At 45.8% G+C, this 115,343-nt stretch carries 106 protein-coding genes, 6 tRNA genes and 6 rRNA genes (2 of these 118 cut by a window edge); 71 read left to right on the top strand and 47 right to left on the bottom strand.

The genetic code is table 11. From position 1 onward, the window contains the following. Nucleotides 1-800, bottom strand: the 5' portion of a protein-coding gene (gene trmA / locus SVI_RS19830; RefSeq protein ID WP_013053437.1) for a tRNA (uridine(54)-C5)-methyltransferase TrmA. 298 nt of this gene lie to the left of the window's left edge; only the first 800 of its 1,098 coding nucleotides appear in the window; its start codon is at nucleotides 798-800; its stop codon lies beyond the left edge, outside the window. A 192-nt stretch (nucleotides 801-992) separates the two neighbouring features. Here trmA and murI point away from each other — a divergent pair, with 192 nt between their 5' ends. Then, a complete protein-coding gene (murI, locus tag SVI_RS19825; protein WP_041420124.1) occupies nucleotides 993-1,829 on the top strand; it encodes a glutamate racemase in 837 nt (278 codons plus the stop codon). 44 nt (nucleotides 1,830-1,873) lie between these two features. Here murI and SVI_RS19820 read toward each other — a convergent pair whose 3' ends face one another. Further along, a complete protein-coding gene (locus SVI_RS19820; RefSeq protein WP_013053435.1) occupies nucleotides 1,874-2,344 on the bottom strand; it encodes an RNA recognition motif domain-containing protein in 471 nt (156 codons plus the stop codon). Nucleotides 2,345-3,076: 732 nt separating this feature from the next. Here SVI_RS19820 and SVI_RS19815 point away from each other — a divergent pair. The 8 genes from SVI_RS19815 (at nucleotide 3,077) to birA (ending at nucleotide 11,740) form a co-directional block, all read left to right on the top strand. Beyond that, a 16S ribosomal RNA gene (locus SVI_RS19815) occupies nucleotides 3,077-4,621 on the top strand. Nucleotides 4,622-4,695: 74 nt separating this feature from the next. After that, nucleotides 4,696-4,772: transfer RNA gene (locus tag SVI_RS19810), tRNA-Ile, on the top strand. Between the two features lie 72 nt (nucleotides 4,773-4,844). After that, nucleotides 4,845-4,920: transfer RNA gene (locus SVI_RS19805), tRNA-Ala, on the top strand. 503 nt (nucleotides 4,921-5,423) lie between these two features. Then, nucleotides 5,424-8,328: ribosomal RNA gene (locus SVI_RS19800) — 23S ribosomal RNA — on the top strand. 158 nt (nucleotides 8,329-8,486) lie between these two features. Further along, nucleotides 8,487-8,602 (top strand): 5S ribosomal RNA (gene rrf / locus SVI_RS19795). The 16S, 23S and 5S rRNA genes sit together here with 3 tRNA genes alongside, the layout of an rRNA operon. A 92-nt stretch (nucleotides 8,603-8,694) precedes the next feature. After that, nucleotides 8,695-8,771, top strand: a tRNA-Asp gene (locus tag SVI_RS19790). A 982-nt stretch (nucleotides 8,772-9,753) separates the two neighbouring features. Next, nucleotides 9,754-10,785: a UDP-N-acetylmuramate dehydrogenase gene (murB, locus tag SVI_RS19785; protein ID WP_013053434.1), complete on the top strand. Its 1,032-nt coding sequence runs from the start codon at nucleotides 9,754-9,756 to the stop codon at nucleotides 10,783-10,785. Beyond that, the gene (gene birA, locus SVI_RS19780; protein WP_041420123.1) at nucleotides 10,778-11,740 is read left to right on the top strand and encodes a bifunctional biotin--[acetyl-CoA-carboxylase] ligase/biotin operon repressor BirA; all 963 of its coding nucleotides are present in this window, start codon (nucleotides 10,778-10,780) and stop codon (nucleotides 11,738-11,740) included. The genes murB and birA overlap by 8 nt, the downstream gene beginning before the upstream one ends. Before the next feature lie 14 nt (nucleotides 11,741-11,754). Here birA and coaA read toward each other — a convergent pair whose 3' ends face one another. Next, nucleotides 11,755-12,705, bottom strand: a complete 951-nt coding sequence (gene coaA, locus SVI_RS19775) for a type I pantothenate kinase (RefSeq protein WP_013053432.1) — start codon at nucleotides 12,703-12,705, stop codon at nucleotides 11,755-11,757. A gap of 232 nt (nucleotides 12,706-12,937) precedes the next feature. On the opposite strand from coaA, the gene SVI_RS19770 reads away from it, so the two are divergent. The 44 genes from SVI_RS19770 (at nucleotide 12,938) to rplQ (ending at nucleotide 45,380) form a co-directional block, all read left to right on the top strand. Continuing rightward, nucleotides 12,938-13,013: transfer RNA gene (locus SVI_RS19770), tRNA-Thr, on the top strand. A 7-nt stretch (nucleotides 13,014-13,020) separates the two neighbouring features. Beyond that, nucleotides 13,021-13,105, top strand: a tRNA-Tyr gene (locus SVI_RS19765). Between the two features lie 35 nt (nucleotides 13,106-13,140). Next, nucleotides 13,141-13,214: transfer RNA gene (locus SVI_RS19760), tRNA-Gly, on the top strand. Nucleotides 13,215-13,401: 187 nt separating this feature from the next. Further along, nucleotides 13,402-14,586 carry an elongation factor Tu gene (gene tuf, locus SVI_RS19755; protein ID WP_013053420.1) on the top strand — a complete coding sequence of 395 codons (1,185 nt, stop codon included), beginning with the start codon at nucleotides 13,402-13,404 and terminating at the stop codon, nucleotides 14,584-14,586. 265 nt (nucleotides 14,587-14,851) lie between these two features. Next, nucleotides 14,852-15,223, top strand: a complete 372-nt coding sequence (gene secE, locus SVI_RS19750) for a preprotein translocase subunit SecE (RefSeq protein ID WP_013053431.1) — start codon at nucleotides 14,852-14,854, stop codon at nucleotides 15,221-15,223. Nucleotides 15,224-15,232: 9 nt separating this feature from the next. After that, a complete protein-coding gene (gene nusG, locus SVI_RS19745) occupies nucleotides 15,233-15,790 on the top strand; it encodes a transcription termination/antitermination protein NusG (protein WP_013053430.1) in 558 nt (185 codons plus the stop codon). 120 nt (nucleotides 15,791-15,910) lie between these two features. Continuing rightward, nucleotides 15,911-16,339, top strand: coding sequence for a 50S ribosomal protein L11 (gene rplK, locus SVI_RS19740; protein ID WP_013053429.1), 429 nt, complete (start codon nucleotides 15,911-15,913; stop codon nucleotides 16,337-16,339). 4 nt (nucleotides 16,340-16,343) lie between these two features. Continuing rightward, a complete protein-coding gene (rplA, locus tag SVI_RS19735) occupies nucleotides 16,344-17,045 on the top strand; it encodes a 50S ribosomal protein L1 (protein WP_013053428.1) in 702 nt (233 codons plus the stop codon). Between the two features lie 265 nt (nucleotides 17,046-17,310). Continuing rightward, nucleotides 17,311-17,811, top strand: coding sequence for a 50S ribosomal protein L10 (rplJ, locus tag SVI_RS19730; RefSeq protein WP_013053427.1), 501 nt, complete (start codon nucleotides 17,311-17,313; stop codon nucleotides 17,809-17,811). A 46-nt stretch (nucleotides 17,812-17,857) separates the two neighbouring features. Beyond that, a complete protein-coding gene (gene rplL / locus SVI_RS19725) occupies nucleotides 17,858-18,226 on the top strand; it encodes a 50S ribosomal protein L7/L12 (protein ID WP_013053426.1) in 369 nt (122 codons plus the stop codon). Between the two features lie 234 nt (nucleotides 18,227-18,460). Then, nucleotides 18,461-22,492: a DNA-directed RNA polymerase subunit beta gene (gene rpoB / locus SVI_RS19720; protein ID WP_013053425.1), complete on the top strand. Its 4,032-nt coding sequence runs from the start codon at nucleotides 18,461-18,463 to the stop codon at nucleotides 22,490-22,492. Nucleotides 22,493-22,572: 80 nt separating this feature from the next. Beyond that, the gene (gene rpoC / locus SVI_RS19715) at nucleotides 22,573-26,799 is read left to right on the top strand and encodes a DNA-directed RNA polymerase subunit beta' (protein WP_013053424.1); all 4,227 of its coding nucleotides are present in this window, start codon (nucleotides 22,573-22,575) and stop codon (nucleotides 26,797-26,799) included. Between the two features lie 189 nt (nucleotides 26,800-26,988). After that, nucleotides 26,989-27,363: a 30S ribosomal protein S12 gene (gene rpsL, locus SVI_RS19710; RefSeq protein ID WP_013053423.1), complete on the top strand. Its 375-nt coding sequence runs from the start codon at nucleotides 26,989-26,991 to the stop codon at nucleotides 27,361-27,363. 77 nt (nucleotides 27,364-27,440) lie between these two features. Further along, the gene (gene rpsG, locus SVI_RS19705; RefSeq protein WP_013053422.1) at nucleotides 27,441-27,911 is read left to right on the top strand and encodes a 30S ribosomal protein S7; all 471 of its coding nucleotides are present in this window, start codon (nucleotides 27,441-27,443) and stop codon (nucleotides 27,909-27,911) included. Nucleotides 27,912-27,986: 75 nt separating this feature from the next. Next, nucleotides 27,987-30,083 (top strand): elongation factor G, encoded by a 2,097-nt coding sequence (fusA, locus tag SVI_RS19700; protein WP_013053421.1) that lies wholly within the window; start codon nucleotides 27,987-27,989, stop codon nucleotides 30,081-30,083. Between the two features lie 81 nt (nucleotides 30,084-30,164). After that, on the top strand, nucleotides 30,165-31,349 hold the full coding sequence (gene tuf, locus SVI_RS19695; RefSeq protein WP_013053420.1) for an elongation factor Tu: 1,185 nt from the start codon (nucleotides 30,165-30,167) through the stop codon (nucleotides 31,347-31,349). 435 nt (nucleotides 31,350-31,784) lie between these two features. Then, entirely contained in the window at nucleotides 31,785-32,096 is a 312-nt protein-coding gene (gene rpsJ, locus SVI_RS19690) for a 30S ribosomal protein S10 (protein WP_005503530.1), read from the top strand. 14 nt (nucleotides 32,097-32,110) lie between these two features. After that, on the top strand, nucleotides 32,111-32,749 hold the full coding sequence (gene rplC / locus SVI_RS19685) for a 50S ribosomal protein L3 (RefSeq protein WP_013053419.1): 639 nt from the start codon (nucleotides 32,111-32,113) through the stop codon (nucleotides 32,747-32,749). Between the two features lie 16 nt (nucleotides 32,750-32,765). Beyond that, complete coding sequence (gene rplD, locus SVI_RS19680; protein ID WP_013053418.1) at nucleotides 32,766-33,371, top strand: 50S ribosomal protein L4; 606 nt, start codon at nucleotides 32,766-32,768, stop codon at nucleotides 33,369-33,371. Then, nucleotides 33,368-33,667, top strand: coding sequence for a 50S ribosomal protein L23 (gene rplW, locus SVI_RS19675; protein WP_013053417.1), 300 nt, complete (start codon nucleotides 33,368-33,370; stop codon nucleotides 33,665-33,667). Before rplD ends, rplW begins: the two co-directional genes overlap by 4 nt. Before the next feature lie 16 nt (nucleotides 33,668-33,683). Then, complete coding sequence (gene rplB, locus SVI_RS19670; protein WP_013053416.1) at nucleotides 33,684-34,511, top strand: 50S ribosomal protein L2; 828 nt, start codon at nucleotides 33,684-33,686, stop codon at nucleotides 34,509-34,511. 11 nt (nucleotides 34,512-34,522) lie between these two features. Further along, a complete protein-coding gene (gene rpsS, locus SVI_RS19665; RefSeq protein ID WP_006083596.1) occupies nucleotides 34,523-34,801 on the top strand; it encodes a 30S ribosomal protein S19 in 279 nt (92 codons plus the stop codon). 15 nt (nucleotides 34,802-34,816) lie between these two features. Continuing rightward, nucleotides 34,817-35,149, top strand: a complete 333-nt coding sequence (gene rplV, locus SVI_RS19660; protein WP_012144645.1) for a 50S ribosomal protein L22 — start codon at nucleotides 34,817-34,819, stop codon at nucleotides 35,147-35,149. A gap of 9 nt (nucleotides 35,150-35,158) precedes the next feature. Continuing rightward, nucleotides 35,159-35,848, top strand: a complete 690-nt coding sequence (rpsC, locus tag SVI_RS19655; protein WP_013053415.1) for a 30S ribosomal protein S3 — start codon at nucleotides 35,159-35,161, stop codon at nucleotides 35,846-35,848. Nucleotides 35,849-35,859: 11 nt separating this feature from the next. Then, nucleotides 35,860-36,270 carry a 50S ribosomal protein L16 gene (rplP, locus tag SVI_RS19650; protein WP_013053414.1) on the top strand — a complete coding sequence of 137 codons (411 nt, stop codon included), beginning with the start codon at nucleotides 35,860-35,862 and terminating at the stop codon, nucleotides 36,268-36,270. Next, the gene (rpmC, locus tag SVI_RS19645) at nucleotides 36,270-36,461 is read left to right on the top strand and encodes a 50S ribosomal protein L29 (protein WP_005503550.1); all 192 of its coding nucleotides are present in this window, start codon (nucleotides 36,270-36,272) and stop codon (nucleotides 36,459-36,461) included. Before rplP ends, rpmC begins: the two co-directional genes overlap by 1 nt. After that, entirely contained in the window at nucleotides 36,461-36,709 is a 249-nt protein-coding gene (gene rpsQ / locus SVI_RS19640; RefSeq protein WP_013053413.1) for a 30S ribosomal protein S17, read from the top strand. The genes rpmC and rpsQ overlap by 1 nt, the downstream gene beginning before the upstream one ends. A gap of 178 nt (nucleotides 36,710-36,887) precedes the next feature. Beyond that, on the top strand, nucleotides 36,888-37,256 hold the full coding sequence (rplN, locus tag SVI_RS19635; protein WP_013053412.1) for a 50S ribosomal protein L14: 369 nt from the start codon (nucleotides 36,888-36,890) through the stop codon (nucleotides 37,254-37,256). Between the two features lie 11 nt (nucleotides 37,257-37,267). Further along, a complete protein-coding gene (gene rplX / locus SVI_RS19630) occupies nucleotides 37,268-37,582 on the top strand; it encodes a 50S ribosomal protein L24 (RefSeq protein ID WP_013053411.1) in 315 nt (104 codons plus the stop codon). A 12-nt stretch (nucleotides 37,583-37,594) separates the two neighbouring features. Beyond that, nucleotides 37,595-38,134: a 50S ribosomal protein L5 gene (rplE, locus tag SVI_RS19625; protein ID WP_013053410.1), complete on the top strand. Its 540-nt coding sequence runs from the start codon at nucleotides 37,595-37,597 to the stop codon at nucleotides 38,132-38,134. A 10-nt stretch (nucleotides 38,135-38,144) separates the two neighbouring features. Further along, nucleotides 38,145-38,450, top strand: coding sequence for a 30S ribosomal protein S14 (rpsN, locus tag SVI_RS19620; RefSeq protein ID WP_013053409.1), 306 nt, complete (start codon nucleotides 38,145-38,147; stop codon nucleotides 38,448-38,450). 24 nt (nucleotides 38,451-38,474) lie between these two features. After that, nucleotides 38,475-38,867: a 30S ribosomal protein S8 gene (rpsH, locus tag SVI_RS19615; RefSeq protein ID WP_013053408.1), complete on the top strand. Its 393-nt coding sequence runs from the start codon at nucleotides 38,475-38,477 to the stop codon at nucleotides 38,865-38,867. A 10-nt stretch (nucleotides 38,868-38,877) separates the two neighbouring features. Then, nucleotides 38,878-39,408 carry a 50S ribosomal protein L6 gene (gene rplF, locus SVI_RS19610; protein ID WP_013053407.1) on the top strand — a complete coding sequence of 177 codons (531 nt, stop codon included), beginning with the start codon at nucleotides 38,878-38,880 and terminating at the stop codon, nucleotides 39,406-39,408. Nucleotides 39,409-39,418: 10 nt separating this feature from the next. After that, entirely contained in the window at nucleotides 39,419-39,769 is a 351-nt protein-coding gene (rplR, locus tag SVI_RS19605) for a 50S ribosomal protein L18 (RefSeq protein WP_013053406.1), read from the top strand. A gap of 13 nt (nucleotides 39,770-39,782) precedes the next feature. Then, nucleotides 39,783-40,286 (top strand): 30S ribosomal protein S5, encoded by a 504-nt coding sequence (gene rpsE / locus SVI_RS19600; protein ID WP_013053405.1) that lies wholly within the window; start codon nucleotides 39,783-39,785, stop codon nucleotides 40,284-40,286. Nucleotides 40,287-40,292: 6 nt separating this feature from the next. Next, complete coding sequence (gene rpmD, locus SVI_RS19595; protein ID WP_013053404.1) at nucleotides 40,293-40,478, top strand: 50S ribosomal protein L30; 186 nt, start codon at nucleotides 40,293-40,295, stop codon at nucleotides 40,476-40,478. 1 nt (nucleotide 40,479) lies between these two features. Then, nucleotides 40,480-40,914 carry a 50S ribosomal protein L15 gene (rplO, locus tag SVI_RS19590; protein WP_013053403.1) on the top strand — a complete coding sequence of 145 codons (435 nt, stop codon included), beginning with the start codon at nucleotides 40,480-40,482 and terminating at the stop codon, nucleotides 40,912-40,914. 7 nt (nucleotides 40,915-40,921) lie between these two features. Beyond that, complete coding sequence (gene secY / locus SVI_RS19585) at nucleotides 40,922-42,262, top strand: preprotein translocase subunit SecY (protein ID WP_013053402.1); 1,341 nt, start codon at nucleotides 40,922-40,924, stop codon at nucleotides 42,260-42,262. A 23-nt stretch (nucleotides 42,263-42,285) separates the two neighbouring features. Next, on the top strand, nucleotides 42,286-42,399 hold the full coding sequence (gene rpmJ / locus SVI_RS21285) for a 50S ribosomal protein L36 (RefSeq protein WP_013053401.1): 114 nt from the start codon (nucleotides 42,286-42,288) through the stop codon (nucleotides 42,397-42,399). A gap of 112 nt (nucleotides 42,400-42,511) precedes the next feature. After that, on the top strand, nucleotides 42,512-42,868 hold the full coding sequence (rpsM, locus tag SVI_RS19580; protein WP_013053400.1) for a 30S ribosomal protein S13: 357 nt from the start codon (nucleotides 42,512-42,514) through the stop codon (nucleotides 42,866-42,868). 14 nt (nucleotides 42,869-42,882) lie between these two features. Next, nucleotides 42,883-43,275 (top strand): 30S ribosomal protein S11, encoded by a 393-nt coding sequence (gene rpsK, locus SVI_RS19575; protein ID WP_012327241.1) that lies wholly within the window; start codon nucleotides 42,883-42,885, stop codon nucleotides 43,273-43,275. A gap of 35 nt (nucleotides 43,276-43,310) precedes the next feature. Then, nucleotides 43,311-43,931 carry a 30S ribosomal protein S4 gene (rpsD, locus tag SVI_RS19570; protein ID WP_013053399.1) on the top strand — a complete coding sequence of 207 codons (621 nt, stop codon included), beginning with the start codon at nucleotides 43,311-43,313 and terminating at the stop codon, nucleotides 43,929-43,931. Nucleotides 43,932-43,955: 24 nt separating this feature from the next. Further along, complete coding sequence (locus SVI_RS19565) at nucleotides 43,956-44,945, top strand: DNA-directed RNA polymerase subunit alpha (protein WP_013053398.1); 990 nt, start codon at nucleotides 43,956-43,958, stop codon at nucleotides 44,943-44,945. Between the two features lie 39 nt (nucleotides 44,946-44,984). Continuing rightward, nucleotides 44,985-45,380, top strand: coding sequence for a 50S ribosomal protein L17 (gene rplQ, locus SVI_RS19560; RefSeq protein WP_005502465.1), 396 nt, complete (start codon nucleotides 44,985-44,987; stop codon nucleotides 45,378-45,380). Between the two features lie 53 nt (nucleotides 45,381-45,433). Here rplQ and SVI_RS19555 read toward each other — a convergent pair whose 3' ends face one another. The 6 genes from SVI_RS19555 to ccmA all read right to left on the bottom strand — a co-directional run bounded on the left by SVI_RS19555 (nucleotide 45,434) and on the right by ccmA (nucleotide 49,299). After that, the gene (locus SVI_RS19555) at nucleotides 45,434-46,417 is read right to left on the bottom strand and encodes an ABC transporter substrate-binding protein (RefSeq protein ID WP_013053397.1); all 984 of its coding nucleotides are present in this window, start codon (nucleotides 46,415-46,417) and stop codon (nucleotides 45,434-45,436) included. Nucleotides 46,418-46,525: 108 nt separating this feature from the next. Continuing rightward, nucleotides 46,526-47,011: a cytochrome c maturation protein CcmE gene (gene ccmE / locus SVI_RS19550; protein ID WP_013053396.1), complete on the bottom strand. Its 486-nt coding sequence runs from the start codon at nucleotides 47,009-47,011 to the stop codon at nucleotides 46,526-46,528. Further along, entirely contained in the window at nucleotides 47,008-47,208 is a 201-nt protein-coding gene (ccmD, locus tag SVI_RS19545; RefSeq protein WP_013053395.1) for a heme exporter protein CcmD, read from the bottom strand. Before ccmD ends, ccmE begins: the two co-directional genes overlap by 4 nt. Further along, complete coding sequence (locus SVI_RS19540; RefSeq protein WP_013053394.1) at nucleotides 47,208-47,954, bottom strand: heme ABC transporter permease; 747 nt, start codon at nucleotides 47,952-47,954, stop codon at nucleotides 47,208-47,210. The genes ccmD and SVI_RS19540 overlap by 1 nt, the downstream gene beginning before the upstream one ends. 1 nt (nucleotide 47,955) lies before the next feature. Beyond that, on the bottom strand, nucleotides 47,956-48,642 hold the full coding sequence (ccmB, locus tag SVI_RS19535) for a heme exporter protein CcmB (RefSeq protein ID WP_013053393.1): 687 nt from the start codon (nucleotides 48,640-48,642) through the stop codon (nucleotides 47,956-47,958). Nucleotides 48,643-48,651: 9 nt separating this feature from the next. Further along, nucleotides 48,652-49,299, bottom strand: a complete 648-nt coding sequence (gene ccmA, locus SVI_RS19530; protein WP_013053392.1) for a cytochrome c biogenesis heme-transporting ATPase CcmA — start codon at nucleotides 49,297-49,299, stop codon at nucleotides 48,652-48,654. A gap of 369 nt (nucleotides 49,300-49,668) precedes the next feature. Between ccmA and SVI_RS19525 the strand changes: the two genes are divergently transcribed. Further along, nucleotides 49,669-49,962 carry a c-type cytochrome gene (locus SVI_RS19525; RefSeq protein WP_041420122.1) on the top strand — a complete coding sequence of 98 codons (294 nt, stop codon included), beginning with the start codon at nucleotides 49,669-49,671 and terminating at the stop codon, nucleotides 49,960-49,962. Between the two features lie 161 nt (nucleotides 49,963-50,123). On the opposite strand, the gene ccmI is transcribed toward SVI_RS19525, so the two are convergent. Then, the gene (gene ccmI, locus SVI_RS19520; protein ID WP_013053390.1) at nucleotides 50,124-51,371 is read right to left on the bottom strand and encodes a c-type cytochrome biogenesis protein CcmI; all 1,248 of its coding nucleotides are present in this window, start codon (nucleotides 51,369-51,371) and stop codon (nucleotides 50,124-50,126) included. 416 nt (nucleotides 51,372-51,787) lie between these two features. Here ccmI and SVI_RS19515 point away from each other — a divergent pair, with 416 nt between their 5' ends. The 6 genes from SVI_RS19515 to rrf (SVI_RS19490) all read left to right on the top strand — a co-directional run bounded on the left by SVI_RS19515 (nucleotide 51,788) and on the right by rrf (SVI_RS19490) (nucleotide 60,777). Next, nucleotides 51,788-53,767: a heme lyase CcmF/NrfE family subunit gene (locus SVI_RS19515; RefSeq protein WP_013053389.1), complete on the top strand. Its 1,980-nt coding sequence runs from the start codon at nucleotides 51,788-51,790 to the stop codon at nucleotides 53,765-53,767. A gap of 17 nt (nucleotides 53,768-53,784) precedes the next feature. Then, nucleotides 53,785-54,339: a DsbE family thiol:disulfide interchange protein gene (locus tag SVI_RS19510; RefSeq protein WP_013053388.1), complete on the top strand. Its 555-nt coding sequence runs from the start codon at nucleotides 53,785-53,787 to the stop codon at nucleotides 54,337-54,339. Further along, nucleotides 54,336-54,815 carry a heme lyase NrfEFG subunit NrfF gene (gene nrfF / locus SVI_RS19505; RefSeq protein WP_013053387.1) on the top strand — a complete coding sequence of 160 codons (480 nt, stop codon included), beginning with the start codon at nucleotides 54,336-54,338 and terminating at the stop codon, nucleotides 54,813-54,815. Before SVI_RS19510 ends, nrfF begins: the two co-directional genes overlap by 4 nt. 920 nt (nucleotides 54,816-55,735) lie before the next feature. Next, nucleotides 55,736-57,280: ribosomal RNA gene (locus SVI_RS19500) — 16S ribosomal RNA — on the top strand. 319 nt (nucleotides 57,281-57,599) lie between these two features. Then, nucleotides 57,600-60,504, top strand: a 23S ribosomal RNA gene (locus SVI_RS19495). A gap of 157 nt (nucleotides 60,505-60,661) precedes the next feature. Continuing rightward, nucleotides 60,662-60,777, top strand: a 5S ribosomal RNA gene (gene rrf / locus SVI_RS19490). A 1,071-nt stretch (nucleotides 60,778-61,848) separates the two neighbouring features. Here the strand turns inward: rrf (SVI_RS19490) and glnG are convergent. The 5 genes from glnG to glnA all read right to left on the bottom strand — a co-directional run bounded on the left by glnG (nucleotide 61,849) and on the right by glnA (nucleotide 68,357). Beyond that, nucleotides 61,849-63,258: a nitrogen regulation protein NR(I) gene (glnG, locus tag SVI_RS19480; RefSeq protein ID WP_013053385.1), complete on the bottom strand. Its 1,410-nt coding sequence runs from the start codon at nucleotides 63,256-63,258 to the stop codon at nucleotides 61,849-61,851. A gap of 73 nt (nucleotides 63,259-63,331) precedes the next feature. Continuing rightward, nucleotides 63,332-64,375: a nitrogen regulation protein NR(II) gene (glnL, locus tag SVI_RS19475; RefSeq protein WP_041420121.1), complete on the bottom strand. Its 1,044-nt coding sequence runs from the start codon at nucleotides 64,373-64,375 to the stop codon at nucleotides 63,332-63,334. Between the two features lie 120 nt (nucleotides 64,376-64,495). Beyond that, a complete protein-coding gene (locus tag SVI_RS19470; protein WP_013053383.1) occupies nucleotides 64,496-65,041 on the bottom strand; it encodes a DUF4124 domain-containing protein in 546 nt (181 codons plus the stop codon). Between the two features lie 187 nt (nucleotides 65,042-65,228). After that, a complete protein-coding gene (locus SVI_RS19465; RefSeq protein ID WP_013053382.1) occupies nucleotides 65,229-66,452 on the bottom strand; it encodes a dicarboxylate/amino acid:cation symporter in 1,224 nt (407 codons plus the stop codon). A 495-nt stretch (nucleotides 66,453-66,947) separates the two neighbouring features. Further along, on the bottom strand, nucleotides 66,948-68,357 hold the full coding sequence (gene glnA / locus SVI_RS19460; protein WP_013053381.1) for a glutamate--ammonia ligase: 1,410 nt from the start codon (nucleotides 68,355-68,357) through the stop codon (nucleotides 66,948-66,950). Nucleotides 68,358-68,729: 372 nt separating this feature from the next. Here glnA and typA point away from each other — a divergent pair, with 372 nt between their 5' ends. Both typA and SVI_RS19445 read left to right on the top strand, forming a co-directional pair. Continuing rightward, nucleotides 68,730-70,541, top strand: coding sequence for a translational GTPase TypA (typA, locus tag SVI_RS19455; protein ID WP_157608738.1), 1,812 nt, complete (start codon nucleotides 68,730-68,732; stop codon nucleotides 70,539-70,541). Nucleotides 70,542-71,598: 1,057 nt separating this feature from the next. After that, entirely contained in the window at nucleotides 71,599-72,858 is a 1,260-nt protein-coding gene (locus SVI_RS19445) for a glycerophosphodiester phosphodiesterase family protein (RefSeq protein ID WP_041420119.1), read from the top strand. Nucleotides 72,859-73,101: 243 nt separating this feature from the next. Here SVI_RS19445 and SVI_RS19440 read toward each other — a convergent pair whose 3' ends face one another. Further along, entirely contained in the window at nucleotides 73,102-73,749 is a 648-nt protein-coding gene (locus SVI_RS19440) for a DUF2959 domain-containing protein (protein ID WP_013053377.1), read from the bottom strand. A 54-nt stretch (nucleotides 73,750-73,803) separates the two neighbouring features. Continuing rightward, the gene (locus SVI_RS19435) at nucleotides 73,804-74,025 is read right to left on the bottom strand and encodes a hypothetical protein (RefSeq protein WP_013053376.1); all 222 of its coding nucleotides are present in this window, start codon (nucleotides 74,023-74,025) and stop codon (nucleotides 73,804-73,806) included. A 161-nt stretch (nucleotides 74,026-74,186) separates the two neighbouring features. Between SVI_RS19435 and SVI_RS19430 the strand changes: the two genes are divergently transcribed. From SVI_RS19430 to dtd, 4 genes are all read left to right on the top strand, one after another. Next, a complete protein-coding gene (locus tag SVI_RS19430; RefSeq protein ID WP_049791199.1) occupies nucleotides 74,187-75,143 on the top strand; it encodes a virulence factor BrkB family protein in 957 nt (318 codons plus the stop codon). Then, nucleotides 75,140-76,081, top strand: a complete 942-nt coding sequence (locus SVI_RS19425) for an alpha/beta fold hydrolase (protein WP_013053374.1) — start codon at nucleotides 75,140-75,142, stop codon at nucleotides 76,079-76,081. Before SVI_RS19430 ends, SVI_RS19425 begins: the two co-directional genes overlap by 4 nt. 4 nt (nucleotides 76,082-76,085) lie before the next feature. Then, the gene (locus SVI_RS19420) at nucleotides 76,086-76,643 is read left to right on the top strand and encodes a hypothetical protein (RefSeq protein WP_013053373.1); all 558 of its coding nucleotides are present in this window, start codon (nucleotides 76,086-76,088) and stop codon (nucleotides 76,641-76,643) included. Between the two features lie 84 nt (nucleotides 76,644-76,727). Beyond that, on the top strand, nucleotides 76,728-77,165 hold the full coding sequence (gene dtd / locus SVI_RS19415) for a D-aminoacyl-tRNA deacylase (RefSeq protein WP_013053372.1): 438 nt from the start codon (nucleotides 76,728-76,730) through the stop codon (nucleotides 77,163-77,165). Between the two features lie 184 nt (nucleotides 77,166-77,349). Here the strand turns inward: dtd and SVI_RS19410 are convergent, their stop codons facing one another. The 23 genes from SVI_RS19410 to SVI_RS19300 form a co-directional block, all read right to left on the bottom strand. Further along, nucleotides 77,350-77,943, bottom strand: coding sequence for a 2OG-Fe(II) oxygenase (locus SVI_RS19410; RefSeq protein ID WP_013053370.1), 594 nt, complete (start codon nucleotides 77,941-77,943; stop codon nucleotides 77,350-77,352). A 664-nt stretch (nucleotides 77,944-78,607) separates the two neighbouring features. Beyond that, nucleotides 78,608-79,843, bottom strand: coding sequence for a beta-ketoacyl-ACP synthase (locus tag SVI_RS19405; protein ID WP_013053369.1), 1,236 nt, complete (start codon nucleotides 79,841-79,843; stop codon nucleotides 78,608-78,610). Further along, nucleotides 79,843-80,577 carry a 3-ketoacyl-ACP reductase FabG2 gene (locus SVI_RS19400; RefSeq protein ID WP_013053368.1) on the bottom strand — a complete coding sequence of 245 codons (735 nt, stop codon included), beginning with the start codon at nucleotides 80,575-80,577 and terminating at the stop codon, nucleotides 79,843-79,845. The genes SVI_RS19405 and SVI_RS19400 overlap by 1 nt, the downstream gene beginning before the upstream one ends. Continuing rightward, on the bottom strand, nucleotides 80,574-81,059 hold the full coding sequence (locus SVI_RS19395; RefSeq protein ID WP_041420483.1) for a hotdog family protein: 486 nt from the start codon (nucleotides 81,057-81,059) through the stop codon (nucleotides 80,574-80,576). The genes SVI_RS19400 and SVI_RS19395 overlap by 4 nt, the downstream gene beginning before the upstream one ends. A 14-nt stretch (nucleotides 81,060-81,073) precedes the next feature. Further along, the gene (locus SVI_RS19390; protein WP_013053366.1) at nucleotides 81,074-82,285 is read right to left on the bottom strand and encodes a beta-ketoacyl-[acyl-carrier-protein] synthase family protein; all 1,212 of its coding nucleotides are present in this window, start codon (nucleotides 82,283-82,285) and stop codon (nucleotides 81,074-81,076) included. 54 nt (nucleotides 82,286-82,339) lie between these two features. Further along, the gene (locus tag SVI_RS19385; protein WP_041420117.1) at nucleotides 82,340-82,999 is read right to left on the bottom strand and encodes a DUF3261 domain-containing protein; all 660 of its coding nucleotides are present in this window, start codon (nucleotides 82,997-82,999) and stop codon (nucleotides 82,340-82,342) included. Nucleotides 83,000-83,009: 10 nt separating this feature from the next. Further along, entirely contained in the window at nucleotides 83,010-84,272 is a 1,263-nt protein-coding gene (locus SVI_RS19380; RefSeq protein ID WP_013053364.1) for an NAD(P)/FAD-dependent oxidoreductase, read from the bottom strand. Further along, nucleotides 84,272-86,668 carry an MMPL family transporter gene (locus SVI_RS19375; RefSeq protein ID WP_013053363.1) on the bottom strand — a complete coding sequence of 799 codons (2,397 nt, stop codon included), beginning with the start codon at nucleotides 86,666-86,668 and terminating at the stop codon, nucleotides 84,272-84,274. Before SVI_RS19375 ends, SVI_RS19380 begins: the two co-directional genes overlap by 1 nt. Then, nucleotides 86,665-87,474 carry an outer membrane lipoprotein carrier protein LolA gene (locus SVI_RS19370; protein WP_013053362.1) on the bottom strand — a complete coding sequence of 270 codons (810 nt, stop codon included), beginning with the start codon at nucleotides 87,472-87,474 and terminating at the stop codon, nucleotides 86,665-86,667. The genes SVI_RS19375 and SVI_RS19370 overlap by 4 nt, the downstream gene beginning before the upstream one ends. Then, complete coding sequence (locus tag SVI_RS19365) at nucleotides 87,467-87,967, bottom strand: acyl-CoA thioesterase (RefSeq protein WP_013053361.1); 501 nt, start codon at nucleotides 87,965-87,967, stop codon at nucleotides 87,467-87,469. Before SVI_RS19365 ends, SVI_RS19370 begins: the two co-directional genes overlap by 8 nt. Further along, nucleotides 87,964-89,526: an HAL/PAL/TAL family ammonia-lyase gene (locus SVI_RS19360; RefSeq protein WP_013053360.1), complete on the bottom strand. Its 1,563-nt coding sequence runs from the start codon at nucleotides 89,524-89,526 to the stop codon at nucleotides 87,964-87,966. Before SVI_RS19360 ends, SVI_RS19365 begins: the two co-directional genes overlap by 4 nt. Further along, nucleotides 89,527-91,242: a glycosyltransferase family 2 protein gene (locus SVI_RS19355; protein WP_013053359.1), complete on the bottom strand. Its 1,716-nt coding sequence runs from the start codon at nucleotides 91,240-91,242 to the stop codon at nucleotides 89,527-89,529. Further along, entirely contained in the window at nucleotides 91,242-91,619 is a 378-nt protein-coding gene (locus SVI_RS19350; RefSeq protein ID WP_013053358.1) for an ApeI family dehydratase, read from the bottom strand. The genes SVI_RS19355 and SVI_RS19350 overlap by 1 nt, the downstream gene beginning before the upstream one ends. After that, nucleotides 91,612-92,976: an AMP-binding protein gene (locus SVI_RS19345; protein ID WP_013053357.1), complete on the bottom strand. Its 1,365-nt coding sequence runs from the start codon at nucleotides 92,974-92,976 to the stop codon at nucleotides 91,612-91,614. Before SVI_RS19345 ends, SVI_RS19350 begins: the two co-directional genes overlap by 8 nt. Beyond that, nucleotides 92,973-93,521, bottom strand: a complete 549-nt coding sequence (locus SVI_RS19340) for a COG4648 family protein (RefSeq protein WP_013053356.1) — start codon at nucleotides 93,519-93,521, stop codon at nucleotides 92,973-92,975. The genes SVI_RS19345 and SVI_RS19340 overlap by 4 nt, the downstream gene beginning before the upstream one ends. Then, nucleotides 93,521-93,769 carry an acyl carrier protein gene (locus SVI_RS19335; protein WP_013053355.1) on the bottom strand — a complete coding sequence of 83 codons (249 nt, stop codon included), beginning with the start codon at nucleotides 93,767-93,769 and terminating at the stop codon, nucleotides 93,521-93,523. Before SVI_RS19335 ends, SVI_RS19340 begins: the two co-directional genes overlap by 1 nt. 8 nt (nucleotides 93,770-93,777) lie before the next feature. Continuing rightward, complete coding sequence (locus SVI_RS19330) at nucleotides 93,778-94,032, bottom strand: phosphopantetheine-binding protein (protein WP_041420116.1); 255 nt, start codon at nucleotides 94,030-94,032, stop codon at nucleotides 93,778-93,780. Beyond that, on the bottom strand, nucleotides 94,019-94,825 hold the full coding sequence (locus tag SVI_RS19325) for a lysophospholipid acyltransferase family protein (protein WP_041420115.1): 807 nt from the start codon (nucleotides 94,823-94,825) through the stop codon (nucleotides 94,019-94,021). Before SVI_RS19325 ends, SVI_RS19330 begins: the two co-directional genes overlap by 14 nt. After that, on the bottom strand, nucleotides 94,818-95,534 hold the full coding sequence (locus SVI_RS19320) for a beta-ketoacyl synthase chain length factor (protein ID WP_013053352.1): 717 nt from the start codon (nucleotides 95,532-95,534) through the stop codon (nucleotides 94,818-94,820). Before SVI_RS19320 ends, SVI_RS19325 begins: the two co-directional genes overlap by 8 nt. A gap of 236 nt (nucleotides 95,535-95,770) precedes the next feature. Next, entirely contained in the window at nucleotides 95,771-96,640 is an 870-nt protein-coding gene (locus tag SVI_RS19315; RefSeq protein WP_013053351.1) for a DUF3014 domain-containing protein, read from the bottom strand. A gap of 152 nt (nucleotides 96,641-96,792) precedes the next feature. Continuing rightward, nucleotides 96,793-98,868 (bottom strand): ATP-dependent DNA helicase RecG, encoded by a 2,076-nt coding sequence (recG, locus tag SVI_RS19310; RefSeq protein WP_013053350.1) that lies wholly within the window; start codon nucleotides 98,866-98,868, stop codon nucleotides 96,793-96,795. Nucleotides 98,869-99,416: 548 nt separating this feature from the next. Continuing rightward, the gene (locus tag SVI_RS19305) at nucleotides 99,417-100,349 is read right to left on the bottom strand and encodes a calcium/sodium antiporter (protein WP_013053348.1); all 933 of its coding nucleotides are present in this window, start codon (nucleotides 100,347-100,349) and stop codon (nucleotides 99,417-99,419) included. A 184-nt stretch (nucleotides 100,350-100,533) separates the two neighbouring features. Continuing rightward, nucleotides 100,534-102,192 (bottom strand): AMP-binding protein, encoded by a 1,659-nt coding sequence (locus tag SVI_RS19300; protein WP_041420114.1) that lies wholly within the window; start codon nucleotides 102,190-102,192, stop codon nucleotides 100,534-100,536. A gap of 1,353 nt (nucleotides 102,193-103,545) precedes the next feature. On the opposite strand from SVI_RS19300, the gene SVI_RS19295 reads away from it, so the two are divergent. The 3 genes from SVI_RS19295 to SVI_RS19285 all read left to right on the top strand — a co-directional run bounded on the left by SVI_RS19295 (nucleotide 103,546) and on the right by SVI_RS19285 (nucleotide 105,248). Further along, nucleotides 103,546-103,755 (top strand): hypothetical protein, encoded by a 210-nt coding sequence (locus tag SVI_RS19295; RefSeq protein WP_013053345.1) that lies wholly within the window; start codon nucleotides 103,546-103,548, stop codon nucleotides 103,753-103,755. Nucleotides 103,756-103,887: 132 nt separating this feature from the next. Then, entirely contained in the window at nucleotides 103,888-104,595 is a 708-nt protein-coding gene (locus SVI_RS19290) for an FRG domain-containing protein (RefSeq protein WP_013053344.1), read from the top strand. A 221-nt stretch (nucleotides 104,596-104,816) separates the two neighbouring features. After that, on the top strand, nucleotides 104,817-105,248 hold the full coding sequence (locus tag SVI_RS19285) for a bifunctional diaminohydroxyphosphoribosylaminopyrimidine deaminase/5-amino-6-(5-phosphoribosylamino)uracil reductase RibD (protein ID WP_013053343.1): 432 nt from the start codon (nucleotides 104,817-104,819) through the stop codon (nucleotides 105,246-105,248). Between the two features lie 506 nt (nucleotides 105,249-105,754). Here SVI_RS19285 and trmH read toward each other — a convergent pair. The 5 genes from trmH to gmk form a co-directional block, all read right to left on the bottom strand. Continuing rightward, nucleotides 105,755-106,453 carry a tRNA (guanosine(18)-2'-O)-methyltransferase TrmH gene (trmH, locus tag SVI_RS19280; RefSeq protein ID WP_013053342.1) on the bottom strand — a complete coding sequence of 233 codons (699 nt, stop codon included), beginning with the start codon at nucleotides 106,451-106,453 and terminating at the stop codon, nucleotides 105,755-105,757. A gap of 91 nt (nucleotides 106,454-106,544) precedes the next feature. Then, complete coding sequence (locus SVI_RS19275) at nucleotides 106,545-106,928, bottom strand: RidA family protein (protein WP_013053341.1); 384 nt, start codon at nucleotides 106,926-106,928, stop codon at nucleotides 106,545-106,547. A 33-nt stretch (nucleotides 106,929-106,961) separates the two neighbouring features. Next, entirely contained in the window at nucleotides 106,962-109,067 is a 2,106-nt protein-coding gene (gene spoT / locus SVI_RS19270) for a bifunctional GTP diphosphokinase/guanosine-3',5'-bis pyrophosphate 3'-pyrophosphohydrolase (RefSeq protein ID WP_013053340.1), read from the bottom strand. Between the two features lie 13 nt (nucleotides 109,068-109,080). Continuing rightward, nucleotides 109,081-109,365, bottom strand: coding sequence for a DNA-directed RNA polymerase subunit omega (rpoZ, locus tag SVI_RS19265; RefSeq protein WP_013053339.1), 285 nt, complete (start codon nucleotides 109,363-109,365; stop codon nucleotides 109,081-109,083). A gap of 57 nt (nucleotides 109,366-109,422) precedes the next feature. Further along, entirely contained in the window at nucleotides 109,423-110,046 is a 624-nt protein-coding gene (gene gmk / locus SVI_RS19260) for a guanylate kinase (protein WP_013053338.1), read from the bottom strand. A gap of 318 nt (nucleotides 110,047-110,364) precedes the next feature. On the opposite strand from gmk, the gene SVI_RS19255 reads away from it, so the two are divergent. Both SVI_RS19255 and SVI_RS19250 read left to right on the top strand, forming a co-directional pair. After that, nucleotides 110,365-111,447: a hypothetical protein gene (locus tag SVI_RS19255; protein ID WP_013053336.1), complete on the top strand. Its 1,083-nt coding sequence runs from the start codon at nucleotides 110,365-110,367 to the stop codon at nucleotides 111,445-111,447. A gap of 262 nt (nucleotides 111,448-111,709) precedes the next feature. Then, nucleotides 111,710-112,777, top strand: a complete 1,068-nt coding sequence (locus tag SVI_RS19250) for a phosphotransferase enzyme family protein (RefSeq protein WP_013053335.1) — start codon at nucleotides 111,710-111,712, stop codon at nucleotides 112,775-112,777. Between the two features lie 183 nt (nucleotides 112,778-112,960). Here the strand turns inward: SVI_RS19250 and SVI_RS19245 are convergent, their stop codons facing one another. Both SVI_RS19245 and SVI_RS19240 read right to left on the bottom strand, forming a co-directional pair. Continuing rightward, nucleotides 112,961-114,229, bottom strand: coding sequence for a sigma-54-dependent transcriptional regulator (locus SVI_RS19245; RefSeq protein ID WP_013053334.1), 1,269 nt, complete (start codon nucleotides 114,227-114,229; stop codon nucleotides 112,961-112,963). Beyond that, on the bottom strand, nucleotides 114,216-115,343 hold the 3' end of the coding sequence (locus tag SVI_RS19240) for an ATP-binding protein (protein ID WP_013053333.1). Its footprint extends 1,248 nt past the window's final position; the window shows 1,128 of its 2,376 coding nt (coding positions 1,249-2,376); the start codon falls outside the window, past its right edge — the gene reads right to left on this strand; it ends in the stop codon at nucleotides 114,216-114,218. Before SVI_RS19240 ends, SVI_RS19245 begins: the two co-directional genes overlap by 14 nt.

The following is a 115,343-nucleotide window of genomic DNA, read 5'->3' as shown; positions in this document are numbered from 1 at the left end:
TCGGCAGACATACGTATTATCTGCAAATTATCTATATTGTTGATTTCTATATTGTATTGCGCCGATTGAACCGAAGGTTTTGCTAGTTCAGTGGCGAGGACGCGATCGAAGTTTTGCGCTAAAGCGATAGAAAAGTTACCGTTACCACAATAAAGCTCCAATAAGTCGCCGGTACTGTTCTTGGTGACATCTATGGCCCATTCGAGCATTTTTACCGAAACTTTACCATTAGGTTGAGTGAAGCTATTTTCGATTTGGTGATAATGAAGCTGCTCACCATTAACGCTAAGGGTTTCCACAACGAAATCTTTATCGAAAATAAGTTTCTGCTTACGGGCTCTACCGATCAAATTAACCTTGAATTTAGACGCTAATCTATCTTTAAGGCTCTTAGCTTCTGCTTCCCACTCTTGATCCAATTGCTTATGGTAAAGTAAGGAAACAAGAATTTCGCCACTTAGAGTTGAAAGAAAGTCGATTTGAAACAATCTATGCCTAAGTATGGTATTAGGTTTTAATTCTTCGATTAAGGCAGGCATCATCTCGTTAATCAGACTGCTTGCTGGAAGGAATTGGTCGCAACGAACCTTACTGTCCAGAGCTTTATCAAACATGTAGTAATACATGTCATCACCGTCATGCCAAATTCGAAATTCACAACGCATACGATAATTCGCTGTTTCTGAGCCGAAGGTTTCTAACCTTGGTGTATCAAAGTCGGTGAATATTTGTTCCAGCTTGATGCGCTTTTCTTCGAGTTGGGCATCATAGGTCGTAGGATCCATTGCTGCTAAATTCATTTATTGATCACCTTGGTTTCATTTGGGGCGGAATTATTATACTAGATTACCCATATGTCCAGTTTCTGGCTTTCGATTTATGGAATCTTGTGTGAAAATTGTATTTTACCCTTCTAAAAGCATCTTGTAGTAGCAATATGATAAACAAGGGCTGTGTCTAGTAAGAACCACAAAAGTAAATGGAGAAGTGTTTTGTCTAAACCTATACTCGTTTTTGATTCAGGAATTGGCGGTTTAACTATTCTTGATGAGATTAGACTGGCATTGCCTAATGAAAACTATATCTACTTATTCGATAATGCTCGTTTACCTTATGGTGAGCTAGGTGAGCAGGAGTTGATTTCAGGAAGCGTCTCTCTAATTACAGATTTTGTGAAAAATGAATCTGTCTCCATGGTGATCATAGCCTGTAATACAGCCAGCACGTTAATTTTGCCATCACTTAGAGCCGCATTAAATATTCCCGTTGTTGGTGTGGTTCCAGCAATCAAGCCTGCTGCTCTACTATCTAAAAAGAAACACATAGGTTTACTTGCAACACCTGGGACAATAAAACGTACTTATACTCATGAATTAATCGAGCAATTTGCCGGTGAGTGCAAGGTAGACTTGTATGCCTCATCGGAACTGGTATTACTTGCGGAGCAGAAGGCCGCTGGTCATCCAGTTACTCAGCAACAGCTGGCACGAATTTTAAGCCCAATTTATCAAAGTGAACTCGATACCTTAGTCCTAGGCTGTACTCACTTCCCAATACTGAGACAGGAGATGCAAGAATATTTAGGAGATAAGATATCGCTATTAGACTCTGGCAAGGCAGTTGCTGCACGAGTAGTGACACTAAAGCTTAAAGCTCAACAGAAACTAGTTCAGGCTGAGTGGGACAAAGATGAAACTAATGAAGGGCTGGAACAAGAAGGTGATTGCAGTAGAACTGAGCTGGCTTACTTTACATCTCAAAGCATTGAGAAAGGTTTGAAGAAGACGTTAGCCAAGTTTGGTTTTTCTAAAACATCTAGAGTTGAATAACTCATATATAGAATCAAATTGGCTAACATCATATCACCTATAGATTAGGCTTCTTCTTTACGTTCACTTTTTTCTGAATCTTGAGACTTGGCTTCTCTTACCTTTAAGGTACGTTCCTGGAAATCAAACTCATTTAACTTGGACATGGCTTTTTGTGCCCCAGCTTCCGACATCTCGATGAAACCGAAACCTTTACGACGTCCAGTCTTACGATCACGAACTAATCTGACTGAGTTTACTGGGCCGTACTTACCGAATAACTCTTTTACTTCGCCTTCATGTACACGGTAAGGAAGATTACCTACATAAAGAGTCATTGTTGGGCCTGTATATTGTTCAACACTTGTGACGTTGTCACCAGCTTCTGTTGATTGGCCTTTTAGGGAAAAGATAACGCTAGCAATAATGGCACCGGTAAAGAAAGCGACTGCTGCGTTTAACTCGGGAGCGACAAAATGAATCGCTACTGCGCCAAAGATGGCGATGATCAAAACAATAAGAAATGGCTTTTGCATATATATGATCTCTGAAGAATTGATAAATAACTGTTAATAGCAGGTATATGGTAATGAATTATTTAGCATTACACTAGCCTGTTGCCGTAAAAATGAACTTAAGAGTGAAGACTTTTTAATAAAAGCTTAATAAATCAGCACTTTCAGAGCGAAAAATAAGCTTGAACTGAATTAGTGTTTAAAAGTTCAGCGGATGATTCAATAACTAATAAAAAGGGCTTGCGCACTTATATAATCTCCCTATAATGCGCAACCACTGACACGGCAAACCAGTCCTACTAACATTAAGTTGAGTGAGACCGAGACGAGTCAGGGCAATGAGTTGCTAAGGTTTTAAGTCGTTATTTAAACGTTTGAAAATCTTTTTAAAAAGCACTTGACGCCAACCAAGGAAAGCGTAGAATACGCCTCCTCAAGCCAACGACCTAGCGTCACGGCGGCATATGAAAGATGATGCAAAAGCTCTTTAACAATTTATCAAGTAATCTGTGTGGGCACTCACAGGTGTTGAGTTATTCGAAATTGCTTCTTAGGAAGCAATCAAAAATTTAACTCAATGAACTACTGAGTGACCATAGCAACTTTATTTTTTACTTTCTTTCGAGAAAGTAAATTCAAAGAAGCAAAATATGTAAGCTTCATTGGCATTCTCTTTATAGAGAGTGGTTAATGAAAAACAGTATAATTCATTGAGCCGATGTCATCATCGAAAGAGGATGCATCAAAAAACTTTAATTGAAGAGTTTGATCATGGCTCAGATTGAACGCTGGCGGCAGGCCTAACACATGCAAGTCGAGCGGAAACAGAAAGTAGCTTGCTACTTTGCTGTCGAGCGGCGGACGGGTGAGTAATGCCTAGGGAACTGCCCAGTCGAGGGGGATAACAGTTGGAAACGACTGCTAATACCGCATACGCCCTACGGGGGAAAGGAGGGGACCTTCGGGCCTTTCGCGATTGGATGTACCTAGGTGGGATTAGCTAGTTGGTAAGGTAATGGCTTACCAAGGCGACGATCCCTAGCTGGTCTGAGAGGATGATCAGCCACACTGGAACTGAGACACGGTCCAGACTCCTACGGGAGGCAGCAGTGGGGAATATTGCACAATGGGCGAAAGCCTGATGCAGCCATGCCGCGTGTGTGAAGAAGGCCTTCGGGTTGTAAAGCACTTTCAGCGAGGAGGAAAGGTAGGTAGTTAATAACTGCTTACTGTGACGTTACTCGCAGAAGAAGCACCGGCTAACTTCGTGCCAGCAGCCGCGGTAATACGAGGGGTGCAAGCGTTAATCGGAATTACTGGGCGTAAAGCGTACGCAGGCGGTTTGTTAAGCAAGATGTGAAAGCCCCGGGCTCAACCTGGGAATTGCATTTTGAACTGGCAAACTAGAGTCTTGTAGAGGGGGGTAGAATTTCAGGTGTAGCGGTGAAATGCGTAGAGATCTGAAGGAATACCGGTGGCGAAGGCGGCCCCCTGGACAAAGACTGACGCTCAGGTACGAAAGCGTGGGGAGCAAACAGGATTAGATACCCTGGTAGTCCACGCCGTAAACGATGTCTACTCGGAATTTGGTGTCTTGAACACTGGGTTCCCAAGCTAACGCATTAAGTAGACCGCCTGGGGAGTACGGCCGCAAGGTTAAAACTCAAATGAATTGACGGGGGCCCGCACAAGCGGTGGAGCATGTGGTTTAATTCGATGCAACGCGAAGAACCTTACCTACTCTTGACATCCATAGAACTCGCTAGAGATAGCTTGGTGCCTTCGGGAACTATGAGACAGGTGCTGCATGGCTGTCGTCAGCTCGTGTTGTGAAATGTTGGGTTAAGTCCCGCAACGAGCGCAACCCTTATCCTTATTTGCCAGCACGTAATGGTGGGAACTTTAGGGAGACTGCCGGTGATAAACCGGAGGAAGGTGGGGACGACGTCAAGTCATCATGGCCCTTACGAGTAGGGCTACACACGTGCTACAATGGTCGGTACAGAGGGTCGCAACGCCGCGAGGTCAAGCTAATCCCACAAAGCCGGTCGTAGTCCGGATCGGAGTCTGCAACTCGACTCCGTGAAGTCGGAATCGCTAGTAATCGTGAATCAGAATGTCACGGTGAATACGTTCCCGGGCCTTGTACACACCGCCCGTCACACCATGGGAGTGGGCTGCACCAGAAGTAGATAGCTTAACCCTTCGGGGAGGGCGTTTACCACGGTGTGGTTCATGACTGGGGTGAAGTCGTAACAAGGTAGCCCTAGGGGAACCTGGGGCTGGATCACCTCCTTACCTATACGACTAACTCAATATTTGCTGAGTGTTCACACAGATTACTTGATAGAAAGAAAGAGCAAAAATACGTTGGGTCTGTAGCTCAGCTGGTTAGAGCGCACCCCTGATAAGGGTGAGGTCGGTGGTTCAAGTCCACTCTGACCCACCAAAATTTCTACTTTTCTTCATTGGAAAGAAGTGATTTGGTTTTAACGTATATTTTGTTTGACTGCATGTAAATGGGGCTATAGCTCAGCTGGGAGAGCGCCTGCCTTGCACGCAGGAGGTCTGCGGTTCGATCCCGCATAGCTCCACCATTTACTTACATTTTTTGCTGAATTTGTAGGTCATGCATATGGATAGAGATGCCAAAGATAATGAAAAAATTATCTTTGGCTTTTTTAAGCCCGTTCTTTAAAAATTTGGAAAGCTGATAGTGTTAATGCGAAAGGGACTATTGTGAAAGATATTTCGTAAGAGATAGCGATTACAGTGGTTAATAGCATTAGCGCGAAAAATAAATAAATAATTGAGTTCTCAAACACTTAAATCAAGTGCCGAAGCATAGACCTTTAGTTAGGAAAGTGCTTCAAGAGTATTCTTTTGGCGAAAGTAAACACCATTAGTTGCGATACAACTGTCGTTGTTCGAAGAGAAATCTGAGAATGACAGCAAAGTTTAACGCGCAGTTAGTCATGTTAATGTCGAAGCGGTGATTTGAACGAGAAGGGCGTGTAGCTTGCTACATAACCGACGAGTGAGATTCACAATAAAGACAGTGACTTGAATAGCAAGCGAACTAGACCTATGTGGGTTGTATGGTTAAGTGACTAAGCGTATACGGTGGATGCCTTGGCAGTCAGAGGCGATGAAGGACGTAGTAACTTGCGAAAAGCGTTGGCGAGCTAGTAACAAGCATTTGAGCTAACGATATCCGAATGGGGAAACCCACTCACATAAGTGAGTATCACATACTGAATACATAGGTATGTGAGGCAAACCCGGGGAACTGAAACATCTAAGTACCCGGAGGAAAAGAAATCAACCGAGATTCCCCTAGTAGCGGCGAGCGAACGGGGATTAGCCCTTAAGTCTATGGGGTGTTAGTGGAATGAGTTGGAAAGCTCAGCGGCACAGGGTGATAGCCCCGTACATGAAAACTAACCATAGATGAAAACGAGTAGGACGGGACACGTGACATCTTGTCTGAACATGGGGGGACCATCCTCCAAGGCTAAATACTCCTGACTGACCGATAGTGAACCAGTACCGTGAGGGAAAGGCGAAAAGAACCCCTGTGAGGGGAGTGAAATAGAACCTGAAACCGTATACGTACAAGCAGTGGGAGCGGTTCTTGAGACCGTGACTGCGTACCTTTTGTATAATGGGTCAGCGACTTACATTTTGTAGCGAGGTTAAGCGAATAGCGGAGCCGTAGGGAAACCGAGTGTTAACTGCGCGTTTAGTTGCAAGGTGTAGACCCGAAACCCGGTGATCTATCCATGGGCAGGTTGAAGGTTGAGTAACATCAACTGGAGGACCGAACCGACTTATGTTGAAAAATGAGCGGATGACTTGTGGATGGGGGTGAAAGGCCAATCAAACCGGGAGATATCTGGTTCTCCTCGAAAGCTATTTAGGTAGCGCCTCGAGCGAATACCATTGGGGGTAGAGCACTGTTAAGGCTAGGGGGTCATCCCGACTTACCAACCCTTTGCAAACTCCGAATACCAATGAGTACTACTCGGGAGACACACGGCGGGTGCTAACGTCCGTCGTGAAAAGGGAAACAACCCAGACCATCAGCTAAGGTCCCAAAGTTATTGCTAAGTGGGAAACGATGTGGGAAGGCTTAGACAGCTAGGAAGTTGGCTTAGAAGCAGCCATCTTTTAAAGAAAGCGTAATAGCTCACTAGTCGAGTCGGCCTGCGCGGAAGATTTAACGGGGCTAAGCAATACACCGAAGCTATGGGTTTGCTAGTTTACTAGCAAGCGGTAGAGGAGCGTTCTGTAAGCCGTTGAAGGGAAAGGGGTAACCCATCCTGGAGGTATCAGAAGTGCGAATGCTGACATGAGTAACGATAAAGGGAGTGAAAAACTCCCTCGCCGAAAGACCAAGGTTTCCTGTCCAATGTTAATCAGGGCAGGGTAAGTCGACCCCTAAGGTGAGGCCGAAAGGCGTAATCGATGGGAAACAGGTTAATATTCCTGTACTTCTACTAACTGCGATGGAGAGACGGAGAAGGCTAGGCTAGCGCGGCGTTGGTTGTCCGCGTTTAAGGTTGTAGGTTGTATTCTTAGGCAAATCCGGGAATACGCATTAAATTGCAAGACTGAGGACTGATGACGAGTCACTAAGGTGATGAAGTAGTTGATGCCATGCTTCCAGGAAAATCTTCTAAGCTTCAGGTTAGTAGGAATCGTACCCCAAACCGACACAGGTGGTTGGGTAGAGAATACCAAGGCGCTTGAGAGAACTCGGCTGAAGGAACTAGGCAAAATGGTACCGTAACTTCGGGAGAAGGTACGCTCCCAGCGGTGATGAGACTTGCTCTCTAAGCTGCCGGGAGTCGCAGATACCAGGTGGCTGCAACTGTTTATCAAAAACACAGTACTGTGCAAACTCGCAAGAGGAAGTATACGGTATGACGCCTGCCCGGTGCCGGAAGGTTAATTGATTGGGTTATCTTCGGAGAAGCTCATGATCGAAGCCCCGGTAAACGGCGGCCGTAACTATAACGGTCCTAAGGTAGCGAAATTCCTTGTCGGGTAAGTTCCGACCTGCACGAATGGCGTAATGATGGCCACGCTGTCTCCAGCCGAGACTCAGTGAAGTTGAAATTGCGGTGAAGATGCCGTATACCCGCGGCTAGACGGAAAGACCCCGTGCACCTTTACTATAGCTTGGCACTGAACATTGAACCTACATGTGTAGGATAGGTGGGAGACTTTGAAGCAGAGACGCTAGTTTTTGTGGAGTCAACCTTGAAATACCACCCTTGTAGTTTTGATGTTCTAACTTAGGCCCCTGAATCGGGGTTGAGGACAGTGTCTGGTGGGTAGTTTGACTGGGGCGGTCTCCTCCCAAAGAGTAACGGAGGAGCACGAAGGTTGGCTAAGTACGGTCGGACATCGTACGGTTAGTGCAATGGCATAAGCCAGCTTAACTGCGAGACATACACGTCGAGCAGGTACGAAAGTAGGTCATAGTGATCCGGTGGTTCTGTATGGAAGGGCCATCGCTCAACGGATAAAAGGTACGCCGGGGATAACAGGCTGATACCGCCCAAGAGTTCATATCGACGGCGGTGTTTGGCACCTCGATGTCGGCTCATCACATCCTGGGGCTGAAGTCGGTCCCAAGGGTATGGCTGTTCGCCATTTAAAGTGGTACGCGAGCTGGGTTCAGAACGTCGTGAGACAGTTCGGTCCCTATCTGCCGTGGGCGTTGGATGATTGAAGGAAGCTGCTCCTAGTACGAGAGGACCGGAGTGGACGAACCGCTGGTGTTCGGGTTGTTATGCCAATAGCATTGCCCGGTAGCTACGTTCGGAATCGATAACCGCTGAAAGCATCTAAGCGGGAAGCGAGTCCTAAGATGAGTCATCCCTAGGAATTTAATTCCTCTAAAGAGCCGTTCGAGACTAGGACGTTGATAGGCAGGGTGTGTAAGCGTTGTGAGGCGTTGAGCTAACCTGTACTAATGACTCGTGAGGCTTAACCATACAACCCAGATGGGTTTGTAGCGTTAATGATGATTACTTTACAAGCACAAAAGAATACGAACTTGATTTAAGTCGAACCAATTATTACTTTTATTTAAAGCTATTTAGAAGATTTTAAAAGATTCTGAATAGCCAGCTTTTCAAATTTACCAAATTAGTCTGGAAACCATAGCATTGTGGCACCACCTGAACCCATCTCGAACTCAGAAGTGAAACGCAATCGCGCCGATGGTAGTGTGGGGTCTCCCCATGTGAGAGTAGGTCATTTCCAGGCGCCTAACATATGCTCGTAAGAGCACGTCTCCTAACCCTGACAAGTTAGCGACGATAAAAGAATTTAGCAATATGCGTAAGCACTTTGCTAAAGGAGCGGTAGTTCAGTTGGTTAGAATACCGGCCTGTCACGCCGGGGGTCGCGGGTTCGAGTCCCGTCCGCTCCGCCAACATTACGATAAGCCCTAACAGCAATGTTAGGGCTTTTTCGTGTCTGAATTTTGAGTAGAAAAAAGATAAAAACAGAGTGGTAGCTCAGTTGGTTAGCTTCTTTTGAATAGAAAGCGGCCTGTCACGCCGGGGGGCGCGGGTTCATCTTTTAAAAAGAGATAGTCCGCCCCAGCTACGCGCTCGAAAGCTTGTGCCTGACGCCACACTCGCCCACAAAAATTACGATAAGCCCTAACACTTCTTATAAAAAAAGAGTGTTAGGGCTTTTTCGTGTTCACTTTTTGAGTAGAAACGACGAAAAACATTCAGCATTCTTCAAATGAAATTTGCTAAAAGAGCGGTCACTCTCGACCATCCATGTCCTTTGCGTCAATCTTCATGACATTTGTGCTTCCATGCACTTCGCAGTTCACTTGTGCCACTCTTGGTTTAACGCAAGTGTTCCAGACATTGTTCTGGCATACACTCCGTCCATGGAGATATTAGCCTCTTTATTAAACGGAGAGCGGCCTGTTACGCCGGGGGACGTGGGTTCGTCTTTTAACAAAGTGCTAGTCCGCTTCGCCAACATTACGATAAGCCCTAACACTTCTTATAAACAAGGAGTGTTAGGGCTTTTTCGTGTCTGAATTTTGGTGATTATATATGTCGCGAGTTAGTTTTTTAATAAGAGATAGTCAAACAGTATCCATGCTTAAAAGCCCTGTTCGGCTAAATACATCCGTGTACACAAGCCAGTTCGGCAGTCCCTGCCTCTCGTTTGCAAGCTTATGGTGCGGCATGAAAATAACACCTGTCTTTCATGAGTTCTAACTGAGTGATATTAACCAGTCAGCACACGACGAATGGCCTTATTTCTATCAGAGGGATATTCTTTAAGTTAAATTCAGTTCATAAATCCTGCTGTAATGCCGAGCTAATTCTTTCTACTAGCTAAATACGCTACAATGCCGCTTTAATGCTCTCTAAAAGTTTCTATCTATGTCTGCAGTACCTTATTCATTAAAATCCTACAATACCTTTCAAATAGACCACAGCTGTGCCGAGCTGATCCATGCGGAATCTAAAGCTAAGTTGATTTCTACTTGTCTGGAGCTCTATCGAGGTGACCAAGATTTTTTGGTGCTCGGAGGGGGGAGTAATATTGTACTGACAGAAGACTATCTAGGTACAGTTGTTCATGTAGAGACTAAGGGGGTAGAGTTTTCCGAGGATGATGAATATCATTATCTTAGCGTAGCTGCGGGTGAAAACTGGCACGAGTTAGTCGTGACAACTCTTTCAATGTCTATATCTGGTCTCGAGAATTTAGCCTTGATACCTGGAACGGTTGGCGCGGCTCCAATTCAGAATATTGGTGCCTATGGTGTAGAGCTGATGCAGTTATGTGATTGGGTAGAGTATCTTGACCTGAGAACAGGAGGCTTGAAACGTTTAACTGCCCAAGAGTGTCTCTTTAAATATAGAGATTCAATTTTTAAAGGGGATCTGCTCACCTGTGCAGTGATCACAGGGGTTGGACTCAAGCTAAGTAAACAATGGCAGCCTGTAATATCTTATGGGCCACTGAGGGCGTTTGAGAAAGGAAGTGTGACGGCTAAACAGATATTCGATTGTATCTGTAATATGCGAAATACTAAACTTCCTAATCCTGATGTACTGGGTAATGCTGGGAGTTTCTTTAAGAACCCGATCGTTTCACGTGCAGTATTTGATTCCCTAGTTGAAAATCATCCTGGCATAGTTGGATACCCTATGGATGATGATTCGATTAAATTGGCTGCAGGCTGGCTAATCGACAGGGCAGGGTTAAAGTGCCTTAAGGTTGGAGATGCGGCAGTCCATGAGCAGCAGGCATTAGTTTTGGTTAATATGGGCCAAGCAAGGGGAAAAGATGTCACTCAGTTAGCGCGGCAAGTAATTAGAGCGGTAGCAGGGCGGTATGGCATTGAATTAGAAGCAGAGCCAAGAATTATTGGCGCCAACGGTGAAAGGGAATTAGCAGATGATTGAACAGTGGGGACGTAAGAGAGAAATATTGAACGCATTATCTGGTGAGCAGTTTGTTTCTGGTGAAGAGCTGGCTAAACAAGCTGGTATATCCAGAACCGCAATCAGCAAGCATATAGACTCGCTTGAAGACTATGGTGTCGAGATATTCAGTGTTAAAGGTAAGGGATATAAGTTAGCTAATCCGGTTTCTTTGATCGATGAAGATCAATTGACTCGCTCACTTAATAATAGATGCTTCTATTTCAATGAATTGCCAAGCACTAACGCCTTTCTTTTGAAACATGTTAATGAATTAGCCTCTGGGGATATCTGTATAGCTGAGTATCAGTCCGCAGGTCGAGGGCGCCGTGGCCGTAGCTGGGTATCACCCTATGGATGTCATCTTTACTGCTCCATGTATTGGAAGTTGGAACAGGGGATGGCTCAGGCGTCAGGGCTCAGTCTGGTTGTGGCTTGCTCACTGGTCAAGGTGCTGCAAAATTTTGGTATCGAAGATTTAGGGGTTAAATGGCCAAACGATATCTATTTGAATAACAAGAAACTGGCTGGAGTTTTGATCGAGATGAGCGGTCAAGCCGACAGTGAATGCCATCTGGTTGTGGGGATTGGTATCAATATCTCCATGTCTCAGTCTCAAGGGGATAAAATTGATCAGGCTTGGAGTGATCTTTCTGCAAATCCTTCTTGTCCGGGTAAAACTGAACTGGCAATAGCACTACAGAAACAGTTACATCAAGACTTTTCTACTTTTGAGCTGCAAGGGTTAACTGCCTTCTTAGACCGTTGGCAGCAAGTGGATGTTTTCTTGGGTAAGCAAGTAAAGCTCTTGATGGGCGACAACCAGATCGATGGTATCTGTAGAGGAATCGATGAATCTGGTGCTATTTTGCTTGAAACAGATGAAGGCATAAAAACATTCGTAGGTGGCGAAATCAGTCTTAGAAGCACGAGCTAGTGCTTCTAAGGGGACTATTTACGTAATAGGACCTGACTCATCAGATGATCTTTGCCTTTCTGCAGAATAAGATGAGCACGATCTCTGGTGGGTTCAATATTTAATTTAAGGTTTGGGCCATTGATGCTATCCCAGATGTTAGACGCTACGCTAGTCGCTTCATCATCGCCCAGCTTTGAATAGTGGTGGAAGTAAGACTTTTCATCGCTAAAGGCTCCTCCTCTAAATTGCAGAAACCTATCTACATACCATTTTTTCAGTAATTTCTCCTCGGCATCGACATAAATTGAGAAATCGACAAAATCGGAAACGAAGGGTTGCTGTATGCCAACAGCTGCATCCTGACCCGTTTGTAGTACATTCAGCCCTTCGATAATAAGTATGTCTGGTTGTTGTATTACCTGCTGCTTGTCCATTATGCGGTCATAGCTTAAATGAGAATAGATAGGAGCCTTAACTTGAGGCTCACCGGCTTTGATTTGAGAAATGAACTTAACCAGCATTTTCATATCATAGCTTTCAGGGAAACCTTTTCGCTGGAGCAGGCCGCGACGTTTAAGCTCTGCCAGAGGATAAAGAAACCCATCGGTAGTGACAAGATCAACTTTAGGATGCTCGGACCATTGGCTTAACAGTGCCTGAAGAATTCTAGCCGTTGTGCTCTTACCTACGGCAACACTGCCTGCAATACTAATAATATAGGGGCGTTTGGGAGGATTCCTTCCTAAGAATTTACTGAGTACCAGGCCTCTTTTCTGCTTAGCACCGATAATGAGGTTAAGCAGTCGACTCAAAGGAAGATAAATATCGGTGACTTCGGTCAGAGATAGCTGCTCATTTATGCCGCGCAGTTTATTGAGCTCAGATTCAACAAGTGTCAAGGGGACCGATTCACGTAATTCGGCCCACTGAGATCTTTGGAATGCAAGATACAGTGCATTATGAATTTTATTTTCTGTTGTCATTGCTTATCTCCCTTTGAGGGAGGAACAGTACACTAACAGTTTAAGATGAACAATATCAAAGCCACCTAAGATGCTTGCACTTTGACCACTGACTAACGGGATGTCCAAAAAATCAACTAAATATGAATTTTGTGGATGAAAAATCAACGTTCAGCACTTATTTTGGTTTTTTTTATAAAAAGCTATTGCACTCTCGGCCACTTTTCAATAATATCCGCTACCGAAATGACACGCCGGCATAGCTCAGTTGGTAGAGCAACTGACTTGTAATCAGTAGGTCCCGAGTTCGACTCTTGGTGCCGGCACCATTTCCCTGGAGGGGTTCCCGAGTGGCCAAAGGGATCAGACTGTAAATCTGACGGCTCAGCCTTCGAAGGTTCGAATCCTTCTCCCTCCACCATTTTCTAGGTAGTTAGGTAACCTGAAGTAGGTTGCGCGGATGTCGTATAATGGTATTACTCCAGCCTTCCAAGCTGATAACGCGGGTTCGATTCCCGCCATCCGCTCCAATTTTTCGCTGATGTGCTCACCCTTAAGAGCACGCCCTCTACAGGGTAAGGTTTTTAAGACACTGCCGTCAGCGCCAACCTTCTTCAAATATCCTATATTAAACTTAACTGATTCGATGACATTATATGCATCGAATTTTTTGTATATGTCGGTTTCATCACCAAGATATCTTATTGGGGCAATACCATGGCTAAAGAAAAATTTGAACGTAATAAACCTCACGTAAACGTGGGTACCATCGGTCACGTTGACCATGGTAAGACTACTCTAACTGCTGCTATATCTGCTGTTTTGGCAAAGACTTATGGTGGTGATGTTAAAGATTTCTCACAGATCGATAACGCTCCTGAAGAGCGTGAGCGCGGTATTACAATTAATACCTCTCACATCGAATATGACACTCCTGCACGCCACTACGCACACGTAGATTGTCCTGGTCACGCCGATTATGTTAAGAACATGATCACTGGTGCTGCTCAAATGGACGGCGCGATTCTAGTAGTTGCTTCTACAGACGGCCCAATGCCACAGACTCGTGAGCACATCCTGCTTTCTCGTCAGGTTGGCGTACCTTTCATCATCGTATTCATGAACAAATGTGACATGGTAGATGACGAAGAGCTTCTTGAGCTAGTAGAAATGGAAGTTCGTGAACTTCTTTCTGAATATGACTTCCCAGGTGATGACCTTCCAGTTATCCAAGGTTCAGCACTTAAAGCCCTTGAAGGCGAAGCTGAATGGGAAGCTAAGATTATCGAACTTGCTGAAGCTTTGGATACTTATATCCCAGAGCCAGAGCGTGCTATCGATGGCGCATTCCTTCTTCCAATCGAAGATGTGTTCTCTATCTCAGGCCGTGGTACAGTTGTTACCGGTCGTGTAGAGCGCGGTATCATCAAGGTCGGTGAAGAAGTTGAAATTGTTGGTATCAAAGATACTACCAAGTCAACTTGTACTGGTGTTGAAATGTTCCGTAAACTGCTTGACGAAGGTCGTGCAGGCGAGAACTGTGGTGTACTTCTACGTGGTATTAAGCGTGAAGATGTTGAACGTGGTCAGGTTCTTGCTGCTCCAGCTTCAATTACTCCACACACTACTTTTGAATCAGAAATCTACGTTCTGTCAAAAGAAGAAGGCGGACGTCACACTCCATTCTTCAAAGGTTACCGTCCACAGTTCTTCTTCCGTACTACGGATGTGACTGGTACTATCGAATTGCCAGAAGGCGTTGAGATGGTAATGCCTGGTGACAACGTTCAGATGGTAGTTACTCTGATTGCTCCAATCGCGATGGACGAAGGTTTACGCTTCGCTATCCGTGAAGGTGGCCGTACTGTTGGTGCTGGTGTTGTAGCTAAGATCCTCGCTTAATAGCGACTAATCTTGCAAGACACTAAGAAAAGGAAGCTTCGGCTTCCTTTTTTGTTATTTTGAATTTTACTCGTCCCAAGCTGGCTTGTATTCTTGCTTACTAGTCAGAATAAGAATACAATCTATGACCGATTTTTGACCCTTTGGGCTTAGTATTAAGCGCATTGAGATTACCAAGCTCGGAATTTAGTGGTTTGATAGTGTTTTATTAAAGTTCTATCAACCTAATACCACCTTAGGGCGTAGTGAGTAACGGAATTAACCGATGACAACAAATACTGAAAGCCAGGGTAACTCTCTGGATATCGTAAAGTGGGCTCTAGTCGTTATCTTGTTGGCAACAGCTATTGTCGGCAATCAGATGTATAGCGAAGCCAGTGTATTAGTACGTGCAATTAGTGTTGTTGCAGCTTTCGCTGTAGCAGGATTTATTGCAATGCAAACTGAGAAAGGCAAGCAAGCGCTAGTCTTTGCTCGTGAAGCACAAATAGAAGTACGTAAGGTAGTTTGGCCTACGCGTCAAGAAGCGCTAAATACAACGTTTGTTGTATTAGCCGCGACCGGTGTTCTTGCGTTGATCCTTTGGGGTATGGACGCAGTATTGCTGAGAATTGTCAATTTTATTACAGGCGTATAGGCACTTCGAATGACTGAAGCAACTGAAGCTAAAAAAAGATGGTATGTGGTCCAGGCCTTTTCTGGTTATGAAGGCCGTGTGCTTAAAACTCTGAATGAATATATTCAGATGTATAAGATGGAACACTACTTTGGTGAAATTCTTGTCCCAACTGAAGAAGTTGTCGAGATGAGAGCCGGCCAGCGCCGCAAGAGTGAGCGTAAGTTCTTCCCTGGGTATGTACTTGTCCAGATGGAAATGAACGATGAAAGTTGGCATTTGGTGAAGAGCATCCCTCGTGTGATGGGCTTCATTGGTGGTACTTCGGATCGTCCAGCTCCAATTTCTAACGTAGAAGCTGACAGAATCCTACAGCGTCTACAGGAAAATACCGAGTCTCCAACACATCGCGTTATGTTTGAACCTGGTGAAGTGGTTAGTGTTGCCGATGGTCCGTTTGCTGACTTTAGGGGTGCTGTTGAACAAGTGGATTATGAAAAGAACCGCGTCAAGGTTTCTGTGATGATTTTCGGCCGTTCAACCCCACTCGAGGTAGACTTTAGTCAGATCGCAAACACCCTTATTTAATTAAACGCCAATTTTATTTGGAATGGGTGCGGATTTGTTATAAAATCCGCACCCATTGTTTTTCGGGGAGCTTGCTGACATTTTGTTAGTGGCGTTTGAACCCAAATTGAGGAAATACTCATGGCTAAGAAAGTTGATGGTTACATCAAGCTACAAGTCGCAGCTGGCGCTGCAAACCCGTCGCCACCAGTCGGACCTGCTCTAGGTCAGAAAGGTGTTAACATCATGGAATTCTGTAAAGCATTCAATGCTCGTACTGAAAAGTTCGAGAAAGGCATGCCAATTCCAGTCGTAATCACTGTCTATACAGACCGTTCTTTCACTTTCGAAACTAAGACACCGCCTGCATCTTTCCTACTGCTTAAAGCAGCTGGTCTGAAGTCTGGTTCTGGTCGTCCTAACACTGAAAAAGTGGGAACTATCAAGCGAAGCGCTGTCCAGGAAATTGCTGAGACAAAAGCTGCTGATATGACTGGCTCTGATATTGAAGCGATGACTCGCACAATTGAAGGTACTGCTCGTTCAATGGGTTTGGTAGTAGAGGACTAAGAAAATGGCAAAACTAACTAAGCGCGCTCGCATAATACGCGAAAAAGTAGAAGTAACTAAAAACTACGACATCAATGAGGCTGTTGAGCTTCTTAAAGAACTAGCTACTGCTAAGTTCGTTGAGAGTGTTGATGTTGCTGTAAACCTTGGTGTAGACCCACGTAAATCTGACCAAAACGTTCGTGGAGCAACTGTGTTGCCAAACGGAACTGGTCGTGACGTTCGTGTTGCCGTGTTCACACAAGGCGCTAATGCAGAAGCTGCTCTAGCTGCTGGTGCTGAGCTAGTCGGTATGGACGAGCTTGCTGCACAAGTTAAAGCTGGCGAAATGAACTTCGACGTTGTTATTGCTTCTCCAGATGCAATGCGTGTTGTTGGTCAACTAGGTCAGATCTTAGGCCCACGTGGTCTAATGCCTAACCCTAAGACTGGCACAGTAACACCAAATGTTGCTGAAGCAGTTAAGAATGCTAAAGCTGGTCAGGTTCGTTACCGTACAGATAAGAACGGTATTATCCACACTACTATCGGTAAAGTGGATTTCGAAACTGCTAAGCTAAAGGAAAACTTAGAAGCACTTGTTGCGGCACTAGTGAAAGCTAAGCCAGCAGCAGCTAAAGGTATCTTCCTTAAGAAAATCAGCATCTCGACCACTATGGGCGCAGGTGTTGCAGTTGACCAGAGTACTCTGGACGACGGTAAGTAATTTTACAAGGTTAGCGTATTAGTCTATAATGCGCGCACCTTGTGGGTTGAGGTCTATAAATTAGCCATTTGTTTGGGTAAAACTTAGACTTCCGTCCAAGACCGTAGGTGTTGGTCAAATGGCTGACTTAATTTCCTACGTAGACGGTGTCGAACCCCAGAAAGATTTTGTTCTACTGGATTAGCACCGTAAGTTACTAATCACATACGTGGTTAGTATGGTAATTGCTAGGGAATTCCCTAGATTGAATCCAGGAGTAAAGCCAATGGCATTAGGACTCGAAGACAAAAAAGCGATTGTTGCTGAAGTCAACGAAGCTGCCAAAGGTGCTTTATCTGCAGTTGTCGCTGATTCACGTGGCGTAACTGTAGGTGATATGACTGGTCTTCGTAGAGCCGCTCGCGAAGCTGGAGTGTACATTAAAGTTGTACGTAACACTCTAGTTAAACGCGCAGTTGCAGGTACTGATTTTGAGTGCCTTAGCGATACGTTTACTGGTCCTACTTTGATTGCCTTCTCTAACGAGCACCCAGGTGCAGCTGCGCGTCTTCTTAAAGATTTCGCCGGTCAGCAAGAGAAGTTTGAAATCAAAGCAGCAGCCTTTGAAGGGGAATTAATCCCTGCAGCCGATATAGATCGCTTAGCGAAACTGCCAACATACGACGAAGCAATTGCTCAGTTGATGATGACAATGAAAGAAGCATCTGCTGGCAAGCTAGTACGTACACTAGCTGCCCTTCGCGATCAAAAAGAAGAAGCTGCTTAAGTATTAACTTAGCCGCTTAAATTCAGAACAATAGGAATTTTTTGTTATGTCTATCACTAAAGACGATATCTTAAACGCTGTTGCAGAAATGTCTGTAATGGAAGTTGTTGAACTAATCGAGTCAATGGAAGAGAAGTTCGGCGTATCTGCAGCTGCTGCAGTTGTTGCTGGCGGAGCTGCTGATGGCGGCGCTGCTGAAGCACAGACTGAATTTGACGTTATGATGACTTCGTTCGGTGAGAACAAAGTTAAAGTAATTAAAGCTCTTCGTAGCGCTACAGGTCTTGGCCTGAAAGAAGCTAAAGCTATGGCTGAAGCATCTCCAGTAGCTGTTAAAGAAGCTATCTCAACTGAAGAAGCTGAAGCACTTAAGACTCTTCTTGAAGAAGCTGGTGCTTCTGTAGAGATCAAGTAAGTTTAATTTAACTTACTAAGCCCTAAGTATTGGGTGAAGGCTGGCGGTTTTTTAACCGTCGGCCTTTTTTGCGCTGTATGCGCAGGCGATTTTTTTTTCACCGTTTGTCGCCAGATTATGCAGTTCCTAACAGAGATTACTGGTTAGGTTCTTGCCATCAACGGTGATGGGCAAACGCGCTGTTTCAATCTTATTGATTCAGTCTTGGTCACATCTCGAAATCAGAGGAAACCCATGGTTTACTCCTATTCTGAAAAGAAGCGTATTCGTAAAGATTTTGGAAAACGTCCAAAAGTCTTGGATATCCCTTATCTACTGTCGATACAGTTGGACTCATTTAAGAAGTTCACTGATCAAGATCCTACTGGTGAGCGTGGTTTTGAAGCCGCTTTCCGTAGCGTTTTTCCCATCAAGAGCTTTTCTGGTAACTCAGAGCTGCAGTATGTCAGCTATAAGTTAGGTGAACCTGTTTTTGATGTGAAAGAGTGTCAAATCCGCGGTATCACATACGCAGCACCACTGCGCGTTAAATTGCGTATGGTCTTGTATGATCGTGAAGCTGCACCCGGCACAGTCAAAGACATTAAAGAACAAGAAGTCTATATGGGGGATATCCCTCTAATGACTAACAACGGTACCTTTGTTATCAATGGTACTGAGCGTGTTATCGTATCTCAGTTACACCGTTCACCTGGTGTGTTCTTCGATCATGACCGCGGCAAGACCCACTCTTCAGGTAAAGTGTTATATAACGCACGTATCATCCCTTACCGTGGTTCTTGGTTAGATTTTGAATTCGATCCAAAAGATGCTCTTTTCGTACGAATAGATCGTCGTCGTAAATTACCTGCGTCTATCATGTTGCGCGCATTAGATTATTCGACTCAGGATATTCTGGACCTCTTCTTCGATCGTGTTAACTTCAAGATCAAGAAAGACTCACTAGTCATGGATCTTGTTCCAGAGCGTCTTCGTGGCGAGACTGCAAGTTACGACATCAAAGATAGTGATGGCAGTATCTTAGTTGAGAAGGGACGCCGCGTTACAGCACGTCACATTCGTCAACTAGAGAAGTCTAAGACTACTGAGCTAGAAGTTCCGGTAGATTACATTGAAGGTAAGATTGCTGGTCAGGACTACATAGATCCAGACACAGGTGAAGTATTGGTTTCTGCCAATGCCGAAATCACCTTAGAAGATCTTGCTAAGCTTTCAATGGCTGGCATCAAAGAGATAAGCACTCTGTATATCAACGACCTTGATAACGGTGCTTATATGTCAGATACACTACGTATTGACTCTACAACTAACCGCCTAGAGGCGCTGGTTGAGATCTATCGTATGATGCGTCCTGGCGAGCCACCAACTAAAGATGCGGCAGAAGGCCTATTCCAGAACTTGTTCTTCAGTGAAGAGCGTTATGACCTATCTAAAGTCGGTCGTATGAAGTTCAACCGTCGTCTAAGCATTGGCGAAGATGAAGGTTCAGGTATCCTATCTAAGGAAGACATCGTTGCGGTAATGAAGAATATCATTACTATTCGTAACGGTGGCGATGAGGTCGATGATATCGATCACTTGGGTAACCGTCGTATCCGTAGTGTTGGCGAAATGGCTGAGAACCAGTTCCGTGTTGGTCTAGTTCGTGTAGAACGTGCCGTACGTGAACGTTTGAGTCTTGGTGATCTTAATGAGCTAATGCCACAAGATCTAATCAACGCTAAGCCTATCTCTGCAGCAGTTAAAGAGTTCTTCGGTTCTTCTCAGCTGTCTCAGTTTATGGATCAGAACAACCCACTTTCTGAAGTGACTCACAAGCGTCGTATTTCGGCTCTTGGTCCAGGTGGTTTGACTCGTGAACGCGCAGGCTTTGAAGTTCGAGATGTACACCCGACTCACTACGGTCGTTTGTGTCCAACCGAAACTCCTGAAGGTCCGAACATTGGTCTAATTAACTCATTAGCCAGTTTCGCACGTACTAACTCATATGGTTTCCTCGAAACACCTTACCGTAAGGTAGAAGATGGTGTGGTTACCGATCAGATAGATTATCTGTCGGCAATTGAAGAGGGTCGTTATGTTATTGCTCAGGCGAACATAGACATAGATAAGAACGGTCGTCTGCTTGAAGAGCAGGTTGCCTGTCGTCATAAGGGTGACTCAACCTTTATGCGCGGTACTGATATCCAGTATATGGATGTATCACCGCAACAGATTATCTCAGTCGCAGCCTCACTGATTCCGTTCCTAGAACACGATGATGCTAACCGTGCCTTGATGGGCGCGAACATGCAACGTCAAGCAGTACCAACACTAAGAGCCGATAAGCCATTAGTAGGTACAGGTATTGAGCGCATTATTGCGGTCGATTCAGGCGTTGTTGTTGTAGCTAAGCGTGGCGGTAGTATCGATTATGTCGATGCCAGCCGTATCGTGGTTAAAGTTAACGAATCTGAGCTACGCCCAGGCGAAGCTGGTATCGATATCTATAACCTGACCAAGTACACACGTTCTAACCAGAACACCTGTATTAACCAACGTCCTTGTTGTTCTGTTGGTGATCCTGTGGTTGTTGGTGATGTATTGGCCGATGGTCCTTCTACGGATCTGGGTGATCTAGCTCTTGGTCAGAACATGCGTATCGCGTTCATGCCTTGGAATGGTTACAACTTCGAGGATTCAATCCTCATCTCTGAGCGTGTAGCTCAGGAAGATCGTTTCACTACTATCCACATTCAGGAGCTTTCTTGTATTGCTCGTGATACTAAGTTGGGTAGCGAAGAGATCACTGCTGATATTCCAAACGTAGGTGAATCTGCGCTTTCTAAGCTGGATGAATCGGGTATCGTTTATATCGGTGCCGAAGTTAAGGGTGGCGACATCCTAGTTGGTAAAGTGACACCTAAGGGTGAAACTCAGCTGACTCCAGAAGAGAAACTCCTCCGAGCTATTTTCGGTGAGAAGGCCTCTGACGTTAAAGACAGCTCGCTACGTGTACCTAACTCAGTGAAAGGTACTATCATCGACGTCCAGGTATTTACCCGTGACGGCGTTGAGAAAGACAAGCGTGCAGTTGAAATCGAAGAGATGCACATAGCTCAGGCCAAGAAAGATTTGACCGAAGAGTTTAAGATCCTCGAAGAGGGTGTTTATGGGCGTGCTCGTAACTTGCTATTGAATGCAGGCTTCGAACAGGCACAACTGGATGCTATTCCTCGTTCTCACTTGCTAGTACAGACAATTGATGATGAAGCTAAGCAGACAGAACTTGAGCAGCTTGCCGAGCAGCATGACGAATTGAAAGCCGACTTCGATAAGAAGTTTGAGATCAAGCGTCGTAAGATCACCCAAGGTGATGACTTAGCACCTGGCGTACTTAAGATAGTTAAGGTTTACCTTGCTGTTAAACGTACTATCCAGCCTGGTGATAAGATGGCTGGTCGTCACGGTAACAAGGGTGTTATCTCTAAGATTAACCCTGTTGAAGACATGCCTTACGATGAGAATGGTAACCCAATCGACATCGTATTGAACCCGCTCGGTGTACCATCTCGTATGAACATCGGTCAGATCTTAGAGGTTCACATGGGCGCGGCAGCTAAAGGCATCGGTGATCAGATCACCGCTATGCTTGAAGAGCAGCGTCAACTAGCCGAAATTCGCGGTTACATCAAAGAAGTTTATGAGTTAGGTGACGAGGTGCTACAGCGCGTCGATATCGATTCGTTTACCGATGATGAAGTCTTGCGTCTGGCTAAGAACCTTAAGGGTGGTATTCCGATTGCTACTCCAGCATTCGATGGTGCGAAAGAGAAAGAGATTAAGGAGATGCTAGCACTTGCCAAGCTTCCTACCTCTGGTCAACGTACCTTGTATGATGGTCGTACCGGTAATGAATTTGAGCGTAAAGTAACCGTAGGTTACATGTATATGCTCAAGCTTAACCACTTGGTTGACGACAAGATGCATGCTCGTTCTACGGGTTCGTACAGTCTTGTTACTCAGCAGCCACTGGGCGGTAAAGCTCAGTTTGGTGGTCAGCGTTTCGGAGAGATGGAAGTGTGGGCACTAGAAGCATACGGTGCCGCATATACTCTTCAAGAGATGCTAACCGTTAAGTCTGATGATGTTAACGGCCGTACTCAGATGTATAAGAACATCGTCGACGGTAATTACCAGATGCAACCAGGCATGCCAGAGTCATTCAACGTATTGTTGAAGGAAATCCGTTCACTCGGTATTAATATCGAGTTGGATCAAGACTAAAATTAACTTAGGTTAATTTGGCAATAAATTGGTGTCCTGCATTAGCGGGGCACCCGGTTTAACTCCTTCAGGAGAGAAACGTGAAAGACTTATTAAAGTTTCTGAAACAGCAAAGCAAGACCGAAGAATTTAACGGTATCAAGATCGGACTAGCGTCACCAGATCTGATCCGCTCTTGGTCATTTGGTGAAGTTAAGAAGCCAGAAACCATTAACTACCGTACCTTCAAGCCTGAGCGTGAAGGCTTGTTCTGTGCGCGTATTTTTGGTCCAGTAAAAGATTATGAGTGTTTATGTGGTAAATATAAGCGCTTAAAGCACCGTGGTGTGATTTGTGAAAAGTGTGGCGTTGAAGTTACACAGACTAAAGTACGTCGTGAGCGTATGGGTCACATCGATCTAGCCAGCCCAGTAGCACATATCTGGTTCCTAAAATCACTGCCGTCTCGTATCGGTTTGATGCTAGATATGACTCTGCGTGATATCGAACGTGTACTTTACTTCGAATCATTTGTTGTGATCGAGCCTGGCATGACCAGTCTTGAGCGCGGACAGATGCTAACCGAAGAGAGCTATCTCGATGCGTTAGAAGAGTACGGTGATGAGTTCGAAGCTAAGATGGGTGCTGAAGCAGTTCTTGAATTGCTACGTGCTATCGAGCTTGAGAAAGAAATTGAGTCGCTGCGTGAAGAGTTGCCATCAATCAACTCTGAGACTCGTCGCAAGAAGATGACTAAGCGTCTTAAGCTTATTGAGGCTTTCTTCCATTCAGGTAATAAGCCTGAGTGGATGATCCTTAAAGTATTACCGGTTCTGCCACCAGATCTACGTCCTCTAGTTCCACTAGATGGCGGACGTTTCGCTACGTCTGATCTTAACGACCTTTATCGTCGTGTGATCAACCGTAACAACCGTCTTAAGCGTCTGTTAGACCTAGCTGCACCAGATATCATAGTACGCAACGAAAAGCGTATGTTACAAGAGTCTGTGGATGCGCTACTGGATAACGGTCGTCGTGGTCGTGCTATTACTGGTTCTAACAAGCGTCCGCTTAAATCTTTGGCTGATATGATCAAAGGTAAGCAAGGTCGTTTCCGTCAGAACTTGCTAGGTAAGCGTGTTGATTACTCTGGTCGTTCGGTAATTACCGTAGGTCCAACGCTTCGTTTGCATCAGTGTGGTCTTCCTAAGAAGATGGCGCTGGAGCTATTTAAGCCTTTCATCTACGGCAAGCTTGAAGGTCGTGGTCTAGCGACAACGATTAAAGCTGCGAAGAAGATGGTTGAGCGTGAAGTTCCTGAAGTTTGGGATGTACTTGACGATGTTATTCGTGAACATCCGGTCATGCTCAACCGTGCACCCACACTTCACCGTCTTGGTATCCAGGCATTTGAGCCGGTACTGATTGAAGGTAAAGCGATTCAGCTTCACCCACTCGTATGTGCGGCGTACAACGCCGATTTCGATGGTGACCAAATGGCTGTTCACGTGCCACTGACGCTTGAAGCTCAGTTAGAAGCACGTTCGTTAATGATGTCTACTAACAACATTCTATCGCCAGCAAACGGCGAGCCGGTTATTACACCGTCACAGGATGTTGTATTGGGTCTGTACTACGCCAGCCGTAAGTGTGTTAACGGTAAAGGCGAAGGCATGGTGTTCGAATCTATCGATGAAGTTGAAAAAGCTTATCGTACAGGTTTCGCTGCTATTCATGCTCAAGTTAAAGTGCGTATTACCGAGACTCATATTGCCGAAAATGGCGAGCGTACCGAAGCACGTCGTATCGTAGATACTACAGTTGGTCGTTCACTACTTTCTCGCGTCTTACCGAAAGGCTTGTCTTTCGATCTGGTTAACCAGAACATGGGTAAGAAGCAGATAGGTAAACTACTGAACACTTGTTATCGTCAATTAGGTCTTAAAGATACTGTAGTCTTCGCTGACCAATTGATGTATGCCGGTTTCCACTATGCAACAGTATCCGGTGCTTCTGTAGGTATCGATGATATGGTTATCCCAGCGGCTAAGTACACCTTAGTTGCCGATGCTGAAGCTGAAGTACTTGAGATTCAAGAGCAGTTCCAATCGGGTCTTGTTACCGCTGGTGAGCGTTATAACAAGGTCATCGATATCTGGGCCAGTGCCAACGAGAAAATCTCTAAAGCCATGATGGATAACCTGTCTGTTGAGACAGTGATTAACCGTGACGGTGAAGAGGAAGAGCAAGAGTCATTTAACAGCATCTATATGATGGCTGACTCGGGCGCTCGTGGTAGTGCTGCACAGATTCGTCAGTTGGCCGGTATGCGTGGTCTGATGGCTAAGCCAGATGGCTCAATCATCGAAACCCCAATTGTGGCAAACTTCCGTGAAGGTTTGAACGTATCTCAGTACTTCATCTCGACTCACGGTGCACGTAAGGGTCTAGCCGATACGGCATTGAAGACGGCTAACTCTGGTTACCTGACTCGTCGTTTGGTTGATGTTGCTCAAGATCTCGTCGTTATCGAAGATGATTGTGGCACATTCGAAGGCCTGACAATGAAGCCGCTTATCGAAGGTGGTGATGTTGTTGAGCCACTACGTGAGCGTGTACTCGGTCGTGTGGTAGCTCTCGATGTCTTCTATCCAGGTACAGAGAAGGTTCTTGCTCCTCGCAATACTCTGCTTGATGAAGCATGGTGTGATACCTTGGAAGATAACTCAATCGATGAAGTTATCGTTCGTTCTGTAATTAGCTGTAATACCGATTTCGGTGTTTGTAAAGCCTGTTATGGTCGTGATTTGGCTCGTGGCCATATCATTAACCAAGGTGAAGCTATCGGTGTTGTTGCTGCTCAGTCAATTGGTGAGCCAGGAACACAGCTAACGATGCGTACCTTCCACATTGGTGGTGCGGCTTCTCGAGCTTCTGCTGAAAACAACGTTCAAGTTAAGAACGCTGGTACAGTTAAGCTACATAACGCTAAGCATGTGACAAACAGCGAAGGCAAATTGGTTATCGTTTCTCGTTCATCTGAGGTCGCGATTATCGATGAGCTTGGACGTGAGAAAGAGCGTTATAAGGTTCCTTACGGTACGATTCTAGAGAAACTAGAAGAATCTATTGTAACAGCTGGCGAAATCATCGCTAACTGGGATCCTCACACTCACCCAATTATCTCTGAAGTTGCGGGTACCATTAAGTTCGTCGATATGATTGAAGGTGTCACTATGACACGTCAAACAGATGATCTTACGGGTCTATCCTCAATTGTCGTTATGGAAGTGGGTCAACGTCCAACAGCTGGTAAAGAGATGCGTCCTTCGATTCGTCTTTTAGATGCTAGCGGCGAAGACTTGAAGATTCCGGGTACTGAAGTACCTGCGCAATACTTCCTACCTGGTAAAGCGATTGTTAACCAGGATGATAACGCAGAGATTAACGTTGGTGATGCGTTAGCACGTATCCCTCAGGAGTCATCTAAGACCCGTGATATTACCGGTGGTCTACCTCGCGTTGCCGACTTGTTCGAAGCGCGTAAGCCAAAAGAGCCAGCAATTCTTGCTGAGTACTCAGGTACTATCTCGTTCGGTAAAGAAACTAAAGGTAAGCGTCGTCTATTGATCACGCCTGCTGATGGTGGCAAGCCTTACGAAGAGATGATCCCTAAGTGGCGTAACCTTAACGTGTTCGAAGGTGAAAAAGTCGAACGTGGTGAAGTTATTGCCGATGGTGCTGAGGCTGCTCACGATATTCTACGTCTTCGTGGAATTCATAAAGTGGCAAACTATATCGTTAATGAAGTTCAAGACGTTTACCGTCTACAGGGCGTAAAGATTAACGATAAGCACATCGAAGTGATTATCCGTCAGATGCTACGTAAGTGTTTGATCACAGATGCAGGGGACAGTCAGTTCCTCGCTGGTGAGCAAGCTGAAGTAGCTCGCGTCAAGATCGCTAACCGTGAGCTTGAAGCTCAAGGTAAGAAGCCTGCGACCTTCGACCGTGAGCTTTTGGGTATTACCAAGGCATCGCTTGCAACAGAGTCATTTATCTCTGCTGCATCGTTCCAGGAGACTACCCGCGTACTTACGGAAGCGGCAGTAGGCGGTAAGAGTGATAAACTACGCGGTCTTAAAGAGAACGTGATCGTTGGTCGCTTGATCCCTGCAGGTACAGGTTATGCTTACCATCAGAAACGTAATGCTGCTTTAGCTGCTAAAGCATCAGGTAAGACGTCTGAACAGGCAACAACAATAACTGCAAGTGAAGCCGAGAGAAACTTGGCTGACCTGCTAAATCTTGCCGGAAGTTCCGATTAAATCGGGCTGAAAAGTAAATGAATTGTAAAAAAGGCGCCTCAGGCGCCTTTTTTTTACTTTATATTGGTTAAAAGTTGTCTATTTCTTGACAGAATGCCATTACCTTTCTAAAATTTCGCGTCCCACACCTGTGGGATATAGATTTTTCACACCTTACTGTTGAGTTTATCAACTGATTCGGAGCTATACATGGCAACTGTAAACCAGTTGGTCCGTAAGCCTCGCTCGCCAAAAGTCGTTAAGACTAATGTGCCAGCGTTGAATGCGTGTCCACAAAAACGTGGTGTTTGTACTCGCGTATACACAACCACACCAAAAAAACCTAACTCTGCACTACGTAAAGTAGCTCGTGTGCGTCTTACTAACGGTTTCGAAGTTACTTCGTACATCGGCGGTGAAGGCCACAACCTGCAGGAGCACAGCGTAATTCTAATCCGTGGTGGTCGTGTTAAAGATCTACCCGGTGTGCGTTACCACACTATCCGTGGCGCATTAGATTGTGCTGGCGTGAGTGACCGTCGTCAAGGTCGTTCTAAGTACGGAGCTAAGCGTCCTAAGTCTTAACGCTTTCCGTTAAGTAAGGCCAAGCTAGATTTTAAGATTCCAGTTTTGGGGTCCCTGAAGCATACGGAGAAATTGTTATGCCAAGACGTCGCGTTGTAGGACAACGTAAAATCCTACCAGATCCAAAGTTCAACAGTGAGTTGCTGGCTAAGTTCATCAACGTCATCATGCAGGACGGCAAAAAGTCGACTGCAGAAAAAATTATTTACAAGGCACTAGATACCGCTTTCGAAAAGAAAGGCGAAGACCATTTAGTGATTCTTGAAGCAGCCCTGGATAACGTTCGCCCTTCAGTCGAGGTTAAGTCTCGTCGTGTTGGTGGTTCTACATACCAGGTACCATGTGAAGTACGCCCAGTTCGTCGTAATGCATTGGGTATGCGTTGGTTAGTTGAAGCTGCTCGTAAGCGTGGTGAAAAATCTATGGCTCTACGTCTAGCTGGTGAATTGCTAGACGCTTCAGACAACAAAGGTACTGCTGTTAAGAAGCGCGAAGACGTGCATCGTATGGCAGAAGCGAACAAAGCGTTCGCTCATTACCGCTGGTAATCTGATGGAGCTGGCTTTTGCCAGCTCCATATTCTACATCTCTAAGGCATTAGCCTTAGTCAAGAGGGTTTAAACGTGGCTCGTACAACTCCTATTGAGCGCTACCGTAATATTGGTATTGTTGCTCATGTTGACGCAGGAAAAACCACAACTACAGAACGTGTTTTGTTCTACACCGGTGTTTCTCATAAGATCGGTGAAGTTCATGATGGCGCAGCCACCATGGATTGGATGGAACAGGAGCAGGAGCGTGGTATTACCATCACTTCTGCGGCAACGACTGCGTTCTGGCGCGGTATGGAAGCTCAGTTTACTGAGCACCGTATCAATATCATAGATACTCCTGGTCACGTTGACTTCACTATTGAAGTTGAACGTTCTCTGCGAGTACTCGATGGTGCCGTAGTTGTGTTCTGTGGCTCATCGGGTGTTGAACCACAATCTGAAACTGTTTGGCGTCAAGCCGATAAGTATCATGTACCACGCATAGTATTCGTCAATAAGATGGATCGCGCCGGTGCTGACTTTGATAGTGTCGTCGAACAGATACGTGACCGCTTGGGTGCGACTTGTGTACCAATTCAAATGAATATTGGTGCGGAAGAAGAGTTTAAAGGTGTTATTGACCTAATCAAGATGAAGGCCATTAATTGGTCTGAAGAAGATAATGGTACAACATTCACCTATGAAGATATTCCAGCTGACCTTGCTGACAAGGCAAGTGAGATGCGTGAATATCTGGTTGAAGCTGCTGCCGAGGCCTCGGATGAACTGATGGATAAGTACCTGGAAGGGTGCGAACTATCAGAGGAAGAGATCAAGAAGGCGCTGCGTCAACGTACTCTTGCAAATGAAATTGTACTTGCTACCTGTGGTTCTGCTTTTAAGAACAAGGGTGTGCAAGCAGTTTTAGATGCCGTTATCGATTATCTACCATCGCCAGTTGAAGTGCCTGCGATTAAAGGCATAGATGAAAATGAGGAAGAGGTTGAACGCACTGCGGACGACAATGCTCCTTTCTCTGCGTTGGCATTTAAGATAGCGACGGATCCATTCGTTGGAACTTTAACCTTTATACGCGTATATTCGGGTGTATTGGCAACTGGTTCTGGCGTATATAATTCGGTCAAACAGAAGAAGGAACGCGTGGGTCGTATGGTGCAGATGCATGCAAACGATCGCCAAGAGATCAAAGAAGTACGCGCTGGCGACATCGCTGCTGCTATTGGTCTTAAGGACGTGACTACGGGTGATACTCTTTGTGATATTGATCATAAAATCATCCTAGAACGCATGGAATTCCCTGAGCCCGTTATCACGATAGCCGTGGAACCAAGATCTCAAGCCGATGAACAGAAGATGGGTGTTGCGTTGCAAAAGCTTGCAGCAGAAGATCCTTCTTTCCGTGTTGAAACCGATCCTGAATCGGGTCAGACACTGATCTCTGGTATGGGTGAGCTACACTTAGACATAATTGTCGACCGTATGCGTCGCGAATTTAGTGTCGAGTGTAACGTAGGTAAACCTCAAGTCGCTTATCGTGAAACTATTCGCTCTAGTGTAGAAGTCGAAGGCAAATTTATACGTCAATCTGGTGGTCGAGGTCAATTCGGTCATGTTTGGTTGAAACTGGAGCCCCAAGAAGAGGGCTTCGGCTATGAATTTGTTAACGAGATTGTTGGTGGTTCTGTTCCGAGAGAATACATCCCATCAGTAGATAAAGGCATTCAAGAGCAGATGAAGAGCGGCGTGCTCGCCGGCTTCCCTCTTTTGGACGTCAAGGTTACTCTCTTTGATGGTTCATATCATGATGTGGACTCTAATGAGATGGCCTTTAAAGTTGCAGCTTCCATGGGCTTCAAGAAGGGCGCTCTAGAAGCTGACCCTACGCTCCTGGAACCTTGCATGAAAGTTGAAGTTACCACTCCCGAAAATTATATGGGAGATGTTGTCGGTGACTTGAACAGGCGTCGTGGCTTGATCGAAGGAATGGACGACGGCATTGCCGGCGTCAAGCTCGTTCATGCGACCGTGCCTCTATCTGAAATGTTTGGGTATGCAACTGATTTGCGCAGCGCGACTCAAGGACGTGCTTCATACTCCATGGAGTTTTTGAAGTATTCCGACGCGCCGCAAAACATTGCTAAAGCGATTATGGATGCTCGAGGCTAATTAGCCGGGTACCCATAACTAGAAATTAATTGCTATTGCTCGGTGTCAAGCCGGGCATTTCTGAAAAGAAAGGAATATATCGTGGCTAAAGAAAAATTTGAACGTAATAAACCTCATGTAAACGTCGGTACTATCGGACACGTGGATCATGGTAAGACTACTCTAACTGCTGCTATCTCTGCTGTTTTAGCAAAGACTTATGGCGGTGACGTTAAAGATTTCTCACAAATCGATAACGCTCCTGAAGAGCGCGAGCGCGGTATTACAATTAATACCTCTCACATCGAATATGACACTCCTGCACGTCACTACGCACACGTAGATTGTCCTGGTCACGCCGATTATGTTAAAAACATGATCACTGGTGCTGCTCAAATGGACGGCGCGATTCTAGTAGTTGCTTCTACAGACGGCCCAATGCCACAGACTCGTGAGCACATCCTGCTTTCTCGTCAGGTTGGCGTACCTTTCATCATCGTATTCATGAACAAATGTGACATGGTAGATGACGAAGAGCTTCTTGAGCTAGTAGAAATGGAAGTTCGTGAACTTCTTTCTGAATATGACTTCCCAGGTGATGACCTTCCAGTTATCCAAGGTTCAGCACTTAAAGCCCTTGAAGGCGAAGCTGAATGGGAAGCTAAGATTATCGAACTTGCTGAAGCTTTGGATACTTATATCCCAGAGCCAGAGCGTGCTATCGATGGCGCATTCCTTCTTCCAATCGAAGATGTGTTCTCTATCTCAGGCCGTGGTACAGTTGTTACCGGTCGTGTAGAGCGCGGTATCATCAAGGTCGGTGAAGAAGTTGAAATTGTTGGTATCAAAGATACTACCAAGTCAACTTGTACTGGTGTTGAAATGTTCCGTAAACTGCTTGACGAAGGTCGTGCAGGCGAGAACTGTGGTGTACTTCTACGTGGTATTAAGCGTGAAGATGTTGAACGTGGTCAGGTTCTTGCTGCTCCAGCTTCAATTACTCCACACACTACTTTTGAATCAGAAATCTACGTTCTGTCAAAAGAAGAAGGCGGACGTCACACTCCATTCTTCAAAGGTTACCGTCCACAGTTCTTCTTCCGTACTACGGATGTGACTGGTACTATCGAATTGCCAGAAGGCGTTGAGATGGTAATGCCTGGTGACAACGTTCAGATGGTAGTTACTCTGATTGCTCCAATCGCGATGGACGAAGGTTTACGCTTCGCTATCCGTGAAGGTGGCCGTACTGTTGGTGCTGGTGTTGTAGCTAAGATCCTCGCTTAATAGCGAAATCTTGTAAGACACTAAGAAAAGGAAGCTTCGGCTTCCTTTTTTATTGCCTGAAATTTGTCGGTAATCCAGATAGATAACTTTATTAAGCGGGGGAGAGTGCCGCAGCTCTATGGAACAACACTTTGTTATTCATGATGATAGAGTGACTTGTTTGACCAATGCCCTGTTATTAGCTGAGGTGCCGAGAGTTGCTTGGTGTCTTCTTGTTGTTATTTCAAACAACGGGCTTGATCTCTCGACGTAAATAAGTATAATACCGACTTCGCCTTAACCATTAGGCGAATTACTAATTAGACTTTTTAAGTTTAATTCAAAAAAACAGCGGCTCCGATTGGGAGTCGAACGGTTAAATCATCTCGCTCTGTGTTCCTTTTAGGAAGTGCAAGAGGGTGATTTTTTATGTGTCCATTTTAGGAGCTCTGGTCAATGCAGAACCAAAGAATCCGTATCCGCTTAAAAGGATTTGATCATCGTCTGATCGATCAATCTACTGCGGAAATCGTTGAAACTGCTAAGCGTACAGGCGCACAGGTACGTGGTCCAATTCCACTACCAACGCGTAAAGAACGTTATACCATTTTGACTTCTCCACACGTTAACAAAGATGCGCGTGATCAGTACGAACTTCGTACTCACAAACGTCTAGTTGACATCGTTGAGCCAACAGAAAAGACTGTAGATGCACTTATGCGTCTCGATCTTGCTGCCGGCGTCGACGTTCAAATTAGCTTGGGTTAATAGGGGATTTCGAGATGGCTATCGGTCTTATCGGTCGTAAAGTGGGTATGACTCGCATCTTCTGTGAAGATGGAGTTTCTGTCCCGGTCACAGTAATTGAAATCACGTCTAACCGTGTTACTCAGGTGAAAACCTTAGAAACTGACGGCTACCGTGCTCTTCAAGTTACTACTGGTACCAAAAAAGCTAATCGCATCACTAAACCAGAAGCAGGTCACTTTGCTAAGGCAGGCGTTGAAGCCGGTCGTGGTTTATGGGAAGTGCGTTTGGCAAATGATGAAGGCGAAGGCATTGAAGTTGGTGCCGAGCTAAATGTTGATATCTTCGCTGACATAGCGAAAGTTGATGTTACTGGTCAATCTAAAGGTAAGGGCTTCCAAGGCGGTATTAAGCGTTGGAACTTCCATGCACAAGATATGACACATGGTAACTCACTGGCACATAGATCCAACGGTTCTATCGGTCAAAACCAAACACCTGGTCGCGTTTTCAAAGGTAAGAAAATGTCTGGTCATATGGGTGCAGAGCGTGTTACTACGCAGAATCTAAACGTTATTCGTGTAGATGCTGAGCGTAACTTGCTATTGGTTAAGGGTGCTGTTCCGGGAGCTATTAATGGCAACCTGATCATCAAACCTGCCGTTAAAGCTTAGGTCTGAGGAGATAGTAATGGAATTGGTATTGAAAGACGCACAAAGTGCTCTGGAAGTTTCCGAAACTACCTTCGGCCGTGACTTTAATGAAGCACTGGTTCATCAGGTAGTTGTAGCATACGCTGCAAATGCGCGTCAGGGCACTCGTGCTCAAAAGACTCGCGCAGAAGTTATTGGTTCTGGCAAAAAGCCATGGCGCCAAAAAGGTACTGGCCGAGCACGTGCCGGTACTGTTAAAGGCCCAATCTGGCGTGGCGGTGGCGTAACATTCGCTGCTAAAACACAAGATCATAGCCAAAAAGTTAACAAGAAGATGTACCGCGGAGCGCTGAAAAGCATTTTCTCTGAGTTGGTACGTCAAGACCGTCTAATCGTGGTTGAGTCATTTACTGTTGAAGCTCCTAAAACTAAAGAGCTGAAAGCAAAACTGGCTGAAATGAACCTGGAAGATGTGTTGATTGTTACTCCAGAAATTGACGAGAACTTGTTCTTGGCAGCTCGCAACTTGTACAAAGTTGACGTGCGTGACGTTGCTGGTATTGATCCAGTAAGTCTTATCGCATTCAACAAGGTACTAGTAACTGCCGATGCTGTTAAGCAAATCGAGGAGATGCTGGGATGATAAGCGAAGAACGTTTGCTAAAAGTTATTCTTGCACCACATATCTCTGAAAAGAGTACTGTTTGTGCAGAAAAAAACAACACGGTAGTTTTCCGTGTAGCTATCGACGCCACTAAAGCTGAAGTTAAAGCTGCAGTCGCTAAGTTGTTCGAAGTTGAAGTTGATTCAGTTCGCACTCTAGTTAACAAAGGCAAAACCAAGCGTACCGGTGCCCGTATGGGTCGTCGTGTAGATTGGAAAAAAGCCTATGTAACTTTAGCTGAAGGTGCTGACATCGATTTCGTCGGCGCTGAGTAAGCAAAGGAGAATTATCATGGCAATTGTTAAGTGTAAGCCTACCTCTCCAGGTCGTCGCCACTTAGTAAAAGTGGTGAACAAGGACCTGCACAAGGGTAAACCTTTTGCAGCCTTGCTGGCTAAGAAATCTAAAAGTGGTGGCCGTAACAATACTGGTCGTATCACTGTTCGTCACATAGGTGGTGGACACAAGCAGCATTACCGTATTATTGACTTTAAACGCAATAAAGACGGTATCCCTGCAAAAGTTGAGCGTTTGGAATATGATCCAAACCGCACAGCTAACATCGCACTTGTTTTGTATGCTGATGGTGAGCGTCGTTATATCCTTGCTGCTAAAGGCATGCAAGCTGGTGATAAGATCCAGTCAGGTATCGATGCTGAAATCAAAGTGGGTAACACTTTGCCATTACGCAACATACCAATAGGTAGTGTTGTACACGCAGTCGAGATGAAGCCTGGTAAAGGTGCTCAGATCGCTCGTTCAGCAGGTACTTATGTACAAGTTGTAGCTCGTGATGGCTCTTACGCTACTCTACGTCTTCGCTCTGGCGAAATGCGTAAAGTACCAGTAGATTGCCGCGCGACTCTGGGTGAAGTTGGTAACGCCGAACACATGCTACGCCAGTTAGGTAAAGCAGGTGCTAATCGCTGGAGAGGCATACGCCCAACAGTTCGTGGTGTTGCAATGAACCCAGTAGATCATCCACATGGTGGTGGTGAAGGCCGTACTTCGGGTGGCCGTCATCCTGTATCTCCATGGGGTCAGCCTACTAAGGGTTATAAGACTCGTAGTAACAAACGCACCGACAAGTACATTGTACGTCGTCGCAATAAAAAGTAAGAGGATTCGCCATGCCACGTTCTCTCAAGAAAGGTCCATTCATTGACCTACACTTGCTGAAGAAGGTAGAGAAAGCGATGGAAGCGGGAGACAAGAAGCCTATTAAGACTTGGTCTCGTCGTTCTATGATCATACCTAACATGATAGGTTTGACCATCGCTGTCCATAATGGTCGTCAGCACGTACCTGTGTTCGTAACTGACGAAATGATCGGCCACAAGCTTGGTGAATTTTCACCAACTCGCACTTATCGCGGCCATGCTGCAGATAAGAAAGCGAAGAAGCGTTAATACGGGAGGAATAAGATGGAAGTTTTAGCTAAACATCGTTTTGCCCGTACGTCGCCTCAAAAGTGTCGTTTGGTTGCAGATCAAATCCGTGGACTGCCTGTTGCTAAGGCTCTCGAAATTTTAACTTTCAGCCCTAAGAAAGCTGCAGTACTTGTTAAGAAAGTACTGGACTCTGCAATCGCAAATGCTGAGCACAATGAAGGTGCTGACATTGACGAATTACGAGTTGGAGCAATTATGATCGATGAAGGTCCAACTATGAAGCGTATCATGCCACGTGCCAAAGGCCGTGCTGATCGTATAATCAAGCGTACCAGCCACATTACTGTGGTTGTGTCAGATCGCTAGGAGTTAGCAATGGGACAGAAAGTACATCCTAATGGTATCCGTCTGGGTATCACTAAGCCTTGGATCTCGACCTGGTACGCTGACAAGTCAGATTATGCCAATAACTTGAACAGTGACTGGGAAGTGCGTAAGTTTCTAGAAAAGAAACTTAAGCAAGCTTCAGTATCTAAGATAGTTATCGAGCGTCCAGCTAAGAGTGTTCGCGTTACTATTCACACTGCCCGTCCAGGTGTTGTGATTGGTAAGAAAGGTGAAGACGTTGAGAAGCTACGCAACGCAGTTGCTAAGCTAACTGGTATTCCAGCTCAGATTAACATCGCTGAGATCCGTAAGCCTGAGCTAGATGCTAAGCTTGTTGCCGATGGCATCGCTTCGCAGCTAGAGCGTCGCGTTATGTTCCGTCGTGCTATGAAGCGCGCGGTACAAAGTGCAATGCGTCTTGGCGCTAAAGGCATCAAGGTTCAAGTTAGTGGCCGTTTAGGCGGAGCTGAGATCGCTCGTTATGAGTGGTATCGTGAAGGTCGCGTACCTCTACATACACTTCGTGCTGATATCGACTATTCAACAGCAGAAAGTCACACCCAATACGGTGTGATCGGCGTTAAAGTTTGGATCTTCAAAGGTGAAGTTCTAGACGGTATCGTTCCTGCGCATGAAGAGCCGAAACAGCAGCCGAAGCGTAAGCCTCGCGGTAAATAGGAGAGCTGGCAATGCTGCAACCAAAACGAACTAAGTTTCGCAAAATGTTCAAAGGCCGCAACCGTGGTCTTGCGAACGGCACTGAAGTAAGCTTCGGTGATTTCGGTCTAAAGGCTGTTGGACGTGGTCGTCTAACTGCTCGTCAAATCGAAGCTGCGCGTCGTGCTATGACACGTCACATTAAACGTCAAGGTCAGATCTGGATCCGCGTTTTCCCTGATAAGCCTATCACCTCTAAGCCTCTCGAAGTGCGTATGGGTAAAGGTAAGGGTAACGTTGAATACTGGGTTTGCCAGATTCAACCAGGTAAGGTTCTTTATGAGATGGATGGTGTTTCAGAGGAGCTAGCTCGTGAAGCTTTCGCTCTTGCTGCTTCTAAACTGCCTCTTAAAACGACCTTCGTAACTAAGTCGGTGATGTAATGAAAGCGAGCGAACTAACAGAAAAGAGCGTTGAAGAATTGAACGCTGAACTGCTTGGTCTGCTGCGTGAGCAGTTTAATCTGCGCATGCAACACGCAACTGGTCAGTTGACTCAGACTCATCAGCTGAAAATCGTGCGTCGCAATGTAGCGCGCGTTAAGACCATTATTACTTCTAAGGCGGGTGCGTAATGTCTGATAAAATCCGTACTTTGCAGGGTCGTGTACTTAGCAACAAGATGGACAAGTCTATCACTGTAGCTATTGAGCGTAAGGTTAAGCATCCTTTATACGGGAAGTACCTTAAGCGCACTACTAAGATCCATGCACATGATGAATCAAACCAGTGTAATGAAGGTGATGTCGTGACTATTCGCGAATGTCGTCCTCTATCTAAGACTAAGTCTTGGACTCTGGTTGAAGTAGTAACAAAGGCCTAATTTATTTTAGGTTTAGTTAAACGGCTCCTGCTACAGGAGCCGTTTTTATTTTAACACTATCTATTCCCAAACTCGGGTGGTATACTTGCGCGCCTTTTTAGACTAAATGTTAGTCGAAAAGTGGCGAAATAGTAGTCCCAATTAGGGATGTGAAGTAACGTTTAGCGGAGCATTTACAATGATCCAAATGCAATCTACTCTAGATGTAGCCTGTAATAGTGGCGCTCGTAGAGTTCAGTGTATTAAGGTCTTAGGTGGATCTCACCGTCGTTATGCCGGTATCGGCGACATCATTAAGGTTTCTGTTAAAGAAGCTATTCCTCGCGGTAAAGCGAAGAAAGGTGATGTTTATACAGCGGTTGTGGTTCGTACTAAGAAAGGCGTTCGTCGTCCAGACGGTTCTGTCATTCGCTTCGATCGGAACGCAGCAGTTTTGCTTAACGCAAACAATGCACCGATTGGTACTCGTATCTTTGGCCCAGTGACGCGTGAATTGCGTAACGAACAGTTTATGAAAATTGTTTCTCTGGCACCAGAAGTACTGTAAAGGAGCGTCAAATGGCAGCTAAAATCCGTCGTGAAGACGAAGTAATAGTACTAGCAGGTAAAGATAAAGGGAAACGTGCAAAAGTTTCTCATGTTCTTCCTACTGGTAAGATAATTGTTGAAGGCATCAATCTTGTCAAGAAACACCAGAAGCCTAACCCTCAACTGGGTGTGACTGGTGGTATTGTTGAGAAAGAAGCACCGATGCAAGCATCAAACGTAGCGCTATTCAACTCTGCCACAGGCAAAGCTGATCGCGTTGGTTTCCGATTTGAAGACGGCAAAAAAGTCCGTTTCTTTAAGTCGAACAGTGAACTCATTAAGTAATTGGAGTAAACGATGGCGAAACTGCATGATAAATATCAAGAGACTGTGAGTCCTGAACTTGTTAAAAAGTTTGGTTACACCAGTGTCATGCAAGTCCCTCGGATTGAGAAAATCACCCTTAATATGGGTGTTGGCGAAGCAGTAGCAGATAAGAAAGTTATGGAGCATGCGCTCCGTGACATGACTGCTATCGCTGGTCAAAAGCCAGTAGTGACTGTTGCACGTAAGTCAGTGGCTGGTTTTAAAATCCGTGATGGCTACCCGATAGGCTGTAAGGTTACACTGCGCGGTGAGCGTATGTGGGAATTCTTAGAGCGTTTAGTTGATATCGCAATCCCGCGTATCCGTGATTTCCGTGGTCTGAGCGCTAAGTCGTTTGATGGCCGTGGTAACTACGCGATGGGTGTACGTGAGCAGATCATCTTCCCGGAAATCGAGTACGATAAAATCGATAAAATCCGTGGTATGGATGTTGTGATCACTACTTCTGCGAAGAATGATGAAGAAGGCCGAGCTCTGCTCGAAGGCTTCAACTTCCCATTCAAGAAATAAGGGTAGCGTAATGGCAAAAAGTTCAATGAAAGCACGTGAATTAAAACGTGCCAAGCTCGTGGCTAAGTTCGCTGAAAAGCGTCAAGCTCTTAAGGCTATCATTAGCAGCTCAGCTTCTTCAGATGAAGAGCGTTGGGATGCGGTTCTTAAGTTGCAAGGTCTACCTCGTGACTCTAGCGCAGCGCGTCAGCGCAATCGCTGTAGTATAACTGGTCGCCCACATGGTTTCTTACGTAAATTCGGCCTTAGCCGTATCAAATTACGTGAAGCAACTATGCGCGGTGAAGTTCCTGGTCTACGCAAGGCCAGCTGGTAAGCACTTGTCACGGAGTAAGCTAATATGAGCATGCAAGATCCTATAGCGGATATGTTAACACGTATTCGTAATGGCCAAGCTGCTAACAAAGTATCAGTATCTATGCCTTCTAATAAGTTGAAAGTTGCTATTGCACAGACACTTAAAGAAGAAGGTTATATCACTGACTACGCCGTAGCAGATGAAGTCAAAGCGACTCTGGAAATCACTCTTAAGTATTTCCAAGGTCAACCAGTCGTTGAGACTATCCAGCGCGTCAGCCGTCCTGGTCTTCGTATTTACAAAGGTAAAGACGAACTTCCAAGAGTGATGGGCGGACTGGGTGTCGCAATCGTATCCACTTCTAAAGGTTTGATGACTGATCGTACCGCCCGCCAAAATGGCATGGGTGGGGAAGTTATCTGCTACGTAGCATAAGGAGCTAGCCATGTCTCGTGTCGCAAAAGCACCAGTCGCTATTCCTGCAGACGTAGAAGTGACTTTAAACGAACAAACTATCACCGTAAAAGGTACTAAAGGTAGTTTGACTCGAGTAATTAACACCGAAGTTTCAGTTGTCGTTGAAGACAATGAAATCAAGTGTAGCCCAATTGAATCAGCAAAAAATGCTGCTCAAGCGGGTACAGCTCGAGCTTTAATCAATAATATGGTTGTTGGTGTAACAGCTGGTTTTGAGAAAAAACTAACTCTAGTTGGTGTTGGTTACCGAGCTAAGCTTGTCGGTAAAGACATTGACCTGACTTTAGGTTTCTCACACCCTGTAGTTCACAAACTTCCAGACGGCGTAACAGCAGCATGTCCTTCACAAACTGAAATCGTACTTACGGGTACAGATAAGCAGTTAGTTGGTCAAGTAGCAGCTGAGATTCGCGGATATCGTCCACCAGAGCCTTATAAGGGCAAGGGTGTTCGTTATACCGATGAGCAAGTACGTCGTAAAGAGGCTAAAAAGAAGTAGGTAACGCGATATGGATAAGAAAACATCTCGCTTACGCCGCGCACTACGCGCCCGTAAGAAGATCCAAGAGCTGGGCGTCAACCGTCTGGTTGTACATCGTACACCACGTCACACCTATGCTCAGGTAATTAGTCCTGATTCACAGGTTTTGGCGTCAGCTTCTACTGCTGAGAAAGCAGTATCAGAGCAACTAAAGTACACAGGTAACGTAGATGCAGCTAAAGTAGTGGGTAAAACCGTTGCTGAGCGTGCAATCGAAAAAGGCGTTACTGTAGTTGCATTCGATCGTTCCGGTTTCAAGTATCACGGACGTGTAGCTGCATTAGCAGACGCCGCTCGTGAAGCTGGCCTAAAGTTCTAAGGAATGATGAAAAATGGCTAAATTTGAAGCTCAGCAAAAAGACGATCTGCAAGAGAAATTAGTTGCAGTAAATCGTGTTTCTAAAGTAGTTAAAGGCGGACGTATCTTTAGCTTCACTGCACTAACTGTAGTCGGTGATGGTAATGGTAAGGTCGGTTTTGGTTATGGTAAAGCGCGTGAAGTGCCTGCTGCAATTCAGAAAGCGATGGAAAAAGCTCGTCGTAACATCGTTTCTGTTGAATTGATCAATGGTACTCTGCACCACCCTGTAAAGGGTCGTCATACTGGTTCGCGTGTTTACATGCAACCAGCCTCTGACGGTACCGGCATTATTGCCGGTGGCGCAATGCGTGCCGTATTGGAAGTAGCAGGCGTTCATAACGTTCTGTCGAAAGCATACGGTTCAACTAACCCGATTAACGTTGTTCGCGCAACTGTAGATGCGTTGGTGCACATGAAGTCACCAGCACAAATTGCAGCTAAACGCGGCCTGAATGTTAAAGAAATTCGAGGTTAATGCACCATGGCTAAGAAAACATTAAAAGTTACTCAGACTAAGAGTTCAATTGGACGTTTGCCTAAGCATCGTGCAACTTTGACTGGTCTAGGTTTACGCCGTATTAATCACACTGTTGAACTTGAAGATACTCCTTCAGTTCGCGGTATGATTAACAAGGTTTACTACATGGTTTCGGTGGAGGAAGTATAAGATGCGTCTAAATACTCTATCACCTGCTGCAGGTGCTAAATCAGCAGCTAAGCGTGTAGGTCGCGGTATCGGTTCAGGCACTGGTAAAACTTGTGGTCGCGGCCACAAGGGTCAGAAGTCTCGTTCTGGTGGCGGCGTACGCGTCGGTTTCGAAGGTGGTCAAATGCCACTTAAGATCCGTCTGCCAAAATTTGGTTTTACCTCGCGTAAGGCTTTGGTAACTGCGGAAGTTCGTATTAGCGAACTTGCAAAAGTTAACGGTGATGTTGTCGACTTGAATGCGCTGAAAGATGCAAATCTTGTCACACGCAACATTCAGTTTGCTAAAATCGTTCTTTCAGGTACCATTGAGCGCCCTGTGACCATTAAAGGTCTAAAGGCAACCAAAGGTGCTCGTGCAGCTATTGAAGCTGCCGGCGGAAAGATCGAGGAATAATACGTCGATGGCAAAACCAGGACTTGATACAAAAAGCGCGAAAGGTGGATTTTCTGAACTGAAGACTCGCCTCCTGTTCGTGATTGGTGCGATTATCGTCTTTAGGGCCGGTTCGTTTGTACCAATTCCTGGTATTGACGCTGCTGTATTAGCAGAGCTGTTCAATCAGCAGAAGGGTACCATCTTAGGCATGTTTAACATGTTCTCTGGTGGTGCTCTTGAACGTGCTTCTATCTTTGCATTAGGTATTATGCCGTACATCTCGGCATCAATCATAATGCAGCTATTGACTGTGGTACATCCTGCACTCGCTGAACTTAAAAAGGAAGGCGAGACCGGACGTAAGAAAATCAGTCAATATACTCGATACGGCACATTGGTCCTGGGTACATTCCAGGCAATCGGTATTGCAACGGGTCTACCCAACTTGATCCCTGGTTTAGTAGTAAACCTAGGATTTAGTTTTTACTTCGTTGCAGTTGTGAGTCTAGTGACAGGAACTATGTTCCTAATGTGGCTAGGTGAACAGATTACCGAACGAGGCATAGGTAATGGTATCTCGATATTAATATTCGCAGGTATTGTTGCTGGTCTACCATCTGCTATCGGCCAAACGGCTGAGCAGGCGCGTCAAGGTGACTTGAACGTACTGGTATTATTGTTGATTGCAGTTATCGTATTTGCTGTAACCTTTTTAGTAGTATTTGTGGAACGTGGTCAACGTCGTATCGTCGTTAACTATGCTAAGCGCCAGCAGGGCCGTAAGGTCTTCGCAGCTCAAAGCACCCATCTACCGCTTAAGGTTAATATGGCAGGTGTGATACCGCCAATATTTGCGTCAAGCATCATTTTGTTTCCAGGCACACTGGCTCAGTGGTTTGGTCAAAATGAGTCCCTTTCATGGTTAAGTGATTTTTCACTGGCTGTGTCTCCGGGGCAACCGCTTTACTCATTATTGTATGCATCAGCAATTATTTTCTTCTGTTTCTTCTATACTGCGTTGGTGTTTAACCCTCGTGAGACAGCTGATAACTTGAAGAAGAGTGGTGCGTTTATTCCCGGGATCCGTCCTGGAGAACAGACTTCGCGTTACATTGATAAGGTTATGACTCGCCTGACATTAGCAGGTGCCTTGTACATTACCTTTATCTGTTTAATTCCGGAGTTCATGTTAATTACGTGGAAAGTACAGTTCTATTTTGGCGGTACTTCACTACTTATTATGGTAGTCGTAATCATGGACTTCATGGCTCAAGTTCAGACCCATATGATGTCTCATCAATATGAGTCTGTTATGAAGAAAGCTAATCTAGTTAACAAAGCGAATTTAGATCGCTTTGGACGCTAAACTAGTTTTTACGGAGTGATGAAATGAAAGTTCGAGCTTCCGTTAAGAGGATCTGCCGTAATTGCAAGATCGTCAAGCGTAAGGGTGTTGTTCGCGTACTATGTGTTGAACCTAAACACAAGCAGCGTCAAGGCTAAAAAAATTGCTCAGCCCTGTTCGGGCTGAGCAAATATTATTTGCAAAACTGTCGTCTGTCGAGTATCCTACCGGGCTTTTCACAGATGACCATTAACTATTGAGGAGTGCATAGTGGCCCGTATCGCTGGCATTAACATTCCTGATCAGAAGCATACAGTCATTGCATTGACTGGAATCTTCGGAATTGGCCGTACTCGCGCTAGAGCAATCTGCGCGGCTACTTCAATTGCTGAAGACGCTAAGATCAAGGAATTGAGCGAAGCTCAAATTGATATACTACGTGAAGCAGTTGCCGAATACACAGTAGAAGGTGATTTGCGTCGTGAAGTTTCTATGAACATCAAGCGTCTTATGGACCTTGGTTGTTACCGTGGAATACGTCACCGTCGTAGCCTGCCCCTTCGTGGGCAACGTACTAAGACTAATGCGCGTACGCGTAAAGGTCCACGTAAACCAATCAGAAAGTAACGGGGTAATCCAATATGGCTAAAAGTCCGTCACGTTCTCCGCGTAAGCGTGTACGTAAACAGGTTGCTGATGGTATGGCTCATATCCATGCGTCTTTCAACAACACAATTATTACCATTACTGATCGTCAAGGTAATGCACTATCTTGGGCAACTTCAGGTGGTTCAGGTTTCCGTGGTTCACGTAAATCTACTCCTTTTGCTGCACAGGTTGCTGCTGAGCGCGCCGGTGTTGCTGCTCAGGATTACGGTGTTAAAAACCTTGAAGTTTTTGTAAAGGGTCCAGGTCCAGGACGCGAATCTGCGATTCGTGCACTGAATTCGGTTGGTTATAAAATAACCAATATTACCGATGTGACGCCTATCCCTCATAATGGTTGTCGTCCTCCTAAGAAACGTCGCGTTTAATTCGTCGTTTTTAATAGGATAGTTGGAGAAAGAACATGGCAAGATACTTGGGTCCAAAGCTCAAGCTCAGCCGCAGAGAAGGTACTGACCTTTTCCTGAAAAGCGGTGTGAGAGCAATCGATTCGAAGTGTAAGCTTGAAACTGCACCTGGACAACACGGCGCTCGTAAGACCCGTCTGTCTGAGTATGGTGTACAGCTACGCGAGAAACAAAAAGTTCGTCGTATTTATGGTGTGCTAGAAAAGCAGTTCCGTAACTACTACAAAGACGCTGCACGTCAAAAAGGTAACACAGGTGAGAACCTGCTTACTCTTTTAGAAACCCGTCTTGATAACGTTGTTTACCGTATGGGTTTTGGTGCTACACGCGCTGAATCTCGTCAATTAGTTAGCCATAAGTCAATTTTGGTTAATGGCAGCGTTGTTAACATTCCATCATTCAAAGTGTCTGCGAGTGATGTAATTAGCATTCGTGAGAAGTCTAAGAAGCAAGCACGTATTAGTGCTTCTTTGGAAGTTGCTTCTCAACGCGAAAAGCCAACATGGGTTGAAGTTGATAACACTAAGATGGAAGGTGCTTTCAAGCGTCTACCAGAGCGTAGTGATTTATCTGCGGAAATTAACGAACAGCTTATCGTCGAACTTTACTCTAAGTAAAGTTAACACAAAAGAGAGGACACAATGCAGGGTTCTGTTACAGAATTTCTTAGACCACGTCTCGTTGATATCGAGCAGGTTAATCCAACACGTGCCAAAGTTACACTCGAGCCGCTAGAACGTGGTTTCGGTCACACTTTAGGTAACGCGTTGCGTCGTATCCTATTGTCGTCTATGCCAGGCTGCGCGGTAACCGAAGTAGAGATTGATGGTGTACTGCATGAATACAGTAGCAAGGAAGGCGTGCAAGAGGATATCCTTGAGATCCTACTAAACCTTAAAGGTTTAGCAGTAGTGATCGAAGGGAAAGACGAAGCTATGCTTACTTTAAGTAAGTCAGGCGCAGGCCCTGTTACTGCAGCAGATATCACCCATGATGGTGATGTTACAATCATGAATCCTGAGCATGTTGTCTGTCATTTGACAGGTAACAATGAAATCAGCATGCGTATCCGTGTAGAACGTGGTCGTGGTTATGTACCGGCTTCTGCCCGTGCACAAACCGAAGACGATGATCGTCCTATTGGTCGCTTGTTGGTTGATGCTTCTTTCTCGCCTGTCGCTCGTATAGCCTACAATGTAGAAGCTGCACGTGTTGAACAGCGCACTGACTTAGATAAACTCGTTATCGATATGACCACAAACGGTACTCTCGATCCTGAGGAAGCTATCCGTCGTGCTGCGACCATCTTGGCTGAACAGCTAGATGCGTTTGTTGAACTTCGTGATGTTACTGAGCCAGAGCAGAAAGAAGAGAAGCCAGAATTCGATCCGATTTTGCTGCGTCCTGTGGACGATTTAGAGCTAACTGTACGTTCAGCCAACTGTTTGAAGGCTGAGGCGATTCATTATATCGGAGATCTGGTACAGCGCACTGAAGTTGAGCTGCTTAAGACACCTAACCTAGGTAAGAAATCTCTTACTGAAATTAAGGATGTTTTGGCTTCTCGCGGACTGTCGTTGGGTATGCGTCTAGAAAACTGGCCTCCAGCCAGCCTAGTCGACGACCTTTAACTCCAGATTTTGTACAGATAAGGTAATAAGGATTAGGTCATGCGCCATCGTAAGAGTGGTCGTCAACTAAATCGTAACAGCAGTCATCGTCAAGCTATGTTTCGTAACATGGCAAGCTCTTTAGTCCGTCACGAAGTGATCAAGACTACTGTAGCTAAAGCGAAAGAACTGCGTCGCGTAGTTGAACCTCTAATAACGCTTGCTAAGAGTGATAGCGTTGCAAACCGCCGTTTGGCATTTGCTCGTACTCGCGACGCTGAAGTCGTAGGTAAGTTATTTAATGAATTGGGTCCACGCTACCAGGAACGTCCTGGTGGATATACCCGCATCCTTAAGTGCGGTCTACGTACTGGTGATAAAGCGCCTATGGCGTATATTGAACTAGTAGGTCGCCCTGAAGCTGCAGAAGCTGTTGAAGCTGACGACGCTGAGTAATTAAGGGTTTCATTGTAAAAAAGCCGGGCATTAGCCCGGCTTTTTTTATGTGTTTAATTCGTCCAGTGACTCTGGGCATTCACTTTTTTAGGTAATTCAAGCCGCCATCTTTTCAGGCCTTCTAAACTAAATAAATAACGTCCCTGTCTATCGAATTCGTAGGCTAGATCATTCGGATTTTCACCTTTTAGTATTTTTGATATAAGCTTGCCTGCAAGTTGACCATGAAGATAGCCATCCAAGACATAGCCCCCTACATTCCCTCTAGCACCTATTGAAAAATTCCAAAAACCAAAATGAGGTAAAGGTGCATGTTTTTGGGTCCAAAGGATGACTTCATTGGGGGATACATGTTGCTTTTCGGCATCGACTAAGGTGTGATATAGGCCTATGAAGAGAGCATCATAGCCACTCTCCTTTGCGTTATTAATAACCTGCTGCCATTTCACAAAGTCATCAATTAGCTGAAAATCAACCTTAACCTTGCCTATGTTAATACTCTTAAAATTTCGGCTGATGGGTTCGATAGAGGCTTTTGAGGTCTGACTGTTATCAAATACGACTAATATCTTCTTGTTTGATTTCTTAGGTAATATTTGATCGGCTAGAATAATAGAGCGTTTGAATATTGGCCGCTCTAACACACCAGTAAAGTTAAGCAGCTTAGTTAATCCATAATCTCTTGGGTTTGCATTGAGCCCTAGAAAGACAACGGGTACTTTTGTCTGTCCAAATTTATAAGCTAACAATTTTATCGCGTTGTCATCACAGAGCACCACAAGATCAGGTTTTAGCTTTAGGTATGCTTGCCAGGCTAAAGAGGCCATATCGGCGAATTGTTCTGAAGGGAGTATCTTGGTATTCATGTAAAAATGTGAAAAGGTGTGGTCGTTATCTACAACGGATTTTATGCCTCGGTTATAGCTCTCATCCCAAGCAAACTCTTTATGGTAGCTTTCAATAATTAGAATCGATGCCGCTGTAGCTTCCTCAGTTAGGATACACAGCATAAACAATATGAGCACTGTCGCGCGCATTTTGAGTCACTCCCAAAGGCTTTACCTAGTTATAGCTTATTTACTCCATGAAGGCATTCTAGGGGCATAAAAAAGGCCTCTAACGAGGCCTTTTATATTAGCTGATATTTAGTAACCGCTTTTTTGCTCTGTTTTGTAATCTAGCTTCTCATGGGTCTGTCCCATCGCTTCGGCAACTTCAGGAGGCATGTAGTTTTCATCATGCTTAGCGAGTACTTCTGTCGCCTGTAACTTACCACCTTCAATCAGTATACCTTGTGCGACTATGCCTTGGCCTTCACGGAAAAGATCTGGCAGCAGATCGTCATAGGTCACTATGATCTCACTGCCTAAGGAATCATGGACGGCAAATTCAACATGTAAGCTTTCAGGATCTCTCACCATAGAGCCCATAGTCACCATACCGCCGACACGTATACGCTGGCCAATTTCTGGTAACACGCCGGTATCTCTCTTACCTTGTACTATTTCTGTAGGAGTGTAGAAAAGGTTTAAGTTAGAGTTTAATGCGTACAGTAGTAGTGATGCTATTGCGGCCACACCAGCAATTAAGGCTACTGCTAGAGCTAGTCTTTTTTTACGTCTTACATTCACAATTTATTACTCCGATTTGCTTTGAGGCGTTCTTCTCGTTGAATTTTCTTAGCTATTTCAGTTAACACTTTACGCTTCTGCCCCATACTCTGTATGACCAGTATTGCTAAAGAAGCAAATGTCACACCATAAGCCAGCCAAACATAGAAGGCGTAGCCGCCCATATTCAAAAATTCACTGAATGAATCAAACTGCATTACTTAACTCCTTGGGCTTTAGCTAAGATACGAACCCAAGGTCGCATACTGTTACGGGCCAATATTTCAGATCTGAAACGGACTAAGGTGATCGCGCCTATCATGATGGCAAAACCTAAGATGTTAATTAGTAATGGATAAAGCATCTCAGTAGACATAGTCGATTTTTCTGTAATTCTAATCGTCGATGGCTGATGTAGCGAGCTCCACCATTCAACTGAGTATTTGATGATAGGTATATTAATCACACCGACAATAGCTAAAATTCCGGCGGCGCGTGCTGCTAATACCTTGTCTTCAAAAGAGGCGTAAAGTGCAATAACACCTAGATATAGAAACAAGAGCACCAATTCGGCGGTTAAACGTGCATCCCATACCCACCAGGTTCCCCACATAGGCTTACCCCAGGTAGCGCCAGTGATTAAGGCGATGAAAGTGATCACGGCTCCAATTGGTGCTATTGCTGCAGCGGCCCAATCTGCGGACTTTATTTGCCAAACTAGGCCGATAAATGCAGATGTTGCCATGCCCATGTATGCGGCCATAGACATGGAGGCTGCCGGAACATGGATGAAGATAATTCGGTAGCTATCTCCTTGTTGATAATCACTAGGTGCAAAAACCAACCCCCATACAGACCCTATACCTATCAGGGCGATCGCTAGCATAGCGAACCAGGGGAGGAGTTTTCCAGAAAGGTTATACGCTCGTTCTGGATCTGCGTAACTATGTAGCCATTTCCACATTCTAGTTAGTACTCACTCTTAAAGATGCACCAATAGCGAAAGGTGCTAACGTTAATGAACCGACCAGCATCGCGGCAATTATTGCGAGGTGGCCATCATAGGGTAGATTTAACCCGGCAGCATCTATGGCTGTCGTGGCAAAGATTAATACCGGAATATATAAAGGTAATATGAGTAAGCTAAGTAGCACTCCTCCCTTGTGTAACCCGACGGTCAAGGCGACACCAATAGCCCCGATTAAACTTAATACTGGTGTTCCAAGTGCTAAGGTAGCCATTAGAGCACCATAGCTATTATCGTCTAAATGTAGCAATACGGCTAAAAGTGGGGCAACTAGAATTAGCGGTACGCCAGTTAATAGCCAATGAGCCAGTACTTTTGCCAATACCATCAAGGGTAAAGGTTGTGGGCTCAGCAGCATCTGCTCAAGACTACCGTCGTCATAATCTGCCTTAAATAAGCGCTCTAAGGACAGCATAGAGGCTAGCAGTGCCGCGACCCAAATTACGCCTGGGGCGACTCTGGATAATACTTTGGGATCTGGACCTATAGCTAAGGGAAACAGAGTCACCACTAAGATAAAAAATAATAGCGGGTTGAATATGTCACCCTTATGTCGAATCGCTATGCGCAGATCTCGCTTCAACAGAGTAAAAAATGCTTGTCTGAAGCTGATGCTTTTATTCATTTTTGAGCCCTATACAAAGCGATACTCCAGACTGATTTTTCGCAAAATATCGTCACCGATAATTCCCATATCTTGATGCGTTGTTAATATGACACAACCACCACGTTCAGCATGTTTCAGGAACAGATGTTCAAGCTCTTCGACGCCTTTCTTGTCGATAGCGGTAAATGGTTCGTCCAATAACCAAATTTTACAATTGGTATGCCAGAGTCGAGCCAGGGCTGTGCGTCTATGCTGTCCGGCAGAAAGATGTCCAGCGAGTGCTTCTTCGAAGCCTGCTAGATTTACTTTGGCGAGAATATCTTCAGTATCGAAGTCATGATAACCACTAATTCTTAAATTGAAGTTAAGATTTTCCTCTGCGGTTAGCTCACTCTTAATCCCAGCGAGATGACCTATGTAAAGCAGGTCTTCATTATATTCGTCTCTATAGCGGTTTATATCTCGATTTTTATAATGAACATCACCGGCATAGGGGCGAGATAGGCCTGCTAAGATCCTAAGTAGACTGGTTTTTCCTGAGCCGTTTGGGCCTTCAATCTGAACAATCTCACCTTGAGCAATATCGAAGCTAAGTTCATCGAATAAGATGCGTTCCTCTCGAATACAGGTCAATTCTTTGGCTGAAATTAAGGTCTTTATTATCTGTTCTACCACTGAATCCTCTATACCAAGCCTTTGGTCAACACAAGGGATCTTAACACAATCACAATTGGGGGTTTAGTACTGCTTGATTCTATGTGTCAGCTATTTGATGTGTTTCCAATAAATGGCACTTTTTAACGAAATTGGTTGAAGCTGTGTCAGATTTAGTAAAGGTTTATTAACCCATGGCTAATGCATTGTCTGGATTGGCTATTAAGTCGTGTTAATTGTATGTAAGCATTGATTAGGATTACAAAAAGGTGAGTTTTGTTAAGCTTTGCTGTATTCTAGAGGTGCTAAAATAATAGTCTGCCTCATTCTTGATGAGAATAATAAGGGCAGCGTTGAGCTTTGTTAGATTTTGCAATAGGAACATCAAACATGAAAAAATTGTTAGCAATGACTGCAGTCGCTGTCTTAACTTTGTCTGCAAACGTATCTGCACAAGAAGGTAAGGCTGTCTACGATAAGGCATGTCACATTTGTCATAGTATGGGTGTCGCTGGCGCTCCAAAAGCACATGATGCTGCTGCTTGGGAGCCACGTATTGCTCAAGGGCTAGATACTTTAGTATCTACTGTTAAAACAGGTAAAGGCGCTATGCCACCAGGTGGTATGTGTACAGATTGTACCGATGAAGATTACAAGAGTGCTATCGAGTACATGTCTAAGTAATCTTTGTTTTAGCTCGATTGTTGAGCATTAAAAAACCGGCTATCTAGCCGGTTTTTTTGTGTCTGTCTTTTCTGGTTTCTATATATTTAGTTTCTCGCTGTAGCAGAAAAACCGGCAATAAAAAGGGCCCGCAATTGCAGACCCTTCATAAGTTAATTTCGCTATTTAACTTGGGTATCTATGACTAATTGTGCAGTATCTCCAACCTTTACCTTAGCAAGTCTGCCTTGTAGATCTCCAGTCTGAGGTTTCACGCTACCATGCTTAGAGAGGATGGCGATAATCTCAACATTCTTAGCGCCACTAAGTAGCATATCCGCACCCATGGATGTGCTGTCATCTAAGGTGATTGTGGTAGGTAAAGAGTTTGCCGAGACCTTAACTGCTGCTAGGGGGACTTTAGGGCCTTGAGTACTGCGAGCAAAGATAAACAGCATATCTGAACTTCCCACTTGCTTGGCTAATTCATCAGATACCGATACTTGAATATTAACTGTTTTTGCCACACTAGCGGGATTAGTATGGGCGGCATCGCTTGGCATTGCACCAGTATCCGCCTGCATTCTCATCTTGGCGCTATCGATAGCCTTGATGACTGCCGTTCGATCAACATCGTTTCTGTCGCTGTCGAGTATGGTTTGCCAACTGTCTATTGCTACTTGATAATTATTGGTAAAGAAAGCGTCCATACCTTTTAGTAATAGAGTCGATGGATCTTCAGGATCCAGTGCTAAAGATTGGTCGATAATCGCCTGAATTTCCGGGGTAATCTGTTGATTATCCCTGTAATACATGGCTGTCGCTTTTGGTCCTAGCAGTTCGGCTTGAGTGCCCACTAACTCCATGGTCTGGTCAAATACTGTAATAGCATCATCGAAGCGGCTTGCCGAGATATACAGGTGGCCAAGGCTAAATAATAACTGACTATTCTCTGGTTCGGATTTTGCCTGTGCCTCCGTCATCAGTAATCTTTGCTCCATGATCTGTTCAGGAGTCATCCCCGCATGCAGGCTGGCTTGCTGTGGTTGACCGAGTTCAGCGTAGGCACCGACAGTGGCGTATAAATAACCTGTAAGACCTATTAGCGCAACAGACATGACTACTGGCCAGGCAAGGCCCTTAGGTTTGATTTTATTAACTAGAGATTCATCCTCACCTTGTTTCATATCTTGCAGTAGGCTGATTTCTAGTTCTTGCTTAAACGCATCGAACTCAGTTTGTTCTAGCTGTTCATCTGAAAAATCTTTCTCTAATGTGGCGAGCCGACTGTTAAAAAGTTCTAAGTTAGCTTGTTTACGAACTCCGGCTTCTTCCGCTTGCGTCATCTGCTTTTGACGAAAGTGAGGAATCCAAATCAGTGTTAAGCTGACCAACAAAAAAAGTGCAATAAAAATCCAGAGAGTGGTCATTATTTCTTTTCACATGAGTTACAAAAGCGGATGTGCCGCTGGGCTTGATGAAGATTATACGTAAAGATTATTCATTGAACAGTAATATAAGAAATTCATTAGTGGAAAAGGCAGAGACTTGAGTGTTTCTTCACAATTCAATTCTATTTCCGCTAACTTAGGCCAAACTTAAGCTTCACCTAAGGCTTAAAGCATAGAATCTGCCAGATTTCATACGTGGAATACAGGTGTTAAAGTACAAAGAAATGAGACAAGTTATCCATATTTGTTCGAAAGAAGCAGACAGATACAATCGCAAATACTAAAATGACTCAAAATTTTAACCTTACTAGTGTGGTTTTAAACTCACATTAAGGTTAAGCGATTGAATTAGACTTAAGTTTAAACAATTCATCTAATAGGACCGAGGAAACCCCATGATCCCAGAGTTAGGACACATATCGCTAATAATAGGTTTGGCATTTGCCTTCCTGTTAGCTTGCGTTCCTTTAATTGGTGTTGCACGTAAAGACCAATACTTAGTGCGATATGCTTGGCCGTTAACCTATGGCATGTTTTTCTTTATCGCCGTATCGGTTATCGTTCTGGGTTATAGTTTTGCGGTTGATGATTTCTCAGTTGCTTATGTAGCACATCATTCAAACTCTCAACTACCTATCTTCTTTAAGATAGCAGCAGTATGGGGGGGACATGAAGGTTCTTTACTCTTCTGGGTGTTTGCATTATCAGGCTGGACTGCAGCGGTTGCATTTTTCAGTAAAAGCCTAGAAGAGGTATTTACTGCCCGAGTACTCTCCGTGCTGGCCTTTATTGTTGTGGGTTTTGCATTGTTCATGATCTTAACCTCAAACCCTTTCGAGCGCTTATTTCCTACTCCTATGGAGGGCCGTGATCTAAACCCTATGTTGCAAGACGTTGGTCTGATCTTCCACCCACCTATGTTATATCTTGGTTATGTTGGCTTCTCTGTGAGCTTCGCCTTCGCTATTTCAGCCTTGATGGGGGGCAGTCTAGATTCAGCATGGGCTCGCTGGAGTCGTCCTTGGACATTGGCAGCTTGGGTATTTCTAACCGGTGGTATCTCTCTTGGGTCTTGGTGGGCTTATTATGAATTAGGTTGGGGTGGTTGGTGGTTCTGGGATCCTGTTGAGAATGCTTCTTTCATGCCTTGGTTAGTCGGTACCGCATTGCTCCATTCGGTTATCGTTACCGAGAAACGTGCGGCATTCCGTAACTGGACAGTACTACTGTCTATAACCGCATTCTCGTTAAGCTTGTTAGGTACATTTATTGTTCGTTCAGGAGTGCTTACTTCGGTGCACTCCTTTGCCTCAGATCCTAGTCGAGGCATGTTTATTTTGCTGTTACTAGGCTTAGCTGTAGGTGGCTCTTTGACACTATTCGCTTTCAGAGCGAGTCAAATGAAGAGTCCGGCACGTTTCGACTTATGGTCTAGAGAAACTATGCTGCTTGTGTGTAATATTTTGCTCACAGTGGCATGTGGTACCGTACTTCTTGGTACCCTCTATCCGCTACTTATAGATGCCTTAAATATGGGTAAAATCTCAGTAGGACCACCATACTTTAATGCTGTATTTGTACCCATTATTCTGGTGTTGTTTGTCTTTATGGGTATAGGCCCGAACATTCGTTGGAAGAAAGCTAAACCTGGTGCTGTACAGGCTAAAGTTCTGGTTCCTGCCCTGGTTGCTATTATCGTCGGTGTGGCAGTGCCATTCCTAGCCGATGGAAAGTTCAATACTTGGGTCGCCTTGGGTATAGCAGCAGCAACCTGGATCACGCTTACTACACTTAGAGCCGGATATGATTTGATTAAATCGAAAGATGGCTCTCTCAGTCTGGCTCGTTTAGGTCGTAGCCAATTGGGTATGCTCATCGCTCACTTAGGCATAGCGGTATCTGTTGTGGGTGGCACTATGGTTTCAAACTACTCTATCGAGAAGAGTGTACGTATGGGGCCTGGTATCAGCCAGGAATTAGCTGGGTATACATTTAGCTTTATCGAAATTAAAAATGTCGTTGGCCCTAATTACACTGCTCAACAAGGGCAGATTGAAGTGTATAAAGATGGTGACTTCATCACCTTACTAAAGCCAGATCGTCGTCAGTACAATGTACGTACTATGGATATGACGGAAGCGGGTATCGACTGGGGACTCTTCCGTGATTTATATGTCACCATGGGAGATCCAATTAGTCCTACCGAGTTCGCTGTACGTATTAACTATAAGCCATTTGTGCGTTGGTTATGGTTCGGCAGCATATTTATGATGGTTGGTGGTTTCTTTGCTGCATCTGACAAACGTTATCGTGCCAAGAAAGTAACGCAAACATCTAAGCTTGACGCGGAAAAAGAGAAATTGGCTACGGCCTAACTTGAATTGGGGCAAGTATGAAGAAGCTAATATTATTTATTCCACTGATCTTAGTGATGGGCATGGGGGGCTTCTTATATAAGGGGCTCTTCCTCAACCCAAAGCTGCTAGATTCAGCACTCGAAGGCAAACCTATTCCTGTTTTCCAGCTAGAGCGCTTGGAAGATAGTAGCGAGATAATCACCAATGAAACTTTGAAAGGTAAAGTGTCACTATTAAACGTATGGGCAACTTGGTGTCCTTCGTGCAAATACGAGCATCCTTATCTTATGCGTTTCGCCAGACAGAATACCTTACCTATTTATGGTATTAACTATCGTGATGAGCGAGACTCAGCACTTAGAGAGTTAAATATTCTAGGTGATCCTTATACTAAGAATATCTACGACCACAATGGTCGCCTAGGTCTAGATCTTGGTGTTTATGGTGCGCCGGAAAGCTTCTTAGTGGATCACAACGGTATCATTAGATTCAGATATGCGGGTCCAATCGATCAGCGTGTATGGGATGAGACCTTACTGCCAATGATTAAACAGCTGCAAGCCGTTGCAAAAGAGGAGGGCGCATCATGATTAAATCTATATTCAAATTTATGGGCGCTATACTCCTGTCATTAACTGTGATGTCAGTAAATGCTACGCCGGTTGATACCTATGAGTTCAAGTCTGCTGAAAATCAGCAGCGAGCGTTGGAGCTCGCGCATTCACTTCGTTGTCCTCAGTGTCAAAACCAAAATTTGATCGACTCAAATTCCCAGGTGGCTCAGGACCTTCGTCTGGAAGTCTACCAGATGGTTGATGCCGGGAAAGATTATGACGAAGTGATAGAGTTCATGACTAGTCGCTATGGTGATTTTGTCCTTTATAAGCCAAGAATGGAGCCCAAAACCTACATACTCTGGTTAGGTCCTATTGGGCTATTAGTTTTAGGTTTATGTATCGGTTTTATCTTTGTGCGTAAACAACGTATCTCCCAAGTCGAAGATCAAGGCATTAGCGCCGAGGAGCAGAAAGAGTTAGATAGGCTGCTTAATCGAGACGCTAAATAAATTAACGCCTGGTAACAGTACTAATAATGTCTTTGTTAGTACTCACTTCCTTATCTATGTATAAAGCTATGGCGTTGCAGAGATGCAGAAGAAGATCTAAGGGGCACCTAGTAGCCTATAGAGCTTAGCCTCGTCTGAAACCATTTTTTAAAGAGTTAGGTTAGTAAGGTTTCACTTCTTATATAAGATAGAAAGTAGAGTTTACAATGATAAGTAAATACTAGAGCTTGTTCAGTGTTTATCGATAACTCCTATTATAGGTAACTCATATATAACCAAGATATGGCGTTATCGCTTACTAAAAAGGGACCTAAGGTCCCTTTTTAGTATTTAAAATTCAGTAGTGAGGCTTAAATGACCGAGTTAAGTCTTATAAAACATCATTTTGTTTGATAAATATGCGGTCATTACATTAATCGGATTATTCCTTTGAATAGCCCTTGTACTCACATCGAAATCCCCTATAATGCGCATCCACTGACACGGCAAACCAGTCTTCTTAAACGAAGCTGAAACCCAGTCAGGGCAATAAGTAAGCGGTTGAAATTAATTTTTTAAAAGCCCTTGACGCCAACCACGGAGAGTGTAGAATACGCCTCCTCAAGCCAACGACCTAGCGTCAACGGCGGTGCTACTTAGCACCACGCTCTTTAACAATACAAAACAAGAAATCTGTGTGGACACTCACAGGTGTTGAGTTATTCGAAATTGCTTCACTCTTTCTAGTAAAGGATGAGCAATCAAAAATTTAACTCGATGAACCACTGAGTGACCATAGCAACTTTGGTTTCTACTTTCTTTCGAGAAAGTAAATTCAAAGAAGCAAAATATGTAAGCTTCATTGACCTTCGGGTTAGTGAAAAACAGTATAATTCATTGAGCCGATGTCATCTTCGAAAGAGGGTGCATCAAAAGAACTTTAATTGAAGAGTTTGATCATGGCTCAGATTGAACGCTGGCGGCAGGCCTAACACATGCAAGTCGAGCGGAAACAGAAAGTAGCTTGCTACTTTGCTGTCGAGCGGCGGACGGGTGAGTAATGCCTAGGGAACTGCCCAGTCGAGGGGGATAACAGTTGGAAACGACTGCTAATACCGCATACGCCCTACGGGGGAAAGGAGGGGACCTTCGGGCCTTTCGCGATTGGATGTACCTAGGTGGGATTAGCTAGTTGGTAAGGTAATGGCTTACCAAGGCGACGATCCCTAGCTGGTCTGAGAGGATGATCAGCCACACTGGAACTGAGACACGGTCCAGACTCCTACGGGAGGCAGCAGTGGGGAATATTGCACAATGGGCGAAAGCCTGATGCAGCCATGCCGCGTGTGTGAAGAAGGCCTTCGGGTTGTAAAGCACTTTCAGCGAGGAGGAAAGGTAGGTAGTTAATAACTGCTTACTGTGACGTTACTCGCAGAAGAAGCACCGGCTAACTTCGTGCCAGCAGCCGCGGTAATACGAGGGGTGCAAGCGTTAATCGGAATTACTGGGCGTAAAGCGTACGCAGGCGGTTTGTTAAGCAAGATGTGAAAGCCCCGGGCTCAACCTGGGAATTGCATTTTGAACTGGCAAACTAGAGTCTTGTAGAGGGGGGTAGAATTTCAGGTGTAGCGGTGAAATGCGTAGAGATCTGAAGGAATACCGGTGGCGAAGGCGGCCCCCTGGACAAAGACTGACGCTCAGGTACGAAAGCGTGGGGAGCAAACAGGATTAGATACCCTGGTAGTCCACGCCGTAAACGATGTCTACTCGGAATTTGGTGTCTTGAACACTGGGTTCCCAAGCTAACGCATTAAGTAGACCGCCTGGGGAGTACGGCCGCAAGGTTAAAACTCAAATGAATTGACGGGGGCCCGCACAAGCGGTGGAGCATGTGGTTTAATTCGATGCAACGCGAAGAACCTTACCTACTCTTGACATCCATAGAACTCGCTAGAGATAGCTTGGTGCCTTCGGGAACTATGAGACAGGTGCTGCATGGCTGTCGTCAGCTCGTGTTGTGAAATGTTGGGTTAAGTCCCGCAACGAGCGCAACCCTTATCCTTATTTGCCAGCACGTAATGGTGGGAACTTTAGGGAGACTGCCGGTGATAAACCGGAGGAAGGTGGGGACGACGTCAAGTCATCATGGCCCTTACGAGTAGGGCTACACACGTGCTACAATGGTCGGTACAGAGGGTCGCAACGCCGCGAGGTCAAGCTAATCCCACAAAGCCGGTCGTAGTCCGGATCGGAGTCTGCAACTCGACTCCGTGAAGTCGGAATCGCTAGTAATCGTGAATCAGAATGTCACGGTGAATACGTTCCCGGGCCTTGTACACACCGCCCGTCACACCATGGGAGTGGGCTGCACCAGAAGTAGATAGCTTAACCCTTCGGGGAGGGCGTTTACCACGGTGTGGTTCATGACTGGGGTGAAGTCGTAACAAGGTAGCCCTAGGGGAACCTGGGGCTGGATCACCTCCTTACCTATACGACTAACTCAATATTTGCTGAGTGTTCACACAGATTACTTGTTCTTGTTAGAGCGAGAAACGCACCTTTACGGTGTTGTTTGTTCTTTAAAAATTTGGAAAGCTGATAGTGTTAATGCGAAAGGGATAGCGACTTACTTGTAAGTTGTTATTAATAGCATTAGCGCGAAAAATAAATAAATAATTGAGTTCTCAAACACTTAAATCAAGTGCCGAAGCATAGCAATATGCTTCAAGAGTATTCTTTTGGCGAAAGTAAACACCATTAGTTGCATTACTATTCATATTAGTTTCAAACTTATGTGGGTTGTATGGTTAAGTGACTAAGCGTATACGGTGGATGCCTTGGCAGTCAGAGGCGATGAAGGACGTAGTAACTTGCGAAAAGCGTTGGCGAGCTAGTAACAAGCATTTGAGCTAACGATATCCGAATGGGGAAACCCACTCACATAAGTGAGTATCACATACTGAATACATAGGTATGTGAGGCAAACCCGGGGAACTGAAACATCTAAGTACCCGGAGGAAAAGAAATCAACCGAGATTCCCCTAGTAGCGGCGAGCGAACGGGGATTAGCCCTTAAGTCTATGGGGTGTTAGTGGAATGAGTTGGAAAGCTCAGCGGCACAGGGTGATAGCCCCGTACATGAAAACTAACTATAGATGAAAACGAGTAGGACGGGACACGTGACATCTTGTCTGAACATGGGGGGACCATCCTCCAAGGCTAAATACTCCTGACTGACCGATAGTGAACCAGTACCGTGAGGGAAAGGCGAAAAGAACCCCTGTGAGGGGAGTGAAATAGAACCTGAAACCGTATACGTACAAGCAGTGGGAGCGGTTCTTGAGACCGTGACTGCGTACCTTTTGTATAATGGGTCAGCGACTTACATTTTGTAGCGAGGTTAAGCGAATAGCGGAGCCGTAGGGAAACCGAGTGTTAACTGCGCGTTTAGTTGCAAGGTGTAGACCCGAAACCCGGTGATCTATCCATGGGCAGGTTGAAGGTTGAGTAACATCAACTGGAGGACCGAACCGACTTATGTTGAAAAATGAGCGGATGACTTGTGGATGGGGGTGAAAGGCCAATCAAACCGGGAGATATCTGGTTCTCCTCGAAAGCTATTTAGGTAGCGCCTCGAGCGAATACCATTGGGGGTAGAGCACTGTTAAGGCTAGGGGGTCATCCCGACTTACCAACCCTTTGCAAACTCCGAATACCAATGAGTACTACTCGGGAGACACACGGCGGGTGCTAACGTCCGTCGTGAAAAGGGAAACAACCCAGACCATCAGCTAAGGTCCCAAAGTTATTGCTAAGTGGGAAACGATGTGGGAAGGCTTAGACAGCTAGGAAGTTGGCTTAGAAGCAGCCATCTTTTAAAGAAAGCGTAATAGCTCACTAGTCGAGTCGGCCTGCGCGGAAGATTTAACGGGGCTAAGCAATACACCGAAGCTATGGGTTTGCTAGTTTACTAGCAAGCGGTAGAGGAGCGTTCTGTAAGCCGTTGAAGGGAAAGGGGTAACCCATCCTGGAGGTATCAGAAGTGCGAATGCTGACATGAGTAACGATAAAGGGAGTGAAAAACTCCCTCGCCGAAAGACCAAGGTTTCCTGTCCAATGTTAATCAGGGCAGGGTAAGTCGACCCCTAAGGTGAGGCCGAAAGGCGTAATCGATGGGAAACAGGTTAATATTCCTGTACTTCTGCTAACTGCGATGGAGAGACGGAGAAGGCTAGGCTAGCGCGGCGTTGGTTGTCCGCGTTTAAGGTTGTAGGTTGTATTCTTAGGCAAATCCGGGAATACGCATTAAATTGCAAGACTGAGGACTGATGACGAGTCACTAAGGTGATGAAGTAGTTGATGCCATGCTTCCAGGAAAATCTTCTAAGCTTCAGGTTAGTAGGAATCGTACCCCAAACCGACACAGGTGGTTGGGTAGAGAATACCAAGGCGCTTGAGAGAACTCGGCTGAAGGAACTAGGCAAAATGGTACCGTAACTTCGGGAGAAGGTACGCTCCCAGCGGTGATGAGACTTGCTCTCTAAGCTGCCGGGAGTCGCAGATACCAGGTGGCTGCAACTGTTTATCAAAAACACAGTACTGTGCAAACTCGCAAGAGGAAGTATACGGTATGACGCCTGCCCGGTGCCGGAAGGTTAATTGATTGGGTTATCTTCGGAGAAGCTCATGATCGAAGCCCCGGTAAACGGCGGCCGTAACTATAACGGTCCTAAGGTAGCGAAATTCCTTGTCGGGTAAGTTCCGACCTGCACGAATGGCGTAATGATGGCCACGCTGTCTCCAGCCGAGACTCAGTGAAGTTGAAATTGCGGTGAAGATGCCGTATACCCGCGGCTAGACGGAAAGACCCCGTGCACCTTTACTATAGCTTGGCACTGAACATTGAACCTACATGTGTAGGATAGGTGGGAGACTTTGAAGCAGAGACGCTAGTTTTTGTGGAGTCAACCTTGAAATACCACCCTTGTAGTTTTGATGTTCTAACTTAGGCCCCTGAATCGGGGTTGAGGACAGTGTCTGGTGGGTAGTTTGACTGGGGCGGTCTCCTCCCAAAGAGTAACGGAGGAGCACGAAGGTTGGCTAAGTACGGTCGGACATCGTACGGTTAGTGCAATGGCATAAGCCAGCTTAACTGCGAGACATACACGTCGAGCAGGTACGAAAGTAGGTCATAGTGATCCGGTGGTTCTGTATGGAAGGGCCATCGCTCAACGGATAAAAGGTACGCCGGGGATAACAGGCTGATACCGCCCAAGAGTTCATATCGACGGCGGTGTTTGGCACCTCGATGTCGGCTCATCACATCCTGGGGCTGAAGTCGGTCCCAAGGGTATGGCTGTTCGCCATTTAAAGTGGTACGCGAGCTGGGTTCAGAACGTCGTGAGACAGTTCGGTCCCTATCTGCCGTGGGCGTTGGATGATTGAAGGAAGCTGCTCCTAGTACGAGAGGACCGGAGTGGACGAACCGCTGGTGTTCGGGTTGTTATGCCAATAGCATTGCCCGGTAGCTACGTTCGGAATCGATAACCGCTGAAAGCATCTAAGCGGGAAGCGAGTCCTAAGATGAGTCATCCCTAGGAATTTAATTCCTCTAAAGAGCCGTTCGAGACTAGGACGTTGATAGGCAGGGTGTGTAAGCGTTGTGAGGCGTTGAGCTAACCTGTACTAATGACTCGTGAGGCTTAACCATACAACCCAGATGGGTTTGTAGCGTTAATGATGATTACTTTACAAGCACAAAAGAATACGAACTTGATTTAAGTCGAACCAATTATTACTTTATTTAAAGCTATTTAGAATATTTTAAAAGATTTTGAATAGACAGCTTTCTAAATTTACCAAATTAGTCTGGAAACCATAGCATTGTGGCACCACCTGAACCCATCTCGAACTCAGAAGTGAAACGCAATCGCGCCGATGGTAGTGTGGGGTCTCCCCATGTGAGAGTAGGTCATTTCCAGGCGCCTAATAAACGATAAAGCCCGTTGCTAACGCAACGGGCTTTTTTCGTTTAGGCCTGGAAATGACCGAACGAACATGGGGAATATAGATAGCGCATGCGAAGCATGCATCCTTTCATGTGATAGTAGGGCGATATCGCTGCGTTCAGCAAACGAAGTTTGATGCTGCGGTAGAGCGCGGAGAGCTTGCTCGAAGCCGGGCCATTGGAAGGCGCCTCCGTTTTTGGTTCCATGACCAGCGCACTCCTGATTTTTCAGTAGAGAAGCCACCTGAATCAGGTGACTTATCCACTTAGAAAGGCATGAATGCCTACCCCCGATGTCGGTCGATAAATGCTCCTTCAATATCGACACTTCCGCCAAAATATATCCATATATAACTGCCAGTTCGCCGTCCATGGCTCTCGTTCATAAACTTATGACTAGCGTCATATTCACCACGGCGGTCGCCCCGCCGCTGAGCTTGGTCAGCAATTGCATCCATGTATTTCTGACATTCACCACATCCCTGTGGCGGGCTCTCCCGCTACGAAACGAAGTTTCTCCGCGTTCAATTATGGCTGAATACTGCGTACTCAAAGCGCCATAATTTCACCCCCATGTGTCCACTTCGTGGACTACGAGAGTTGTTCATTTCCAGGCAGGCGCCTAATTTCTCGTAAAGAGAGTCGATAAATCCCGTTGCTAACACAACGGGCTTGTTTCATTTTTAGCTTGGAAAGATGACCACTCGAACATGGGGAATATAAAGAGCCCGAACGCAGTGAGGTTCATTCGATGTGATAGTAGGGTAAAACGGGCGTTGTTGGCGAAGCGTAGCTTTGCGCCCGTTGAACGCGAAGGGCTTGCCTGAAGCAGGGGCACTGTAAGGCGCCTCCGCTTTTTGTTCCTGCGCATCCAGAACACCTGAATTTCATCCCCATGTGTCAATTTCGTGATCGAGTAGGTCATTTCCAGACATCTTCGAGAGCCAAATACTGTTATTTAAAGAACCAGTTGCTTTCCTATGTTCTATGCATAAAAAAGCCTACTTAGTTGTAGGCTTGATTTTTTTTTGCATTTGCAAGATAGAGTTAATCCATTGAGAGTTCTTTGAGCTTTCGGGTGAGGGTATTTCGGCCCCAGCCGAGTCGCTTGGCGGCTTCCTGTTTATGGCCATTGGTGTGGGCCAGTGCGGTTTCCAGTAAAATTCGCTCGAATGCTGGTTGGACTTCGGTGAGGAGATTATTTTCACCTGCACTGAGTCGCTCATCAATCCAAAGTTTCAATGACTCTTGCCAATTCGACGGATCAGCTGCTGATTGATTTTTAATTTGATTTTGCTCTTTGAGCAATTCAGGTGGCAGATCTTGGGGTAATATCTCTTGTCCAGATGCCATGACCATGAGCCAACGACAGGTATTTTCCAATTGACGGACATTACCCGGCCAAGGTAGTTCTGAGAGTTTTTCGGCTGTCTCAGGGGTCAATATTTTAGGTTCAACAGCTATTTCTTTGGCGGCGGATGAAAGAAAATGTCTCGCGAGTTGAGGAATGTCCTCTCTTCGTTGTGATAATGGGGGCAGGTGGACCTTAATGACATTGAGCCTATGATACAGATCTTCCCTGAAACCTCCCTTCTGGACTAACTGCTCTAAGTCTTGATGGGTTGCGGCTATGATTCTAACGTCGACTTGCACTGGAGAGTGGCCGCCGACACGATAAAACTGGCCATCAGCTAATACTCTGAGTAATCGGGTCTGGACGTCTAGAGGCATATCACCAATTTCATCTAGAAAGAGTGTGCCACCATTTGCCTGTTCGAACCTGCCTTGCCTGACACCTGACGCACCGGTAAAGGCACCTTTCTCATGGCCAAAGAGTTCAGATTCGATTAGATCTTTAGGGATCGCAGCCATATTGATGGCGATAAAGGGTTTATCTTTTCTTGGGCTGTGCTTATGTAGGGCGCTGGCGACTAGCTCTTTACCTGTACCAGACTGGCCATTAATGAGTACGCTAATCGAAGATCGAGATAGGCGACCTATGGCGCGAAAGACCTCCTGCATAGCGGGGGCCTCACCAATAATTTCGGGGGCTTTAACTTGTATCTCTTCAACCGTATTTACTGCCTGGTCTGTAGAGTGAGTTAATGCTCGCTCTACTAAGGTCACGGCTTCATCGATATCGAACGGTTTAGGTAAGTATTCGAAGGCACCAGCCTGATATGCGCTTACTGCACTATCTAGATCTGAATGAGCAGTCATTATGATGACTGGAATATTAGGGTAATGAATTTGAAGCCTCTCTAATAGAGATAACCCATCTGTGCCAGGCATGCGTATATCTGAGATGATCACCTTAGGCTGTGATAGCTCCAATGCCTCCCATAGAGACTCTGCTGCGGCAAAGCTTGCTGAAGATATCTTGGCACCTTTTAATGCTCTTTCTACGACCCAGCGAATTGAACTGTCGTCATCGAGTACCCAAACTTGCTCTGTCATACTGCTCTCCCATGATGATATTCAAATTTTATTGGTGTCGTGCTTGTTATTATTCTCTTTTTACCGCTGCAGCTCATTTAGTTTTTATTGGCAGTAAAATCGTAAACTCGGTTTCTCCAGGGGTCGACTGGCAATCTATTCTTCCGCCATGTAATCGAGCAAAGTTATGGGATATGGATAAACCTAGGCCTGAGCCTTGATCTCTACCTGTCACCATAGGATAAAATAAGGTGTCCATGAGCTCAGGTTTTATACCCGGACCATTGTCGATAACAGATAAGGCAATCACGATTTTATGTCTCTGAGTGCCAATAGTGATCTGGTGTTGAGCGCGTGTCTTGATGATTATATTGCCGCCAACACCTTCCAAGGCCTGAACTGCATTTTGTACAATATTAAGCACAGCTTGCTGAATCTGTTCCGGATCCATATTTATATCTGGAATCGAAGGATCGTAGTCTTGCTTGAATTGGATATTTTCCGGCAGTGCCATGGTGACAAGCTTAAGAACTTTTTGGATCACTTCATGAATATTTTGCTGTGTATGTTGGGTAGGTTTCTGCGGCCCAAGTAAGCGATCGACCAGATTTCTTAATCTATCGGCCTGCTCAATGATCATATCGGTAAATTCATGTAATTCGGGATCATGTAACTCCCGTGAAAGTAGTTGCGCCGCCCCTCTCAGTCCACCTAATGGATTCTTTATTTCGTGAGCTAAATTACGTACTAGATATTGTGCTGCCTGCTGTTGGGCATCGAGAGTCAATTGCTGATGGATTCGACGTTGCTGGTCTACCTGTCTCAGTTCAAGCAGAGCTAAACCTTGCTCATGCTCTAATGGGGTCAAGGTTATATCCACAGTATGATGTTGATTATCCAATGTCACTAGAGGTGCAGTGCTGATGGTTAAGCCTTGATTATCCCTTATTGCACCGCTGAGTATTTGCGTGCTTACGCCTAACACTTGAAAGTTATCTGCAAGGGAATGCTCAGTTAACCTATGGGTGCTGACGCCTAATAGCTGCTCCGCGGCTGCATTGGCATAACTTAGCCTAAGATCCACATCTATGACCATGACTGCGGTAACAAGGTTATTGAGCAGGTGTTTTAGATCCATTAGGACTCCCAGCAAATTAGATGCACCATAACAATGCACCGTTTTGGTGCATTGTGCAATACCCTTCACTGAGTGGTTTTCATGTCTAACTAAGCTAACTATATAAAATTAATGGTTTTATTAGTTCCCGCTTTTTAAAGGTGTTGCCGTGGTCTGGCGATTAATGATAGCTCTGTGAAGGTATACCTTTCTTGGGGATGATGATGCAAGTTGTTTGCCGTTTTGTGCCACAGCCTTGATAACAAAGTTATGCTCGCCTCTGTCGATGTCTTTGAGGCTAAATATAGGGCTAGTTTGTGGCGTGCCAACTACAACTCCATCCATCAGAAGTACTAACACATGTTTGGCCCCTAGATTCGGGGAGATCCTAGCCATAATAGTGATCTTGCCTTGGTTATCCCGAATGGTTTCTTCTTCGCTAGGCGAGGTGATACTCAAGTCATATTGTGTCAATGACTGCTGATTTTCATCGGCTGTAGACGACTTTGCCTTAGATGTGTGCAATTTGATCTGGTTTTGAGTATTGCTCTTAAACTCGACAGTTTCAGAGTTTTTAATGGGTTGATCTGAATAATGTATCTTGCCATCTGCATCGACCCATTTATAAACCGTTGCTTGAGTAAATAGGCTAAAAAACATTAGGGAAATAGTAAGGTAGAAGCGCATAAAAGTTCCTTTGTTACATATTTGTATGCTCTTCAAGGTTAGCTTTTTTTTAGTCAAAAATCATGAGTAAATTGTCTTAGTACAAAGAGATTCACAATTCAGCTCAGATATGGCATCGAAATGACTGGTTAACTGAGTTATTTCGATGGCATTTCTCGTTGAGAGCTAGCCTCACTCTTGTGAAGCGCTATGCTTGATTCTCAACTGGCTTGTAACCATATTTCTTGCCATTTATTCGCTCGATGATCTGTGTCGCATTGAGATCGTGGATCACGTTGATTAAGGTCGCAGGTGCATCGGTAACTGCGCCGATTATCACTAAGATAGGAATGACTTCGATAGGTAAGCCCAATGTAGTGACAATAAATATTTCTCCCAAAAAAGCGCCACCGGGTACGCCACCTATGACAAAGGCTGATAGAACTGAAATCAAAATTGTAATGGCAAATACATCCGGGGTGAATTCTAACCCTAGCAGTGAATAGATGAAGACTATCTTGAGTGCGGTAGTCATAGATGCGCCGCCCTTGTTTAAATTGACGAGTAGCGGTAAACAGATGTCGGCTATCTCCTCTTTGATCCCCATCTTATTCGCTGCACGTATATTGACTGGCAGGGTGGCCAGGGAAGAGCTAGTGCCTAGAGCGGTAACCGAAGGTTCGATAGCATGCTTCCAGAACTGGCGAACACCCTTAACGCCACCTCCAAGCCAGGCATAGAAAGTGGAACCTAAGGTAAAATAAGTGATAGCAGCGATAAAAAATAGGCCTATGGCGCGGGCAAAAGTACCGAGCAGATGTGTATCCTGACTCGCCATTGTCGAGGCGAAGTAGGCGCCTAAGCCCACGGGGGCCGCTACCATAAGAATGGAAATTATCTTCATGATGACAGTATTAAGGCTGTCGAGCATACGGGAGACTTTCACTCCATCTTCACCGGATTGACCAATGGCAATGCCTGAAATCACAGACATAATAATGAGAGCTAAAATATTCGATTTTGATAATAAGCCGACAAAGTCATTAGTGGTAAGCAGCCCAACAAAATCCATGGTGCCTGAGCCTGCTTCGATACTTTGATTAAGGTCTAATATGACACCTTGAGCAGGATCAAAGGCCAGTGCTAGCCCTACTATGGACAGAGCTGGAATAATCGCCATCACAATCGATACCATTAATATGGTGACGAGAATAACGCCAAGTTTCTTTAAATCTGTCATGCGCGCGATTGATGACGTCACGCTGATAGCGACGAGTGGCACAATTATCATAAACAGCAAGTTAAGAAAAATCTGCCCTATGGGTTTGAGTTTAAGGGCAAATTCTGGAGCTAAAAGCCCTAAGCTGCCACCGATAAGTAGAGCGGCAAGTAAAATGATGGATGAGCGATAAGGTTTAAGTTTTTTCCACATATAATTGATCCATTAATTTTATGTCAGATCACAGACTTACCATGAGTTAGAGGCTACAAACTATATAAGCTGTATCTGAGTGTCAACTTGTTACTAACGGTCCTCAAGCCTTCTCTTATCATGTTTTATTGACAGATATCATCGAAGGCTTTAGTCCTTCACTATTTAAATTCGGATTATTTATCTGGGGATGCATATTATTTGCCTGACATAGACATGTTGATATCTAGATGATTTAAACCATGATCTATTTTCGAAGAATCTAAGGTGTGGGGGGCAAGGACCTCTGTCATGGTTGTAAAATTGGCTTTGTGAGATTCTAGCCAAGATGTCTTCAGCTGATTGCTGGGGGAGGCGACTAGTACTCTGTATAAACCACTAGAGTTTAATAAAGGGGCTATAAAGCTAAGTTAATGGCAATAAAAAGGCCCTAAAAAGATGTTAGGGCCTCTAATACTAGCTGATTAACTTACAGCTATGGATACATCATTGAGATTACAAGCTGTAATAAAGCTCGAACTCGACAGGGTGAGTAGTCTGATTAACACGCTCAACATCTTCAGATTTCAGCGTGATATATGAATCGATGAAATCGTTGCTGAATACTTCGCCGCGAGTCAGGAATTCACGATCTGCATCCAGACATTCCAGTGCATTCTCAAGTGAAGTAGCCACTGTTGGGATTTCAGCAGCCTCTTCAGGAGGCAGGTCATATAGATCTTTGTCCATGGCTTCACCCGGATGGATCTTGTTCTGGATACCGTCTAGGCCAGCCATCAGCATAGCCGAGAATGCCAAATATGGGTTAGCCATTGGGTCACCGAATCTTAGTTCGATACGACGTCCCTTAGGGCTTGGAACCAAAGGTATACGAATCGAAGCACTGCGGTTAGCTGCAGAGTATGCCAACATTACAGGCGCTTCGAAATGTGGGATCAGACGCTTGTACGAGTTTGTGGCTGGGTTAGAGAAGGCGTTGATGGCGCGAGCATGCTTGATAACTCCACCGATAAAATAGATTGCCATCTCGCTCAATCCGCCGTACTTGTCACCAGCGAATAGGTTGGTGCCATCTTTGGCCAGCGAAATATGAACGTGCATGCCGCTACCATTGTCGCCAACGATAGGCTTAGGCATAAAGGTAGCTGTCTTACCATAAGCGTGAGCTACGTTATGAACGACATATTTAAGCACCTGAACTTCATCGGCCTTGAGTGTTAGTGTGTTGAAGCGAGTCGCGATCTCGTTTTGACCGGCAGTTGCCACTTCGTGGTGATGTGCTTCAACGACCTGACCCATCTCTTCTAGAACCAGACACATGGCTGAACGTATGTCTTGTGAAGAGTCGACCGGTGCTACAGGGAAGTAACCACCTTTAACGCTTGGACGGTGACCCTTGTTACCGCCTTCATAGCTGGTACCTGAGTTCCAGGCAGCTTCTTCGGCATCGACCTTGTAGAAACAACCTGACATATCGGCGCCATATTTAACGTCATCAAACAGGAAGAACTCAGGTTCAGGGCCGAGCAAAACTGTATCTGCTATGCCGGTAGAACGTAGGTACTCTTCGGCTTTCTTGGCGATAGAGCGTGGGTCACGGTTATAACCTGTCATAGTACCAGGGTTAAGGATGTCACAACGAATGTTGGCCGTTGTCTCTGCAGTGAAAGGATCCAGTACGAAGCTTGCAGGATCTGGCATCAAGACCATGTCTGATTCGTTGATTCCCTTCCAACCATTAATAGATGAACCATCAAACATCTTGCCGTCTTCAAAAAAGTCTTCATCGACCTGATGTGAAGGGATTGAGACGTGCTGTTCTTTACCACGGGTATCGGTAAAGCGTAGATCAACAAACTTAACTTCTAATTCTTTGAGTTGTTGTAAAACTGATTCAGCTGACATTCTAAGTCTCCGAGTAGGGTAAAGGGTTAGCCCTTATTTATTTCTAAACTTTATTAGTGCTTTTATGCGATTCTGACTCTTAGCAAGCGAGACTCGTGCCAAAAATATAAGTTTATGATTTTTAATAACATATTAAAGATAGGCTGTAGGCATATATGAAAGTTCGCACCATTATGGTGCGCTAAGTGTTCGATCTTGGTGCGATCACCATGATGGTGCGAAGGCAGACAAGCATACTATTCATAGCTGACTAAAAAATAATCCTGTGCGAGAGCACTAGGCTAGAGTAGAATGGCACGTTTTTTATTGCAACAGCTATTATTAAGGCTGTTTCAAATATCCCACAATATATAGATGGTAAGAGGTTTATCTGTGTTAGAGAATTTACGTAACATCGCCATTATTGCACACGTTGACCATGGTAAAACTACCCTGGTAGACAAGTTGCTGGCGCAGTCTGGAACTCTTGAGACCCGAGGAGAAGCCGCTGAGCGGGTGATGGATTCAAACGATCTTGAAAAGGAACGTGGAATCACGATTCTTGCAAAGAACACTGCCATCAAGTGGAATGATTACCGCATCAACATCGTGGATACTCCTGGTCACGCCGATTTCGGTGGTGAAGTTGAGCGTGTACTTTCTATGGTTGATTCAGTATTACTTCTAGTTGACGCTGTTGATGGCCCTATGCCACAAACTCGCTTCGTAACTAAGAAAGCTTTCGCCCTAGGCCTTAAGCCTATTGTTGTTATCAACAAGATTGACCGCCCTGGTGCGCGTCCTGATTGGGTTATCGACCAAGTCTTCGACCTGTTCGACAACTTAGGCGCTACCGATGAGCAGTTGGACTTCCCAATTGTTTATGCTTCTGCATTGAACGGTTTCGCTGGTCTGGAGCCTGAAATTACTGAAGGCGACATGACGCCACTGTTCGAGACTATCGTCGAGAAAGTTTCTTCACCCGATGCTGATGCAACTGGTGATCTACAGATGCAGATCTCTCAGATAGATTACAACAACTATGTTGGCGTTATCGGTATTGGTCGCATCAAGCGCGGTAGTATCAAGACTAACCAGCAGGTCACTATAATCAGTGCTGATGGTACTAAGCGTAACGGTAAAGTTGGCCAGGTATTAGGTTACATGGGTCTTGATCGTAACGAAGTTGAAATCGGTAATGCCGGTGACATCGTGGCTATTACAGGTCTAGGTCAACTACTTATCTCAGATACTGTCTGTGCAACTACTAACGTAGAAGCATTGCCACCACTGTCTGTCGATGAGCCTACTCTGACAATGACCTTCCAGGTCAACACCTCTCCATTCGCTGGTAAAGAAGGTAAGTACGTTACTTCACGTAACATCTTCGAGCGTCTGCAGCGTGAATTAGTTCACAACGTAGCGCTACGTGTGGAAGAGACTGAAAGCCCGGATCGTTTCCGTGTTTCTGGTCGTGGTGAGCTTCACCTGTCAATTCTAATCGAAAACATGCGTCGTGAAGGTTACGAGCTAGCTGTTTCTCGTCCAGAAGTTATCGTTAAAGAGATCGATGGCGAGATGTGTGAGCCATTCGAAAACTTGACTGTTGATATTGAAGAGCAGCATCAAGGTTCTGTTATCGAGAAGCTTGGTATCCGTAAAGCTGATATGAAAGACATGCAGCTAGACGGTAAGGGTCGTGTTCGTATCGACTTCGTTATCCCAAGTCGTGGTCTAATCGGTTTCCAAACTGATTTCATGACTGCTACTTCTGGTTCAGGTCTTATCTACCATTCATTCGACCATTACGGTCCAGTGAAAGGCGGCGATATCGGTCAGCGTGCTCGTGGCGTATTGATCTCTAACGGTACTGGTAAAGCACTGACTTTCGCTCTGTTTAACCTTCAGGCTCGTGGTCGTCTATTTATTGGTCACGCTGCAGAAGTGTATGAAGGTCAGGTTGTCGGTCTTCATGCTCGCGCAAATGACTTAACTGTTAACTGTTTGAAAGGTAAGCAGCTGACTAACATGCGTGCATCGGGTACCGATGAAGCACAAGTACTGACTCCACCTATCAACATGACACTCGAGCAGGCGCTTGAGTTTATCGATGATGATGAGTTGGTAGAAGTAACGCCGTTGAACGTTCGTGTTCGTAAGCGTTACTTGAATGAGAACGATCGTAAGCGTCATAACCGCAAGTAATCTATTTGACTTGGTTATGTTAGCCGAAACCTAAGGTTTCGAATTACGTAAGAAAAGCCCTGAACATGAAAATGTTCAGGGCTTTTTTATGTCGGGAACATTTATGCCAGTACCCAGGGATGGACAAGTACTGGTATTTGTACAGGGCCTCTTTTAAGTATGAATTATCCCCGATCGCAGGGATAGCGATAGAGGGGATTTGTATCTGCGGACTGGCAGATAGCGTCAGTTTATTGGTTTGATTCATTTGGCTTCATTGTTATTTGATTAGTTTGCTAATTACCGTAGTGCCATTGGTGTTTATTGCTTGCAGCAAGCTTATATGTAGCTACTTCTGTGGGACGCTATGAAGCCATCCATGGCTGCTCTGCGGTTTCCAATAACGTCCTTGTTAAACTGCCAGTTCGGCATCCATGCCTCTCGTTCGAAGAGCTCCACTAAGTGAAGCCTCACTCTGAAACCGAAGCACACAGCCGCATCTACATCAGGTTATTCATTTCTTTGATTGGAGTTTACGTTCAGTAACTCACGGAGAGAAGAGAGTTAGGTAATTTGCTAGATTAGTAATAAATGGATTATTTAAAGTCTTTGAAAAACTCAGTGTAGGTGCAGCTGAGAGCTTCGGCAACATAGATACTGCCGAAGAACCTACGGGAATATATTCACGCCGTATCGCAGACTCTTGTCAAAGTAAGAGTACACATCTCCCGTCGGACAGGCGTTTGGTTACCATGAAGGAACAACCTTCAAACAGCCCCCCAATATCTACTCAGCCAGAAGCTAAATCAGCATTTATTTAAAGGCCGGTGTAGCTTCGAAGGCCAGTTAATCAATGTGTCATAGAGTTCAGATACTGTACCAGATAGATACGTCCTCATCTGGTGTTTGGATCTGGATATCTTAAATGGGATCAGCAGGTTAACGTTAACTGTATATGCTTACCTGTTAGTCATGATTTTATATTGCCCCAGCCACTAAGTCGGCGGGAATGTTAAGGCAGTGATATATCTAATCACTTTCTCAAGGAATGCTTTCTTTCATAATCACGGATGTACTGATGAACAAGAATAACCTTACGCCTAGTGCGCTACTACTGACGCTTGTGACTAGCCTAGTGCTGACGGCCTGTAATGATAATGACAACAATGATCCTCAGGCTAAAGTTGTCGCCCAAATCGGTCTCAGACCCTTGTTTCTGGTAAACCAGATGCAAGATAGCCAACTCAAGACACAGCTGGAGCAATGCGCCAGCGACAATTTCTATCGCAGTGACTTCTCCATCGGTCATAGAGGCGCACCTATGCAGTTCCCTGAGCACACCAGAGAATCCTACCAGGCGGCCATCGACTCGGGCGCAGGTATAGTGGAGTGCGACGTCACCTTCACCTCAGACAAGGCTTTGGTTTGTCGCCACTCCCAGTGTGATCTGGCGACCACTACCAATATATTGGCCATGCCTGAACTTGCCAGCCAGTGCACTAGCCCTTTCAGTCCAGCCGACCCTCTCAATGGTGTAACAGCTAGCGCAACATGCTGCACCAGTGATATTACCTTAGCCGAATTTAAGACCTTAAGGGGCAAGATGGATGGTGCCAATCCTAATGCCACCAGTGTCGAAGAGTATATGGCCGGTACAGCCAATTGGCGAACAGATCTCTATTCCGGCAAAGGTACCCTGATGACCCACGCCGAGAGTATTCAGCTGTTCGATAAGGCTGGAATTAAAATGACTCCTGAGCTCAAAGAGGCCAGTGTGCAGATGCCCTTCGATGGTTTTAGTCAGCAAGACTATGCCCAGAAGATGCTCGACGAATACACGGCTGCTGGTATCGACCCTGCTCGTGTTTACCCTCAGTCTTTCCATCTCGAAGATATAACCTATTGGTTAGCCAACGCCCCTGCGTTTGCGACTCAAGCTGTGTTTCTCGATGATAGATACGATGATGCTGGCTTCGATCCACTGAGCGAGACCAGCTGGGTCCCCTCGATGACGGATTTGAAGGATCAAGGCGTGGAAATTATCGCTCCGCCTCTGTGGGTGTTGGTCACTCTGGATAACGAAGGCACACTGGTTCCTTCTGCATATGCAAATGCCGCCAACGATGCTGGACTGAAGATCATCGCCTGGTCATTGGAGCGCTCCGGCCTGCTGAGCCAAGGTGGTGGTTGGTACTATCAAAGTATCTCTGATGCCATCGACAACGAAGGCGATGTGTTTGAGCTACTGGATGTATTGGCTAAAGATATCGGCGTGATGGGTGTGTTTTCTGATTGGCCATCAACCGTGACTTACTATGCCAACTGTACTGGCAGATAAGAGTAACAAGTAGCAAACGGAGCTGGCTAAGGTCACTAGCCCTAAGGTGATGTAGAGCAATGCGGCTAACAGCAGATATTTGAATACGATGGGGTCAGGCTAGAAGCTGTTTCAGCCGCTCATTAGCTTATGGCTGGGGTATTCGGATATGAAGAACACAAGCTACAAAAAAGCCCTGAGCATATATGTTCAGGGCGTTATCTTGTTTATTTTAGATGGATTGGTATGACTAGGTCCTAAAACCTAGTTGCCTTCCATAGCTGCGATAAACTTATTGGATTCAGCGATAGACTTGTTCATCTCTTGGATTAAACCAGAGATATCGGTCTGCAGGCTGGAAAATTCACCCTTCATGGCTCCGATCGCCTGGGCATTCAAGTTATGCTTCAGGTAGAGCATGTTGTCTTTCATTGCGGTGAGTACTGGTGCCATCTTGCTTTCGGCGCGCTTCATAGTACGAACTAACTGTTTATATGAACCTTGAGTCTCACGCAGCTTGCTCTCACTACTACGGCGTAGGCTAGCCTTACTTATTTCGCCTATTTCGGTTTGCCATTCATCGAATAGAGCATCGGCTACATCTTCTACCTTTTCGATACGATTGCTGACATCATCGGCAGCTTTCTGAGAGGATTCATATTCATCTTTGGCCTTATTATAGGCTGTCTCCAGATCGCCACCATCATGGTTAAGCAGGGCCTGCATCTCTTCCAGCGCCGAGCTAAATTGCTTCTGAGCCTCTTGTTGAGACTCTCTGGCATCTTCTACCCGGTCGACCATGATATCACGCTTGTGATAACCGACTTTCTCCATGGCACCATAATAGGCACTCTGACAGCCCGTCAAGAGTAAGCTGGTGGCCAGGATGGCAATTGATATGTGTCTCTTCATTTTTTGGATTTTCCTTGTCCATAGCTGGGAACAGAATTTGATCTATTTAATAAGTTAATTGGCTTTGAATTTTGCGGCATCTATGACACACCAAACATGGACAATAAAGCCAATAATAGGAGGAATTATCAATACCCAGAAGAAATAACCAGTGTAAATGACGATGCAGAATATAAGCGCTGAAAAAATTCGTCCTTGAACTAATTGACCTAGGCCTGCAATAAAGAAGCTTGCGATAGCGGCAATCACGTTACCTGCCGATCCTTGTTGCGACATCTATTTACTCCTTATACTTGTATATCTTAGGTTATAAGCTTTATTGTACGAATATACGGATTCAATACCAACCCTCAAATCAACACAATCAAGAGATCGCAGTGATAAATAAGATAGATGGAACACATTTTCGTACCTTGGGGCTAAGTATTTGGCACTTTATGGTACATCTAAAACAGAGATTAGCAGAAGACCAGATCAATATTCGTGCGGGGCATCTGGCCTATGTCACCCTATTGTCATTGGTGCCTATGGTGGCAGTGACCATGTCTATGCTGTCAGCCTTTCCGGTATTTAGTGAGATCAGGGGCCAGATAGAAAGCTTTATCTATGAAAATTTTCTGCCTTCTGCCGGTGACAGTGTTCAGGTTTATATCAATGAATTTGTCGATAATGCTTCCAAGGGGACTGCTGTGGGTATAGCGGCACTGATGGTAGTGGCCATCATGCTGATATCTAACATAGATAAGTCTATCAATAGTATTTGGCGCACCACGGAGAAGCGCTCCATGGTGGTGTCATTTTCCATGTATTGGATGGTGTTAACTCTTGGCCCTGTATTGATGGGGGCAAGCCTAGTGGCAACTTCTTACGTGGTATCACTAAAGGTATTCAATGGCGCCGATCTCACGGGAGTAGTGCCTCTGCTGGTGGAGCGCTTACCTATGTTTTTCTCGGTCGCCACCTTCTTACTTATTTATATGGTTGTGCCTAATACTAAGGTTAAATTTTTTCATGCCTTGTTAGGGGCCATTGCTGCGGCGCTATTATTCGAGTTTGGTAAGAAAGGCTTCGCCTTCTATTTGACTCAATTTCCGAGTTACGAGGCCATATATGGTGCCTTGGCAACGATTCCTATCTTGTTCATGTGGGTATACCTCTCCTGGATGATCGTCTTGATCGGCGCCGAAATAACGGCTGCCTTGCCAGAATATCTGGATAAGAAATTACCAAGCTTTCCTGAGACGTCATCTGAAACTGCATCCGCTAAAGATGTGGCAGCAACTAATATTTCTTACACTAGTCACAGCTTAGAAGTGGAGCCTGAACAGAAGGCCGAACAAAAAGTTACCGCTAACCTAGCTGAGGTATCGACAGAGAAAGTGACCAAGCTATGACCTACTTACCCACATTTATTCGCCGGGATTGGCTAGATGTGGGTGATGGGCACCAGCTTCATCTGGCGCAATACGGTGATCCTGATGGGGTCCCAATACTATATCTTCATGGTGGACCCGGTGCGGGTTGTATGGGGGGCGAATTAGCCCTGTTTGGCGATAACTGTCGTGTGTTGATGTTAGACCAGCGGGGTTCAGGGCGTTCTAAGCCTCTGGGGGAGATTAATAGTAATAATCTATTGGCCTTGCTTAAAGATCTGGAAAAAGTTCGACTCTGGCTCGATATTCCGGCTTGGTGCTTAGTCGGCGGGTCTTTTGGCGCCACTTTAGGCATGCTCTATAGTGGCCTGTATCCTGAAAAAGTGCTGTCTCAGGTATATTGGGGCCTGTTCATTCCTAGTGAGGATGGCACAAATTGGCTGTATTCCCATAAAGGGGCTGCCAAGCTGTTCGCTGATGAGTATTTAGCTTTTACTGCTCTTGCGCCTTTCTGTTCCAGTGTCGAACAGTTATTCACAACCTTTCGACTGGGATTTAAACATAAGGATGCCGATACTCGTCATCATTATATTTGTGCTTGGTTAGCTTGGGAGTCGGTGCTTGCTATGCCAGCATCTCAGAGGTCTAACAGAGACGCCGCCGTCAGTAGAAGTTTAGCCGAAATAGAACTCCACTATGCCAGTCATCAATATTTTGGGGCTTATTCATTAATGCGAGAAATATCAGCTCGGATTCAGGCTCCAACCCTTATATTACAGGGGGAGATGGATTGGGTCTGCCCCACTCAGTTAGTTGAAAATTTCTTAATTGAGTTTGGCTGTGACAGCATAAATTATTCAGTGATTAAAAGTGGGTATCATGGATTAGCCGATGATAAGATGTTTCAAGAAGTCGTCTATGCACTACGGAAAATGGCAGATAACATTAAGGAAATATAGATAAATGAAAAAATTTATTATCGCAGGCTTAGCCATCACATTGAGTGCCTGCGCGGCAACGGATAGTAGCGATGGGGCTGCGACTGCAGCTGTTGTGGCGCCAGAGAGTGTAACCTTAGGCGGCATGACAAATGAACAAGCGACTAAAACCTTATTCGAAGCCTTAGTTCATAAGAATTATCTGGCGACTATGGCGGGTCCAAATAGGATTGCCCTGCAGTTTGATGATAACCAGTTTTTGCTGCAACCAAGCATTAATCCCAATGGCGTAGATCGCATCATGATGAACCGTTTCTATGCGGTTCATCCCAAACTTATAGGCAGTAGAGAACTGCTTATCATAATCGGCACACTCAACCATAAGCTGAATTTCGCCAAGTTCACGCTCAGAGACAAGGGTGCAGTGATTCAGGTGCAAGGCGCTGCGACCTTCGTTAACACCATAGAGATGGAAGAGATCAGAAAATTCATGTTGTGGACTGACGAAGGTCTACGTCAGGTTGCCCATTCGCTGCCAAAAGACTCAGAGCTGCTTATAAAGCCTATCCCGGTAATGCAGTAATATCAGTCTTTGTGATCCACTTAATTTCCTAGTTCCTAGTTCCTAGAATCTAGGAACTTCTTATCAATAAGAGTAAATTGAAACGTGATAGCCCTTATACAGCGAGTTAAACAGGCCAAGGTCGATGTCGATGGCGAAACTATCGGTGCAATCGATAAAGGTTTATTGGTACTGCTTGGCGTTGAGCGTGAAGATGACACGGCTAAAATGGAAAGGTTAGCCACTAAGGTGATGAGTTATCGTGTCTTTTCAGATGAAAATGGCAAGATGAACCTAAATCTTCAGCAGGCGGGAGGCTCCTTGCTGGTGGTCTCGCAGTTTACACTGGCGGCCGATACTGGACGTGGCTTGAGGCCTAGTTTCTCTGGGGCCGCTACGCCGGATCTGGCAAGAGTGTTATATGAAGAGTTTATCGCATTCTGTCAGTCTAAAGGGGTGACAACCCAGTCCGGCGAGTTTGCTGCAGATATGCAGGTGAGCCTAGTTAATGATGGGCCTGTTACCTTCAATCTCACTGTATAGACTAAGCCTTGTCCGCGAATTTAGATAAATTTGCTGAACCGCAAGACTCAGATAAGCTGGAAAATATAGACAAACTCTTGTCGGCTTGGGAGGCGATTTAATCCTAGCCGATGCCAAGTAGAGACGGCACCTAAGGGGCAGTAAGCCTGATCTGGGCAAGCTAAGCTAACCCAGAGCTCTCTTTTTATTTCAGCCAGCCAGTCACACTAAATCTTTGTTTATGATTCTCCACCACTTCATGCTCGATGAGATGGCTTTTGAAGATAACGGTTTTACCAAAAATAGGCTCGACTTGGATAACTTCATCGTCGAGATGTAGCTTTAGCTCACCACCATCTCCTTGTTGCCAAGTGTCATTTAGATAAGTGATAAAAGAAAACTTACGATTAGAGTCATTCTTGAAGCGATCTATGTGTTTCTGGTAGAAAGTGCCTTGCTCATAACAGGCGTAATGAAATTCGAAGTCAGAAATTCCAGTGAAGCAGGCTCGATTCAGATAGCTATAGAAGGCATGTACAGCTTGATAGTAATCCTGTTCGCAGGAGACCTTGGAATCTTTGTCAATCCATGAGATTTTATCCGATCGAATAAGATCATTGACTGAGCTGTTGGCACCATTGCCGATTTCGGCTCGTTTTAACTCATTCTCGGTGTGCTTTTTGAGAAGCTCAGTTTTCAATTCGAATAATATCTCAGGCTCGATCAGGCCATCAACCACCACATAATCCTTGTCAGCTAATTCATCTATGATGTTTTCGTAAGTTGAAATTGGAGTCATAATTTCTCTTCTAAAATAAATAGGTTATTCATAGGTACGAATAACCTCAGCCCATAACTTAGTTAAAATATATAGGCCAAATCCCAGGTATACGCTTATGGCTAAGCCCTAGCTAACAGGTATTTTACCTTAAAACATGTACTTTTTTCTATGATGCATATCCTAAGCTGGATACTTATATCATTTGCTATTAGTCGTGATTCTGTCTCTTGCCCAAGATCCCATGTGGTGATTGCTGCTATTTTTTAGGCTGATTGGATGAGTGTCATCCGCTTTATTGTTTTTATGGTTAGATTTACTGGCTTGATAGAATCGAGATATGAAGTTTAAACCGTCTATGGTAAGCCCTTAATTTTAGGCTGGCGGGATTAATTTTATCCGTCTTATTATTGTTATGGTTAGATTTACTGGCTTGATAGAATCGAGATATGAAGTTTAAACCGTCTATGGTAAGCCCTTAATTTTAGGCTGGCGGGATTAATTTTATCCGTCTTATTATTGTTATGGTTAGATTTACTGGCTTGATAGAATCGAGAGGTGAAATCTAAAGCGTATGGGCCTAGGTAATGGAGAAGGGATCCTATCGCAGCATAATTAGCACAGGCGCCATGAGGCGCCTGTAGCTTTTAGAGTTAATGCTTATATTTAAAGCAGATGCTGATATCTAGTCGTTATTCCAGCGTTTAAAAATCAGTGAGGTGTTGATGCCACCGAAGGCGAAATTGTTACTCATCACATGATCTGTGTCTATATGGCGAATGTCATCTCGGATGTAATCTAACTCGCCGCAAGCGGGATCTATCTCGGTCAAATTTAGTGTTGGTGCGAACCAGCCTGCATTCATCATCTCTATGCTGACCCAAGCTTCTAGTGCACCGCAGGCACCTAAGGTGTGTCCCGTGTAGCTTTTGAGAGATGAGATTGGCATGTTAGGACCAAACACTGAGCTGGTAGCTTGAGTCTCGGCGATATCGCCTCTATCTGTCGCAGTACCATGGGCGCTGACGTAGCCGATGGCATCGGGAGCCAGTTGGGCATCTTTCAGTGCATGCCTGATGGCGATTTCCATGGTGGTCGCATTGGGCTGAGTCACATGCAGGCCATCTGAGTTAGTGCCAAAGCCGACGATTTCGGCATAGATCTTAGCGCCCCTAGATTGAGCATGCTCCAGCTCTTCGAGCACTAAGGTACAAGCTCCTTCACCGATAACCAGGCCATCACGATTCTTATCGAAGGGGCTAGGGCTCAACTCAGGTGAATCATTCTTGGTGCTGGTGGCAAATAGAGTATCGAAGACGACGGCTTCGGTGGCGCATAACTCCTCGCCGCCGCCGGCAAGCATCAGGTCTTGCTGACCATATTTTATCGCTTCATAGGCATAACCTATTCCCTGACTGCCCGAGGTACAGGCGCTGCTGGTGGTGTGCACCCGGCCCTTGAGACCGAAGAAAACTCCCACGTTGACGGCAGTCGTGTGGGCCATCATGCGAATATAGCTGGTGGCGGTGATGCCCGACATGTCGCCATGCTTGAGCATGTCGCCGAAGGCTATGATGGGATCTGTACTGCCTGTCGATGAGCCGTAGGCTATGCCCATAGCTCCGGAACTGACAACCGGGTCATCGAGTAGGTTTGCATCTATAAGGGCGAGTTCACTGGCTCTGGTTGCCATTAAAGAGACGCGTCCCATGGAGCGTACCTTTTTACGCGAGTAGTGTGCTGGTTTCTCGAAGTCTGTCACCGGAGCCGCTAGGCGGGTGTTGAGACCATCATATCTGTCCCATTCATCGAAGCGAACCACGCAGTTTTTCTGAGCTTTTAAATTTCTGGCGATAGTCGGCCAATCTTGGCCTAGGCTGGATATACCCCCTATGCCTGTGATCACTACACGTCTGGACATTAGATCATGCCTCCGTTGACCGAGATAACTTGCCTGGTGATGTAAGCTGCATCTTCAGACATCAAAAACTTGGCTAAACCGGCGACTTCAGCAGGCTTACCCATGCGTCGCATCGGCACGATATCTTTGATCATATCTTTGGGGAAATCAGCTACCATATCTGTCTCGATAAGCCCTGGAGCTATGCAGTTTACGGTGATCTTACGTTTAGCTAACTCAAGAGATAGGGCCTTAGTAGCGCCTATTATGCCGGCTTTAGAGGCGCTGTAATTTACCTGACCTCTGTTACCTGCGATACCGGATACCGATGCCATAGTGATGATGCGACCACCTTGGCGAGTCTGGATCATCGGCATTATGGTGGGATGAATCACATTGTAGAAACCATCTAAGTTGGTATGTACTACCTTGTCCCATTCATTTTCTGTCATGGCGGGAAATGCAGTATCGCAATTAATCCCCGCATTGAGTATCACGCCATAATAGGCGCCATGGTGCTCGATATCGGCTGTGATGGCGGCTTTGACTTGCTCGCGATGGGCGATATCAAACTGCAGGTAAGAAACTGAGACACCCAGTGCAATAAGCTCGCGCTTAGTCTGCTCGGCTGCTTCGACATTACTGTGAAAGTGCAGGGCGATATCAAATCCGGCTTCTGCCAACTGTAAGGCTATGGCTTTTCCTATGCCGCGGCTCGAACCTGTGATCAGTACTCTTTTGTTTTTGTTGTTCATTTATTTTCTTCCTGCTTGCTCTCAGATATGTAGGTTTCAATATCCTGAGGCTGAAATACATTCACATTCGCTGTCGCGACTAGAGTTTGTCCATGGAATATCTGGCAATCGAATACCGCCAGCCCAGATTCCTCTTGGTAGAGTCTGGTGACCCGAGTCTGATAACTCTCTCCCAGCTGGTACTTGGGTATGTGCATCTGCAGCTTACGAGTGCCAAGCAAGAAACCGACGCGGATAATATCACCACGGGATTTAGCTTCCACACCTGCGAGGGCGGCAATGCTCTGAGCCATATACTCGATACCAACGTAATTCGGTACGCCCTCGAGCTCGGCATCGAAATAGGGACTGAGTTCGCTGATATCTACCTGGGTCAAGAGGCTGTCGGTTTCATAGCTGATGAGGCGATCGATCAAGATCATAGGATCTCTATGGGGGATCACATCTGCAATCGCCATCTGAGATAGTATTTGGGGTGACATCTGTTTCGGACTCATTATTTATCTTTCCCTCGCGGGTTTCTGGCGAGTATGAGGCTGGCGTTACTTCCGCCGAAGGCGAAGGAGTTGCTCATCAAAAAGTTAACTTCAGCACTTTGGCCTTGGCTAACTAAGGGAAGTGGCGGATCTTGGGGATCTTGAACCTCATCCCATATCTGTGGCGGCAAGGTTTGTCGGCTACTTTCCTGGCTCAGTAGCAGGTAACAAAATGCTGCCTCTATAGCGCCGGCGGCACCTAAGGTATGGCCTGTGATTGGCTTGGTGGAGCTACAGGGCGGAGGCGCTGAGCCGAAGACCTGCTTAATTGCTCTGCTTTCCATGGCATCATTTTTCTTGGTCGCCGTGCCATGTAGGTTGATGTAATCGATATCTGCAGCAGTAAGACCTGCGTCTTCTAGTGCCGACTGAATAGCCGCTATGGCGCCGCGGCCTTCAGGATGCGGTGCCGAGATATGGTGGGCGTCACTGGACTCACCAATACCCGCTAAGATCACACTGTGGGTATCGTCAGCGGTTAGCCTTTCCAGTGTAAATAGTGCGGCGCCTTCACCTATGTTGATGCCATCCCGGTTAGCACTGAAGGGGTTACACTGACCCTTGGAGACAGATTCCAGCGAGCTAAAACCGTTAAGGGTCAGCTTGCAAAGGCTGTCGCCGCCACCGACGATCACCAGATCGCAAAGATCTGCATGGAGTAGGCGTCTGGCACTGGCGAAGACCTTGGCGCTAGATGAACAAGCGGTAGATACTGTGTAACAAGGCCCGGAAATATTGAAGTAGTGGCGTAAAAAGTCACTAGTGTTACCTAGCTCTTGCTGGGAATACAGGTATTGTTCTGGAAAGGCCCCGGTTTGGGATCTTATCTTCAGGGCATCTTCACCTGCTCCGATCCCAGATGTACTGGTGCCTATGACAACAGCTACTCTTTGAGGGCCCCAGTCTGCTATTGCCTGGACCACTCTAGGAGCAATTTGCTCTGCAGCACACAGGAGTAGCCGATTGTTGCGGCAGTCAAACCTGGCCAGATGCTCGGGTATCACAGGCAAGTCGAAGCTTACTTCTCCCACTAAGGTTGCGGCATCTGGGATGATATCGGTTCGAGTCTTCATCGAGCCTGTATCTCCCTTTGAAAGCCGAGATAGTAAGGTTTCAGCAGTCTTGCCCAAAGGGGTGCACAAGCCTAAGTGTGAGATGGCTATTTTAGTCATAGTCTCTATTTTTCTTAACTTTTTGATAATGGGGGCTATGGAAAATACTGGGCTTTAAATTGGCGTTAGTGTTAACTCAAATTTAGCTTGGGGTATCTTCAGCTCTATCTCTGCCTGCCATGGATTATCATGACTGTACGCGATATTCACAATACTTTCATTCTGCGTGCCTGTATTTATATTGCTCGTCTGCTCGATAGCATATATTTTTCGACACTTAGACGCACCACAATCACTTGAGCTTAGTTTAGCTCCCTGTAAATGAGCATTTACAGTCTCTTCGGGCCAATATATCAACTGAATAAGAGCCAGTAGATACTCAGCTTTGAACTCATTTCCCAATAAAGCACTCTGCTCACTGGTGAGCGTGCTGCCGTCATAGGTTAAGGTAAACAGTGCCTGACCCAAGGGGGCCAGTCCGACTAAGGTGAGCTTATTGGCGCCAATCTCGACTTGTGTCATCAGCTCATGTTGAGAAGAGTCGACTCTGATACCGGCTTTTTGGGTCGCCGAGCGTATCCAGCTCTGATTAGTTTCGTCTAAGGGAATTGGAGCCAAACAATAATTCACCTCTTTGGCCAGTGCTACACAAGTTTGTCGCTGAAAAGTCTGACTGCAGGCGGACAAGATTAATACCAAGGAGCTAATGGCACTCAGGGCTATTACGTTGTTAAGCTTGCGTTTTAGTCTAATAAGTAAGCTGAATGAAATCATGGACACCCCCTTATCTGCATAATTCGACAATCATGTTTAAGCGGCGCTCTGAGTCACTCACGAAGGGGTTGGTCTCATCCCAAGCGTAGCCGGCTAAGATAGAGCAGATCATCTGCTTGATCTTATTATCGGGAGCCTCGAAAAATATGATCTCCTGGAAACGGCCATCATACCAAGCCTCGACATAGGTTCTAAAGGTATCGACGCCACGCATCAGTGGCTTAGCGTATTCGCTATCCCAGTCTAACTTTTCTCCATTGAGCTGTCTGACGACACATTTAGCCGCCATTGAGGCTGATTGCATCGCGATAGTTACCCCAGAAGAAAAAACGGGGTCGAGAAACTCTCCGGCATTGCCTAGTAAGGCAAATTTGTCGGTGGCAAGGGTGGTGACATTAGCTGAATATCCCTTGAGTAGTGAGCATTCCCTTACCACTTTAGCATTGGCTAACAGCCTGTGTAAGTTGGGCTCCTGTTTTACCATATCCATGAGTACCGTCTGCAGATCTGCTTCGGCATCTCCCAAGAGATGTGGCTCGGCCACTACGCCTAATGAACATCTACTGTCACTCAAGGGGATCAACCAGTACCAAATATCTTTATTTTCAGGGTGAACACTGATCAAGATTTTCTGCCGATCGAAATGGACATTTTCCTGAACTCTGGGATCAATATTATCCTCAATATGGGTAAACACGGCAGTGCGGCTCGGTAGGCAAGATGGCTTCTCTAGATCCAGTAATCTAGGTAGCACTCGACCAAACCCACTGGCATCGAGAAGGTATTTAGCCTGAATACAATAGTCTTCTCCCTCCCGGTTTCTTATGGTTAGTATCGGCTCTTGACTCAGATCTATGGCTTGCACCGATTCACCGAAACGTATCTCTACCCCTTGGGACTCGGCCGTATCTGCCAGCAGCTTGTCGAAACTTGCACGCTCGACCTGAAACGTGGTGCCCGGGCCGCTGGAAAATTTATCGGTGAAATCGAAGTTGGTATACTTGCCCTTAGAACTGAAGGCGGCACCATTCTTAAATTGAAAACCTGCCTTGTTAACGGCCTCGAGCATGTTGGCCTCTTCGATGACTCTCATGCAGGCTGGTAATAGACTTTCACCGATAGAGAAGCGAGGAAAATCTTGCTTCTCTATGACTATGACTCGCTTTCCTTGCTGGTGGAGTAAGCTGGCGGCAATGCTACCCGATGGACCGGCACCGATAATAGCAACGTCGTAACTTGCTTGTATGCCTGAGGTTGAATTGGGTGCTTGCATCACTTAAAAGTCCTTGTGAAAGTGTTAATAAAAGGGGAGAGCATAAAGGTGAAAACTATGCCTATCAGTAGGGTTAAGCCAAAAAAGTGTATTGCCGGTGTACTGCTAAAAGCCAGTAAGCCAAATGCCAGTATGGTAGAGCTAGCCGACATAAATACGGCCAGCATGACGCCTCTACTCTCTTGTTTAGATTCGGCGAAAAACAAACTGTAATCTACGCCAATACCGAATACTAAGATCAGCGCCAGAGAATGGAATAGGGTTAGCGAGGAGCCCATTATTCCGAGTGTGGCTAAGGTGAAAATGGCCGAAAGTGCCGGTACGGCAACCACCAGACAGGCTAATTTCATAGTGAAACGGCTGGAAAAAATCAGTGTCGCAGCCAGCATGGCCACTGCTAGCAGGATCAAGGTTAACTGACGATACTTGCCCATGACCTTAGAGATATCGCCGACCTTATCGACCAGCTGCACATGAGGAACATCTGCGAACAAGTGACTGAGTTTATCTATATCTGAGATCCCGCCGAGTAAGACTATGGCACCAAATTCATCTTGATCCGCTGACGGTGCGATCCACAAGGGGGCAAAGAGTTTTCCAGCTTGGGAATCCAGCAAGGTTCTGGCATCGATATAATGCCCCTTGGCTGCCAGATACGCCAGTTTAAGCTTAGGTGCCAGCTCATCATCCAGACCTAGCTTGTCTATGATATGGCTTAGATTCTGCTGATAAATTTCACCTTGAAGGCGATAGTTTTTATCTTGCCTGTCATGGCTAGGGAGATACTTGCTCAGGCTGAATGAGTTACCAATTAGCTGTTGATTAAGTGCATTGTTTAGTCTTGGGGCCAGATCTTCTAAATGCTGTAACAAAGCTTGCTCGCTGTTGCCCCTGACTAACAGAAATTGATTATCTGTGCCGCCACTGAGCAGAGTTCTCAATGCGTTCTCTTGTGTTGTTACCTCAGGAGGGCTCTGCTGTAGGTTGCGGATATCATCATCACTTGTCAGTCTCAGTATGCCAAAACTTGATACAGATAAGCAGATGATAAGGATTAAACTCAAGCCTTTAGGCGGGATTTTTACCAAGAGAGTGTCGATCTTTTGTAGATATCTGTCTGCTAATTTGAGTTGCTTGTGGCCCTTGGGCAAGGTGCCAGATGCCAATAGTGGATAGGCAAGTACTAAGGTGATATAGGCTGACATGAGTCCAGCAGCACAGAAAACAGCGACCTGTTGCATGCCGGGAAATGGTGCAAAACCTATACTTGAGTAAGCTAAGACACTGGTGATAAGGGCCAGAGTGATCGCGGGAAATATGTGTTGGATAATTTGGGCCGCACTGGCATCAGGCTTATTCAAGCGCTCACAATAGAAGTGAAAACTATAGTCGATGGCTATGCCTATCAAGCTGGTGCCGAAGACGAGTGTCAGCAGATGAAGCTCGGAAAATACCCAGGTAGTCATGACTACGGCGACTAACATGCTAGTGGAGATGGTCAGTAAGGCTATGGTCAGAGGCATCAGGGAGCGAAATGCCAGCCAGACCAATAGGCATACGCCTATGAGTGAGGCTAGCCCTAAGCTGGTGACTTCACGCTTAGCTAGCTGAGTTGCGGCGGCTGCATGGAAAAGTGCGCCAGCTCTGAGTATCTCTATATCCGTATCTTGTCGCGCTAATTGCTCGAATGCCTGAGTGAGTACCGCTATCTGCTGCTCTTGCACCTTAGGGTTGAAGGCGCTGCCGACGCCTTTAGCCATGACTATGGCTGCCACTTTTCCCTTCGAATCTGCTACTGGCAGTCTGGCAAGCAAAATACCTTGATGTACTTCCAATGCTTGCTTGGGAGCTAAAGCTTGCAGGTTTTGCGGGTAGAGTAGCAAGGGATCATTGGCTAACAGGCCGCTGGTTGCGTAGCTAAATGCGTTATAGAGTTGCTGCTGAGCTTGCTCTATCAGGCTATCTAGCTTGCCGCTCGCAAGTGTTTGGGCCTGAGCTGGGGTTAACAGGCTAAACCTATGGGGGAAATAATAGTTATTGAGCGACTCGGCTTGATTGATGTCGGCGCTCTTTATATCGACAAAGATGCCTTTACCTTGTTCATTGAGCTGTGCCATCACCTGTTGTGCAGCTTGGATAGCTTGTGTCTGGTTATCGGCGATAAAACCAAGGTAGATGGAGTTTGATAGCTGTTCTTCTACCCGGGACAGGGCGATATCTGTGAGGGGATCTTCTTCAACATTTGGCAACATGGCCAAGATATCACTCTGAACCCTAGCGCCACCTTGCCAGAGTGAGCAGCCGATAATCACTATGAGGGACATCATGGTGAGCCAGATAAAGAATTTTAATTTTGCCGAATATTGGCTCAGTAGGGTGGCGAGCTTATCGATCATGATGCTTGCTTAGGTTTAAGTTCAGGCTCAGTGATGGCTTGAGAAGGCTTGCCTTGTTCCTGAAGGAAATCAGGAGAGAGTAATTCTAAATCTGCTTCTGCCAAGGGAGCATTGTTGATCTCTTCGAACTCAATTCTACTGGTGTCCCCATTAGCGCTAACGAGTGTAAGCGCCGAGACCTGGTAGCTACCTTCTAATATCATCTTTGGGATGGCTTTTAGCATCAAGGGATCTTTGGGGATCAAGCCAAGTGTCCAAGGTGCTTGTGGATCTGCTGCCAGCAAGTAAAAGCTAAAGTGCTCATCTAAGGTCTGCAGTTCCCCGCCGAGTAAGGCTTTGAATAAGATGGGTAAGGTCTGCGCTAGGGCACCGGCCCCTGGATTACCGCTGGTTTGAGAGACTTGTTGTCTACCCGAGCTATCGATTTGAATTAATACATCATCCTTGAGTATCAAGGTAGATTTGAAGGGGGTCTCTTGACTCCATACCAGACCAAGTTGGGCATCGAATATAAAGATCCCCTTACTAATCAAGGGTTTTTTAAGCACCTTGAGACTACGGAATTGAGTAAACTTTCCCTTGGCATGTTGGCTTAATTCGAGTCTCTTGCTGAGCTTCTCTAGCTGTTGATTGTTTACTTTAGATTGAAATAGAGCCGTAAACTTGGCAGTTTGTCCACTATTAGCAGATATTTCACTAGTGTTAGCCTGAACTGAGCTGCTGGCCATAAGTGTGAGTAATAAGGCCGATAGCAATAATAACCCAAGGTAAAACCTGCTTCGTGAGCTGAAATTAATGTCAATCATCGGCCGTCCCCTCAGTACTTTTTGTTTTGATGCTTGCAGTTTCAGCGCTGTCGGTATCAAGACTGGGGATGAACTTGGCTAATTTCTGCCTGAATATTGGCGGGGTCACGAAGCAAAGCTCATTGTTATTATCTACGGCGGCTTGGATGGTATAGCCTTTAGTGAGGCGTTTATTGCTGGCTAGATCTCTGACTTGGTAATTGATCTTCATGCGATTTTCCCATTCTACCAAGGAAGCTATCACCTTCACTTTCTGATCGAAGGTGCTAGGTTGCACGTATTTTATCCGTAGATCTACGATAGGCCAGGAATAACCCGAGGCCAGCATTTCACGATAGCCATATCCGAACAGGTCCAGCAGCTGACATCTGGCCATCTCGAAATAACGCAGATAGTTACCATGCCAGGTGATCCCCATAGAGTCGACATCATGAAAGGGGATCAAGATCTCCAGCTCTGTGGTTAAGATGGACTTGTTGGAGCTTGAGATCATGAACAGACTTCCCACTCACCGGCCTGGATCTTGTCTACTGTTTGCCTAAGCACAGACTCTAGTGGTCTGTCTTCGGTTAACAGTTCAAAATCTGCCTTGACCTGATCCAATGTTTTCGCCAAGGAAGGGGTGAGTGAAGACTGGCACAATTCATCCTGTGAAATACGTAAGTTGATCCCTTGAGTCATAGCCAGTAATGCCGCAGCAGCCACCTGCTCGGTCAGCTGTAATACCCGCATGCAATCTCGTGCCGCTATAGTACCCATGCTTACCTTGTCCTGATTGTGGCATTCGGTAGAGCGGGAAAAAACACTGGCTGGCATGGTGTTTTTCAGGGCTTCGGCGGTCCAGGCGGATGCACCTATTTGCACGGCCTTGAAGCCATGATTGATGGAGCGTCTGGCTCCGGTAGCCGCCGATAAATTCGGGGGAAGACCGTTGTTGAACTTAGGATCCATGACCAGAGCCAATTGACGATCCATAAGATCGGCGATGTTGGCAACTGTGTTCTTCATCGAGTCCATAACGAAGGCGATATGGCCGCCGTAGAAGTGACCACCATGAAGTATGTGCTCGCCTTCGGCATCGACAATGGGGTTGTCGTTAGCACTGTTAAGCTCGGTCTCGATAAACTGACGCATGAAGGGTAATGCATCTTGCATCACACCTATAATATGCGGGGCGCAGCGAATGGAATATCTGTCCTGAAGCCTGTCTGAATTGCGCGGATGCTCATGGTGATTGAGATCGGTACGGATCCAGGCCGCTATCTGGTTTTGACCCGGATGCGGTTTAGCGGCAAATAAAATATCGTCGAAGTGGTTCGAGTTACCCTTAAGGGTGAGGGAAGCCATGGCAGTGAGACGACTAGCCAGACGACATAGGTACTGGCCCCTGTCAAAGGCCAGACAGGCGAGTGCAGTCATGACGGCAGTGCCGTTCATCAAGGCTAGGCCCTCTTTGGGACGTAGCTTCAATGGCGTGATGTTGAGCTTGGCATAGACATCGGCAGTTGGCTGGCGTACGCCTTGATAGATCACGTCACGCTCACCCACAAGCACGGCGGCAAGGTAAGATAAGGGGGTGAGATCGCCACTGGCACCGACAGAGCCTTCTTCGGGGATCACTGGAATAATATTTAAGTTGAGTAGTGTCTCAATACGCTGTAGCAGCTCATAGCTTACGCCAGACTTACCTATGGCCAGTGAACTTAGACGGCAGGCCATAACGGCTCTGGCTTGTACTGTGCTTAGGATGTCACCGAGTCCACAACCGTGGAAGCGCAAAAGATGTAGAGGCAGTTCGTGAACTAGATCGAGTCCCACTGTGACAGTACAGGAGTCACCATAGCCTGTGGTTACGCCATAGACGACGCCTTCTTCATTGAGCAAGCGGTCAATGAACAGAGCACCCTTCTGGATGTAGGTCTGATAATCACCAGTATCTTTTAATTTTGCCTTAGCGCCCTTGGCTACAGCCACAACATCTTCAAGGGTTAACGCCCTGTGACCAAATTGAACAATCATGTCCGTTGGGTTTGATTGATTATTCTGAGTCATCTATTTATCTGTCCTGTCTTTACCCTGAGAGTTGGCACGTTGAATATCATCATCGTTACGCCAAAAATCAAAAAAATTAAACCATTGCAAGGGTTCTCGCCGTGCAAAATATTCGAGTCGTGCGCTGTAGTGATTGACGGCTACTTCGAGCCTTTGCATGCGACCTTTTCTGGGGCCTTTGAGTGTATTTGAAAACGTTTCCAGATGAACCACATAGCGGCCCTGTTCCCGCAAGCAGAACATAAGGAAAACAGGACAATCGAGCAGACCGGCAAGTATAAAGGGTCCCTGGGGGAAGGGGGCCGGTTCACCCATAAAGGGGGCATATATAACCCGCCCTTGGGTGTTGGACGAGGTCCTGTCTCCAGCGATAACGACGAGTTCACCGTCTTCTATCTTCTGCTGCAGTAGCATAGAAGTGCTGGGGCCGAGTTCGGTGACCTGGATCAGGTTAACTGAACTATCTGGATTGAGCTGTTTCAGTACCCGGTTAAAGTTCTCGGCATTATCGGTTAGCACCATGACGTTCACCTTGACCTTTTTTTGGTGAACCGATATGGCACGGCATAGCTCTAAATTACCTAAGTGAGACACCAGTAAAACGGCTCCTTGACCCGCTTCGAGTTGATCCGCGAGTAGGGCTCGATTAGGAAAGTCTACCTGGCTAAGTTGAATGCGGTTGCACCAGGCATCGATGCGATCTAGGGCGGCATTGCCAAAGCCAAAGAAATGTTTGAGGCCATGCTTCCAGCCCAAGTCTCCCTGCAGTTGAGGGTGCTGGGGATCGAATGCTTTGACTCTGTTGAGAAACTCTAGGGAGGCTTTTCTCGCATTGTGCCCGGTGAGAAAGAAATACAAGATCACCGGATACATGATGGCGCGGCAAAGCCAGTGGCCACCGAATTTATAGCAGGATGCCAGCAGCTTTATGCCCCAGTAACTGCCTCGCTCACCTATGCTGGACCAGTGAGAATCTGATTCATCTCGATTGTTGCCACCGATAATTTTTCGAGGTAAGCGCTTCAGCATGCCGAAGAAGAGTCGAGTATGCATGGCTGAAATACGTAAGTTATCCCATAACCCCTGAAAATGGCTGATACCGTCTTCGGGATAGATGACACGGGTAGGCAGATGAATGACTTGTACGCCTTGCCAGTGCAAGCGGACCATGATTTCTGTATCGAAATCCATGCGTTCGCCCAAGGAACTGGTGAGGAAAAGCTGCTCGGTTATTGCCAGGGGATAGACTCGAAAACCACACATGGAGTCCTGGATATCGAAACTTAAGGTTTCAATCCATACCCAAAAATGAGTGAGGTAGCGGGCGTAGAAGCGAATCTTAGGCACTGACTCATCGTATTGAGGTAAGCCGGATATGAGTGCCTCTGGATTTTCCTCGGCCAGAGTTACCATGGCCGGAATGTCGTTTAAATCATGTTGGCCATCGGCATCTATCTGTAATGCATGGCTGTAACCGTCTCTGTAGGCCGCTCTCAATCCTGTGGTAACCGCGGCGCCCTTGCCTCGATTAAAGGGGTGATGCAACAAGGTGACCCAGGAATAACGCTGGGCCAGAGAGATCAGTAGGTGGCGAGTTGTATCATCGCTGCCATCGTTGACTAAATAGCAGGGCAGCTGAAGATGTGCCAGCTTCTCGAGGGTTTCCTCGATGGCGACAACATGGTTGTAATTGGGTATGACTAACGCAAATCCCATCAGCTGGTCTCACAAATTGGTGTTGATTCGGTCGCGAGCGTAAGACGACCCGATGCGAAGCGCTTATCGCCATCGAAGTAACGGAAAATCAGCTTGGTCTTGGGCTTATTTTCACTGATCTCCAGGGTCACTTCTGAGTCGGGTAACATCAATTGTTGAAACTTGAGTACCTCTAAGGTGGCAATATTTTTCGGGTAGCCGAAATGCTGACAACCTAAGCGAATGGCCCAATCCAATTGAGTCACGCCAGGAAGCACGGGCTGCTCGGGAAAGTGACCATTAAAGAATGGCAAGTCAGCGGCTATAAATAGGCGAAATATGATGGCATCGCCATCACACTCCTTAGATAGGATCTTAGGTAAACTGGATTTAATCATGGTCGAATAGCTCGGTTAGCTGTGCCTGAATGCGTTTACCCTGTTTATTGACGGGTAGCAGATCCGGATAGCGCCAACGTCTGGGTAAGGTCACTCGTTCAAACTGACTCAATAGCTGGGCCTTGAGCAAGTTGTTTAGTCTCAGCTTGCCTTCATTCTCGAGGCAAGCCTTGCCATGTTCAGACAGTTCGATGACGGCGCCCAGTTGAATTCTAGGCTGGTTCAAGATAACCAGGGCGGCATGACTCACCAGAGGATGGCTCTCGAGTAACGCCTCCATCTGCACCAGGGAGACACGCTTCTCTTCGATCTTGATGATGCGATCTAAGCGTCCTTCCAGTCGAAATAGCCCAGGCTCTATGAGTGTTATCTTGTCTTCACATCTCAGCCAGTGCTGGTTTTCTAAATAGGGGGACTTGACGGTGAGGGCACCATCTTTGGGATCTTGTGATATTTCAACATTGGCAAAGGCTTGCCATGGTTGATCTTGTTTCATCTGGCGTCGATAGCCGATACCACCAGTTTCAGTACTACCGAAAACTTCGATGGGCTGACGTCCATAACAATGAGCTATGCCTTGAGCGGCGTCGAAACTTAATGGACCGCCGGAACTGAAGACTAAACTGGGTGATCTTAGCTGCTTCTCCTTGTCCAGAGACTCAGGTAAGCGCGACAATTGAGCTGGGCTACTGATAAGGCACAGATTAGGAAACAGGCTAGTGTAGTAGGTCAGGGTCTCCGGATATTCGATGATATCACTTAAGAAGGGACGCCCTGCGGCTAATGGCCAGAGGATCTTGAACAACAAGCCATAGATATGTTGATGTGAAACCGTAGAGATAACGCTACATTGAGGCAAGTGCTTGGCGAACGTGTGCTCCAATACAGTCACTTCGGCGTCTAGTTGATCCAGTGATTTACGGACGGCTTTGGGCTGACCACTACTTCCTGAGGTATACAGCACCAGCTCGCCCCATTTCTCACTAGTGGGCCATTGGCTTGTAGCTGATGAGAGCTCTTTCTTGAGCATGACTAAAGCCTTACCTTCACATAGGGCCTTATCTGAGATCACTCCATCGAATTTATGGGTCAACTCACTCAAGCTGCCTGCTTGGGTATTAGCAGGTAAGATTATCTCTTTTCCGGCGAGTAGTGCGGCGCATAAGCCAACAGCAAATAGATCGCTGGAATCACAGGCTAATAACCAACGTTGACATGGCGATTGACTCAGCTGGTGATGCACACTCGCAACCTGATTGGTGAACGCACCGCCAGTGATAATATCATGATGGTTAAAACTGATAAGCTGTTGGCTCGAAGGCCCCTTGGATAACCAAGATTTGAGTAACTCTGTCATGACTTATTCAACCAAATAGTTCTATACAACCACTCGCCACCCAGTAGCGAACCGATAAGCAGATAGGCGATGAGCCCGTTATACAGTGTCCAGATCTCTAATGAGGCGTAGTGTGCAGTGTACAAAGCCACTGAGCCATTAAAAACAAACAAGCCACACCATATCTTGGTGACTTTTATCAGGTAAGGAATCGCCTCATCCGGTAATTCGGGTTCCTTCAATCTTGCTAGTCTCTCTATCATGCAAGGGCCTAACTTTAGCGAGTAAGCAAACAGCATCAGCATACTGAGGTTTATGACCACAGGATAGTAGAGTAACCAGTCATGGCGTTTAGCAATGAAACTTGCCGCCGTTAATCCTATACCTACTATGATAGGTAAGATCATGGCTTTTACTTGTTGCTTCTGAATCAATAATCTAGTGATTAAGATGCAACAAAGCACCATAGCTATGGTGCCAGTAGGCAAATAGTTGAGTCCGAAATAGACTGCCAAAGGGTATGCCAATAGCAGAATGCCTGTGACTATTTGCAAAAATAGCCGCATTACTCTTGGACGAGTCCTTCGATGGCAGAGACCACATCGTCCACGGTGCGCACGGCTTTAAACTCTTCTGGTTTGATCTTCTTGCCTGTCATCTGTTGCAGCTTGATGACGAGATCGACAGCGTCGATACTGTCCAGATCGAGTTCTTCATATAAGGAAGCTGATAGTGAGATATCCGCTTCATCGATCTCGAATTCATCGACTAAAATACGAGTTAGCGCTTGAAGGATTTGTTCACGACTTTGCATAATCTCTCCTAGACTCGCTGTGATTCGACAAAGCTGGCCAGACTCGACACGCTATGAAAATGTGCTTTAGTGGCATCAGAATTGGCTTCGATTTTGACATCGAACTGTTTCTTAATCGCCAATCCAAGCTCTAAGGCATCGATTGAGTCTAGTCCCAGACCTTCACCGAATAGCGCAGCTTCACTGTCGATATCATCGACCGTGACATCTTCGAGATCTAGGCTATCTATGATTAATTGTTTTATTTCGTTATGTAGTTTCATCATTTTCTAAGTTCGTCTTAAAGTAATCTTCCAGATCCCGTGTAAGCTGACGTGCCATTTTCGCATCGCCACCGACAATCGCATCATACCTGATATGGTCGATGGTTTCGCCTACTTCGACTCGCATGCCTATGGTGCGACGGGGTATTTGATACCAGGCTTCTTGTTTACTCAAGCCTGGTGCGTTGGTACGAAGAACCACAGGTAATAGATCTGTCTTGGTTCTCAGTGCAATATTGGCGGCACCTCTGGCAAAGCTGTTGATGCTAGCGCCTAAAACTGTGCGTGTACCCTCGGGGAATATAATTAAATTGGTCCCGCTTCTCAGTACATGTCTGCAATCTTCGAGTAGCAGTTCGGCGCCTTTATTGGGGATATAGCCGGCGCATGCGACGACTCCACGCATGAAAGGGTTTCGCCAGATACCTTGTTTAACAATACAGCCAGCATTGGGTATCAGGCTGATCAAGACGACTACATCAACTAGAGTTGGGTGATTAACTATTATCACTTTACCTTTAGCCGAGGCAAGACGTTGGAGATTAATCGGATTAATCTTGATGACGCCTGCCTTGGTCAGCATATAAACGAAGCTGCGAAACATTATGTGTACCGCTTTTTGTACTCGGCGGATGCGTGCTAATTTTGTACCTGGCCAGAACCTTAATATTGGTAATATGGTCAAGGAGCTTAGCAAGCCACCTATGCCGAAAGTGAGATAGCAAGCAACGCCAGCTAGCCATCTGGGAATATAGGCTAAACCCGTTAGTCTAGTTGTTAGCACTTCAGTCAAAGCTGATCTGCCAATGATAGTTACCCAAATTACCGGCAACAGGCTTGGCAACAGACAAGCCATGTATTAGCTCGCCATAGCTAATTTTTTTACCTTCTGCGCCCTGGCTGAGCATCAATTGTGGTTTGTCACATGTCTCATCGTATCGCTTGAGAACCAATGCCAGAGAGAGAGGCAGGTCATTTTCATCAACAAATTGTGTGTATATGTCAGGTACAGGCTGATCGCCGAAGACGAGTAATACCGGCGTTGGATCTTCATGGAGCTGAGCATATGCTTCGATAAGCGCCTGTGGCAAGCTTTCTTCACCTGCGGCGATAGACGTCGATGGGGCTCGATTATCGGTAATTATGCTGTAAATACCGCTTGCTGTGTTGTGCACTGATTGGCTAAATGCCGTCGGGGAAAGGGGCTCTGCTGTTACTAGGTTATCCAGTAAACCTAAGGTGCGATGTAACTCTCCGTGCCTAGAAGCAAAAATTGTACGGCACGAATTAGCTGCATCGGCTTGAAATGCGGCTTCGAGTTGCATCTTAGTCAAGGCGCTATAGCGTCGTCGCTGCATCGCAGGAACTCGAGATAATTTAGGTGCGTCGGGCAGGGAGGCACTTTGGTGAGCATAGGTTCTTTGCCAATGCTGCCAATCTTGGGGTTGCTGGTGATGGGGAGACCAGGCTCCCCAAGAACAAATGTTAAATATTAACTGCAACGGAATGCCTCTGACACAAGTATTAAATACTGAGAATATAACCAGTTAAATCAATGGGTAACTGGGTAAATTCTCGGGCTGGTAAGCGAGTTACCATTGGGGCATTATTCTACACTAGATTAACTGGGATGATGAAGTGTTTTGAGATACAGGTGTTGTTGATATGTATAGGCTTATGACGTTTGGAGTGTTAGAACCCGCTGCTAGGCAACGGGTTTGTAGGGGGAACTTGTTTATTAGCCTGCTAGGTGCTTTTTCAGCTTACGCAGCGCCGCTTTCACTTTCTTAGTGTTTTCCGGACCCATGCGGATTAGGAATTTCTGGGCGTTGGGCAGAGCTTCTAGTTGAGGATCGACAAATTGATAGTTCACACTGACGCCATCTAATTCAATTGGCAGCTCTATGATTGGGGCCGCTAGCATGATGTCGATAGCTTCAAGCATTCTCTGATTGAAGCTCATCTCTCCATAGCCTAACTCCTCGAATGCCTCTCCCATCAAAGGTGTTAGTTCCTTGTAGGTCGCTGCGAGCTGCTGTTCATCCAGATTGACGATGAAATCGGCGTACAGATCATACCTGTGATAGCTATCGGGATTAATATATGTCTTGTTGGTGATGTCTGAAACGGTGAAGACTCTGTCGGGGGCCTTCAAGGGGCTTACTTTTCGAGCCAGTTCGCCTTGGGCTAAGTTATCGACGAAAACCACGAAATGCCTGATCAGATCTCTCTCCACTAATAGCGATTCGATGCTCATGCCATCAGATAATTCGACCGTTTTCTTATGGATATAGCCATCGCTGTTACTTAAGCTAGGTAATGCTTCTACTTGAACCTCTGGCTTAATTTCGATGGCAGCTTCTACTGATTCTACAGGCTCCGGGATCACTGGCTCAGGAATATCTATAGGGGTTATGACTGGCTCTTGGGGAATAATTTCTGCCACTTCAATAGGCAGCGGCGCAGATGTTAGGTCATCGGCACTGAAGTAATAATAGGCACCTCCTGCGATGAAGGAGACTACAGCTGCAATGGCAATAATGGCTAAGGTATTGGTATTCGCTGACTTCTCTTGCGGTACGATTCTATCTTCTTGATTGACTTGCATGTAATACCCTTTGTAAGTGCGACTCGGTTACAGGAGATGACAGCTCTAAGAGAGCTGGTCCATTTTGCAATATTTAGCGCTCATGTCTATAGGCGTTGACCGAATTAAAGAATAATTAATCGAATAAAAATTAACGGATTTATGTTTATTTTCTAAGCTTGGACGTATTGTTCTCGATCTCCTAGCCAACGTTGGACTATGCCATCGACATTATCCGGGACCTGTTCCATGATGTGTACGGCTAACTTCTGAATGTGGGGGATCAACGCCTGATCTCGAACCAAATCGGCAATTTTCATATCGGCAATACCAGTCTGCTTGGTACCTAATACTTCCCCCGGGCCTCTTATCTCCAGATCCTTCTGAGCTATGATGAAACCATCATTGCTATCTCTGAGCACCCCCAATCGCTTGATTGCCGTGGGTGACAAGGGTGCCTTATACATGAGTACGCAGTGACTGGCGACGGCTCCACGACCGACTCGTCCCCTGAGTTGATGCAATTGCGCCAGGCCTAAACGTTCCGGGTTTTCTATGATCATCAAGCTGGCATTGGGGACATCTACCCCCACTTCTATGACTGTTGTGGCGACCAAGAGGTGCAGTTCACCGGATTTGAATTCGGCCATGATGGCCTGTTTCTCGGCGGACTTCATGCGTCCATGGATCAGACCTATCTTGAGCTCGGGCAGGGCTAGTGTCAGCTCTGCGGCGGTATCTTCTGCCGCTTGGCATTCGAGAACCTCCGACTCTTCAATCAAGGTGCATACCCAGTATGTCTGTCTGCCATCATGGGTGGCGGCATGTCGGACTCTCTCTATAACCTCATTGCGCCTCATATCGGCAACGGCTACGGTTGTCACTGGGGTTCGCCCCGGTGGCAGTTCGTCTATCACTGAGGTATCTAGGTCGGCATAGGCGGTCATGGCCAAGGTGCGTGGAATTGGCGTGGCAGTCATGATCAGCTGATGAGGGTGGAAGCCTTGGTTGATGCCTTTCTCTCGCAGGCCAAGTCTCTGATGAACGCCGAATCTATGTTGTTCATCTATGATGATGAGGGCAAGATTGTTAAAGACTACTTGATCCTGGAAAATGGCATGGGTGCCGATAACCATATTAGATTCACCGGACTCGATATCTTGCAAAGATTGCGCTCTGGCCTTGCCCTTTATTTTACCGGCTAGCCTGCCAACTTTTAGCCCTAGAGGCTCAAACCAGAGAGCGAAGTTCTCGGCGTGTTGCTCGGCTAATAATTCAGTTGGGGCCATCATGGCTACCTGATAGCCATTTTCTATGGCTTGCAATGCCGCAAAGGCTGCCACTAATGTCTTGCCCGAGCCTACATCACCCTGAACCAGGCGCATCATAGGTGAACTTTTTTCGAGATCGCTGCAGATTTCAACACCGACCCTCTGTTGTGCCCCGGTTGGCTTAAATGGCAGAGCCTGCAGAAACGGATTGAGTAGTTTACCCGTCGCCGTCAAACTCACAGCATGATCGCGATTACTGCGCTGACGCAACTTGAGCATGCTCAGGTTGTGGGCCAAGAGTTCCTCTTGGATCAAGCGTTGCTGCGCCGGGTGGTGACCTTGTTCCAGATCGAACAAGGAAACCTGATTATTGGGTCTATGTAATAGCTGTAAGGCGGCTTTAAGAGTCAGATTATTCGGTTGCAGCTGAGGTGGGAGCAGTTCCTGTAAGCCGTCCAGGTCGAGCATGGCTAAGGCTTGATCTGTCAGCTTGATCCAACTTGCCTGCTTTAAGCCTTCAGTTGTTGGATATACCGGCGTCAAGGTATCACTCATCACCAAATCATCATCTTCGTGAATGAGCTTATATTCTGGATGGATGATCTCGGCCTGATGTTTGCCGCGACGTATCTCACCATAGGCCCTGATGCTGGTACCATTTACTAGGCAATTTTTCTGCGCCACAGAAAAATTAAAAAATCTGAGTGTTATGTAACCTGTGTCATCTCTCACGGTACAGGTCATCATACGCTTACGGCCTTGGATGATCTGACTGGACTGGATCACGGCCTCTATGGTGCCGTAACTGCCTGGATAGAGAGAGGCAATAGGGTATATTTGAGTGCGGTCTTCATATCTTAATGGCAGGTGGAATAGTAGATCTTGTACCGTGTGAATGCCGAGTTTAGCCAGACGTTCGGCCATCTTCTTGGCTACGCCCTTAAGATCTGTGACAGGAACAAGATCGAGTCTCTTCACGCCCGGTACCTATTTTATCTATTGAATGTTATCTGAGCCAAACACTCAAACACTGTATTTATATACATATACTATCAGATAAATGCTTGATGGCAATGTTAGGGCCAATTTAGCCTTTATAACCAGGCCTTCTGTCACGCAATAGGGCAGTATCGATTGGATAATGGGTTTGCCGAACGTGGTGAGAATTATGACCTTGCATGCAGCATTTCACGAGTTAGAGTCCGGTTAATCCCGGCATTTCCATCTAGGTTAATAGAAGTTCATAGCTGGTGGCTGTATCTATGGTGATCTGATTCGCGCTAACGGGCAGGGTAAAGATTGCCGCTGTGCTGATGAGAGTGCCGACCAATAAGAACGTCTGCATATATTTCTCCTTGTAGTCCCGAGTGCTCGGGTGGATTAAGTCCCTTTATAGGGTCAGGACTAGTATCAAAGAGATTAGAGGTGATTTGCAGGCACAAAGGTCATGAGATCATGATGACATTTGTCATCATGATCTTATCTAGGCGAGCTTAAATTACTGAGCTAGCAAGGGAGCTAGAATATTAAGCTGAGGCCAAAACGACCAGGTAGGCCATATAGCTGAGATAACCGGTTAATAATATGGCGCCTTCACGGCGGCCGATCCTAAATCCTGTCCAAGCGAAGGGTAGCACAAGTAGAGATAGCGCCAACATGACGATAAAATCTAAGTTCTGAATCCCGGCGGCTGCAATAGGATGAACCAAAGCGGTTACACCTAAGATACCCAAGATATTGAACAGGTTAGAACCGACTATGTTACCTATGGCTATGTCACTCTGGCCTTTACGCGCGGCCACTATTGAAGTGACTAGCTCTGGCATGCTGGTGCCTATGGCAACTATGGTTAAACCAATAATGACTTCACTGATCCCAAATGTCCTGGCAAGATCCACGGCGCCATCGACAAATAGTATTCCGCCGCCGACAAGCATGGTGATGCCTATAAGAATAAACAACACAGAAAGCATAGGTTTTTGCGGGCTATCATCTATCTCTTCGCAGTCACCACTCTTGCGTGAGCTGATATAGCTGAAGCTTAGGTAGCTGACTAATAAGCTAGTGAGCAGGGCGCCATCCCAGAAGCTGAGTTCACCGTCCAGTAGTAAACCCCAGAAGAGCATAGAGGCGGCGATCATGATGGGGATATCACGCTTGACCATCTGTGACTTCACCTGGATTGGGCGAATGAGGGCGGTGAGTGCCAAGATGAGTCCTATGTTAGCTATGTTAGAGCCGATGACATTACCTAAGGCTATGCCACTATTGCCGGCCAGAGCTGATTTTAAACTTACGGCTAGCTCGGGGGCACTGGTACCGAAGGCCACTATGGTCAGGCCGATAATCAGAGGTGTAATGCCTAATCTGAGGGCGATGGCGCTTGCGCCTCGTACCAAGGCCTCGGCGCCTAAGGTGAGGATCACGAAGCCACCTATGATAGAGAGAGCGATTAACATCTTAGTTCCAATTATCCTGTTGCAATTTTTTTGATTAGCTAGCTTAAAGTTTTTTCACCATAAGGCAAACATTAACGTCATATTATGTCATTAATGTTCTTTCATAGGTTGTAGACTGGAAGCATTAAATGAACAAAGCACGCTGGGTGCGTGCTTTGTTATTATTTGCTATATGTGGTGATAACTAAGTTATTTCATCTTCCCAACGTATCTTGCCACCGCGAATACCGTCGACTCTTTCACTGAATCTTTTTTCAAGTACATGGCGCTTAATTTTTAGTGTCGGCGTCAGCACATCGTTATCCACATCCCAGGCGTCATTGACGACTATGATGGCATCCACGGCTTCATGGGATTCAAGGTTGGGGTTGATACTGTCTAAAGTCGCCTTAAGTGAGCTACGAACCTCTTCTCTTGGCTGCAAATAGGCGCCTTCGGATAGTTGTACTAGGGCTATTGGATGGGGCAGGCCAGAACCTATGACGCAAAGCAGCTCAATATGGGGATCTTGTGCCAGTTTACGCTCTATGGGCACAGGGGCGACATATTTGCCTTTAGATGTCTTAAAGTTATCTTTGATTCTACCGGTAATCGACACGTAGCCGTCGCTGTCGATGGAGCAGAGATCTCCGGTACGGAAGTAACCTTCTTCATCGAATGAGATGGCAGTCATCTCCTCTTGTTTATAGTAACCAGTCATCAAGCCTGGGCTTTTTACCAAGAGCTCGCCACTCGCCGTTTGCTTGATCAAACAATCCTCGACGGCGCGACCGACTGTGCCGATTTTATTGGCATCGAAGGGGTAGTTGATGATGGAGTAGGCGCTGTTTTCTGTCATTCCCCAGCCTTCACTGATATTCAGACCTATGGTGTGATACCAGTGAATCAGTGATGGTGGAATCGGCGCTGAGCCAGATCCCAGTAGGCGACAGTGCTCCAGACCCAGACCTGCATGGATCTTCTTCTTGATGATCCCCTTGATAATAGGAATTTTAAGCAGCAAGTTCAGCTTACTCTTGCCAATCTTGGCGACAATATTTTGGTGGAATAGACTCCAGAGCCTAGGGACCGAGAAAAATATCGTAGGCCTGGCACGTTGTACATCGGCAACGAAACTATCCAGACTCTCAACGAAAGCGACACAGCTGCCGGAATAAAATGATGAGCCTTCCATCGCCACGCGCTCTGTGATGTGAGCCAGAGGTAGGTAAGAGATTAATCTATCGTCGACTCCGGTTTTGAGATCTCTTACCACCGCCTTACAGGTCCAAGCGTAGCTAGCGAAGGTTTGAATCGCACCCTTAGGTTTGCCAGTAGAGCCGGAAGTATAGATCAGCGTCATTGTCTGCTCTGGAGTGGCATATGGGGCATCTAGCAGTGGCTCTCCAAGTTGCAGTAAGCTGTCCCACTTATATTGAGCCGGCATAGTGTCGTAGGGCATGGACATTCTCAATATATCGCCGCCAACCCCAGTTTCTTGGTCGGCCCAGTAATCTAGTTTACCGATAATAATGGCCTTGGCTTCGCTGTGTTCCAACACGTAAGCTATGGTATCTGCGTTGGCAGTTGGGTAGATGGGCACACTAATATAGCCGCCATGCATCAGGGCAAGATCGGTAATAAACCATTCGGCACAGTTTTTAGAGAGCACGGCAATTTTGTCACCTGGCTTTAGTCCTAAGTGTCTTAGGGCCCCAGCAAGCTGCTGCATCTTCTGTTGTACTTCGCGCCAGCTAAAGTCTTGGTACTGGCCATTGATCGGTTGTCTTAGGTAAGTTGAGTCACCGAGTGTGTCGACCCAGTGGTCGAGCATCTCTACAGGTGTTTTGATCTGTGATTCCATCGGCAACTCCATACTTGTGATTATTAATGGCATTCCAATCGGCAAACTTTTGTTTTTATAAGACTTGTGTTTGCTGTCGGGATTAGCTCGAGTATGGCGAAAATTGTGATCTATGACAAATGGTTTGAATAAGTGTGACGCTAGTCGGCATAAGTTGATGCTAGCCTTCGAATGAAGACTTAATACATTTTCTGGTTTAGCTTCTGGCTGAGTTGGTATTGGGAAGGGGGTTTGAAGGTCGTTCCTTCATGGTAACCTAACGCTTGCTCAGCGGGATATGTGCAGCTACTTCTACGAGACGCCGTCAATCCATCCTTGGAGGCTCTGCCAAAACGTCCCTGTTTTGGAAGCTCGCAGCCGCATCTACACTCAGTTATTTACTTCTTCGATTTGGGTTTCATTGGTTGAGTCGCTAACTCAGAAATTCCCCAAAGCTAGCTAGCCTTCGAATGAAGGCTGATGACATTTTCTGATTCAGCTTCTGGCTGAGTTGGTATTGAGTAGTCGTTTGAAGCTCGTTCCTTCATGGTTACCTATCGCTTGCTCAGCGGGATATGTGCAGACACTTCTGCGAAACGCTGCAAGTCCATCCATGGAAGCTCGCAGCTGCATCTACACTTGGTTGAATCACAAGAAAATTTGGCCTTATTCGCTCCGAGCCTTTGTTTTCATTGTAACCTAACGCCTATCCGGCGAGGATTGTGCGCTCTTTATTTTGAGAAGGTTCTGCGAACCGCCGGTCTTGATTTCATAAGAGTCTTCCTTGGAGGCTCTGCCAAAACATCTGACCGCCACGGATGGTGGAAATGCCGAAAAATGTAGGGAACATTTTCGGCCTTGTTTTGGAAGCTCGCAGACGTATCTACACCTGGTTATTTATCTCTTCGATTTGGGTTTCATTGGTTGAGTAGCTAACACGGAAATGCCCCATCGTGTGTTAGCTAGAGGATTTTGGCCACCTGAGAAGAGCCAATATAGCCTTATACTTTCTAATCTATTGGGTAGTCAGATCTGACTTTAAAGTACTAGATAAATACACTTTTATAATTCCACACTGGTAATTCGTGAGAAAATAGAGCGAAAAACACACATTTAATGCTCGATAAACCCCTTAGGTTTTGATAAGTTGTTGAAATAAATATATTTAGTAAAAGCATGCTATAAAATGTAGAGACCTCTACATCAAGGCGCTCAATTTTGCGGGCTTGATATTGAGCGACTTTATCTTGAACCAGATAATTTATTTCTAATAAACAGTCGGTTAGGTTATGGCGGTTGCTAATAAGTTGTAATTTTAACCGGAACATTATTGAGCAGCTATTCAATAAGCTGTTATGTGCATGAGGGATTGGAATGAATTGCTGTTCTGAGCTTACAAATAAGTATGATGGTAAGTCTGTAAAAGATATTCCTGAGCTTCAGTCCAAACTTGAAGAATTAGATACTGATTATAAGAACTGGATAACTATTTTTAAGTGTTCAGTTTGCAGCCAGATTTGGATAGAAAAATATAAAAGTACTGGGCATGGTGATGTACCAGAGGTATATAAACACAATGAGTAAGCTGCCAGCACATAACAAGGTTAGGCATGCTCGCCTTCGGCTGGACCTCCGCAAAGTGGCATCTTTTTTGTTCCAAAAAAGGCCGCCATTTTCTGCGGCCCATGCTAACGGCGTTATGTTTAGGGCACTTTAATGACTATAGAGAATATATCTGACTATATTAATGCCCTGAATGATAAATCTGAGCATACGATTTATCGGGGGCAAGCTAATAAAGAGTGGGAATTAATCCCTACTATTGGAAGGTTGCATAATAAGCTGGAGAATCACAATACCATTTATGGGGATTGGGGAAGTTTAGAGAAATCTTTATTATCGCAATTTAAAATCCAGTCTGCACCATATATGAATTTCACTCCGGCCACTAAGCTAGAATGGCTAATTCATGCACAGCATCATGGCTTGCCGACGCCATTACTAGATTGGACAACAAATCCTTTAGTAGCCTTATACTTTTCTTTGTCAGAAAAAAGCAAAGATGATTGCGATGGTGCTGTGTATTTAAGAATTCCTAAAACATGGCGTATGGATTCAGATGATATTGATAGCATTCCGCATTTGATTTTATTTTATCCAAAGCATCTAAATCCACGTGTAGCAGCCCAAAGTGGATGTTTTATGGCTTTTCCTTACCCCAATAAGATGACTCCAATGGCTAGTTTGAGTGATCCCAAAAGTTATGTCTCAACTGAGGTATATTTAGCTGAAACTATCATCATTCCTAAAGATAAAAAGCCAAAACTTCGAAAGCAATTGAGTCAGCTTGGAATCAATCATCAAACTATGTTTCCTGGACTCGATGGTATTACAAAACAAATATTAAGTGAATTTAACGAGTGAAACATAATGAGGCGTTAATTCTGATATCTACATACTATTACTCATACGAAGTACAAACTAACGAGCCTATGCACTAACAAGCTTCTGTCCAGCTGCATCCTAGAGTGAGCGCTCTAAGCAGTTATTGCCCCTTTTAGAGTCAGTATTTTACTCGAATGTTCTTACATCACTTCTGCCATATATTTGTTAATGTAAACGAACGTTCTTCACTGAGTATTTAAATGGATTTTGATAAAAAATTTATGCTTCGAGCATTAAAGCTATCTCAGACAGCTCTGCCTGAATGTCAGCCAAATCCTCCTGTAGGTTGCGTGCTTGTTCTCGATGATCAAGTCATTGCCGAGGGGTATACTCAGAAAATAGGTGGTAACCATGCCGAGATGGAAGCTCTAAATGCTTATGATGGTTCAATGGGACTAGTGACCGCATACGTTACTCTGGAGCCTTGCTCATTTGTTGGTAGAACTCCCGCATGTGCTTCTACTCTTGTAAAATCAGGTATTAAGAGAGTTGTAGTTGCCATTTTAGACCCTGATCTTAGAAATAATGGAAAGGGTATTCAAACGCTAGAAAAGGAAGGCATAAAAGTCGATATTGGTGTTGCTTCTAAAGAGGTTAGTGAATTTCTCTCTCCTTATCTTGGAAAGTCATAACTAACCTTTCTGCCAGAAGTGAGTTACTAGTCAGTAAAAATCAAATCGAAGAAGAAAATACTCAGGGTGTGAACGCGGCTGTGACCTTCGAAAACAAGGATGTTTTCGTAGAGCTTACATGGACGTATTTACAGCGTGTCACAGAAGTGTTTGCACATTTAGCGAGCCGCAGGCTATAGATTAAATTGAAGCTTAGCTAGCCAAAAATTAGCCAAATACCAAACCCGCCAAACGAACCTAACTCAATGGATATTTAACTAACTTGTTATCTGACAAGTCATTACAGCGTGTCGCAGAAGTGTTTGCACTTAAGATCGTTCATTCACATCCATGTGATCACGACATTCATACATCCTGTACAGCACCCACGGCAGGTGATAGATAACAATGAAGCCATGCTTACCAGATAACAACCAAACACCAAACCAGCCCAATGAACCCAACTACCAAGATACTTAAGCAACTTGTTATCCGACAAGTGAACTAGATTTTTAGTTTTGAACCGCTCAAACAGCGGCGTGAAATTCCGGTGAGCGCATTTTTGCCCACCAGATGTCATCGGCGACGATTTCCCCTAGATGGTCGACCTTAGGGTAGGGAATATTCTTGCGTGTGCAAGCCTTGGCATAGATGGGATGGCCCTGCTCAAATAGCTTTATCTGACAGTAGTCATCATCTAGCTTACGAGTGCCATACATGCCGGCGACTTGTCGCTGTCGCTGGGCCTCATACATGATGAGTGCCGATGCTACCGAGACATTGAGTGATTGCACCATGCCTATCATGGGAATGATGATGTGCTGATCCGCGGCAGCGATGCCTTCTGGACTCACGCCATCATGTTCATTGCCTAAGATGATAACCGTGGGGCGGGTATAATCGATTTCACGAAAATCGACGGCATCTGCCGAGAAGTTGGTGGCTAAGATTTGCATATCCTGAGCGCGAAAAGCTTGTACGGCGTCATCCATATGATAGTGCTTAATGGTTTTCACCCATTGTTGGCTACCAGAAGCGGTATTACCCGAGACACGCATCTCTATATCTGGCCATACCGCATGAACTTGATGGATACCCACGGCATCGGCGGTGCGGATCACGGCTGCTATGTTGTTGGTCTTATGAACCCTATCTAAACATAGGGTGAGATCTGGCTGACGGTTATCCAGCATTTCATTGATACGTGCAAGGCGTTCTGGGCTCATGGGGTTACTTCTTTAATTTGTAGCTGTATATGCATTTATAATAGGAAAACAAAAGGGCGCCGAAGCGCCCTCGATAGAATGTGCAAGGAGATTAAATCTCCATCACTCCATCCATCTCTACTAGTGAGCCTTTCGGTAGTTGTTTAACCCCGATAGCCGCACGAGCCGGGTAAGGCTGAGAGAAGTAACGCTCCATGATCTCGTTGACCGTGGCGAAGTTGCTTAGATCTGTCATGAAAATATTAAGCTTGACGATATCACTCAAAGAACCGCCGGCGGCTTCACAGACCGCGGTCAAGTTGTCGAAGACTTGCACTACTTGAGCAGAAAATTCATCGCTAACCATCTGCATAGTTGCAGGGTCTAATGGGATTTGACCAGATAGATAGACAGTGCTGCCCACTTTAACAGCCTGAGAATAAGTGCCGATTGCCTGTGGTGCCTTATCGGTTGCTATGATGATTTTTTCTGCCATAACGCTCTCTCTAAGTTAGTCTTGATGAGTTATTTATCGATTACGGGATGTTCTAAGTACTTCGGGCAGCACCCTGATACGTCGCATCACGTTTGCTAGATGGATACGGTCTTTAACTGAGATCCTCAGGTTGATCAGGAAGACTCTTCCATCACGCTCTTCGGTACTCAAGTTGTGAATATTTGCCTCTTCGCCGGCAACTATCGAGGTGATTTTGGCCAGCGCACCTTGGTGGTTGACTATCTCTACTCGCAGATTCGTCTGGAACTCGACGCCTTCGGCGTTATCCCATTGAACCGGGATATATTTGTCTGGCTCACCCTGATAGCCACGGATGTTAGAGCAGCTTTCCATATGAACGACTAGACCTTTGCCCGGGCTCACGTGTGCAATAACCGCATCACCCGGAATAGGCAGACAACAGTTAGCGAAGGTGACTAGCATTCCCTCTGCACCGCGAATAGGCATCATGTGGGAATCATTATGTTCCTGAGCCACGACCTGATCGCCGACTAATCTTTGAGCTATCACTATACTCATGGCATTGCCCAGACCAATATCGGCCAGCAATTCATCTAAGGTGTTATGTTTGGTGTCGTTAACGACCTGAGCTATCTGCTCTGGTGCTATGGAATCTAGTTTGGTTTCGCCTAATGCATGGTTGAGTAGGCGTTTACCTAAAATAACCGCATCGTCTTCGGTGAGGCTCTTGAGTAGCTGACGGATCTTTGCGCGAGCCTTGCCTGTCACTACGAAGTTAAGCCAGGCCGCATTTGGCCTCGCACCTTTGGCGGTGATGATCTCGATAGTCTGTCCCGAGATAAGTGGCTGACTCAAGGGGTAGGCTTGGCGGTTAACGCGCGCGCCGACACAGGTAGTACCTACATCGGTATGAACTTCGTAGGCAAAGTCCACCGGGGTAGCCCCAACTGGAAGTTCTAAAATACGACCTTCAGGGGTAAATACGTAAATCTCTTCCGGGAAGAGTTCAGTCTTGAAATTTTCAACAAATTCGAATGAGGTGCTGGCACTCTGCTGCAGCTCTAATAAGCTCTGCATCCACTTGCGAGCACGAACTTGTGTTGTAGTGCCTTGCTGACCCGAGTTGCCTTTTTTATAGATCCAATGAGCCGCAATCCCTTTATCCGCCATCTGGTCCATATCTTCGGTACGGATCTGTATTTCGACCGGTACGCCATGGGGGCCAAATAGCGAGGTATGCAATGACTGATAGCCGTTGGCTTTTGGAATGGCAATATAATCTTTGAAACGGCCCGGGCGAGGCTTATAAAGGCCATGCATGGCGCCCATGACCCGATAACAGGTATCTATGGAATCGACGACGACGCGAAAGGCGTAGATATCCATGACTTCCTGAAATTGCAGTTCTTTGCCGCGCATCTTGTTGTAGATGGAGTAGAGGTTTTTCTCTCGACCTTTGACTGTGCCCACGAGCCCAGTATCTCCCAGACGAGTATGCACCGCGGATTCTATGCTCTGGATTAATTCTTTTCGATTACCGCGAGCCGCTTTCACTACTTCTCTCAATACGCGGTAGCGCATAGGGTAGTAAGCTTGGAAACCTAAGTCTTCCAGCTCTGTCTTGATATTATGGATACCGAGACGATTGGCAATCGGGGCATAAATTTCCAGAGTTTCCCGGGCAATACGACGACGCTTATCGGGCCTTAAGGCTCCAAGGGTACGCATATTGTGGGTTCTGTCGGCTAACTTGATGAGGATCACTCGAATGTCTTGAGTCATGGCCATCATCATTTTGCGGAAGTTTTCGGCTTGGGCTTCTTTCTTGTCGCGAAATTTTAGCTTATCGAGTTTGGAGACGCCTTCGACCAGTTCGGCGATGGATTCACTGAAAATTTCAGCTAATTCATCTTTGGTTACTGGGGTGTCTTCGATAGTGTCATGCAGGAGAGCGGCCATAAGCGTCTCATGATCGAGACGCATATCGGCCAGGATGCGGGCGACCGCAACCGGGTGTGTAATATAGGGTTCACCACTTGTGCGCATTTGACCTTCGTGGGCATCACGCGCCACCAGGTAGGCCTGCTTGAGTAATGCTACCTGATCAGGTTCTAAATAACTTGATGCAGACTCTTTGAGACCTTCAAACAGATACAAGTGGTTGCACTCCTTATAATATGTCGTTGCGACCTTCAGCAATCGCAGCTACAGCAGCAATTTCAGCTGCTTCACGTTCACGAACAGTTTGGCGCTCATCGGCATCCAAAGTGTCAGCAGTAACTAAACCTAATTCGATTTCGCGCAGTGCGATAACCGTAGGCTTGTCGTTCTCTTCTTCAACCATAGGGTCTTTACCCTGCACAGCGATTTGGCGAGCACGACGCGCTGCAACCAGGATCATATCAAAACGGTTGCCGATTTGGTTTACGGCGTCTTCTACAGTTACGCGAGCCATGTATGGAACTCCAGTGTTAGGATGAAAAAAATGACGCAAAATTGTTCATGTTGGCACCTAGTCTGCCAGCAGACCTTGTATCATATCATTGTGCGCATGAATTTGGCCAGTATCCGTTAGACGTTGGCTGCGGATAATTGCGACTAAGTCGGCTAAAGCCGTGTCGAAATCGTCATTAATGATGATGAAGTCATATTCGTTATAATGAGAGATCTCTGATGCAGCCTGAGCCATACGGCTGGCAATGACTTCTTTGCTATCTTGGCCACGACCCGTCAGACGCTTCTCTAATTCAGTTCTAGAGGGAGGAAGAATAAATATCCCTATGGCCTCAGGCATCACTTTTTTGACCTGTTGCGCCCCTTGCCAGTCGATATCGAGAAAAACATCTATGCCATCGGTCAAGGTTTGTTCGATCACTTTTCGAGACGTACCATAGTAGTTGCCAAACACCTCGGCCCACTCGAAAAAAGCATTTTCGGTGATCAAGGCTTTAAACTCTTCTTTGGTCACAAAATGATAGTGCTGTCCGTTGACTTCACCCGGACGAGGTTGGCGGGTCGTATGAGACACAGAAACTTGTTTATCGGCAGGTTTATCCTGCAGAAGTGCCGAAATGAGAGAGGATTTACCTGCGCCACTGGGCGCTGATACGATAAATAGGTTTCCGCGTGCGGTCATGAGTTAAGCATCCAAAATTTAAAACGAAATGTGGCTCCCGAGCATCGGGAAGCTGTGCATTATACGCCCCACTTGGGCTGGGGCGCTAGTGGCAGTTTAATCCTAATAGGTTTAAGGTTTTTTGAACAAACTGGATAAGTGAAATAAGTTTAATGGCTTTATTCAAGCTGGCACTGACTTTGAGCAATAAATTGTTTAGCCTGTATAGGGTTAATTCGGCCATTTAGGGTGTATTATGCCTAAGGCTTGTTGGCCGCTTCTTTTTTACTCTTAACTCATAGGGGTGAGAGTATTCCATTTTATTAGGTGTTTTTTTCAATGCAATATCAATCACTCTTTTGCTTCAGTGGCCGAGATAACGGTGTCAGATTTGCGGTAATTAGTGCCTCTGTTTATCTTGTTTTGCTACTAGGCTGCATGCTCTTTGGTCAAAGTGCAGGCCTCTTAGTGCTAGGCTGTTTACTCGCCCCAGTGCTTGGCTTGAGCGCTTATAGAAGAATGCGTGATGTGGCACGGCCAAGTTGGCATGCCGGCCTGGTTTTGATTCCTCTTTTCTTATTCTCAATCACACTCGCCTATGCTGCTAGCTTAGTGCTATCTGTGGTGATTCTGCTTATCGCCGTTTTAATCAGCCTCTTCTTTGCCAGACTCTCCCCCGTAGGCAAGGTTAACTTCTATCATCAAGGCTATGCGGGTCCAGCGGTCATATCTGCATCAAGAGTGAATCGTAGGCGGGTTGAGCCTAGCTTATATGGGGACCTTGCAGCTGATAATGAATATGACGCTGAAGAGTCTCATGCTTATGAAGGTGTGGTAGAAGAGAAGCATCATAAACGGCAGACATCTTCTTCCTCAAGGTTGTCGGGCTCCATGGCAATGAGGCAGTGGAGTTATTGGGCCAAAGAGAACCGCAAATTATTGCTAGCTGTTGCGACTGGTCTGGGAGTTTTAGTGCTCATAGCAGGCCTGTTGGAGCTGCTATCGACCGATGAAGAGGTTAAGAGTGAGTTAGTTGCAGAAATATCAGCAAAGGTACCGGCACAGGTTAGGCAGGAGGCTAAGATCCCCGATGGGTTTAGCGTGCTGCTGGAAAATGATGTGCTGATCATTCGTTGGTTAGGAGAGAAGCGCCCAGCAGGTGAGCTCTGGTCCCTTGCATCGGCAAAGGGTGACACAAGCTGTGCCAAGCTGAGTTTTAACGATGGCAGTAATTATCGACCCATCTTGGTGGAACATATGCCTGATACGTCAATCGAGGCACGTTTCTCACCATTAGACACTCAAGGGATTATCTCTGATATAGCGATACGTGGCAGCATCAAGCTGTGCGGCTATGATTTCAGTCTCAAGGGCAGCCAGTCCGCACTGTCAAAAAACACCGCTTTTAGGCCTTATTTATAGCTGGAATAAATATCACTAAATCTTTAGACTGCTTGGCTAAATCGATGCATCTTAGATCTGGTTCAGAGTCTAAATCTGAACGTTATTTACCGGCCGTTATGCAGCATATACATGGCATCCATCATCCACTGAACGTTATAGCAACTGAACTGAGTGGCTAGGGCACAGGACGCTTGGTTCGGGGTAACCTAGCGTGGGATGTGGTGCGGGTGAAACAAAAGCTCTCAGGAGTTTTACATCATAAGAGAAATGGAGTTATTGAGTGATCGATTTTGTCAGGCAGTCTGTGCTGCCCTATTTTGGTATTCGGACCAGTGATGCCAAAGTTTCCCCCTTGGGAAATGGTCATATAAATGATACCTTTCTGGTTCGCTGGAGCAATGGTGAACTCGTGCTACAGGGAATCAATACCCAGGTATTTAAGACCCCTAAGGCCTTGGTAGAAAATGCCCATAAAATTGCCGAGCATTTAGCAACAAAGCGCCAGAAGAGTGAGTATTCTCTTGAAATTGTGGCGCCTGTGCGTACCGATAAAGGTCTGCTGGCGGTGGATCTCGGTGAACAAGGTTTTTGGCGTGCTATTAACTATCTTCCCCATAGTCACAGTATAGATGTGGTGAGTTCTGAAGATGAAGCCTTTTCAGCAGCCAAGGCATTTGGACATTTTTCATCGGCATTGAGCGATCTCGATGCGACTCAGCTTGAGGATGTTATTCCACAGTTTCACCATCTTCCCGGACGTATAGACCAGCTGAAGGCGGCGGTAACATGTGATCAAGAAAATAGGTTAGCAAGCTGTAGTGACTGGGTTGATTTCGTATTTTCTCAGCAGGATATTTTACAAGAACTTGCTCAAATATCGCCAATCCTGCCTCTTCGAATATGTCATAACGACACAAAAATCAATAATATGCTCTACGACAAGCGTGATATGAGCAGTTTGGCTATCATAGATCTTGATACCTGCATGAAGGGACATCTCATGTATGATTTCGGTGACATGGTGAGAACTTTCACCTCGCCGGAGGAGGAAGACTCTACCTCTCTTGAGAATGTGCATGTGCGTGAATCTATCTTTGCCGCAATTTGCCGTGGTTATTTGAGTGAACTCGATACCGTGTTAACTCAAGATGAGAAGTCCAGTCTGTGGCTAGGTGCCCGGGTGATCTGTCTGATGATAGGGGTTCGCTTCCTGACCGATCACCTCAATGGTGATGTGTATTTCAACATTCACCATGAAAGCCATAATTTGCAGCGTGCGGCGAATCAATTCACCCTCTATAAGAGCTTGCTTGAGCAGGAAGGTCAGCTAAAAAATTATTTAAAATAAGTCTTTAGCTGCTTAGGCAAAGAGGCGGAGCCGAAGGGCTGCGCCCATCTTTTATCTTAGTTCGGTTTGTGCATCTCTAATACCAGAACATCCTGGCTCAATCTAGGTTTGAGTCACTCATCAAACATATCTGTTTGATGAGTATCATGTCGCGTCATATTTAGTTGGATTACTATTAGATACTCATAGTGTCTTATAGTCTTTTTTGTCTACTCCATGTTTTTTCAGCCGCAAATAGAGTTTCTTCCTAGGTATCTGGAGGTAATTGGCTGCATCTGCAACTCTGCCAGAAAATAGATATAGAGCATCTTCGATAATCTGTTTTTCATAGTCATTGACCAGGTTATCTAGGGGGCTATGGGTCTGATCCATTGACTGAGTTCGATTCTGTCCTGTTAGTTTAACTATGCCTATAGCAAACAGCTCGGCGACATTCCTCAGCTCGCGGACATTACCATCCCAGGAGTGCTTGCGTAGGGTCGAGAGGTAACTTTTATCGACACTAGGCAGAGGCTTTGCCAGCTTATTGCAACTTCGTTTGAGAAAATAATGAAATAGCTGAGCTATGTCATCGGGTCTCTTTCTTAGTGGTGGCAGCTCTATATTGCTCTGATTGATGATGTAATAGAGTTCAGGTAACAGGCTCTGTTCGCCGATATAGATTTCCGGCGAGTCGCTGAAAATGGTGATTAGTCGTATAGGCTTAGATTGAGTTCTTTCCTGGTTGAGTAAGAACTCGGCCAGCCAATGTTGTATTTCATGGGATAGGAGTTCGGGGAAGGAGAGAATAATACTTGCTTGTGATGCTTGGGTGAACAGATTTTCTATATCTGAAATGGTCTTGATCTGATTGCCATTTAATTGAATTAGGGGCAGTGTCGCTCTGGCGCTCAAGCTATGGAGCAGTGAGGCCACATTGTGGCGGCCAGTCCCAGATTCACCATAGATACAGACGTTGCTATCGAGTAATGCCATCTCAGATAGAACCTGACGGATGTTATTCACCTGTGCCGATTTACCTATCAGTTCTCTGGTCAAGGTCTTGTTGAGTGAGCTCTTCTGTTGCAGGTATTGATGGCGTGAATTCAGCTGTTTAGTGATGAGTGCCAGCAGCTCTGCGGGCTTGATGGGCTTTTCTAAAAAGTCACATGCACCGTGTTTGACTGCCTTCAATGCCATGGGTATATCCCCATGACCCGAAATCATTATCACAGGTAGCCGAGGATCTCTTTCCTTCAGCTGAGTTAGCAGTTCCATGCCGCTGAGCTGAGGCATATACATATCGGTAACGACAATCCCAGGCCAATCGATAGGGATAAAATCCAGGGCCGATAACGGGTTCGTGAATATTCTAGTCCGATATCCGGCGAGAGAAAATAGGTGATGATAGGCGTCCAGTACATCTTGATCGTCATCTACTAAGAGTATTTCTAAACAATTACTTGTTGTCATACTGAGGTAATTCCAATATTAGCATGGCACCGCCCGTTAGGCCGGATGCGGGAATAATAGCACCGTGAAAGCGTTCGATTATGGCTTGGCTAATGCTTAGTCCGAGTCCTAGGCCTAGCTCTTTGGTGGTGGTAAAGGGGGTAAAAAGGCTAGTAAGAATCTCAGGTTCTAAGCCGTGCCCCGAGTCTAGAATGGCTAAGGTATGTGACTCGTTATTCGAACCCAGATATATGATATCTATCTCTCTTATCTTCGAGCTCGCTACCGCATCACAACTGTTTACCAAGAGGTTGATGATGATCTGCTCTAATTGAATGCCGTCGGCCTGAGTGTATATACCGATTGGCAGATGATTGGTTATCTTAGTCTGCTGTCGTTTCGCTTTAGTGATGACTATGGCTCTGGCTTGCTCGGCTATATCGTGCAGTTCGATCTGAATTAATGGGCTGTCGGCCGGGTTTTTCTTCGCAAAATTACGTAAATTCTGCACTATTTTGCTCATGCGGATACTGAGGAGTTCAATTTTTTTGAGGGCATTGGGCAGTGAGTCATACTCATGCTTGTCTAATGCCATTTGTGCGCTGAACAAATAGGTTGAGATTGCCGACAGGGGCTGATTAAGCTCGTGGGCGGTACAGGTCATAGCCTGGCCAACCACAGCCATCTTAGCCGCTTGAATCAATTCGGTTTGGGTATCTCTCAGGTTCTTCTCTGTTCTTCGGTGCAGTTCTACTTCGGCGATTAATTCTTTATTGGCTTGGGTGAGAGACTGGGTCTTCTCATTCACATGCATCTCAAGTATGTGTTTGGTTTCTATGTGCTCAGTAATATCCGAGATAGTGATGATGACTTTTTGCTGATGGCCCTGTTTGAACAGGTGTAAGTCCAGCTTCAGGTAAGCTGGAGTCAAGACTGAGGTGTCCGCTGCTATGAATAGGGTGACACTGCCAGAGCCCGTGTCGAGCAGTGAGCCGACTTCACTAAACTGAGATTGCAACTCCTGAATATCTGGTGATGAAAAGCAGTCCCATACCATGTTTAATTCACCTGAGACTGGCAGCTCAAACAGTTGTCTTGCCGATGGATTGACCGACTCAATTTTACCGAATAGATC

The organism is Shewanella violacea DSS12 (assembly GCF_000091325.1).
GTDB lineage: Bacteria > Pseudomonadota > Gammaproteobacteria > Enterobacterales > Shewanellaceae > Shewanella > Shewanella violacea.
This window is presented reverse-complemented; position numbering and strand designations above follow the sequence as displayed.

What these genes read in the sequence shown, in the direction of transcription:
- SVI_RS19330 (WP_041420116.1), bottom strand. Translation starts at nt 94,032, where the DNA reads ATGAAACTACATAACGAAATAAAACAATTAATCATAGATAGCCTAGAT.
- secE (WP_013053431.1), top strand. Translation starts at nt 14,852, where the DNA reads ATGACAACAAATACTGAAAGCCAGGGTAACTCTCTGGATATCGTAAAG.
- rpsD (WP_013053399.1), top strand. Translation starts at nt 43,311, where the DNA reads ATGGCAAGATACTTGGGTCCAAAGCTCAAGCTCAGCCGCAGAGAAGGT.
- rplK (WP_013053429.1), top strand. Translation starts at nt 15,911, where the DNA reads ATGGCTAAGAAAGTTGATGGTTACATCAAGCTACAAGTCGCAGCTGGC.
- rplO (WP_013053403.1), top strand. Translation starts at nt 40,480, where the DNA reads ATGCGTCTAAATACTCTATCACCTGCTGCAGGTGCTAAATCAGCAGCT.
- rplA (WP_013053428.1), top strand. Translation starts at nt 16,344, where the DNA reads ATGGCAAAACTAACTAAGCGCGCTCGCATAATACGCGAAAAAGTAGAA.
- SVI_RS19525 (WP_041420122.1), top strand. Translation starts at nt 49,669, where the DNA reads ATGAAAAAATTGTTAGCAATGACTGCAGTCGCTGTCTTAACTTTGTCT.
- rpmC (WP_005503550.1), top strand. Translation starts at nt 36,270, where the DNA reads ATGAAAGCGAGCGAACTAACAGAAAAGAGCGTTGAAGAATTGAACGCT.
- coaA (WP_013053432.1), bottom strand. Translation starts at nt 12,705, where the DNA reads ATGACAACAGAAAATAAAATTCATAATGCACTGTATCTTGCATTCCAA.
- SVI_RS19380 (WP_013053364.1), bottom strand. Translation starts at nt 84,272, where the DNA reads ATGCAAGCACCCAATTCAACCTCAGGCATACAAGCAAGTTACGACGTT.
- rplR (WP_013053406.1), top strand. Translation starts at nt 39,419, where the DNA reads ATGGATAAGAAAACATCTCGCTTACGCCGCGCACTACGCGCCCGTAAG.
- SVI_RS19390 (WP_013053366.1), bottom strand. Translation starts at nt 82,285, where the DNA reads ATGACTAAAATAGCCATCTCACACTTAGGCTTGTGCACCCCTTTGGGC.
- SVI_RS19360 (WP_013053360.1), bottom strand. Translation starts at nt 89,526, where the DNA reads ATGACTCAGAATAATCAATCAAACCCAACGGACATGATTGTTCAATTT.
- tuf (WP_013053420.1), top strand. Translation starts at nt 13,402, where the DNA reads ATGGCTAAAGAAAAATTTGAACGTAATAAACCTCACGTAAACGTGGGT.
- SVI_RS19395 (WP_041420483.1), bottom strand. Translation starts at nt 81,059, where the DNA reads ATGTCACCCCAAATACTATCTCAGATGGCGATTGCAGATGTGATCCCC.
- SVI_RS19355 (WP_013053359.1), bottom strand. Translation starts at nt 91,242, where the DNA reads ATGGGATTTGCGTTAGTCATACCCAATTACAACCATGTTGTCGCCATC.
- secY (WP_013053402.1), top strand. Translation starts at nt 40,922, where the DNA reads ATGGCAAAACCAGGACTTGATACAAAAAGCGCGAAAGGTGGATTTTCT.
- SVI_RS19285 (WP_013053343.1), top strand. Translation starts at nt 104,817, where the DNA reads ATGGATTTTGATAAAAAATTTATGCTTCGAGCATTAAAGCTATCTCAG.
- rplB (WP_013053416.1), top strand. Translation starts at nt 33,684, where the DNA reads ATGGCAATTGTTAAGTGTAAGCCTACCTCTCCAGGTCGTCGCCACTTA.
- SVI_RS19515 (WP_013053389.1), top strand. Translation starts at nt 51,788, where the DNA reads ATGATCCCAGAGTTAGGACACATATCGCTAATAATAGGTTTGGCATTT.
- rpsJ (WP_005503530.1), top strand. Translation starts at nt 31,785, where the DNA reads ATGCAGAACCAAAGAATCCGTATCCGCTTAAAAGGATTTGATCATCGT.
- SVI_RS19300 (WP_041420114.1), bottom strand. Translation starts at nt 102,192, where the DNA reads ATGGAATCACAGATCAAAACACCTGTAGAGATGCTCGACCACTGGGTC.
- ccmB (WP_013053393.1), bottom strand. Translation starts at nt 48,642, where the DNA reads ATGAATAAAAGCATCAGCTTCAGACAAGCATTTTTTACTCTGTTGAAG.
- SVI_RS19350 (WP_013053358.1), bottom strand. Translation starts at nt 91,619, where the DNA reads ATGATTAAATCCAGTTTACCTAAGATCCTATCTAAGGAGTGTGATGGC.
- SVI_RS19345 (WP_013053357.1), bottom strand. Translation starts at nt 92,976, where the DNA reads ATGACAGAGTTACTCAAATCTTGGTTATCCAAGGGGCCTTCGAGCCAA.
- SVI_RS19295 (WP_013053345.1), top strand. Translation starts at nt 103,546, where the DNA reads ATGAATTGCTGTTCTGAGCTTACAAATAAGTATGATGGTAAGTCTGTA.
- rpmJ (WP_013053401.1), top strand. Translation starts at nt 42,286, where the DNA reads ATGAAAGTTCGAGCTTCCGTTAAGAGGATCTGCCGTAATTGCAAGATC.
- rpsC (WP_013053415.1), top strand. Translation starts at nt 35,159, where the DNA reads ATGGGACAGAAAGTACATCCTAATGGTATCCGTCTGGGTATCACTAAG.
- birA (WP_041420123.1), top strand. Translation starts at nt 10,778, where the DNA reads ATGATTGAACAGTGGGGACGTAAGAGAGAAATATTGAACGCATTATCT.
- rpoZ (WP_013053339.1), bottom strand. Translation starts at nt 109,365, where the DNA reads ATGGCTCGCGTAACTGTAGAAGACGCCGTAAACCAAATCGGCAACCGT.
- gmk (WP_013053338.1), bottom strand. Translation starts at nt 110,046, where the DNA reads ATGACCGCACGCGGAAACCTATTTATCGTATCAGCGCCCAGTGGCGCA.
- SVI_RS19540 (WP_013053394.1), bottom strand. Translation starts at nt 47,954, where the DNA reads ATGTGGAAATGGCTACATAGTTACGCAGATCCAGAACGAGCGTATAAC.
- rplQ (WP_005502465.1), top strand. Translation starts at nt 44,985, where the DNA reads ATGCGCCATCGTAAGAGTGGTCGTCAACTAAATCGTAACAGCAGTCAT.
- SVI_RS19430 (WP_049791199.1), top strand. Translation starts at nt 74,187, where the DNA reads ATGGTACATCTAAAACAGAGATTAGCAGAAGACCAGATCAATATTCGT.
- rplD (WP_013053418.1), top strand. Translation starts at nt 32,766, where the DNA reads ATGGAATTGGTATTGAAAGACGCACAAAGTGCTCTGGAAGTTTCCGAA.
- rpsL (WP_013053423.1), top strand. Translation starts at nt 26,989, where the DNA reads ATGGCAACTGTAAACCAGTTGGTCCGTAAGCCTCGCTCGCCAAAAGTC.
- SVI_RS19425 (WP_013053374.1), top strand. Translation starts at nt 75,140, where the DNA reads ATGACCTACTTACCCACATTTATTCGCCGGGATTGGCTAGATGTGGGT.
- rplW (WP_013053417.1), top strand. Translation starts at nt 33,368, where the DNA reads ATGATAAGCGAAGAACGTTTGCTAAAAGTTATTCTTGCACCACATATC.
- SVI_RS19510 (WP_013053388.1), top strand. Translation starts at nt 53,785, where the DNA reads ATGAAGAAGCTAATATTATTTATTCCACTGATCTTAGTGATGGGCATG.
- SVI_RS19445 (WP_041420119.1), top strand. Translation starts at nt 71,599, where the DNA reads ATGAACAAGAATAACCTTACGCCTAGTGCGCTACTACTGACGCTTGTG.
- SVI_RS19440 (WP_013053377.1), bottom strand. Translation starts at nt 73,749, where the DNA reads ATGAAGAGACACATATCAATTGCCATCCTGGCCACCAGCTTACTCTTG.
- rplV (WP_012144645.1), top strand. Translation starts at nt 34,817, where the DNA reads ATGGAAGTTTTAGCTAAACATCGTTTTGCCCGTACGTCGCCTCAAAAG.
- SVI_RS19365 (WP_013053361.1), bottom strand. Translation starts at nt 87,967, where the DNA reads ATGATCTCAAGCTCCAACAAGTCCATCTTAACCACAGAGCTGGAGATC.
- murB (WP_013053434.1), top strand. Translation starts at nt 9,754, where the DNA reads ATGTCTGCAGTACCTTATTCATTAAAATCCTACAATACCTTTCAAATA.
- rplF (WP_013053407.1), top strand. Translation starts at nt 38,878, where the DNA reads ATGTCTCGTGTCGCAAAAGCACCAGTCGCTATTCCTGCAGACGTAGAA.
- SVI_RS19315 (WP_013053351.1), bottom strand. Translation starts at nt 96,640, where the DNA reads ATGCAAGTCAATCAAGAAGATAGAATCGTACCGCAAGAGAAGTCAGCG.
- rpsQ (WP_013053413.1), top strand. Translation starts at nt 36,461, where the DNA reads ATGTCTGATAAAATCCGTACTTTGCAGGGTCGTGTACTTAGCAACAAG.
- SVI_RS19405 (WP_013053369.1), bottom strand. Translation starts at nt 79,843, where the DNA reads ATGTCCAGACGTGTAGTGATCACAGGCATAGGGGGTATATCCAGCCTA.
- SVI_RS19465 (WP_013053382.1), bottom strand. Translation starts at nt 66,452, where the DNA reads ATGTGGAAAAAACTTAAACCTTATCGCTCATCCATCATTTTACTTGCC.
- glnL (WP_041420121.1), bottom strand. Translation starts at nt 64,375, where the DNA reads ATGGATCTAAAACACCTGCTCAATAACCTTGTTACCGCAGTCATGGTC.
- SVI_RS19470 (WP_013053383.1), bottom strand. Translation starts at nt 65,041, where the DNA reads ATGCGCTTCTACCTTACTATTTCCCTAATGTTTTTTAGCCTATTTACT.
- SVI_RS19255 (WP_013053336.1), top strand. Translation starts at nt 110,365, where the DNA reads ATGCAATATCAATCACTCTTTTGCTTCAGTGGCCGAGATAACGGTGTC.
- SVI_RS19335 (WP_013053355.1), bottom strand. Translation starts at nt 93,769, where the DNA reads ATGCAAAGTCGTGAACAAATCCTTCAAGCGCTAACTCGTATTTTAGTC.
- rpsE (WP_013053405.1), top strand. Translation starts at nt 39,783, where the DNA reads ATGGCTAAATTTGAAGCTCAGCAAAAAGACGATCTGCAAGAGAAATTA.
- SVI_RS19385 (WP_041420117.1), bottom strand. Translation starts at nt 82,999, where the DNA reads ATGATTTCATTCAGCTTACTTATTAGACTAAAACGCAAGCTTAACAAC.
- rpsG (WP_013053422.1), top strand. Translation starts at nt 27,441, where the DNA reads ATGCCAAGACGTCGCGTTGTAGGACAACGTAAAATCCTACCAGATCCA.
- SVI_RS19400 (WP_013053368.1), bottom strand. Translation starts at nt 80,577, where the DNA reads ATGAACAACAAAAACAAAAGAGTACTGATCACAGGTTCGAGCCGCGGC.
- rplC (WP_013053419.1), top strand. Translation starts at nt 32,111, where the DNA reads ATGGCTATCGGTCTTATCGGTCGTAAAGTGGGTATGACTCGCATCTTC.
- ccmD (WP_013053395.1), bottom strand. Translation starts at nt 47,208, where the DNA reads ATGCAGTTTGATTCATTCAGTGAATTTTTGAATATGGGCGGCTACGCC.
- SVI_RS19565 (WP_013053398.1), top strand. Translation starts at nt 43,956, where the DNA reads ATGCAGGGTTCTGTTACAGAATTTCTTAGACCACGTCTCGTTGATATC.
- rpsH (WP_013053408.1), top strand. Translation starts at nt 38,475, where the DNA reads ATGAGCATGCAAGATCCTATAGCGGATATGTTAACACGTATTCGTAAT.
- nusG (WP_013053430.1), top strand. Translation starts at nt 15,233, where the DNA reads ATGACTGAAGCAACTGAAGCTAAAAAAAGATGGTATGTGGTCCAGGCC.
- glnG (WP_013053385.1), bottom strand. Translation starts at nt 63,258, where the DNA reads ATGACAGAGCAAGTTTGGGTACTCGATGACGACAGTTCAATTCGCTGG.
- trmH (WP_013053342.1), bottom strand. Translation starts at nt 106,453, where the DNA reads ATGAGCCCAGAACGCCTTGCACGTATCAATGAAATGCTGGATAACCGT.
- SVI_RS19370 (WP_013053362.1), bottom strand. Translation starts at nt 87,474, where the DNA reads ATGATTGACATTAATTTCAGCTCACGAAGCAGGTTTTACCTTGGGTTA.
- rplL (WP_013053426.1), top strand. Translation starts at nt 17,858, where the DNA reads ATGTCTATCACTAAAGACGATATCTTAAACGCTGTTGCAGAAATGTCT.
- SVI_RS19410 (WP_013053370.1), bottom strand. Translation starts at nt 77,943, where the DNA reads ATGACTCCAATTTCAACTTACGAAAACATCATAGATGAATTAGCTGAC.
- rplJ (WP_013053427.1), top strand. Translation starts at nt 17,311, where the DNA reads ATGGCATTAGGACTCGAAGACAAAAAAGCGATTGTTGCTGAAGTCAAC.
- SVI_RS19305 (WP_013053348.1), bottom strand. Translation starts at nt 100,349, where the DNA reads ATGTTAATCGCTCTCTCTATCATAGGTGGCTTCGTGATCCTCACCTTA.
- SVI_RS19435 (WP_013053376.1), bottom strand. Translation starts at nt 74,025, where the DNA reads ATGTCGCAACAAGGATCGGCAGGTAACGTGATTGCCGCTATCGCAAGC.
- rplN (WP_013053412.1), top strand. Translation starts at nt 36,888, where the DNA reads ATGATCCAAATGCAATCTACTCTAGATGTAGCCTGTAATAGTGGCGCT.
- SVI_RS19275 (WP_013053341.1), bottom strand. Translation starts at nt 106,928, where the DNA reads ATGGCAGAAAAAATCATCATAGCAACCGATAAGGCACCACAGGCAATC.
- nrfF (WP_013053387.1), top strand. Translation starts at nt 54,336, where the DNA reads ATGATTAAATCTATATTCAAATTTATGGGCGCTATACTCCTGTCATTA.
- ccmI (WP_013053390.1), bottom strand. Translation starts at nt 51,371, where the DNA reads ATGACCACTCTCTGGATTTTTATTGCACTTTTTTTGTTGGTCAGCTTA.
- rpsN (WP_013053409.1), top strand. Translation starts at nt 38,145, where the DNA reads ATGGCAAAAAGTTCAATGAAAGCACGTGAATTAAAACGTGCCAAGCTC.
- SVI_RS19245 (WP_013053334.1), bottom strand. Translation starts at nt 114,229, where the DNA reads ATGACAACAAGTAATTGTTTAGAAATACTCTTAGTAGATGACGATCAA.
- rpsK (WP_012327241.1), top strand. Translation starts at nt 42,883, where the DNA reads ATGGCTAAAAGTCCGTCACGTTCTCCGCGTAAGCGTGTACGTAAACAG.
- glnA (WP_013053381.1), bottom strand. Translation starts at nt 68,357, where the DNA reads ATGTCAGCTGAATCAGTTTTACAACAACTCAAAGAATTAGAAGTTAAG.
- SVI_RS19420 (WP_013053373.1), top strand. Translation starts at nt 76,086, where the DNA reads ATGAAAAAATTTATTATCGCAGGCTTAGCCATCACATTGAGTGCCTGC.
- SVI_RS19375 (WP_013053363.1), bottom strand. Translation starts at nt 86,668, where the DNA reads ATGATCGATAAGCTCGCCACCCTACTGAGCCAATATTCGGCAAAATTA.
- SVI_RS19290 (WP_013053344.1), top strand. Translation starts at nt 103,888, where the DNA reads ATGACTATAGAGAATATATCTGACTATATTAATGCCCTGAATGATAAA.
- rplX (WP_013053411.1), top strand. Translation starts at nt 37,268, where the DNA reads ATGGCAGCTAAAATCCGTCGTGAAGACGAAGTAATAGTACTAGCAGGT.
- rpmD (WP_013053404.1), top strand. Translation starts at nt 40,293, where the DNA reads ATGGCTAAGAAAACATTAAAAGTTACTCAGACTAAGAGTTCAATTGGA.
- rpoB (WP_013053425.1), top strand. Translation starts at nt 18,461, where the DNA reads ATGGTTTACTCCTATTCTGAAAAGAAGCGTATTCGTAAAGATTTTGGA.
- rpsS (WP_006083596.1), top strand. Translation starts at nt 34,523, where the DNA reads ATGCCACGTTCTCTCAAGAAAGGTCCATTCATTGACCTACACTTGCTG.
- rplE (WP_013053410.1), top strand. Translation starts at nt 37,595, where the DNA reads ATGGCGAAACTGCATGATAAATATCAAGAGACTGTGAGTCCTGAACTT.
- SVI_RS19555 (WP_013053397.1), bottom strand. Translation starts at nt 46,417, where the DNA reads ATGCGCGCGACAGTGCTCATATTGTTTATGCTGTGTATCCTAACTGAG.
- rplP (WP_013053414.1), top strand. Translation starts at nt 35,860, where the DNA reads ATGCTGCAACCAAAACGAACTAAGTTTCGCAAAATGTTCAAAGGCCGC.
- SVI_RS19340 (WP_013053356.1), bottom strand. Translation starts at nt 93,521, where the DNA reads ATGCGGCTATTTTTGCAAATAGTCACAGGCATTCTGCTATTGGCATAC.
- SVI_RS19820 (WP_013053435.1), bottom strand. Translation starts at nt 2,344, where the DNA reads ATGCAAAAGCCATTTCTTATTGTTTTGATCATCGCCATCTTTGGCGCA.